At 74.5% G+C, this 107,589-nt stretch carries 86 protein-coding genes, 1 tRNA gene and 1 pseudogene (1 of these 88 running past the window's edge); 31 read left to right on the plus strand and 57 right to left on the minus strand.

Going from position 1 to position 107,589, the window contains the following annotated elements; genetic code table 11:
- The 8 genes from GA0070214_RS20625 to GA0070214_RS20660 form a co-directional block, all read right to left on the minus strand.
- On the minus strand, positions 1 to 5,310 hold the 5' portion of the coding sequence (locus GA0070214_RS20625) for a type I polyketide synthase (protein ID WP_091266333.1). 150 nt of this gene lie to the left of the window's left edge; the window shows 5,310 of its 5,460 coding nt (coding positions 1–5,310); it begins with the start codon at positions 5,308 to 5,310; its stop codon lies beyond the left edge, outside the window.
- A gap of 47 nt (positions 5,311 to 5,357) precedes the next feature.
- Positions 5,358 to 8,858: a non-ribosomal peptide synthetase gene (locus GA0070214_RS20630; protein ID WP_091266336.1), complete on the minus strand. Its 3,501-nt coding sequence runs from the start codon at positions 8,856 to 8,858 to the stop codon at positions 5,358 to 5,360.
- Positions 8,855 to 11,158 carry a lantibiotic dehydratase gene (locus GA0070214_RS20635; protein ID WP_091266339.1) on the minus strand — a complete coding sequence of 768 codons (2,304 nt, stop codon included), beginning with the start codon at positions 11,156 to 11,158 and terminating at the stop codon, positions 8,855 to 8,857. The genes GA0070214_RS20630 and GA0070214_RS20635 overlap by 4 nt, the downstream gene beginning before the upstream one ends.
- Positions 11,155 to 14,274 carry a thioesterase domain-containing protein gene (locus GA0070214_RS20640; protein WP_091266343.1) on the minus strand — a complete coding sequence of 1,040 codons (3,120 nt, stop codon included), beginning with the start codon at positions 14,272 to 14,274 and terminating at the stop codon, positions 11,155 to 11,157. Before GA0070214_RS20640 ends, GA0070214_RS20635 begins: the two co-directional genes overlap by 4 nt.
- Complete coding sequence (locus tag GA0070214_RS20645; protein WP_091266347.1) at positions 14,271 to 17,738, minus strand: AMP-binding protein; 3,468 nt, start codon at positions 17,736 to 17,738, stop codon at positions 14,271 to 14,273. The genes GA0070214_RS20640 and GA0070214_RS20645 overlap by 4 nt, the downstream gene beginning before the upstream one ends.
- Before the next feature lie 326 nt (positions 17,739 to 18,064).
- The gene (locus GA0070214_RS20650; RefSeq protein ID WP_091266352.1) at positions 18,065 to 18,460 is read right to left on the minus strand and encodes a DUF2267 domain-containing protein; all 396 of its coding nucleotides are present in this window, start codon (positions 18,458 to 18,460) and stop codon (positions 18,065 to 18,067) included.
- 313 nt (positions 18,461 to 18,773) lie between these two features.
- Positions 18,774 to 19,562, minus strand: a complete 789-nt coding sequence (locus GA0070214_RS20655; RefSeq protein ID WP_091266356.1) for an MBL fold metallo-hydrolase — start codon at positions 19,560 to 19,562, stop codon at positions 18,774 to 18,776.
- Positions 19,559 to 20,359, minus strand: coding sequence for an alpha/beta hydrolase (locus GA0070214_RS20660; protein WP_091266360.1), 801 nt, complete (start codon positions 20,357 to 20,359; stop codon positions 19,559 to 19,561). Before GA0070214_RS20660 ends, GA0070214_RS20655 begins: the two co-directional genes overlap by 4 nt.
- A gap of 166 nt (positions 20,360 to 20,525) precedes the next feature.
- On the opposite strand from GA0070214_RS20660, the gene GA0070214_RS20665 reads away from it, so the two are divergent.
- A complete protein-coding gene (locus tag GA0070214_RS20665) occupies positions 20,526 to 21,479 on the plus strand; it encodes a helix-turn-helix domain-containing protein (RefSeq protein ID WP_091266363.1) in 954 nt (317 codons plus the stop codon).
- A 74-nt stretch (positions 21,480 to 21,553) separates the two neighbouring features.
- On the opposite strand, the gene GA0070214_RS20670 is transcribed toward GA0070214_RS20665, so the two are convergent.
- Positions 21,554 to 21,952, minus strand: coding sequence for an NUDIX hydrolase (locus GA0070214_RS20670; RefSeq protein ID WP_091266366.1), 399 nt, complete (start codon positions 21,950 to 21,952; stop codon positions 21,554 to 21,556).
- A gap of 163 nt (positions 21,953 to 22,115) precedes the next feature.
- On the opposite strand from GA0070214_RS20670, the gene GA0070214_RS20675 reads away from it, so the two are divergent.
- Entirely contained in the window at positions 22,116 to 22,508 is a 393-nt protein-coding gene (locus GA0070214_RS20675; RefSeq protein WP_091266370.1) for a hypothetical protein, read from the plus strand.
- Between the two features lie 59 nt (positions 22,509 to 22,567).
- On the plus strand, positions 22,568 to 24,697 hold the full coding sequence (locus GA0070214_RS20680) for a molybdopterin-containing oxidoreductase family protein (protein WP_091266373.1): 2,130 nt from the start codon (positions 22,568 to 22,570) through the stop codon (positions 24,695 to 24,697).
- Between the two features lie 267 nt (positions 24,698 to 24,964).
- Here the strand turns inward: GA0070214_RS20680 and GA0070214_RS20690 are convergent, their stop codons facing one another.
- Genes GA0070214_RS20690 through GA0070214_RS20700 form a run of 3 tightly spaced genes read right to left on the minus strand, consistent with a single transcriptional unit; the run spans position 24,965 to position 28,173 of the window.
- Entirely contained in the window at positions 24,965 to 26,320 is a 1,356-nt protein-coding gene (locus tag GA0070214_RS20690; RefSeq protein WP_091266381.1) for an MGH1-like glycoside hydrolase domain-containing protein, read from the minus strand.
- Positions 26,317 to 27,135 carry a sugar phosphate isomerase/epimerase family protein gene (locus GA0070214_RS20695; RefSeq protein WP_091266385.1) on the minus strand — a complete coding sequence of 273 codons (819 nt, stop codon included), beginning with the start codon at positions 27,133 to 27,135 and terminating at the stop codon, positions 26,317 to 26,319. Before GA0070214_RS20695 ends, GA0070214_RS20690 begins: the two co-directional genes overlap by 4 nt.
- The gene (locus tag GA0070214_RS20700) at positions 27,136 to 28,173 is read right to left on the minus strand and encodes a zinc-binding dehydrogenase (protein ID WP_091266388.1); all 1,038 of its coding nucleotides are present in this window, start codon (positions 28,171 to 28,173) and stop codon (positions 27,136 to 27,138) included.
- Between the two features lie 119 nt (positions 28,174 to 28,292).
- Between GA0070214_RS20700 and GA0070214_RS20705 the strand changes: the two genes are divergently transcribed.
- Genes GA0070214_RS20705 through GA0070214_RS20725 form a run of 5 tightly spaced genes read left to right on the plus strand, consistent with a single transcriptional unit; the run spans position 28,293 to position 32,793 of the window.
- Entirely contained in the window at positions 28,293 to 29,684 is a 1,392-nt protein-coding gene (locus GA0070214_RS20705; RefSeq protein WP_091266390.1) for an ABC transporter substrate-binding protein, read from the plus strand.
- Positions 29,681 to 30,643 carry a carbohydrate ABC transporter permease gene (locus GA0070214_RS20710; RefSeq protein ID WP_091266392.1) on the plus strand — a complete coding sequence of 321 codons (963 nt, stop codon included), beginning with the start codon at positions 29,681 to 29,683 and terminating at the stop codon, positions 30,641 to 30,643. The genes GA0070214_RS20705 and GA0070214_RS20710 overlap by 4 nt, the downstream gene beginning before the upstream one ends.
- Positions 30,643 to 31,509, plus strand: a complete 867-nt coding sequence (locus tag GA0070214_RS20715) for a carbohydrate ABC transporter permease (RefSeq protein WP_091266395.1) — start codon at positions 30,643 to 30,645, stop codon at positions 31,507 to 31,509. Before GA0070214_RS20710 ends, GA0070214_RS20715 begins: the two co-directional genes overlap by 1 nt.
- 35 nt (positions 31,510 to 31,544) lie before the next feature.
- Positions 31,545 to 32,147, plus strand: coding sequence for a phosphatase PAP2 family protein (locus tag GA0070214_RS20720; protein ID WP_091266398.1), 603 nt, complete (start codon positions 31,545 to 31,547; stop codon positions 32,145 to 32,147).
- A gap of 43 nt (positions 32,148 to 32,190) precedes the next feature.
- Entirely contained in the window at positions 32,191 to 32,793 is a 603-nt protein-coding gene (locus GA0070214_RS20725) for a class I SAM-dependent methyltransferase (RefSeq protein WP_091266401.1), read from the plus strand.
- A gap of 83 nt (positions 32,794 to 32,876) precedes the next feature.
- Here GA0070214_RS20725 and eccB read toward each other — a convergent pair whose 3' ends face one another.
- Positions 32,877 to 34,259 carry a type VII secretion protein EccB gene (gene eccB / locus GA0070214_RS20730; protein WP_091266403.1) on the minus strand — a complete coding sequence of 461 codons (1,383 nt, stop codon included), beginning with the start codon at positions 34,257 to 34,259 and terminating at the stop codon, positions 32,877 to 32,879.
- Positions 34,260 to 34,397: 138 nt separating this feature from the next.
- On the opposite strand from eccB, the gene GA0070214_RS20735 reads away from it, so the two are divergent.
- From GA0070214_RS20735 to GA0070214_RS20755, 5 genes are all read left to right on the plus strand, one after another.
- Positions 34,398 to 34,667, plus strand: a complete 270-nt coding sequence (locus GA0070214_RS20735; RefSeq protein ID WP_091266406.1) for a metal-sensitive transcriptional regulator — start codon at positions 34,398 to 34,400, stop codon at positions 34,665 to 34,667.
- A 127-nt stretch (positions 34,668 to 34,794) separates the two neighbouring features.
- On the plus strand, positions 34,795 to 36,195 hold the full coding sequence (locus GA0070214_RS20740; protein WP_091266409.1) for an MBL fold metallo-hydrolase: 1,401 nt from the start codon (positions 34,795 to 34,797) through the stop codon (positions 36,193 to 36,195).
- Between the two features lie 90 nt (positions 36,196 to 36,285).
- Positions 36,286 to 36,885: a rhodanese-like domain-containing protein gene (locus GA0070214_RS20745; protein WP_091266412.1), complete on the plus strand. Its 600-nt coding sequence runs from the start codon at positions 36,286 to 36,288 to the stop codon at positions 36,883 to 36,885.
- Positions 36,882 to 37,781, plus strand: a complete 900-nt coding sequence (locus tag GA0070214_RS20750) for a sulfite exporter TauE/SafE family protein (protein ID WP_091266414.1) — start codon at positions 36,882 to 36,884, stop codon at positions 37,779 to 37,781. The genes GA0070214_RS20745 and GA0070214_RS20750 overlap by 4 nt, the downstream gene beginning before the upstream one ends.
- Positions 37,720 to 38,325: a class I SAM-dependent methyltransferase gene (locus GA0070214_RS20755; RefSeq protein WP_091266416.1), complete on the plus strand. Its 606-nt coding sequence runs from the start codon at positions 37,720 to 37,722 to the stop codon at positions 38,323 to 38,325. Before GA0070214_RS20750 ends, GA0070214_RS20755 begins: the two co-directional genes overlap by 62 nt.
- Before the next feature lie 16 nt (positions 38,326 to 38,341).
- Here GA0070214_RS20755 and GA0070214_RS20760 read toward each other — a convergent pair whose 3' ends face one another.
- Positions 38,342 to 39,346, minus strand: a complete 1,005-nt coding sequence (locus GA0070214_RS20760; RefSeq protein WP_208602850.1) for a zinc-binding dehydrogenase — start codon at positions 39,344 to 39,346, stop codon at positions 38,342 to 38,344.
- Positions 39,347 to 39,536: 190 nt separating this feature from the next.
- Between GA0070214_RS20760 and GA0070214_RS20765 the strand changes: the two genes are divergently transcribed.
- The 3 genes from GA0070214_RS20765 to GA0070214_RS20770 all read left to right on the plus strand — a co-directional run bounded on the left by GA0070214_RS20765 (position 39,537) and on the right by GA0070214_RS20770 (position 42,281).
- Positions 39,537 to 40,250 carry a polyamine aminopropyltransferase gene (locus GA0070214_RS20765; protein ID WP_091266422.1) on the plus strand — a complete coding sequence of 238 codons (714 nt, stop codon included), beginning with the start codon at positions 39,537 to 39,539 and terminating at the stop codon, positions 40,248 to 40,250.
- Positions 40,251 to 40,321: 71 nt separating this feature from the next.
- Complete coding sequence (locus tag GA0070214_RS31920; protein WP_167364305.1) at positions 40,322 to 40,498, plus strand: hypothetical protein; 177 nt, start codon at positions 40,322 to 40,324, stop codon at positions 40,496 to 40,498.
- 103 nt (positions 40,499 to 40,601) lie between these two features.
- Entirely contained in the window at positions 40,602 to 42,281 is a 1,680-nt protein-coding gene (locus GA0070214_RS20770) for a long-chain-fatty-acid--CoA ligase (protein WP_091266424.1), read from the plus strand.
- Positions 42,282 to 42,300: 19 nt separating this feature from the next.
- Here GA0070214_RS20770 and GA0070214_RS20775 read toward each other — a convergent pair whose 3' ends face one another.
- A complete protein-coding gene (locus GA0070214_RS20775; RefSeq protein WP_091266426.1) occupies positions 42,301 to 42,876 on the minus strand; it encodes an alpha/beta hydrolase in 576 nt (191 codons plus the stop codon).
- A gap of 96 nt (positions 42,877 to 42,972) precedes the next feature.
- On the opposite strand from GA0070214_RS20775, the gene GA0070214_RS20780 reads away from it, so the two are divergent.
- The 3 genes from GA0070214_RS20780 to GA0070214_RS20790 all read left to right on the plus strand — a co-directional run bounded on the left by GA0070214_RS20780 (position 42,973) and on the right by GA0070214_RS20790 (position 45,456).
- Positions 42,973 to 44,064, plus strand: coding sequence for a winged helix DNA-binding domain-containing protein (locus tag GA0070214_RS20780; protein ID WP_208602840.1), 1,092 nt, complete (start codon positions 42,973 to 42,975; stop codon positions 44,062 to 44,064).
- A gap of 56 nt (positions 44,065 to 44,120) precedes the next feature.
- Positions 44,121 to 44,762, plus strand: a complete 642-nt coding sequence (locus tag GA0070214_RS20785) for a GNAT family N-acetyltransferase (protein ID WP_091266444.1) — start codon at positions 44,121 to 44,123, stop codon at positions 44,760 to 44,762.
- Between the two features lie 64 nt (positions 44,763 to 44,826).
- Positions 44,827 to 45,456: a hypothetical protein gene (locus tag GA0070214_RS20790; RefSeq protein WP_139141880.1), complete on the plus strand. Its 630-nt coding sequence runs from the start codon at positions 44,827 to 44,829 to the stop codon at positions 45,454 to 45,456.
- 12 nt (positions 45,457 to 45,468) lie between these two features.
- Here GA0070214_RS20790 and GA0070214_RS20795 read toward each other — a convergent pair whose 3' ends face one another.
- Positions 45,469 to 45,852: a nuclear transport factor 2 family protein gene (locus GA0070214_RS20795; RefSeq protein WP_091266450.1), complete on the minus strand. Its 384-nt coding sequence runs from the start codon at positions 45,850 to 45,852 to the stop codon at positions 45,469 to 45,471.
- 77 nt (positions 45,853 to 45,929) lie between these two features.
- The gene (locus tag GA0070214_RS20800) at positions 45,930 to 46,223 is read right to left on the minus strand and encodes a hypothetical protein (protein WP_091266452.1); all 294 of its coding nucleotides are present in this window, start codon (positions 46,221 to 46,223) and stop codon (positions 45,930 to 45,932) included.
- Positions 46,224 to 46,389: 166 nt separating this feature from the next.
- Between GA0070214_RS20800 and GA0070214_RS20805 the strand changes: the two genes are divergently transcribed.
- Positions 46,390 to 47,043 (plus strand): class I SAM-dependent methyltransferase, encoded by a 654-nt coding sequence (locus tag GA0070214_RS20805; RefSeq protein ID WP_091266455.1) that lies wholly within the window; start codon positions 46,390 to 46,392, stop codon positions 47,041 to 47,043.
- A 429-nt stretch (positions 47,044 to 47,472) separates the two neighbouring features.
- Complete coding sequence (locus GA0070214_RS20810) at positions 47,473 to 48,951, plus strand: endo-1,4-beta-xylanase (protein ID WP_091266459.1); 1,479 nt, start codon at positions 47,473 to 47,475, stop codon at positions 48,949 to 48,951.
- 55 nt (positions 48,952 to 49,006) lie between these two features.
- On the opposite strand, the gene GA0070214_RS20815 is transcribed toward GA0070214_RS20810, so the two are convergent.
- On the minus strand, positions 49,007 to 50,824 hold the full coding sequence (locus GA0070214_RS20815; RefSeq protein ID WP_091266462.1) for an acyl-CoA dehydrogenase: 1,818 nt from the start codon (positions 50,822 to 50,824) through the stop codon (positions 49,007 to 49,009).
- A 23-nt stretch (positions 50,825 to 50,847) separates the two neighbouring features.
- On the minus strand, positions 50,848 to 52,308 hold the full coding sequence (locus GA0070214_RS20820) for an ATP-binding protein (protein WP_091266466.1): 1,461 nt from the start codon (positions 52,306 to 52,308) through the stop codon (positions 50,848 to 50,850).
- A 433-nt stretch (positions 52,309 to 52,741) separates the two neighbouring features.
- Here GA0070214_RS20820 and GA0070214_RS20825 point away from each other — a divergent pair, with 433 nt between their 5' ends.
- On the plus strand, positions 52,742 to 53,920 hold the full coding sequence (locus GA0070214_RS20825; RefSeq protein ID WP_244167779.1) for a D-alanyl-D-alanine carboxypeptidase family protein: 1,179 nt from the start codon (positions 52,742 to 52,744) through the stop codon (positions 53,918 to 53,920).
- Positions 53,921 to 54,022: 102 nt separating this feature from the next.
- On the opposite strand, the gene GA0070214_RS20830 is transcribed toward GA0070214_RS20825, so the two are convergent.
- The 3 genes from GA0070214_RS20830 to GA0070214_RS20840 form a co-directional block, all read right to left on the minus strand.
- Entirely contained in the window at positions 54,023 to 55,201 is a 1,179-nt protein-coding gene (locus GA0070214_RS20830) for an alanine--tRNA ligase-related protein (protein ID WP_091266471.1), read from the minus strand.
- A 244-nt stretch (positions 55,202 to 55,445) separates the two neighbouring features.
- Positions 55,446 to 56,588: a fatty acid desaturase family protein gene (locus GA0070214_RS20835; protein WP_091266474.1), complete on the minus strand. Its 1,143-nt coding sequence runs from the start codon at positions 56,586 to 56,588 to the stop codon at positions 55,446 to 55,448.
- Between the two features lie 15 nt (positions 56,589 to 56,603).
- A complete protein-coding gene (locus GA0070214_RS20840) occupies positions 56,604 to 57,695 on the minus strand; it encodes a ferredoxin reductase (protein WP_091266476.1) in 1,092 nt (363 codons plus the stop codon).
- A gap of 83 nt (positions 57,696 to 57,778) precedes the next feature.
- On the opposite strand from GA0070214_RS20840, the gene GA0070214_RS20845 reads away from it, so the two are divergent.
- Positions 57,779 to 59,005 (plus strand): PucR family transcriptional regulator, encoded by a 1,227-nt coding sequence (locus GA0070214_RS20845; RefSeq protein WP_091266479.1) that lies wholly within the window; start codon positions 57,779 to 57,781, stop codon positions 59,003 to 59,005.
- Positions 59,006 to 59,067: 62 nt separating this feature from the next.
- On the opposite strand, the gene GA0070214_RS20850 is transcribed toward GA0070214_RS20845, so the two are convergent.
- The 4 genes from GA0070214_RS20850 to GA0070214_RS20865 all read right to left on the minus strand — a co-directional run bounded on the left by GA0070214_RS20850 (position 59,068) and on the right by GA0070214_RS20865 (position 61,232).
- Positions 59,068 to 59,256, minus strand: a complete 189-nt coding sequence (locus GA0070214_RS20850) for a ribonuclease (RefSeq protein ID WP_091266681.1) — start codon at positions 59,254 to 59,256, stop codon at positions 59,068 to 59,070.
- A 165-nt stretch (positions 59,257 to 59,421) separates the two neighbouring features.
- Positions 59,422 to 59,922 carry a hypothetical protein gene (locus GA0070214_RS20855; RefSeq protein WP_091266483.1) on the minus strand — a complete coding sequence of 167 codons (501 nt, stop codon included), beginning with the start codon at positions 59,920 to 59,922 and terminating at the stop codon, positions 59,422 to 59,424.
- 142 nt (positions 59,923 to 60,064) lie between these two features.
- Positions 60,065 to 60,784, minus strand: coding sequence for a hypothetical protein (locus GA0070214_RS20860; protein ID WP_091266487.1), 720 nt, complete (start codon positions 60,782 to 60,784; stop codon positions 60,065 to 60,067).
- Entirely contained in the window at positions 60,777 to 61,232 is a 456-nt protein-coding gene (locus GA0070214_RS20865) for an RNA polymerase sigma factor (protein ID WP_244167780.1), read from the minus strand. The genes GA0070214_RS20860 and GA0070214_RS20865 overlap by 8 nt, the downstream gene beginning before the upstream one ends.
- Positions 61,233 to 61,432: 200 nt before the next feature.
- On the opposite strand from GA0070214_RS20865, the gene GA0070214_RS20870 reads away from it, so the two are divergent.
- Positions 61,433 to 62,683, plus strand: coding sequence for a YncE family protein (locus GA0070214_RS20870; protein ID WP_244167781.1), 1,251 nt, complete (start codon positions 61,433 to 61,435; stop codon positions 62,681 to 62,683).
- A gap of 318 nt (positions 62,684 to 63,001) precedes the next feature.
- On the plus strand, positions 63,002 to 64,207 hold the full coding sequence (locus tag GA0070214_RS20875; protein WP_377463347.1) for a D-alanyl-D-alanine carboxypeptidase family protein: 1,206 nt from the start codon (positions 63,002 to 63,004) through the stop codon (positions 64,205 to 64,207).
- 26 nt (positions 64,208 to 64,233) lie between these two features.
- On the opposite strand, the gene GA0070214_RS20880 is transcribed toward GA0070214_RS20875, so the two are convergent.
- From GA0070214_RS20880 to GA0070214_RS20890, 4 genes are all read right to left on the minus strand, one after another.
- The gene (locus GA0070214_RS20880; RefSeq protein ID WP_244167782.1) at positions 64,234 to 65,292 is read right to left on the minus strand and encodes an FUSC family protein; all 1,059 of its coding nucleotides are present in this window, start codon (positions 65,290 to 65,292) and stop codon (positions 64,234 to 64,236) included.
- Positions 65,293 to 65,608: 316 nt separating this feature from the next.
- Positions 65,609 to 66,016 carry a hypothetical protein gene (locus GA0070214_RS20885; RefSeq protein WP_091266494.1) on the minus strand — a complete coding sequence of 136 codons (408 nt, stop codon included), beginning with the start codon at positions 66,014 to 66,016 and terminating at the stop codon, positions 65,609 to 65,611.
- A gap of 49 nt (positions 66,017 to 66,065) precedes the next feature.
- Positions 66,066 to 66,377, minus strand: coding sequence for a beta-lactamase family protein (locus tag GA0070214_RS32550; protein ID WP_244167783.1), 312 nt, complete (start codon positions 66,375 to 66,377; stop codon positions 66,066 to 66,068).
- Positions 66,377 to 67,294 carry a serine hydrolase domain-containing protein gene (locus GA0070214_RS20890; protein ID WP_244167784.1) on the minus strand — a complete coding sequence of 306 codons (918 nt, stop codon included), beginning with the start codon at positions 67,292 to 67,294 and terminating at the stop codon, positions 66,377 to 66,379. Before GA0070214_RS20890 ends, GA0070214_RS32550 begins: the two co-directional genes overlap by 1 nt.
- 202 nt (positions 67,295 to 67,496) lie before the next feature.
- Between GA0070214_RS20890 and GA0070214_RS20895 the strand changes: the two genes are divergently transcribed.
- Positions 67,497 to 67,991 carry a GNAT family N-acetyltransferase gene (locus GA0070214_RS20895; RefSeq protein WP_139141881.1) on the plus strand — a complete coding sequence of 165 codons (495 nt, stop codon included), beginning with the start codon at positions 67,497 to 67,499 and terminating at the stop codon, positions 67,989 to 67,991.
- Positions 67,992 to 68,064: 73 nt separating this feature from the next.
- Here GA0070214_RS20895 and GA0070214_RS20900 read toward each other — a convergent pair whose 3' ends face one another.
- Together GA0070214_RS20900 and mraY are read right to left on the minus strand one after the other, a co-directional pair.
- A complete protein-coding gene (locus tag GA0070214_RS20900; protein WP_139141882.1) occupies positions 68,065 to 71,046 on the minus strand; it encodes a M20/M25/M40 family metallo-hydrolase in 2,982 nt (993 codons plus the stop codon).
- A 90-nt stretch (positions 71,047 to 71,136) separates the two neighbouring features.
- Complete coding sequence (gene mraY, locus GA0070214_RS20905) at positions 71,137 to 72,240, minus strand: phospho-N-acetylmuramoyl-pentapeptide-transferase (RefSeq protein ID WP_091266501.1); 1,104 nt, start codon at positions 72,238 to 72,240, stop codon at positions 71,137 to 71,139.
- A gap of 501 nt (positions 72,241 to 72,741) precedes the next feature.
- Between mraY and GA0070214_RS20910 the strand changes: the two genes are divergently transcribed.
- Complete coding sequence (locus GA0070214_RS20910) at positions 72,742 to 73,569, plus strand: M55 family metallopeptidase (protein ID WP_091266504.1); 828 nt, start codon at positions 72,742 to 72,744, stop codon at positions 73,567 to 73,569.
- Positions 73,570 to 73,818: 249 nt separating this feature from the next.
- Here GA0070214_RS20910 and GA0070214_RS20915 read toward each other — a convergent pair.
- From GA0070214_RS20915 to ald, 9 genes are all read right to left on the minus strand, one after another.
- Positions 73,819 to 73,892: transfer RNA gene (locus GA0070214_RS20915), tRNA-Pro, on the minus strand.
- Positions 73,893 to 74,055: 163 nt separating this feature from the next.
- A complete protein-coding gene (der, locus tag GA0070214_RS20920; RefSeq protein ID WP_091266507.1) occupies positions 74,056 to 75,462 on the minus strand; it encodes a ribosome biogenesis GTPase Der in 1,407 nt (468 codons plus the stop codon).
- Positions 75,459 to 76,139 carry a (d)CMP kinase gene (gene cmk / locus GA0070214_RS20925; protein ID WP_091266509.1) on the minus strand — a complete coding sequence of 227 codons (681 nt, stop codon included), beginning with the start codon at positions 76,137 to 76,139 and terminating at the stop codon, positions 75,459 to 75,461. The genes der and cmk overlap by 4 nt, the downstream gene beginning before the upstream one ends.
- A 161-nt stretch (positions 76,140 to 76,300) precedes the next feature.
- Complete coding sequence (locus tag GA0070214_RS20930) at positions 76,301 to 77,071, minus strand: pseudouridine synthase (RefSeq protein ID WP_091266513.1); 771 nt, start codon at positions 77,069 to 77,071, stop codon at positions 76,301 to 76,303.
- Positions 77,058 to 78,056 carry an SMC-Scp complex subunit ScpB gene (gene scpB, locus GA0070214_RS20935; protein ID WP_091266516.1) on the minus strand — a complete coding sequence of 333 codons (999 nt, stop codon included), beginning with the start codon at positions 78,054 to 78,056 and terminating at the stop codon, positions 77,058 to 77,060. The genes GA0070214_RS20930 and scpB overlap by 14 nt, the downstream gene beginning before the upstream one ends.
- 4 nt (positions 78,057 to 78,060) lie before the next feature.
- The gene (locus GA0070214_RS20940; protein ID WP_377463366.1) at positions 78,061 to 78,951 is read right to left on the minus strand and encodes a segregation and condensation protein A; all 891 of its coding nucleotides are present in this window, start codon (positions 78,949 to 78,951) and stop codon (positions 78,061 to 78,063) included.
- 101 nt (positions 78,952 to 79,052) lie between these two features.
- Positions 79,053 to 79,976, minus strand: coding sequence for a ParA family protein (locus GA0070214_RS20945; RefSeq protein WP_091266519.1), 924 nt, complete (start codon positions 79,974 to 79,976; stop codon positions 79,053 to 79,055).
- Between the two features lie 232 nt (positions 79,977 to 80,208).
- Positions 80,209 to 81,201, minus strand: a complete 993-nt coding sequence (locus GA0070214_RS20950; RefSeq protein WP_091266694.1) for a site-specific tyrosine recombinase XerD — start codon at positions 81,199 to 81,201, stop codon at positions 80,209 to 80,211.
- Positions 81,198 to 82,313, minus strand: a complete 1,116-nt coding sequence (gene ald / locus GA0070214_RS20955) for an alanine dehydrogenase (protein WP_091266522.1) — start codon at positions 82,311 to 82,313, stop codon at positions 81,198 to 81,200. Before ald ends, GA0070214_RS20950 begins: the two co-directional genes overlap by 4 nt.
- A gap of 292 nt (positions 82,314 to 82,605) precedes the next feature.
- Between ald and GA0070214_RS20960 the strand changes: the two genes are divergently transcribed.
- Positions 82,606 to 82,860 carry a TM2 domain-containing protein gene (locus GA0070214_RS20960; protein WP_244167786.1) on the plus strand — a complete coding sequence of 85 codons (255 nt, stop codon included), beginning with the start codon at positions 82,606 to 82,608 and terminating at the stop codon, positions 82,858 to 82,860.
- 67 nt (positions 82,861 to 82,927) lie between these two features.
- Here the strand turns inward: GA0070214_RS20960 and GA0070214_RS20965 are convergent, their stop codons facing one another.
- The 9 genes from GA0070214_RS20965 to recN form a co-directional block, all read right to left on the minus strand.
- A complete protein-coding gene (locus GA0070214_RS20965; protein WP_091266526.1) occupies positions 82,928 to 83,533 on the minus strand; it encodes an NUDIX domain-containing protein in 606 nt (201 codons plus the stop codon).
- Positions 83,530 to 85,290 carry a CTP synthase gene (locus GA0070214_RS20970; RefSeq protein WP_091266529.1) on the minus strand — a complete coding sequence of 587 codons (1,761 nt, stop codon included), beginning with the start codon at positions 85,288 to 85,290 and terminating at the stop codon, positions 83,530 to 83,532. The genes GA0070214_RS20965 and GA0070214_RS20970 overlap by 4 nt, the downstream gene beginning before the upstream one ends.
- Positions 85,291 to 85,440: 150 nt before the next feature.
- Positions 85,441 to 87,786: a hypothetical protein gene (locus tag GA0070214_RS20975; protein ID WP_091266532.1), complete on the minus strand. Its 2,346-nt coding sequence runs from the start codon at positions 87,784 to 87,786 to the stop codon at positions 85,441 to 85,443.
- Positions 87,786 to 88,919 carry a glycosyltransferase family 4 protein gene (locus tag GA0070214_RS20980; protein WP_091266535.1) on the minus strand — a complete coding sequence of 378 codons (1,134 nt, stop codon included), beginning with the start codon at positions 88,917 to 88,919 and terminating at the stop codon, positions 87,786 to 87,788. The genes GA0070214_RS20975 and GA0070214_RS20980 overlap by 1 nt, the downstream gene beginning before the upstream one ends.
- The gene (gene murJ / locus GA0070214_RS20985) at positions 88,916 to 90,613 is read right to left on the minus strand and encodes a murein biosynthesis integral membrane protein MurJ (protein WP_091266538.1); all 1,698 of its coding nucleotides are present in this window, start codon (positions 90,611 to 90,613) and stop codon (positions 88,916 to 88,918) included. Before murJ ends, GA0070214_RS20980 begins: the two co-directional genes overlap by 4 nt.
- Before the next feature lies 1 nt (position 90,614).
- A complete protein-coding gene (locus GA0070214_RS20990; protein ID WP_091266543.1) occupies positions 90,615 to 91,478 on the minus strand; it encodes a hypothetical protein in 864 nt (287 codons plus the stop codon).
- Between the two features lie 46 nt (positions 91,479 to 91,524).
- Positions 91,525 to 92,466, minus strand: coding sequence for a copper transporter (locus tag GA0070214_RS20995; RefSeq protein WP_091266545.1), 942 nt, complete (start codon positions 92,464 to 92,466; stop codon positions 91,525 to 91,527).
- A gap of 27 nt (positions 92,467 to 92,493) precedes the next feature.
- Complete coding sequence (steA, locus tag GA0070214_RS21000; RefSeq protein ID WP_091266548.1) at positions 92,494 to 93,672, minus strand: putative cytokinetic ring protein SteA; 1,179 nt, start codon at positions 93,670 to 93,672, stop codon at positions 92,494 to 92,496.
- A 118-nt stretch (positions 93,673 to 93,790) separates the two neighbouring features.
- A complete protein-coding gene (gene recN / locus GA0070214_RS21005; RefSeq protein ID WP_091266551.1) occupies positions 93,791 to 95,548 on the minus strand; it encodes a DNA repair protein RecN in 1,758 nt (585 codons plus the stop codon).
- A 79-nt stretch (positions 95,549 to 95,627) separates the two neighbouring features.
- Here recN and GA0070214_RS21010 point away from each other — a divergent pair, with 79 nt between their 5' ends.
- Positions 95,628 to 96,614, plus strand: a complete 987-nt coding sequence (locus GA0070214_RS21010) for a helix-turn-helix domain-containing protein (RefSeq protein ID WP_091266554.1) — start codon at positions 95,628 to 95,630, stop codon at positions 96,612 to 96,614.
- A 182-nt stretch (positions 96,615 to 96,796) separates the two neighbouring features.
- Here the strand turns inward: GA0070214_RS21010 and GA0070214_RS21015 are convergent, their stop codons facing one another.
- The 5 genes from GA0070214_RS21015 to GA0070214_RS21035 all read right to left on the minus strand — a co-directional run bounded on the left by GA0070214_RS21015 (position 96,797) and on the right by GA0070214_RS21035 (position 103,941).
- Positions 96,797 to 100,525, minus strand: coding sequence for a S8 family serine peptidase (locus tag GA0070214_RS21015; RefSeq protein ID WP_091266557.1), 3,729 nt, complete (start codon positions 100,523 to 100,525; stop codon positions 96,797 to 96,799).
- Positions 100,526 to 101,229: 704 nt separating this feature from the next.
- Positions 101,230 to 102,114: an NAD kinase gene (locus GA0070214_RS21020; RefSeq protein ID WP_091266560.1), complete on the minus strand. Its 885-nt coding sequence runs from the start codon at positions 102,112 to 102,114 to the stop codon at positions 101,230 to 101,232.
- Positions 102,111 to 102,965, minus strand: coding sequence for a TlyA family RNA methyltransferase (locus GA0070214_RS21025; protein WP_091266563.1), 855 nt, complete (start codon positions 102,963 to 102,965; stop codon positions 102,111 to 102,113). Before GA0070214_RS21025 ends, GA0070214_RS21020 begins: the two co-directional genes overlap by 4 nt.
- 23 nt (positions 102,966 to 102,988) lie before the next feature.
- Entirely contained in the window at positions 102,989 to 103,234 is a 246-nt protein-coding gene (locus tag GA0070214_RS21030; RefSeq protein WP_091266566.1) for a hypothetical protein, read from the minus strand.
- Positions 103,231 to 103,941: a phasin family protein gene (locus GA0070214_RS21035; RefSeq protein WP_091266569.1), complete on the minus strand. Its 711-nt coding sequence runs from the start codon at positions 103,939 to 103,941 to the stop codon at positions 103,231 to 103,233. Before GA0070214_RS21035 ends, GA0070214_RS21030 begins: the two co-directional genes overlap by 4 nt.
- 111 nt (positions 103,942 to 104,052) lie before the next feature.
- On the opposite strand from GA0070214_RS21035, the gene GA0070214_RS21040 reads away from it, so the two are divergent.
- Positions 104,053 to 104,388 carry an SCP2 sterol-binding domain-containing protein gene (locus tag GA0070214_RS21040; RefSeq protein ID WP_091266573.1) on the plus strand — a complete coding sequence of 112 codons (336 nt, stop codon included), beginning with the start codon at positions 104,053 to 104,055 and terminating at the stop codon, positions 104,386 to 104,388.
- A 9-nt stretch (positions 104,389 to 104,397) separates the two neighbouring features.
- On the opposite strand, the gene GA0070214_RS21045 is transcribed toward GA0070214_RS21040, so the two are convergent.
- Positions 104,398 to 105,393 carry an HAD-IIA family hydrolase gene (locus GA0070214_RS21045; protein WP_244167793.1) on the minus strand — a complete coding sequence of 332 codons (996 nt, stop codon included), beginning with the start codon at positions 105,391 to 105,393 and terminating at the stop codon, positions 104,398 to 104,400.
- 314 nt (positions 105,394 to 105,707) lie between these two features.
- Positions 105,708 to 106,547: pseudogene (locus GA0070214_RS32935) on the minus strand (hypothetical protein); the annotation flags it as partial.
- Here GA0070214_RS32935 and GA0070214_RS32135 point away from each other — a divergent pair.
- Positions 106,494 to 107,589 (plus strand): hypothetical protein (locus GA0070214_RS32135; protein WP_208602841.1); only part of this gene is annotated, 1,096 nt, incomplete at its 3' end. The pseudogene GA0070214_RS32935 and the gene GA0070214_RS32135 sit on opposite strands and share 54 nt — an antisense overlap.

Here is a 107,589-nt window from a genome sequence, read left to right on the forward strand (position 1 = left end):
GGTGGCCTTGCGCATCGCGGCGATGAGCTGCACCGCGACCAGCGAGTTGCCACCGAGGGCGAAGAAGTCGTCGTCCACGCCGACCTCGGTCACGCCGAGGCCGTCCCGCCACACCTGGGCGATCGTCTTCTCCAGCTCGGTCGAGGGGGCCGCCGAGCCGCCGCCCGTGCCGGCCGCCGCGGTGGCGGGGGCGTCGGTCTCCGCCTCCAGGCTGTCCGTGGTCACCCGGGCCGAGCGCCGCCGGATGTCGGCGACGGTGCGGGTGGCGATGACGACCTGGGCGCCCAGGCCGGCGGTGAGGCTGCGGCGGAACGCCTCGGCACCGTCGACCGGCCGGATGTCCTCGGTGACCGGCGCCGGCGCGGCCTCGGCGGCCGCCGGGGCGTCGGCGAGGCCGCCGGTGACCGCGCTCTGGTCCACCTTGCGCAGCACGAAGTCGCTGATCGCGACCAGTTCCCGGCCGTCGGTGTCGCGCAGCGACAGGTCGGCCGCCACCACCTCCTCGGTGGCGCTGGGCCGGTGCCGCAGGTGGCTGTGGAAGGTCGCCGGCAGCGCGCCGCGCACCACGATCCGGCCGTACGACAGCGGCAGGTAGGTGCCGGAGCCCTGGCCGCGGCCGAACGCGGTGGCCACGTCCAGCAGCGCGGGGTGCAGCCCCCAGGAGGGCAGGTCGCCCAGCGCGGCGGCGGGCGCCTCGACCCGGGCCAGCTCCTCCCCCTCGGCCAGGTGGTGCTCGGCCAGGGCGGCCCAGCGGGGGCCGAAGGTGAGCATGCTGGTGCGGCCCCGGCCGAACGAGGCGTCGTCGTCGACCCGGCGGCCGGCGACGGCGGGCAGGCCGGCCGGCGGGGCGGGCTCGGTGGTCCAGCCGGCGGCGCCCCGCACGTGGGTACGGAGCTGGCCGGCGGCCAGGCTGGCCACGGTGAAGTCCACCCCGTCCTCGCTGGGGGTGAGCTCCACCCGGTACTGGGCGACCGTGCCGTCCGGCACCGAGAACGGCTCCAGGAACACCACGTCCCGCAGCTCCACGGCGGCGTCCGGCGCCGGGGCGGGCAGCGCGGCGGTCACCGCGGCCCGCACCGACTCCAGGTGGGCGGTGCCGGGCACCACCGGCACCCCGCCGATCCGGTGCTCGTCGAGCAGCCAGTGGGTGCCGGCGGAGACCAGGCCGTGCAGCACGGTGCCGTCCGGGCCGGTCACCCGGGTGGTGAGCACCGGGTGGTCCACCGGGGCGGTGACCGTGTCCCGCCCGGCGGCCCGGAAGGCGGCCGGCGCGTTCGTCTCCACGGCCATGCCGACCTCGGCCCAGCCACCCCAGCTCTGCGAGACCAGGGGCGCGCGGAACCCGGCGCCGGCGCGCGCCCAGGCGTCGAGGAAGTTGTTCGCCGCGCAGTAGTCGACCTGGCCGAAGCCGCCGATCACCGCGGTGATCGAGGAGCAGAGCGCCACGAAGTCCAGCGGCAGGTCGCCGAAGACCCGGGCCAGGGCGAGGGTGCCGGCCAGCTTCGGGGCGAGCACCCGCTCCGCCTCCGCCCGGTCCTTGATCTCGGCCATACCACCGCCGGGCAGGCCGGCGGCGTGCACGATGCCGTCCAGCCCGCCGAACCGCGTCTCGGCGGCCTCGCGGACGCGGCGCAGGTCGTCCGGGTCGGTGACGTCGGCGGCGAGCACCAGCACCTCGGCTCCGGCCGCCTCCATCCGGCGGATCGCCGCGATGGCCCGGCCGGCGCGGTCCGCGCCGCCGTGCACGGCCAGGTGCTCGTCCCAGCGGTCCCGCTCGGGCAGGCCGGAGCGGGCCAGCAGCACCAGCTTCGCGCGGGCCCGGCGGGCGAAGTCCTCGGCCAGGGTGACGCCGATGCCGCCGAGGCCACCGGTGATCAGGTAGCGGCCCGCCTCGCGCAGCACGCCCGGCTCGCCCTCGGCGTCGACGGTGACCTGCTCGTAGCCGGCCACCCAGCGCCGGTCGCGGCGCAGCGCCACCTCCGGGTGCTCCGGGTCGGCCGGGGCGCGCAGCTCGGCCACGAGCGCGGCGACCCCGCGCGCGGCGGTGTCCGCGTCGACCAGCCGGACGGCGAGCCCGGGCAGCTCGACCGGGAGCACCCGGGCCAGGCCCGCCAGGGTGGCGTGCTCGGGCCGGACCAGGTCGTCGCCGCGTACGTCGCCGATGCCGGCCGCGACCAGGTCGAGGCGGATGCCCTCCTCGTCGGCGGTCAGCCCGGCGCCGGCGAGCGCCTGCACCAGGTGCAGCGCGCTGAAGAAGCCCCGGTCCTGGGCGGCCCAGGCCGCGGCGATGTCGGTGCCGGCCGGCTCGCCGTCGAGGGCGTACGCGTGCACGATCCGGCGGGGCAGGTCGGCGCCGAGCGCGGCGACCAGCGCCTCGTGGTCCTCGCGGACGCCGGGGCGCAGCCGGAAGCCGGTGGCCGTGGCGGCGAAGGCGTCGCCGGCGCGTACCTCGACCGGGTCGTCGCCGGCGGCGCGCAACGCGGCGACGAGCGCCTCCCCGCGCGGGCCGTCGGCCAGCACGAGGCACCGGCCCAGCGGGACGGCGGTCCGCGCCGGGGCGGCCTGCCGCCACACCGGCACGGCGAACCACTCCGGCAGCGGCCGGGGCCCGGTCTCGACCGGGGCCGGCACCTGCTCCACCGGGTCCGCGTCGACCCAGTAGCGGCGCCGCTCGAACGGGTAGGTGGGCAGCGGCACCCGCCGGGCGTCGGGGTCGACGGCCAGGCTCACGGGCACCCCGGCGCACCAGAGCGCGCCGGCGCTGCCGAGCAGGGTGGCCAGGTCGCCGGTGGGCTCACCCGGCCCCGGCAGGCTGCCCAGCGGGGTCAGCTTCCGCTGCGCCTCGGAGGCCTTGGCGACCTGCATCCGGGCCAGGTTGGCGAGCTGCCGGCCCGGCCCGCACTCGACCAGCGCCCAGGTGCCCTCGGCCAGCAGCGTGGCCACGCAGTCGCCGAAGCGGACCGGCCGGCGCAGGTGCGCGGCCCAGTACGCCGGGTCGGTGGCCTCCGCCTCGGTGATCCAGGTGCCGGTCACGTTGGACAGGAACGGCACGGCCGGCGGGCGCAGCGGCACGCTCGCCATGAGCGCGGTGAACTCGTCGAGGATCGGGTCCATCATCGGCGAGTGGAAGGCGTGCGAGGTGCGCAGCAGCTTGGACTTGTTCTTGCCGCCCAGGCCCGCGGCGAACTCCTCGACGAGCGCGGTCTCGCCGGCCACCACGCAGGTGCCCGGGCCGTTGACGGTGGCCACGGACAATCCCGCGGGCAGCCGGTCGGCGACGGCCGGCTCGTCCAGCGTCACGGCGAGCATCGAGCCGGCCGGCAGCGAGTGCATGAGCCGGCCGCGGGCGGCCACCACCCGCAGCGCGTCGGAGAGGGTGAGCACGCCGGCCACGGTGGCGGCGACGTACTCGCCGATGGAGTGGCCGAGCATCGCGGCCGGGGCGACCCCGGCCCGCTGCCAGGCGGTGGCGAGGGCGTACTCGACGGTGAACAGGGCGGGCTGGGTGTAGCGGGTCTCGGTGAGCTTCTCCCGCGCCTCCGGGTCGCGGCCGAGGATCAGGTCCCGGATGTCCAGGCCCAGCTCGGGGCGGAGCAGCTCGGCGCACTCGTCCACGGTGGCCGCGAACGCCGGGTCCTCGGCGTAGAGCTCGGCGCCCATCCCGGCGTACTGGGAACCCTGGCCGCTGAAGAGGAGGGCGACCCGCGGGGCGGGACCGTCGACGGCGCCCCGGTGCCCCTTGCGCTTGTCGCGCAGGGCGGCCGCCGCGGACGGCAGGTCGGTGGCGACCACGGCGGCGCGGTGCGGGTACTGCTGGCGGCCGACCCGCAGGGTGTGCGCGACGTCGGCGAGCAGTTCCGGCCCTCCCGCGGTGCCGCTCTCGAGGTGGTCGGCCAGGCGCTTGACCGCGGTGTCCAGCGCGGTAGGGGTCTTCGCCGACACCTGGAGCAGGTGCGCCGGGCGCACCCGCCGCTCGGTCCGGTACGCGGCCGGCGCCTCCTCCAGCACCACGTGCGCGTTGGTGCCGCCGATGCCGAACGAGCTGACGCCGGCGCGCCGCGGCCCGCCGTCGGTGTCCCACTTGGTCAGCGTGTTCGCCACGTAGAACGGGGTGTCGGCGAAGTCGATGCCGGGGTTCGGGGTCTCGTAGTTGATGGTCGGCGGGATCAGGCCGTGCTCCATGGCGAGCACCGCCTTGATCACGCTGACGATGCCGGACGGCTGGCTGAGGTGGCCGATGTTGGACTTCACCGAGCCGATGCCGCACCAGCCCCGGTCGTCGGTGTCCTTCGTGTACACCGCGGAGAGGGCGGCGATCTCGATGGGGTCGCCGAGCGCCGTGCCGGTGCCGTGCGCCTCGACGTAGCTGATGGTGCGCGGGTCGATGCCCGCCAGGCCGACCGCCTGGGCGACCGCCTCCATCTGCCCGTCGATGCTCGGCGCGGTGAAACCGACCTTGCCGGCGCCGTCGTTGTTGATGGCGTTGCCGAGGACCACGGCGCGGATCGTGTCGCCGTCGGCGATCGCGTCGGAGAGACGCTTGAGCAGGGTGACACCGACCCCGCTGCCCCAGACCGTGCCGTTGGCTCCGGCGTCGAACGGGCGGCAGCGGCCGTCCGGGGAGGTGAAGCCGTCCATGCCGAGGTAGCCGATGTGCGGCAGCTCGATGTTGACCCCGCCGGCCAGGGCCATGTCGCACTCGCCGTTGCGCAGCGCCTCGCAGGCGAGGTGGAAGGCCACCAGGGACGTGGAGCAGGCGGTGTGCACGGTCAGGCTGGGGCCGCGCAGGTCGAGCCGGTAGGAGACGTTGGTGGCCACGTAGTTCGGCGAGTTGCTGGTCGCCAGGGAGACGGCGCCGTGCGGGCTGCCGCCGACCCGCTTGTTGCGCAGCACGTTGCGGTGCAGGTAGGTGTTTCCGCCGGTGCCGGCGTAGACGCCGACCGCGCCGTCGTAGCGGGCCGGGTCGTAGCCGCCGTCCTGGAGGGCGGTGTAGCAGGTCTCCAGGAAGAGGCGGTGCTGCGGGTCGGTGATCTCGGCCTCGCGGGCGGTCATCCCGAACAGGCCGGCGTCGAACTCGTCGTAGCCGTCCACCAGCGGGGCCCGGTTCACCCAGCCGGGGTCGTCGACCTCCTCGGGGGTGGCGCCGCGGGCGAGTTGCTCCTCGCGGGTCAGTTCGGTCACCGACTCGACGCCGTCGACCAGGTTGCGCCAGAACTCGTCGACGTCGCCCGCGCCGGGCAGGCGGGCGGCGAGCCCGACGATCGCGATCGGTTCGATGCCGTCGTCGGCGGTGGGAATGTCGTTCTGCATCGGGGTTGTCCTTAGCTCACGCGGTACGGCGGGGAGGGGTTACGGCGTCACGGCTGGTTCGGTCGTCGGGGTGGGGTACGGCGGGCGCGGCCACGCCGGGCGGCCGCCCGCAGCGCGGCCCGGGCCAGTTCCGGCCGGTCGGCGGCGCCGTCGAGGCTGGCCGCGAGGGCCCGCACGGTCGGGTGGCGGAACAGGTCGAGCATGGTCAGGGAGCGGCCGGTCGCCTCGGTGAGCCGGGCGTGCACCGCGGCGAGGGCCATCGAGTGGCCGCCGATGTCGAAGAAGTTGTCGGCGACGCCGACGCGGTCCCGGCCGAGCACCTCCCGCCAGATGCCGGCGATCAGCTCCTCGGTGGCGGTGAGCGCGTCCGGCCCGGTGGGCAGCGGGGCCCGGGCCGGTTCGGCGGCGGCCACGGTCATGGCGCCGAGCGCCGCCACCCGTACCGAAGGGCGCGGCAGCTCGGGGGCGAGCTGGTCGGCGGCCGCGTCCGGGTCGGCCGCGAGGGCGCCGACCAGGTCGGCCAGGTCGGCCAGGAGCGCCTCGATCCGGGCGGCGTCGAACAGGTCCGGGTTGTGCACCACCTCGACGCCGGCCCGGCCGTCGCGTTCCACCACGTAGACGGTGATGTCGAACGGCGAGCCGGGCTTCGGCACCCGCACCGGCTCGACCGTCAGGCCGGTCAGCGCGAGCCGGGGCGGGACGAAGTTGAGCACGTTGAACAGCACCTGCACGAGCGGGGCGCGGGAGGTGTCCCGGCCGACGCCCAGCGCCTCGACGATCCGTTCCAGCGGCGCGCCGGGGTGCTCGGTGACGGCGTGCAGCTCGGCGGCGCACCGGTCGACCAGCTCCGCGAAGCTCGCCCCGCCGGTGCGGACCCGCACCGGCACGGTGTCGATGAAGAAGCCGATGACGTCGTCGAAGGCGGCCAGCCGCCGGTCGGCGACGATCGCGCCCAGCACGTGGTCGTCGCCGCCGGTGAGACGCCGCAGCAGCTCACCGAAGCCGGCCAGGAGCACCGCCGCCACCGTGGTGCCGCGCCGGGCGGCCAGGTCGCGCACCGCCCGGTCGGCCGCCTCGGTGAGCCGCGCGGCGGCCTCCACGCCGGCATAGGTCTGCACGGCCGGGCGGGGCCGGTCGCGGGGCAGGTCCAGCACGGTCGGTGCGCCGGCCAGGTGGTCGGTCCACCAGGCCAGGTCGGCCGCGCCACGGCGGCCGTCCCGCTCCGCCCGCCAGACCGCGTAGTCGGCGTACGTGGCGGGCAGCGGCGGCCCGGCCGGCGGCTCACCGGCGAGCGCCCGGGCGTACGCGCCGGCCAGCTCGTCGTAGAGCAGCGCCTCGGACCAGCCGTCGAAGACCGCGTGGTGCACAGTCAGGGCCAGCACGTGGGTGTCGGCGGCGAGCCGGTAGACGGTCACCTGCCAGGGCGGCCCGGTGGCCAGGTCGAACGCGTGCCCGGCGCCGGCCGCCAGCATGGTGGCCAGCTCCGCCTCGGCGTCGGCGGCGCCGGTCAGGTCGACCACCGGCACGGCCACCTCGGTCGGCTCCTCGCGGACCGCGTACGGCACCCCGCCGGTCTGCGGGATCCGCCAGCGCAGGACGTCGTGCCGCTCGGCCACGGCGCGCAGCGCGGCGCCGAGCGCGGTCGTGTCCAGCGGCCCGCGCACCCGGTGCGCCACCGCGATGTTGTAGGGCGCGCTGGACGGGGCGAGCTGGTCCATGAACCAGAGCCGCCGCTGCGGCGGGGAGAGGGTGGGCGGGTTGCCGGTGGTCAGCCCGTCGCCCTCGGCCGGGCCGGCGGCGCGCACCCGGTCGACCAGCGCCGCGAAGGTGCGCTCGGTGAACAGCACCCGCGTGTCGACCCGCCGGCCCAGCTCGGCGCGGAGCGCGGCGACCAGCCGCATGGCGGCGATGGAGTTGCCACCGGCGGCCAGGAAGTCGCTGTCCGGGCCGGGGGTCGCACCGAGCAGCCGGGTCCAGAGCCGCCGGACCGCCGCCTCCACCGGGTCGCCGCCGTCGATCTCCTCGGCCACCTCCGGCGCGGCCGCGGCGAGCGCGCGCAACGCCGGCCGGTCCAGCTTCCCGCTGACCGGGCTGACCGGGAGCGCGGCCAGCCGCACCGTCCGGGCCGGCAGCATCGCGGTGGTCAGCCGGGCCCCGGCGTACGCCCGCAGCGCCTCGTCGCCGGGCGCGTCGGCGGGGGTGAGGAAGGCGACCAGCTCGGTGCCGGCCGGACCGGGTACGGCCTCCACGGCGACCCGGTCGACGCCGGGGTGCCCGGCCAGCACGGCCTCGACCTCGCCCAGCTCGATCCGCTGGCCGCGCACCTTGACCTGGCGGTCGGCCCGGCCCAGGTAGACGATCCGGCCGTCCGGCGCCTGCCGCACCAGGTCGCCGGTGCGGTAGAGCCGCTCCCCGGGCCGGTCGCCGAACGGGTCGGGGACGAACCGCTCGGCGGTCAGCCCGGGCCGGTTGAGGTAGCCGTCGGCCAGGCCGGGACCGCCGATCAGCAGCTCGCCGGTCTCCCCCGGCGGCACCGGGCGCAGGTCGTCGTCCACCACGTACGCCCGCTGGTTGGGCAGGGGCCGGCCGATCGGCACCGGGTCGGTGTCGGCGGCGGTCAGGTCGCCGCTGACCGCCAGCACGGTGGTCTCGGTGGGGCCGTAGCCGTTGAGGAAGCGCCGGCCGGGCGCCCAGCGGGCGACCAGCTCGGCCGGGACCGCCTCGCCGCCGCAGAGCAGCACCCGCCAGGAGGGCAGCTCCGCCGGGTCGAGCAGGGCGAGCACCGTCGGGGTGATGAACCCCCAGGTCACCTCGTGCGCGGCGATGAACCGGGCCAGCCGCACCGGGTCGGCGCGGTCGTCGGCACCCAGCAGTTGCACCGCGCCGCCGAGCAGCAGCGGCACGAACAGGTCCATGGTTGCCGCGTCGAAGCCGAGCGAGGCGATGCCGAGGCTGCGTACCGAGGCGTCGGCGCCGGTCAGCGTGACGACCCCGGTGACGAACTCGACGGCGTTGCGGTGGGTGGTCAGCACCCCCTTGGGCCGGCCGGTGGAGCCGGAGGTGAACAGCACGTACGCCGGGTCGCCGGGGCGGGCCGGGCAGGGTGCGAGCGGGGCCGGGCCGGGCAGCCCCACCGCCTCGACGCCGGGCTCGTCGCCGAACTCGGCCGCCGCGGCGTCGCCGACGACCAGCCGGACCCCGGCGTCCCGGGCGATCTCGCGCAGCCGCTCGCGGGGGCCGCCCGGCTCCAGCGGCACGTACGCGGCGCCGGCCAGCAGCACACCGACCACGGTGACCACCAGGTCGGGGGTACGCGCGCCGCAGACCCCGACCCGGTCGCCGGGGACGGTGCCGCGCTCGCGCAGGGCGGCGGCCACCCCGGCGGCCCGGTCGACGAGCTGCCGGTAGGTCAGCCGGGTGTCCCACTGGCGCACCGCCACCGCGTCGGGGGTGCGGGCGGCCTGCGCGGCGATCAGGTCGGCCAGGGTGGCGTCCGGCCAGGGCAGGTCCGCCCCGTACGCGGCGCTGACGGTCAGGATGTCGGTCACCCGTGGTCTCCCCGGTGCTCGGCTGGGTCGGTGATCTGGAGGCGGAGTTCGTTGACGTAGCCGCGGCCCTGCGCGTCGGTGATCCACGACCGGGCGGGGTCGGGCAGCAGTTCGGTGACCACCACGGCGACGTCGGGGCCGGTGCGGGCGGCGGCGTCGACCATGGCGCAGAGCGACCGCGCGTGCAGCGGGCCGGTCAGGTCCACGTAGCAGGGCTTGACCTCGGTGCCGACCTTCACGAAGACCCGCTCGGGCAGGTCCAGCCGCTGCCGCAGGCGGCGCACGGCGAGGTAGCGCTCGGCCTCGCCGGTCGCCCCGGCCAGGCCGGACTCCCCGACCGTGGTGCGCCAGGTGCGCCGGGCCACGACCAGCCGGTCGATGGTGATCCGGGGCATGTGCGGGGCCGGGTCGAGCAGCTTGAAGCTGTCCCGCAGCAGCGCGGAGATGAGGTTGCCGAACACCTCGGTGAGCGGCCAGCGCCGCCCGTCGGGGAAGACCGCGTCGAACGCGGCGCCGGCCCGCTCGATCCGCACGTCGGTGGCCGGGACGAGGCGGTCCAGGTCGGCGCCCCGGGCGGTGTCGATGCCGATCTGCCGGTCCTGCGGGCCGGTCAGCTCGTAGGTGGTCCGGGTCGTCAGGCGCGGGTAGTTGGCCGGGTAGAGCACCCGGAGCCGGACCGGCCCGAGGTCGGCGTCGAAGCCGGCGCGCAGCACCGCCGGGTCCGGGTGGAACGGGGTGAGCGCGGCGCTGTCGAAGGTGTTCATACCCGGGTGCAGCTCGCCGAGGACGAGCAGGAACTCGCCCCGGTTGAGCGCGCCGAGGTCGGCGGCGGCGATCTGCACGTCGGGGCTGTGGATCCGGGCGGACGGCCAGCCGGGACCGTCGGCGGCGAAGAGCTCCGCGGCACGGGCGGCCAGGTCTTCGCTGCGCAGGGTCACCTCCGCCTGCCCGGGCGGCAGGTCCGCCAGCCCGAACAGCTCCCGCCAGCGGGCGGTCAGCCCGGCGGCGGCGCGCTGCAGCGGGCCGTCCGGCGCGAGCAGGAGCCCCTGGGCGGGCGCCCACACGTCGGCGAGCCGGACCGGACCGTCGTCGGCCAGTTCGGCGTGCAGGTCGGCGACGACCGCCGTGCAGGCCGCGCCGACCTCGGCCGTCAGCCAGCGGGCCGCGGTCAGCACCACCGCGAGCGGGTCGGCCAGGGCCTCCCGCACCGCCGCGCCCACCCGGACGTCCAGGTCGCGGTCGGTCTCCTCGTAGACCAGCGTGCGGCCGGCGTACATCTGGCCGGCGTGCCGGGTCGCGGCGGCCCCGGTGACCGCGGTGAACTCACTGTTCAGCGCGGCCAGCGCGGCGCCCAGCCGGTCCGGGTCGCCGGCCGCGGCGGCCACCGCGTCGCGGGCTGCGCGGAGCCGGTCGAGGCCGGCCTCGGCGGCCGCCCGGACGGCCGGATCGCCGATGGCGGTGATCCGCCCGGCCAGCACCCGTTCCGCGGCCGGGCTGGTGGGCAGGGCGGCGTCCCAGGCGAGCAGGCCGCGCTCGGCGAGCCGGTCGAGCAGCAGGTAGCCGTCGTCGGCCGACCGCAGGTCGCCGGCCGCCCGGAACCGCTCGACCAGCCCGGTCGCCGGGGTGCGGCCGTCGGCGGCGGCGAGCATCCGGGCCTCGACGGGGGAGAGCTCGACCGGCGGGTGCAGCGGCCGGTGGAGCGTGTTCCCGGCCACGGTCAGATGCGGCGGCCGGGTCGGGGGCCACCAGCGGCGCACCGCCAGGTCGGCGGCGAGCCGTTCGGCGTACGCGGCCAGCGCCCACGCCTCGAAGTGGACCCGGCGGCGGCGGACCAGGCCCGAGCCGGGGGTGACCCGGGAGGTGGCGGTCTCCGGTTCGAGGGCGCCCCAGCAGACCGGCCCGAAGAACCCGATGGTCTCGGCCTTGCCGCAGTAGCGCTGCCAGTACCGCAGCAGGACCATCTCCCGCTTACGGCGCCGGCTGTTGCGGACCGCCGGGTCGGTGCGCAGCAACCCGTCGAGAGCGACGAGCATGTCCGGGTTCTGCCAGGTGACCGCCTCGCGCAGCAACGGGTCGGCGGCCACGTCGAGGGCCGCCGTGGAACCCTCGGCGGCCGCCTCCTCCAGCGCCTTCTCGAACACCTCCCGGGTGCCCTCCCCGGCGAGCAGGGCGTCGGCCGCGGCGGCGGCCTCCGGAGCGGCGAACCGGTCCAGCCCGGCACCCGGGAAGCCGGCCGTCCGCACCACCGTGTCCCGCCAGATCGACCAGCCGGTCTCCCCCAGCGGCAGCAGGTGGCTCATCGGACCGCCGTCCCCTGGGTGTCCACGATGTGCAGTCGCAGCTCGCTGAAGTAGCGGCGGCCGGCACCGTCGGGCACCCAGGCCTGGTCCGTGGTCGGGAGCATCTCGCTGACGGTGAGCGAGACGCCGTCGCCGCCGTCGACCCGGGCGGCCCGGACCATGGCGCAGAACATGTTGGCGAAGGCCGGGCTGGACAGGTCCACGAAGCACGGCTTGGTCTCGGTGCCGAGCTTGACGTAGACCTGCTCGGGCAGGCCGAGCCGGTGCCGCCAGGCCCGCACGGCCAGGAAGCGCTGCCGCTCGCCGGCGGCCGACGCCAGGCCGCTCTCCCCCACCGTGGTCCGCCAGGTCTGCCGGGCCACCACGAGCCGGTCGAGCGTGATCCGGGGCGTGTACGGTGCGGCGGCGACCAGCTTGAACCCGTCCACCGCATGCGCGCTGAGCAGCTCGGCGAAGACCTCGGTGAGCGCCCACCGTTGCCCGTCCGAGGCGGTGGCGACGAGCCGGCCGTCGACCTCGCCGACGGTGAGGTCCACGGTGGGCAGCACCCGGGCCGGGTCCCCTCCCGGCGCGTCCTGGAAGGCCAGGTGCCGGTCGCTGGGGCCGGTCAGCGACTCGGAGGTGCGGCTGGTCCGGCGCGGCCACTCGCTGGGAAAGAGCAGCCGGACCCGCCGCTCGCCCATGTCCTCGGCCAGCGCGGCGCGCAGCCGCTCGAGGTCGGGGTGGGAGGGGGTGAAGACCGCGCAGTCGAACGAGGACCAGGCGGCGTGCAGCTCGCCCAGCACCACCGTGAAGTCGCCGCGGGCCAGCGCCGCCGCGTCGGTGGCGCAGATCTGCAGGTCGGGGCTGTGCATCACGGCGTTGGACCACGTCGGCCGGGTGCCGGGGAAGACCGCGTCGACCCGGTCGGCCAGGTCGGCCACGCGCAGCCGCACGTCGGTGGCGCCCGGTGGCAGCGCGTCCAGCCCGAACAGCCCGGCCCAGCGGGCGGCGAAGTCGGCGGCGACCGCGTCGACCGGGCGCTCGCCCCCGCCCCAGAACAGGCCCTGGGCCAGGAACCACAGGTCCGCCAGCGCGACCGGACGGTCGCCGGACTCGGCGCGCAGCTCCTCGTAGAGCCCGCGGAGCACCTCGTCGTACGCCTCGGCGAGGGCGTTGGCCATCCACCGGGCGGCACGCAGCAGCACGTCCAGCGGGGCGGCCAGCTCGGCCAGCAACGGCACGCCGAAGACCACGTCCAGGTCGCGGGCGGTGTCCTCGTAGCAGATGGTCCGGCCGGCGTACATCTGGCCGGCCCGGCGCACGGCCGGTACGCCGGTCAGCTCGGTGAAGGTGGCGTCGAGGGCGTCCAGGGCGGGCCGCAGCAGCGCCGGGTCGCCGGCCGCCCCGGCCACCGCGTCGCGCGCGGCGCGGAGCTGGTCGAACCCGGCCTGCGCGGCGATCCGGGCGGCCTCGTCGCCGATCGCCGCGATCCGCTCCGCCAGCACCGCCTCGGCGTCCGGGCTGACCGGCAGCGCCGCGTCCCAGCTGATCAGCTCCCGCTCGACCATCCGGTCGAGCAGGGCGTAGCCGTCCTCGGGGCGGCGCAGCCCGATGGCCGGGTCGGCCACCAGGTCGGCGGCGGGGCGGTGACCGTCGGCGGCGGCGAGCAGCGCCGCCTCCACCGGGGTCAGCGCCAGCGGCGGCCGGCCGGGGCGCAGCACGGTCCGGTCCCGCACGGCGAGGTGCGGGCGCAGCACCGGCGGCCACCACCGGCGCACGGACAGGTCCGCGCCGATCCGCTCGGCGTACGCGGCGAGCGCCCAGGACTCGAACCAGACCCAGCGCCGGCGGGTCAGGCCGGTGCCGGGGCGGATCCGGGCCGTCTCCGGCTGGTCGGGATCGACGGTCACCCAGCAGCTCGGGCCGAAGAAGCCGACGGTCTCGTTCTTGCCGCCGTAGCGCTGCCAGTACTTGAGCAGCGCCCGCTCGCGGTCCCGGCGGCGCACGTTGCGGGCCGCGTCGGCGCCGCCCCGGGCCAGCCCGTCCAGCGCGACCAGGGCGCCGCGGTTCTGCCAGGTGACCGCCTCGCGCAGCAGCGGGTCGACGGCCAGCTCGCTGATCCGCTGCGCGGCGGCGCGGACCGCCTCGTCGAACTCCTTGTCGTACCGGTCCTCGCCGGCGCCGGTGGCCAGCAGCTCGTCGGCGGCCGCGGCGGCCCGGGGCGCCGCGAACAGGTCCAGGCCGTCGGCCGGGAAGCCGGTGGTGCGCAGGATGGCGTCGCGCCACACCGACCAGGCGGTGTCGCCCAGCGGCACCCGGTGCGCACCGCCGGCGGTCCCGCGGCCGGCGGTGCGCACGGGGTCCATGCCCGCGGCCGGCGCGCCGGTGCGGGTGGTCTCGGCGCCGAGCGCCCCGGTGAGGTCGGCGCGGATCAGCGCGAGCAGCCCGGGGAGCTGGTCGTGCAGGAAGAAGTGGCCGCCGGCCAGCTCGTGCAGGGTGAAGCCGGCGGCGGTGTGCTCGGCCCAGGCGGCGTGCTGCTCGCGGGTGACCGCCCGGTCGTCGCGGCCGTGGAACGCGACGATCGGCAGCGGCAGCGGCTCGCCGGGCACGTACCGGTAGTCGTCCACCCGGCCGAAGTCGGCCCGCAGCAGCGGCAGCAGCAGCTCCACCAGCTCCGGGTGGTCGAAGAACTCGGCGGGGAGCCCGCCGCCGTCGGCGAGCCGGCGCAGCAGCTCGTCGTCGCCGGCGCGGGACAGCCCGTCGAAGGGACCCGGCGCGGTGACGTGCGGGGCGCGGGCGCCGCCGACGTAGAGCCGCAGTGGCAGCGGCCCGCCGGTCCGGCGCAGCTCCCGGACCACCTCGAAGCCGAGCCGGCCGCCCATCGAGTGGCCGTAGACGGCGTACGGGCGGTCGGCGCGGGCCGTGACGGCCTCGGCCACCTCGGCGACGTCGAAGCGCGGATCCTCGCTGATCCGGTTCTCCCGGCCGGGCAACTGCACCGGCAGCACCTCGACGTCCGGACCGATCACCTCCTGCCAGCGCCGGAACGCGCTCGCGCCGGCACCGGCGTAGGGCAGGCAGAACAACCGCACCGGCGCCTGGGGTCGGCTTCCGGCGGAGACGAACCAGTTCACCGCGGACCTTTCTGCACGGGGTCGATCCAGTACCGCTGGCGCTGGAACGGATAGGTGGGCAGGCCGGCGCGCCGGACCGTGCCCTCGGGGTGCAGGGCGTCCCAGTCGACGTCCCGCCCGGCGACCCAGTCGGCCGCCAGCTCGCGCAGCGGACCACCCTCGCCCGCGATCCGGGCGTCGGTGTCCAGCAGCGTGTCCAGGCCGGCCAGCGCGCCGGGCAGGTCGGCGGCGACCACCACGGCCCGGTGGGCGAAGGCCCGCCGGCCGAGCGCCAGGGTGGCGGCCACCTCGGGCAACGCCGGGGCGTCGCCGCCCAGGTGGGCCCGCAGCCGGGCCAGCGCCGCCCGCAACGCCGCCGGGGTACGCGCCGACACCGGCAGCAGCCACGGCCCGTCGCCGGGCGGGTCGGCGGGGTCGGCCGGCGGCGGCTGCTCCACCACGACGTGCGCGTTGGTGCCGCCGAGCCCGAAGGCGCTGACCCCGGCCACCCGGCGCGGGCCCTCGGGCCAGTCCCGCGCCTTGGTGGGCACGTAGAACGGGCCGGCCGCCAGGTCGATCTCCGGGTGCGGACGGGTGAAGTGCAGGTTCGGCGGGATCACCCCGTGCCGCACGGCGAGCACCGCCTTGATGAGCCCGGCGATGCCGGCGGCCGCGTCGAGGTGGCCGATGTTGGTCTTCACCGAGCCGAGCGCGCAGGTCTCGGCGGGGGCGGCGCCCGCGTACACCTGGTGCAGCGCGGCGACCTCGATGGCGTCGCCGAGCGGCGTGCCGCTGCCGTGCCCCTCGACGAGGCCGACCTCGCCGGGGGCGACCTCGGCGGTGGCCAGCGCGTTGGCCACGGCGGCGGCCTGCCCGGCCGGGCCGGGCACGGCGAAGCCGGCGCGGTCCGCCCCGTCGTTGGTGACCGCCCAGCCGGGCAGGACGGCGTAGATCCGGTCGCCGTCGGCCTGCGCGTCGGCGAGCCGGCGCAGCGCGACCACCCCGACGCCCGAGCCGAAGCCGGAGCCGTTGGCGCCCTCGTCGAAGGCGCGGCACCGGCCGTCCGGGGAGGCCAGCCCGCCCGGCACGTGCCGGTGCCGGGGCCAGGTGACGGTCACCCCGCCGGCCAGCGCCAGGTCGCACTGGTAGTCGGCGAGGCTCTGCGCGGCGAGGCAGACCGCGACCAGCGAGCTGGAGCAGGCGCTCTGCACGGCCAGGGCCGGCCCGGTGAGCCCGAGCCGGTAGGCGACCTGCCCGGGCAGGTGGTCGGTGAACTGCCGGCCGATCAGCCGGGCCTCCCAGTCGTCCGGGTCGACGTCGCCCACCACGGCCGGGTTGTCCATGAGGTGGAACAGGAAGTAGCGGTTGGCGGAGGTGGCCGAGTAGACGCCGACCAGGCCGGGGAACCGCTCCGGGTCGTGCCCGGCGTCCTCCAGCGCCTCCCAGGCGGTCTCGAGGAAGAGCCGGTGCTGCGGGTCGGTGCGGGCGGCCTCGTCGGCGGCGAAGGAGAAGAACTCCGCGTCGAAGTCGGCGACCCCGTCGAGCCGGCCGACGGCGCGCACGTGCCGCGGGTCCGCGCGCAGCCCCGGCCCGACGCCGAGGGCGGCCAGCTCCTCGTCGGTGTGCTCGTGGATCGCGTCGACTCCCGTGCACAGGTTCCACCAGAAGGTGGCCACGTCGGGGGCGCCGGGGAAGCGGCCGGCGAGGCCGACCACGGCGATCTCGTCGCCGGTGTACTCGCGGGCCGCGGCGGCGGGCGCGGCGGGGGCGGGCAGCACCGGGGCGCGGACGGCCTCGGGCGGGGCGTCGAGCAGCGCCGCCTGGGCGGCCACCGTCGGGTGGTCGAACAGGCGCAGCATCGGCAGGCGCACGCCGAACGTATCGGCGAGCCGCTGCTGCACCTGGCCCAGCAGCAGGGACTGCCCGCCGACGTCGAAGAAGCTGTCGGTGCGGCCCACGGCCGGCCGGCCGAGCACGGCGCACCAGATGTCGTGCACGGCCCGCTCGGTGTCGGTGGCCGGCGCCGCACCGGCCGGCACCTCGGCCACCGGATCGGGTAGCGCCCGCTCGTCGACCTTGCCGGTGACGGTGAGCGGGAACTCGTCGAGCACCACGACCGCGCGGGGCAGCGCGTAGCCGGGCAGCGCGGCGGCGAGCGCGGCCCGCAGCGCAGCCGGGTCCGGGCGGTCACCGGCCGGCCGGGCGTACGCCAGCAGTTCGCCGTCGCGGGCGATGGCGCGCACGCCGGCCACGCCGGGCTGGGCGGCGAGCACGGCCTCGATCTCGGTCAGCTCGACCCGGTGCCCGCGCACCTTGACCTGCCGGTCGAGCCGGCCCAGGCAGACCAGCTCGCCGCCGGGCAGCCGCCGGCCGAGATCCCCGGTGCGGTACGACCTCGTCCCGTCGGCGTCCACGGTGAACCGGTCGCTGTCCTGGTTGAGGTAGCCGGGGGCGAGGTGCCGGCTGCGGACCACCAGCTCGCCGGTGTCCGGGGCGAGATCGACCTGGTAGCCGGGGAACGCGGTGCCGATCGGCAGCGGGCCGGTGGCGGCCGGGTCCAGCGTGGACAGCGGCAGCACGTGCCGGGCCACGAAGGTCATCTCGGTGGCGCCGTAGCCGTTGACCAACCGGCAGTCGGGAGCGAACCGGTCCCGGCCACGGGCCGCGTCGGCGTACGTGGCCTGCTCGCCGCCGAGCAGCACCACCCGCACCGCGTCGAGGCGCCGGTCGCCGAGGGTGTCGAGCAGGTAGCGGTAGACGGTCGGGGTGCAGTGCAGCACGGTGGCCCGGTGCCGGTCGAGCTGCGCGGCGGCGTGGGCGAGCCCGTGCCGGCGCAGGTCCACGGGCACCACCGCCGCGCCGGTGAGCAGCGCCGGGTAGAGGTCGGGGATGGCGGCGTCGAAGCTGAACGAGGCGAGCAGGCTGAGCCGGTCGGCCGGGCGGAGCGCCAGCGCGGCGATCTGGTTGTCGACGACGTGCGCCAGGTTGCGGTGGGTCTGCCCGACGGCCTTGGGCACGCCGGTCGAGCCGGAGGTGAACAGCACGTACGCCAGCGCGTCCGGGTCGACCGGGACGGGCCGCAGCGGGGCGGGCGACACCTGGTCCAGCGGGAGCACGGTCCGCCCGCCGGCAAGGTCCCGGGCCAGCTCGCGGTGCTCGGCGGCGCAGGCCAGGGCGGTGACCCCGGCGGCGGCGAGCATGTGGCGCAGCCGGTCGGCTGGGAAACCCGGGTCCAGCGGCACGTACGCGCAGCCCGCCGCGAGGGCGCCGAGCAGCGCCGCGACGGTCGGTGCGCCGTGGGCGGTGAGCAGGGCGACACGGTCGCCGGGCCGGACGCCGGCGGCGACGAGCGCAGCCGCGTGTCCGCCGGCCATCGCGGCCAACTCGGCGTAGGCGACCTCGTGGGTCTCACCGAGCAGGGCCTTGCGATCACCGTGACGCGCCGCGATCTCGCCGAAACGATTGATGATCATCGGCTGTGCCATGTCAGCGGGCTGTGTGTTCCCCGTCGACGGCAGGCGCGCAGCGTTCGGTGAATGTGATCATGATCCCCCCCAGGACTTCACATTGGATTGAGAATAAAGCTCAATCTCTCGATGGGTAGGGCATCGATACAGGTAAGGCCGAAGGGATGACAACACGTGGAAGCTCGGCCGGAGGAATCCGTCCGATCATCCCTCTAGCGCGTAGACGACTTACGGCGTAAGCGCCTACTCGCGAGTTATTTTACGGTGAAAATACTTCCGAGCCGTGGATTTTCCACTTTGACGGCCTCGTCGCCGCAGCTCAACCCGGGTCCCGGGGAGCCTGCCTACACATCGTACGGTGGCCGCGGGATCGGGTCGACCATCGCGTCGAATCCCTTGGGGAGCTGCGCCACGAGATCCTCGAACTCGCCGACCGTGACCGTCTCGCGCAGGGTGGCGAGCACCGCGCGGGCGCCCACCTCGGCGACCGCCGGGCCCACGCCGGCCCGCTCCGCCACCCGGTACAGGAAGGCGACCGACCCGCCGGTCGCGCCGCCCTCGCCCGGCCCGGCGAGGTAGCTGGCGACCTCGTCGGGCAGCTGCGCGGCCAGGTCCGCCGACTCGTTGGCGGTGATCCGCTCGGCGAGGGTCTGCAACACCGCCCGGGAGATCGTGGCGGCCTGCTCGGTGGGCAGCTCGGCGCGGCGGGACACCGCCTCGACGAATCGGGGAAACCGCACAGCCGCACTCCTGTCGTCGCCGGCCGCCGCCGGATATCCGACAGCCCCGGCCCGAGCCGGCCCGGAGCATCGCGCCCGCGGTTACCCGCGCCGCACGACGGCAAACGGTGTTCACCGCCGCGTCCGCCGGCGCTGCGGCGAGCGACATCGTCCCCCAGGTGACGAACCGGCACCCGGCGGTCATCCGGGACAGCAGCGCGAGCGGGTTCCCCGAGGCACCGGAAGTCGACGAGCCAAGCTCCGCCGCCGTCGCGCTATCCCGCGACGCACGAGGGCTCGCCGAGCGAGCTTCTTCGGACCGCCTGGCGGAAGCTCAGGTCTCCAGGTCGGTGGGAGTTCCGATCGGCAGCCAGCGGATGCGGTCCCGGACGTCCCGGGGCGCGGCCGCGAACTCGCGATCGATGACGTCCCGGGACTGCTGGAAGTGCGTCCATCCCTCGTAGTGCACGGGTACGACGGTGTGCGGGCGGACGGCCTGGCAGAGCGCGACGGCCTTCCGGGCGGTCAGGGTGTAGCGCAGCGGGCCGGTGACCGGGAACCGGACGCCGCCGAGGTGCAGGAGCGCGAGGCCGACGGGCAGCCGGTCGGCGACCTGCCGGACCCCGCCGTAGAGGACCGTGTCACCCGAGATCCACAGTACCCCGTGCCGCTGCCCGTCCCAGCGCAGCGCGAACCCGACCACGTCGCCGACGATCGGGCGGCTGAGCGGCGGACCGTGCCGGCACGGGGTGGCGGTGATCTCGATCGGCGGGCGGCCCCGCGCCACGAGTGTGGTCGACGACCAGGGGGCGAGCCCTCGCGCGTTGCCGCCGAGGCGCGCCGCCCCCGCCCGGGTGGTGACGACGGTTCCCGCCGACGGCAGAAGCCTCCGCCCGGCGTCGTCGAGGTTGTCGCCGTGGTGGTCGTGGGTGAGCAGGACCACATCGATCGGGCCGACCCGGTCGACGGCGACGGCCGGACCGGCCAGTTTCTGCGACGACGTACCCCAGCCGAACGCGTAGGTGCGGCCCGGTGGGTCGAACGTCGGGTCGGTCAGCAGCCGCCAGCCGCCGACCTCGATGAGGGCCGTCGGGCCGCCGAGGTGCGTGACCCGGACGGTCATGCCCGTGCGTGCCGCAGTGCCCAGTCGAGGGCGTAGTCGGCGACCTCCTCCCAGCCCTTCTGCGCGGGGAGCAGGTGCGCGTAGCCCGCGTACTCCTTGATGTCGGTGACCGTGTCGGACTTGTAGTGCCTGGCGTTGGACTGCTGAACGGCCGGCGGCATGATGTGGTCCTCGCTGCCGGAGATGAAGAGCAGCGGCGCACGGCCGTCGTTGTGGTAGTCGACCCAGGTGTCCTGGTGGCCGGGCTGGAAGTTGGCCAGGACGCTGCCCCAGAGGATCCCGCCGTTGGCGGGGACGTGGTAGCGCTCGTAGAGGGCCCGGGCCTCCTCCTCGGTGAAGGTGTTGGTGAAGGCGTACTTCCACTCCTCGAAGGACAGTCCCACCGCCCGGTGCCGGTTGCCCGGGCTCTTCAACACCGGGAACGTCGACTTGACCTGGGAGAGCGGCACGACCCGTACGCCCTCGGTCGGTGCCGAGTTCAGTGCGACGCCCGCGGCACCCAGGCCGCGGTCGAGCAGGATCTGGGTGAACGCCCCGCCGGCCGAGTGGCCCATGATGATCGGCGGCGCGGGCAGCTGTTTGACGACGGCCGTCAGGTGGTCGACGATCCTGGGAACGGTCAGCTCCAGGATCGGGGTCGGGTCGGCGTTGAGAGCCTCGACCTCCACCTCGAAGCCGGGGTACGCGGGCGCCAGCACCCGGAAGCCGCGCTGCTCGTAGTAGGTGATCCAGTGCTCCCAGCTGCGCGGGGTGACCCAGAAGCCGTGGACCAGGACGATGGTGTCGGGAACGGTCATCGCGAACTCCTCGGGAAGGGGAGCAGGGCTCCGGGGCGGTACGTGGTTCGTCCATCGCGGTGATCCCTCGCGGTCACCCGCGTGGGAACCTTACGAACAGGAGCGCGCCGGCAGTGCGGCTGTGCGCGCACAGTTTCCGGCTCACCGTGCACACCGGGCGGCGCACATGGGATTTGTCCTGGACACGGCCGACATTCCGCCGCGCGAGCGGGTCGACGCGGTGTGTGCCGCGATGATGGAGGCGTCGGCCCCCTGCCATGTCATTCACGAGGACCTGGACGGCGGCGTCCGCACCCGGCTGGAGGTCTGGGACCTCGGCGCCGCAAACATCTTCATCGCCAGATCCTCCGGCATCCGGCTGTACCGCACGGCGAGGCAGGCCAGGCAGGACGCGGCGCCGGTCGTGGCCCTGTCCGTCCAGCACCGCGCCGACGGGCGGCACGAACAACTCGGCCACCGCCAGGTCGTGCCGCCCGGTGCACTGCTGACGGTCGACCTGTCCGCGCCGTACGACTTCTCCTGGTCAGGCTACGGCGGCGCCGGCTGCCTCCAGATACCCATCAACCAGATCGGCCTGCCGGTCGACGTCATCCGTCGCGCCGCGGCGAACCTGCGGACGAGCCCGCTGTACGACCTGGTGACCACCCATGTCGCCCAGCTCGTGCGGGACGCCGAGCGGCTCAGCGCCGACCCTGCCGCCGACTCTCTCGGCCACGCCAGCATCGAGCTGGCCCGTGCGCTCCTGGCGTCGGCCGCCCACACCGAGCCCCATGCCCGCACCGTGCTCGCCGAGACACTCCTGCACCGGATCCGCGCGTACGTCCGCCAGCACCTCGGTGACCTCGACCTGGGACCGGCCACTATCGCGGCCGCGCACAGCATCTCCGTACGTCACCTGTACGCGATCTGCTCCGGTGCGGGCTTCAGCCTCGAACAATGGATCATCGGCGAGCGGCTGCGCGGCGCGCGGGAGGAGCTGCGGCGGCCGGACAGCCGGCACCGCACCATCGCCATGGTCGCGCGGCGCTGGGGGTTCAGCGACCCGACCCACTTCACCCGCCGGTTCCGTGACGCCTACGGCGTCACTCCGGGCGAATGGCGGCGCACGGGCCAGTGGTAGTCAGCCGCCGGCGGCGGCGGTCCCCGACCCCCGGCTGCGCGCCCCGGCCCGGCTCCCGCCCGCCCGAGCGGAGGTCAGCGCAGCGCGCCGATTGACTGGAAGTGGTCGAAGATGAGCTGGTCCACCGGGGAGACCCGGTCCCGGTCGGCGTAGCCGAGCCAGGCCAGCTCGGCGATCTCACTCGCCGGCCGCAGCGTGCCCCGGTAGTCGGCGGCGTAACAGGTCATCCGGACCAGCGTGCCGGCACCGTGGCCGTGGGCCTGCGCGCTGAACACACCCACCGGCACCGCCGACTCCGGCACGACGGCGACGTCCAGCTCCTCGGCGATCTCCCGGACGAGCGTGGCCAGGTCCGTCTCACCGGCCTCCCGCTTGCCGCCGGGCAGGTACCAGACGTCCTTGCCCCGGGACCGGGTGCTCAGCACGCGGCCCTCCTCGATGCGGATCCAGGCGACCTTGTCGATCTCGCGCACCGTGCTCCTCGGGCCTCGGGGATGTGCTCGGGAGCGACCCTACGCGCGACCCGCCGGCGGCCGACGCGCGCGGCCGGCCCGGGTTTGCCGCCGCCCCGCGACGGGGCACTTCCGGTCGGACGCCACGGGACGCCCGGGTACCGACGCAGGACGGAGTAGCCGGATGGGATGGCTGGGGAGACTGCTGGGCAGGCCGGACCCGGCGCGGCAGGACGTCGCGGAGCTGTTGACCACGTACAGCCTCTTCCGGACGACCACGGAGACGGCCGAGCTGGGCGACCGGGAGACCGTCCGGCGGTGGTTGCGGGAACTGGACCCGGATCTCCAGCAGCAGGTGCACATCCGCCGGCCGTGGGGGGTCATCGCCGCCGTGAGCGACCACCGCGACCCGGTCGGCGTCGTCATGCAGGAGCCGGACGGCCGGGCGTGGGGCGCCTACGTGCCGGGCGCCGACCGCCGGGAACACCTGACGCCCGAGCAGGTCGAGGACGTGATGCTCGCCGCGCTGACCTCGACCGGCCGGCCCGACGGGCCGGACTGGCGCCCGATCGCCTGATCCGCCGGCCGCCCGCGGCGGGGAGCCGGGCGGGTGCCGCGGCTCGGTAGGCTCGCCCCATGGCCCGCACCACCCACCCCGGCGCCTGCCCGCTGGACTGCCCCGACACCTGCGTCTGGCAGCTCACCGTGGAGGACGGCCGGGCCGTCGCGCTGCGCGGCGACCGCGACCACCCGTTCACCCGGGGCGCGCTCTGCGGCAAGGTCAACCGCTACCTCGACGCGGTCAACGGCCCCGACCGGCTGACCACACCCTACGTGCGCACCGGCCCGAAGGGCGCCGGGCGGGTCGCCTACCGGCCGGCGAGCTGGGCGGAGGCGGTCGAGCGGGTGGCCGCCGGGCTGCGCGCGAGCATCGACCGCGACGGCCCGGAGTCGGTGCTGCCCTACTACTTCGCCGGCACCATGGGCCACGTGCAGGGCTGGACGATGGGCCAGCGGCTCTTCGCCCACCTGGGAGCGTCGCGGCTGGACACCACCATCTGCACGGGCGCCGCCCGGGCGGCGCTGCAGTCGATCTACGGCGGCTCGGTGGGCTTCGAGCCGGAGTCGATCGTGGCGGCGAAGCTCGTCGTGCTCTGGGGCGCCAACCCGCTCGCCACCAACCTGCACCTGTGGCCGTTCGTGCAGCAGGCCCGGGAGCGCGGCGCACACGTGGTGACCGTCGACCCGCTGCGCACCGACACCGCGGCCCGCAGCGACGAGCACGTCGCCCCGCTGCCCGGCACCGACGCGGCCCTGGCCCTCGGCCTCCTGCGGCACGTGCGCGACGCCGGCGCGGCCGACGAGGAGTGGCTGGCCGCGCACACCGTCGGCTGGCCCGAGCTGGCCGCCCGGCTCGACGAGTGGCCGGTGGAGCGCGCCGCCGCCGAGTGCGGCCTGCCCGTCGAGGTGGTCCGCCGCCTCGGCGACCGGATCGCCACCACCCGGCCCACCGCCGTCCGGGTCGGCCTCGGCCTGCAACGGCACCACGGCGCGGGCCAGGCGATCCGGGCCATCTGCGCGCTGCCGCTGGTCACCGGTGACTTCCGGCACCCGGGCGGGGGCGCGCTGGTGTCGACCAGCGGGCACCATCCCATCGAGGAGGACCGGGTGGTCCGGCCGCCCGGCATGCCGGCCCCGCCGGCCCGGAAGCTGAACATGAGCCGGCTGGCGACCGTGCTGACCGGCGAGGCGGACCCGCCGGTGACCTCGCTGGTGGTGTTCAACGCCAACCCGGCCGCCACCGCCCCGGACCAGAACCGGCTCCTCGCCGGCCTGCGCCGCGCCGACCTGTTCACCGTGGTGCTGGAGCAGCGGTGGACCGACACCTGCGACTACGCCGACGTGGTGCTGCCGGCCACCATGCAGCCCGAGCACCTGGACCTGCACTCGTCCTACGGCCACCACTACACGACGTTGAACCTGCCCGTCACCCGGGCGCCCGGCGAGGCGCTGCCGAACACCGAGATCTTCCGGCGGATCGCCGCCGCGCTCGGCATCGACCATCCCCGGTTCCGTGACAGCGACGAGGAGCTGGCCCGGCAGCTGCTGGCCGGCACACCGGTCAGCTTCGAGGAGCTGCGCGAGAAGACGTACGCCCGGGCCACCGGGGTGCCGGTCGGCTCCGCACCCTTCGCCGCGGGCGGCTTCCCCACCCGGGACGGCCGGGCCCGGCTGCACGACCCGTCGCTGGCGCGGCTCGGGGTGGACCCGCTGCCCGGGCACACCCCGCCCGTCGAGGCGGCCGACGCCGAGCTGGCCCGCCGGTTCCCGCTGGTGCTGCTCGCCCCGGCCGGCCGGTTCCTCATGAACTCCACCTTCGCCTCGCTGCCCTGGCACACCCGGCGGACCGGGCCGCCCCGGGTGCACCTGCACCCGGACGACGCGGCGGCGCGCGGCCTCGCCGACGGGGACGCCGTGCGGGTGCGCAACGACCGCGGCGCGTTCCTCGCGGCGGTCGCCGTGGACGAGGCGACCCGACCGGGCCTGGCGTTCACCTACAAGGCGTACTGGGCGCGGCTGAGCCCGGGGCGGGCCACGGTCAACGCGGTCACCGCCGTGCGCGACACCGACCTGGGCGAGGCGCCGACGTTCCACGACTGCCGGGTCGAGGTCGACCCGGTGCCGGCCGAGCTGCTGGTCCCCGAGCCGCCCGCCGACGAGGCGGGGACAGCGGCCGCCGACGCGGCACCGGTGCTCGCGGGCTGAGCGCCTCCGTCGGGACTTCCGCCCCGGTCCGTGCGCCGCTGCTCGCAACCCCTGTCCGTCCGTAGCGTCGGGGCTGGAAAGAGGAGGTCGCCATGCTCCACTCCGTCAGCCCGCCAGGTCAGCGGCGTGGTCGAGGTGGCCGACGCGCACGGCTACGCGATCGACGACGCGCCGATGTCCGCCCTGCGGGCCGGCGGTATGACCCCGTCCGGCATCGCCTGAGCCTCCGGCCGCCGGCGTCGCCCTCCCCCCGGCGTCGCCGGGGGCTCAGCCCTCGGCGAGGGCGTCGAGCACGAGCGCGGCCGTCCAGCTGAACGCCGGTGAGCCGAGCCCGGCTCCGGTGTCCGGATGGAAGTACTCGTGGCAGCCGGCCGCGTCGACCAGGTCCAGCAGGGACTCGCGCAGCCCGGCGGCAAGGTCGGCGCGGCCGTGGGCGCGCAGCCCCCGCCACAGCAGCCAGCCGGTGTTCACCCAGCTCGGGCCACGCCAGTAGCGCAGCGGCTCGAAGTCCGGTGCGGTGCGGTCGTACGTGGGCAGCGGGCGGTCCATCCGGGCGGCCAGGCCGAACCGGGGCGAGCACGCCTCGGCGAGCACCGCCCGCACCTGGTGGGCCGGCAGGTCGGGCAGGATCAGCGGCAGGAGCCCGAGCACGGTGCGCGCCGGGACGAGCCGGTCGGCCCGGACGTCGCGCGGGTGGAAGGTGCCGGTGACCGGGTCGTAGAGCCGGTCGACGAGGGCCTGCGTGATCCGGGCCGCGCGGTCCCGGTGCGGGCCGGGGTCCGCGCCGACCACCGTGGCGATCCGCGCGAGGGCCCGCTCGGAGACCCCGAGCGCCGCGTTGACCAGCGGGCACTCCACCAGGAACGGGTGCCGGCCGAGCAGCCCCTCGTCCCGGTAGCGGCCCGCCCGGTAGGCGTCCACGAGCGCGACGTAGCGCGCGTAGTCCAGGTCGGTGGGGCGGTGCGCCACGTCGGCATGCGCGGTGTCGTGCCGGCGGTACGCCCGCATCACCGCCTCGTCGGCGGGCACCGCGGCCAGCGGGGCGTCCCAGGCGGGGCTGTTGTCCAGACCGGACTCCCACGGGTGCACGACGGCGGCCAGCCCGCCCCCGCCGACGTCCCGCCGGCCGGTCAGGTAGCGCTGCTGGGCGACCAGCCGCGGATAGAGCCAGCGCAGCGCCGCCACGGACGCCTCGGAGGGGGCGCGGCGGTGCACCAGCCAGGCGGCCGGGGCGTGCACCGGCGGCTGGATGATCCCCGAGGTGGCCGCCGCCGGGGCTCCCTCGGCCCGGCCCGAGTCCCAGAACTCGGGCCCGGGAAAGTACGCGCCGGCCCGCAGCGCCGGGTTGAACACGATGTGCGGCACCCGCCCGTCGGCCCACTGCGCGGCGAACAGGCTGCGCAACTCCCGCCAGGCCCGGTCGGGACGGGCGTGGACCAGCCCGACCGCGATGAAGGCCGAGTCCCAGCTCCACTGGTGCGGGTAGAGGGTGCGGGACGGGACGGTGTGGTCGTGCTCCCAGTTGGCGTCGAGGGTGGCCAGCGCCAGCCGGCGCAGCCGGGCGGCCCGCTCGGCGCCGGTGCGGCCGGCCCGTACCCCGGCCGCGCCGCCGGGGGCGCTCACGCCGCCGCCCGCCGCGGGCCGGCCTGGCCCAGGACGGTGGCGGCCTGCCGCAGGGCGGCGACCGGCTCGCCGCGCAGCCGGCACTCCAGCGCCAGCCAGCCGGGGTAGCCGATCTCCGCCAGGGTGGCCAGCAGGCTCGGCCAGTCCAGGTGGCCGGCGCCGGGCTGGTGCCGGTTCGAGTCGCTGACCTGCACGTGCCCCAGGTACGGCGCGGCCGCCCGCAGCGCCGCACAGGCGTCGTCCTCCTCGATGTTCATGTGGTAGGTGTCGGCGACCACCCGCACCGAGGGCAGGCCGACGGCACGGCACAGGGCGACCGCCTCGTCGAGCCGGTTGACCATGTGGTCCTCGTACCGGTTGAGGGGTTCCAGGAAGAGGGTGACGCCCTCGGCGCGGGCGTGCTCGCCCAGCTCGCCCAGGGCGTCGACCAGCACCTGCCGGTCGCCCTCGGGCGGGCGAGGCGGCTCGAACGGCGGCAGCCGGCGGGAGAACATCCCCCAGGCCGCCGGGGTCATGGCGCCGAGCCCGCCCAGCTCGGCGATCACCGAGAGCTGGGAGCGCAGGTTGCGCACCGCGTCGCGGGAGCGTTCGGGGTCGAAGTCGCCGATGAAGTGGTCCATCTCGACGCAGACGGTCGGCATGACCACGCCCTCGGCGCGGGCCCGGCGCAGCTCCGGCAGCCGCCGGGCGAGGGCCAGGTCGCCCCGGCCACGCAGCTCGATGCCCTGGTAGCCGAGGGAGACGGCGAGGGCGTACTTCTCGGACAGGCCGGCGCCGGGGAGCAACTGCTCCTGGCAGGCGAGTGGGATGGTCATTTAGAACCTCAGCACCACTTGGAGGACGTCACCGTCACCGCGGTCGAGCAACGCCAGCGCGTCGGCCACCGCGCCCGCGTCGACGACGTGGCTCACCAGCGGCAGCGGGTCGACGCTGCCCTCGGCCACCAGGTCCATGAAGGTCTGGGCGATCCGGGTCCCGGTCCACCGGCCGGCCGTGCCGGGTGCCGGGGCGGACCCGGAGATCTGGGCCGCCATCAGCTGGATCCGGTTGTGGTGGAACTCCTCGCCGAGTCCCAGCCCGTGGGCGTACCCCTGGTAGAAGCCGGCGGCCACGACGCGGCCGGCGTGGGCGGTGGCGCGGATCGCCTCGTGCAGCGCCGGGTACGACCCGGACAGCTCCAGGCAGACGTCCGCACCGCGGCCGCCGGTGGCCGCGTGCAGCGCGGCGGCGGCGGAGTCGGTGGCGGCGTCGACCACCCGGCGGGCGCCCAGCCGGGTGGCGTGCGCGAGCCGGTCGGGCACCCGGTCGACGGCCACCACGCGGGCTCCGGAGAGCACGGCGAGCCGGGTGCCGAGCAGCCCGATGACGCCCTGCCCGAAGACGCCGACCCAGTCGCCGAGGTGCAGGTCGCCGGCGAGCACGGCGGTCAGCGCGATGGCGCCGGGACGGGCGAAGACGGCGACCAGCGGGTCGAGCCCGGGCGCGAGCGGGGTGACCGCGCCGGCGGGCAGCACGGCCTCCGCGCGGTGGCCCCAGATGCCCCAGACGACCTGGCCGGGCCGGCGGTCGGCGACGTCCGGCGCGATCTCGACGATCTCGCCGACCTCCTCGTAGCCGAAGCCCACCACGGGGTACGCGGGCGCGGCCTGCCGGGGCACGAACATGCGGGTGGCGTCGTCCCAGTCCTTGCTGAGCCGGGGGTTGCTGCCCCGGTAGAGGGTCAGCTCGGTGCCGGCGGAGATCCCGGAGTAGCAGGTGCGGACGCGGACCTGGCCCGGGCCGAGCGGGTCCGGGGGGCAGGGCTCCAGGCTCACGCGCCGGGGCCCGGCCAGAGAGACAACCCAGTTGCCCATGGCGTCGCTCCGAGGGAAGTGCCGGACCCGATCCTACCCTGAAATATCGATAAATGTCTTGTAAATGATCAATCGAGGGCGTTGAATCCCTGATGTACCCTTCGAGAGGAGTGCCACCGATGTCATCACCCTCGATGCGGATGCTCGCCCCCACCCTGATCATGGCACTTGCCGGGACAACCCTGCTGGCCTGCGGTGACGACGAGCCGAAATCCGACAGTTCCCAGATAACCGTGTGGAGCCTGGAAGACGTGGCGGACCGGGTGAACGCCACCAAGGCGATCATCGCCGACTACACCGCCAAGACCGGCGTCAAGGTCAACCTGGTCACCGTCAACGAGGACCAGTTCCCCTCCCTCATCGCCTCCAGTGCCGCGGCCGGCGACCTGCCCGACGTGGTCGGCTCGGTCTCCCTGGCCGGGGTGCGCACGCTCGCCGGCAACGACCTGCTCGAGCCGGACGCCAACAAGCGGGTCGTCGACAAGCTCGGCCGGGACACGTTCTCCCCGCGCGCCCTCGAACTGACCAGCGAGGACGGCAAGCAGCTCGCCGTGCCCAGCGACGGTTGGGGCCAGCTGCTGGTCTACCGCAAGGACCTGTTCGCCGCGGCCGGCCTGGCCGCCCCCGACACGTACGAGAAGATCGCCGCCGCGGCGGCGAAGCTGAACACCGGCGGCGTCGCCGGCATCACGGCGGCGACGGCACCCGGCGACGTCTTCACCCAGCAGACCTTCGAGCACCTCGCCCTGGCCAACAACTGCCAGCTCACCGACGACGGGGGCAAGGTCACGCTCGACTCCCCCGAGTGCGTGGAGGCATTCCGCTTCTACGGCGACCTGATGCGGAACAACTCGGTCAAGGGCGCGCAGGACGTGGACACCACCCGCGCCACCTACTTCGCGGGCAAGGCGGCCATGCTGATCTGGTCGCCGTTCATCCTCGACGAGCTGGCCGGCCTGCGGAACGACGCCAAGCCGACCTGCCCGCAGTGCCAGTCGGACCCGGCGTGGCTCGCGAAGAACAGCGGCTTCGTCACCGCGATCAAGGGCCCCAACGGCGCCGAGCCGGCCCAGTACGGCGAGATCAGTTCCTGGGCGGTGCTCGACGGCGCCAGCGACTCCGCGTCGTCCTTCGTGGAGTACATGCTCTCCGACGGCTACCCGCGCTGGTTCGGCATGTCCCCCGAGGGGCGCTTCCCGGTGCGCACCGGCACGGCGGAGGACAAGCAGAAGTTCCTCACCGCCTGGAACACCAGCCAGGCCGGGGTGGACCGCAAGCAGCCGCTGTCGGCGGTCTACGGCGAGGACGTGCTCGGCACGCTGCGCAAGAGCCCGGACACCTTCCAGCGCTGGGGGCTGACCCAGGGCCAGGGGAAGCTGGTCGGGGCGATCCTCGGCGAGCTGCCCGTGCCCAAGGCGCTCGCCGACGTGATCGGCGGGAAGTCCGACGCCCGGGCCGCCGCCGAGCGGGCGAAGAAGGACGTCGACGCGATCGCCAAGGGCGTGAATTGACCACCACCACGCCGGAGGCCGGCCGCTCCCCCACCCGGGAGCGGCCCCGCCGGCCCGGCAGACGCCCGCTGACCCTGCGCCGCCGCGAGTCCCGCGCCGGGCTCGCGCTGGTCACCCCCACCCTGCTCGTCGTGGTCGCGGTGATCGGCATCCCGATCGTCTGGACCGTGGTGCTGGCCTTCCAACGGGTACGCCTCGCGACCCTGCGGCGCACCGGCCTCTTCGGCGAGCTGACCCTCGACAACGTCGACCGGGTGCTGCACACCCCCGGCTTCGCCGAGACGCTCTGGACCACCGTCGTCTACAGCGCCGGGGGGACGGTCGGCTCGATCCTGGTCGGCCTCGTGGCGGCGCTCGTGGTCCGCCGGCCGTTCCCTGGTCGCACGGTCGTCCGCGCGTCGATGCTGCTGCCGTACGTGGCGCCGGTGGTCGCCATGACGTTCGTCTGGCAGGTGATGCTCGACCCGCAGATCGGCTTCGTCAACGACTGGGGCCGGCGGTTCCTCGGCTGGGACGCGCCCGTGCCGTTCCTCTCCCAGGAGTCCACCGCGCTGTGGACGGTCATCGCGTTCGAGGCGTGGCGCTACTTCCCGTTCGCGTTCCTGTTCCTGCTGGCCCGGCTCCAGGCGGTGCCGGCCGAGCTGGAGGAGGCCGCCCGGGTCGACGGCGCCACCCCGACCCAGCGCTTCCGGCACATCCTGCTGCCGCAGCTCATGCCGGTGATCGCACTCATCGGGGTGCTGCGCTTCATCATGACCTTCAACAAGTTCGACGACGTCTACCTGCTCACCGGCGGCTCGGCCGGCACCGAGGTGGTCAGCGTCCGGGTCTACCAGTTCCTCACGGCGCGCACCGACATCGGCGCGGCAGCGGCGCAGGCGGTCGTGCTGGCCGTGGTGCTGATCGTGTTCGTGGCGATCTACCTGCGCTTCTTCGGCGGCCGGCGGGAGGAGGCGTGATGGACCGGGACCGGATCGAGACGGTGAGCCTGCGCTGGCTGCGCCGGCTGGTGATCGCCGCCTTCCTCGTGGTCACCCTGCTGCCGTTCTGGTACATGCTGGTGCTCTCCGTACGCCCCATCGAGCGGCTGCTGCTCGACCCCGGCTCGCTGCTCGTGCCGTTCGGCGAACTGACCGTGGCCACGTACGCCGAGGTGCTCAGGTCCGTCGAGGACGGCGGGCAGGGCTTCCTCGCCTTCATCCGCAACAGCGGCATCGTGGCCCTGGCGGCCACCGCGCTCACCCTGGTGATCGCGATCCCCGGCGCGTACGCGGTGTCCCGGCTGCGCTTCTTCGGCCGGCGGCAGGTGAGCGCGCTGTTCCTGGCCGTCTACCTGTTCCCGTCGATCGTCATCGCGATCCCGCTCTTCGTGGTCTTCACCCGGGCCGGGCTGCGCGGGTCGCTGGTCGGGCTCGTGCTGGTCTACATCTCGCAGACCCTGCCGGTCTCGGTCTACATGCTGAAGAACTACTTCGAGACGATCCCGGTCAGCCTGGAGGAGTCCGCCGCCATCGACGGGGCCGGCCGGCTCGGCATCATCCGCCGGGTCAGCCTCCCGCTCGCCGCGCCGTCGGTGATGGCGGTCGCCCTCTACGACTTCATGATCGCCTGGAACGAGTTCCTCTTCGCGCTGCTGTTCCTGGTCGACCGGCCCAACCGGTGGACCGTGTCGCTGGGCCTGTCGCTGCTCGCCGACGGCGTCGAGGTGCCGAAGACGGTGCTCATGGCCGGCTCGGTCATCCTCACCCTGCCGATCGTGATCCTCTTCTTCGCCAGCGAGCGGCTGCTCACCGAGGGGCTCACCAGCGGCGCCGAGAAGGGATAGTTGACCTTGTCGGACGGCTCCACCAGGATGGCCCGGTGCGGGCGACCCGGGAACGGACGGTCAGCGGACGGCTGGCCCGGCTGATCACCGAGGTGCTCGCGCCGGGCGTCCTGGTGACCGCCCTGCCGCTGGTGGCTGCCGCCCGGGTCAGCCGCTCCCCGCAGCAGTTGCTGCTCTGGGGCGGCACGGCGCTGCTGTTCTGCGCGGTGATCCCGGTCGGGGTGATCGTCCACGGGGTACGCCGCGGCCGGCTGACCGACCGGCACGTGGGCGACCGCACCCAGCGGGCCCGCCCCCTGCTGACCGGCCTCGCCTCGGTGGCGGTCGGGACGGCCCTCCTGGCCGCACTGCGCGCGCCCGCCGAGCTGTTCGCCGTGATCGTGGTGATCTTCGTGGTGGGCGCGGCCTGCACCCTGGTCAACCACTGGTGGAAGCTGAGCATCCACGCCGCGGTCGCGGCCGCCACCACGGCCGTCCTGGTGCTGCTGTTCGGCCCGGCGCTGCACGCCGGCTGGCTGCTCGTGGCGGCCGTCGGCTGGTCCCGGGTGGTGTTGCGGGATCACACCTGGCCGCAGGTGGCGGCCGGGGCGCTCACCGGCGCCCCGCTGGCCGCCGGCGCCTTCCTGGCCCTCGGCTGAGGTTCCCCGGTCCCGGCCCAGCAAGATCAGCTACCGTGGCGGCATGGGCAAGCCGACCCGCTGGGTGACCGAGACCAAGCCGGGCCACTCGCAGTGGTACGTCGACCGGTTCCGCCGGCTCGCCGCCGAGGGGGCGGACCTGGCCGGCGAGGCCCGGCTGCTGGATGCGCTCGTCCCGCCGGGTGCGCGGATCCTCGACGCCGGGTGCGGCACCGGCCGGGTGGCCGCCGCACTGGCCGCCCGGGGGCATGCCGTGGTGGGCGTCGACGCCGACCCGGTGCTGATCGACGCCGCCCGCGCCGACCACCCCGGCCCCCGCTTCCTGGTCGCCGACCTGGCCGAGCTGGACCTGGCTGCACAGGGCGAGCCGGAGCCGTTCGACGCGGCCGTGGTCGCCGGCAACGTCATGGTGTTCGTCGCACCCGGCACCGAGCGCGCGGTGCTGGCCCGCGTCGCCGGGCACGTCCGGCCGGACGGCCTCGTGGTGGTCGGCTTCGGCACCGACCGCGGCTACCCGGTCACCGATCTGGACGCCGACGCGGTGGCCGCCGGGCTCCGCCTCGAACACCGCTTCGCCACCTGGGACCTGCGCCCCTGGCAGGACGACGCGGAGTTCGCGGTGACCGTGTTCCGCAAGCCGGCCTGAGCGCTCTCCGCGCGCCCGGGCGGCGGACCCGTGGCCCGGTCATGCTCCCCCCGCGTGCCCCAGCGGCGGACCCGTGGCCCGGGTCAGGCCGGGGCGGCGAGGGTGCGGGCGGCGGCCGGGTCGAGCGGACTGCCGGCCGGCACGAGGCTGACCAGGCCCGCCGGCAGCCGGACCGGACGGACCCCGGCGTAGCCGAGCATGCCGGGCACGTCGGCGCCGGCCAGCACATAGCGCCGGCCGAGGTCGGTGATCACGCTGACCGCGCCGCCGGTGGCGCCGGGGGCGGCGACCGACTCGACCAGTGCGCCCCGGCCGGGCTCGACCAGCACCTGGTCGGCCGGCCCGCCCCGGCCGGCCGGAGTCCGTGCGGCGGCGGAGAGGTCCGGCGGGGTGACGCCGAGCCGGACCTCGCGTACGCCGGTGTCGTCGCCGACGCGGGCGCAGAGCGCGCCGCCGTCCGCCGTGGCCAGCGCGGGCGGGACGGCGGGCGGAGCGGTCGGCCCCGTGGGCACCAGGTCGGGGAGCTTCGGCAGGGCGGCGAACCGGCCGAGGGTGATCGGTTCCGGTTCGCCCTGGCCGGTGCGGGCGAGCAGCAGGGCGGCCTGCAACTCGGTGATGCCGGCCAGACCGGTCCGCCCGGCCACCGCGTACTGCCGGCCACCGCCGGTGTTGCGGACCAGGTAGACGTCGCCGACGGTCGCGCCGGTGACCCGCTCGGAGGGGGTGCCCAGGTCGCGCAGCGGGGGCGGCGCCAGGTCGGCGCCGGCCGGCACGGTGTTGAGCAGCGCCGGGGCCGCCGGCACCGCCCGCTCCCGGGTGGCGGCCAGCGCGGCGAGCACCCGGTCGGTGTCGCGCAGCAGGTAGCGCCGCTCGTGCCAGAGCAGGTGCAGGCTGCCGTCGGGATGGCGCAGCAGCAGGCCCTGGTCGCCGAGGGGCCGGCCGCCGGTGGCGCCCCGGCCGATCAGCAGCGCCGAACGGACCTCGGTGCGGCCGGCCTCGGCGGCGGTGACCGAGCAGACCGTCCACGCCCCGGTGGCGAGCCGCCCCGGCGCGGGCAGCGAATCGGGGGCGTCGGCGATGCCGAGCGGCAGGCCGCGCGGCACACCCTCGATGGCGCGGCGGGAGACCAGCACGGTCTTCGGCCGGTCGGCCCCGATGACCAGCAGCGCCGAGGCGTAGTTGAGGACCGGGTGCAGCTTCTCCTCCCGGTAGACGAACCGTGCCCCGGACTCCTTCTCCACGATCACCGCGCCCGGGTCGCGCCAGGCGCTGCCACCACCGGTGAACAGGCCGTAGAGGGCGACCCCGCCGAGCGCGATCACCGCGACGAGCACGCTGGCCAGGCCGGCGCCGGCCAGCCGGCGGAAGGGCGACTGCGCGGGGTCGGTCTCCCGCATCACGAGCGCGGCGACCGCCCGCTGGACGGTGAACTGGTAGGAGTGCAGCTGGTCCTGCCGGGACGGCATCGGGTCCCTTCCGCGAAGGATCGTCGGCGCACAGGATAGGCGTTCCGTCAATGTCCCGGGGACCCTCCGTGTCCGTTCCGCCGGACCCGGTGGCGGTTCGGGTACCCCCGGGGGTATGTTGGGTGCAGGAGGTGCGACGTGAAGCTTCAACCCGAGATGACCGGCGACGCCCTGACCCGCCTCAAGCGGGCCCGCGGCCAGCTCAACGCCGTCATCGAGATGATGGAGAACGGCGAGGACTGCCGGGCCGCGCTGACCCAGCTCGCCGCCGTCTCCAAGGCGATCGACCGGGCCGGCTTCAAGATCATCGCCTCCGGCATGCGGCACTGCGGCACCGCCCGCGACCGGGGCGAGGAGCCGGAGATGACGGAGGAGGAGCTGGAGAAGCTCTTCCTCGCCCTGGCCTGACCGCGGAATTCACCGCCCGCGCCGCGTGATCGTGGCGTGGGCGGGTAAACACACGCCCGGGACCCGGGCCGAAGTCTGTCTCCACGATACCCCCGGGGGTATACGGGGAAAGAGAGGAGAACGGCACATGTCAGTCGAGGTGTCCGTCATCGCGACGTCGTCGCTCGGCGACCGCAGCTACCTGGCCTCCGACGGCCGGGTGGCGATCGTGGTCGACCCGCAGCGCGACATCGACCGGATCTTGTACCTCGCGGGGGCCAAGGAGGTGCGGATCACCCACGTGGTGGAGACGCACACCCACAACGACTACGTCTCCGGCGGCCTGGAACTGGCCCGGATCACCGGCGCCCGGTACCTGGTGGCCGCCGACGACGAGGTCGGCTTCGACCGGACGCCGGTCACCGACGGCGACACGATGCCCGTCTCCGACAAGCTGCGCCTCCGCGTGGTCGCCACCCCCGGCCACACCTTCCACCACCTGTCGTACGTCCTCGACGAGGCCACCGACGGCGGCTGGCAGCCCGCTGGGGTCTTCACCGGCGGCTCGCTGCTCTTCGGCACCACCGGACGCACCGACCTGCTCGGCCAGGAGCACGCCCACGAGCTGGCCCACCATCAGCACGCCTCGGCACGGCGGCTGGCCGACCTGCTGCCCGACGGCACCCAGGTCTGGCCGACGCACGGCTTCGGCAGCTTCTGCTCGGCCAGCCAGGCCGACGCCCCCGAGTCGACCATCGGCCGGGAGCGGCAGGCGAACCCCGCGCTGCGGCTCGCCGCCGACGAGTTCGTCACCGAGACCCTGGCCGGCCTCGACGCCTACCCCGCGTACTACGCCCACATGGGCGTGGCGAACACCGCCGGACCGGCCCCGGTGGATCTCACCCCGGTCACCCGCGCCGACGCGGCGGGGCTGCGCGAGCGGATCGCGGCGGGCGAGTGGGTGGTGGACCTGCGCCACCGCAAGGCGTACGCGGCCTCGCACCTGGCCGGCACGGTCAGCCTCGGGCTGGACGGCCCGATGTCGACCTGGCTGGGTTGGCTGATCGACTGGGGCACGCCGATCACCCTGCTCGCCGAGACGCCCGAGCAGGTGGCCGACGCCCAGCGGGAACTGGTCCGCATCGGCATCGACCGCCCGGCCGCCCAGGCCACCGGCACGGCGGAACAGTGGGCCACCGAGGTCGGGCAGCTCCGCGAGCTGCGGATGGCGGACTTCGCCGCCCTCGCGGCGGCCCGCACGGGGCACGCCCCGGCCGGCCTGCCCGCCCCGGACGTCGTCCTCGACGTGCGGATGACCAACGAGTGGCGCGCCGGCCACGTCGAGGGCGCCGTGCACATCCCGCTGCCGGACCTGCCCCAGCGGCTCGCCGACGTGCCGGCGGGCACGGTCTGGGTGCACTGCGGCTCCGGCTACCGAGCCACCGCCGCCGCGTCGCTGCTGGCCAACGCCGGCCGCGAGGCCGTCGTCATCAACGACAGGTTCGACCAGGCCGAGGCGGCGGGCGTCGCCATGGCCGACAACGCCTGACCCGGATCCGAGTACCGGCCGGCGCCACCGCGCGCCGGCCGGCGCTCCACCCTGCCGTCGGTACGGCGGTTCGTCCCAGAACGAGGAGAAATGAGCACTTCCGAGACCACCGGCCCGGCCACCCTCGACGTCATCACCCTGCGGGAGCTGATCGACTCCGGGCGCGCCCCCCGACTGCTCGACGTCCGCACCCCGGCCGAGTTCGAATCCGTGCACATCCCCGGCGCCTACAACGTTCCGCTGGACCTGCTCAAGGAGCACCGCGAGGAGCTGCGCAGCCACCTCGACCAGGACGTGGTGCTGATCTGCCGCTCGGGCGCCCGCGCCACCCAGGCCGGGCAGGCCCTCGCGGGGGCCGGGCTGCCGAACCTGAAGGTCCTCGACGGCGGCATGCTCGCCTGGCAGGCGACCGACGCGCCGACGAAGCAGGGCGCGGCCCGCTGGGACCTGGAGCGGCAGGTCCGCCTGGTGGCCGGCTCGATCGTCCTGCTCAGCGTCCTCGGTTCGATGTTCGTCCCGGGTCTCAAGTGGGTCGCCGCGTTCATCGGCGGCGGGCTCACCTTCGCCGCGGTGACCAACACCTGCGCCATGGGCATGCTGCTGAGCAGGCTGCCGTACAACCGGGGCGCCGGCTGCGACCTCGACACCATCGTCGGCCGGCTGCGCGAGAGCAACGGGCAGCGGGCATGAGCGCGCCCCTGCTGCTCACCCTCGGCCTGGCCGTGCTGATCGGGGTGAGCCTCGGGTTGCTCGGCGGCGGCGGGTCGATCCTCGCCGTTCCGCTGCTGGTGTACGTCGCCGGCCTGCCGGCCAAGGAGGCGATCGCCACCTCCCTGCTCGTCGTCGGCGCCACCAGCGCCGTCGGCGTACTGCCGCACGCCCGCGCCGGGCGGGTCCGCTGGCGTACCGGGCTGATCTTCGGCCTCGCCGGCATGACCGGCGCGTACGCCGGCGGCCGGCTCGCGGAGTTCGTCCCGGCCGGATTCCTGCTCACCGGCTTCGCGGTGATGATGCTGGCCACCGCGATCGCGATGATCCGGGGCCGGCGCGCCGCCGCGGGCCGGCCGGTGCCGCACGAGCTGCCGGTGTTCCGGGTGATCCTGGACGGGATCGTCGTCGGGCTGGTCACCGGCCTGGTCGGCGCGGGCGGCGGCTTCCTGGTGGTGCCCGCCCTGGCCCTGCTCGGCGGCCTGCCGATGCCGGTCGCCGTCGGCACCTCCCTGGTGGTCATCGCGATGAAGTCGTTCGCCGGCCTGGCCGGTTACCTCTCCACCGTGAGCATCGACTGGGGCCTCGCACTCGCGGTGACCGCCGCCGCCATCATCGGCAGCACCCTCGGCGGTCGCGTCGCCGGGAAGATCCCCGCGGACCTCCTGCGCAAGTCGTTCGGTTGGTTCGTGGTGGTGATGGGCGTCTTCGTCCTCGCGCAGCAACTCCCTCCGATCGCGGGACTCGCCCTGGGAGCGTCCGCCGCAGCCGGTACGGTCACCATGGCGGTGTGGGGCCGCCGGAGGAGGAGACACAGTGGACAGCAGCGCCTGGGACACCCGGTACGCGAGCACGCCGGGTCTGGTGTGGACCGCTGAGCCGAACCGCTTCGTGGTGGAGTCGGTCTCCGGGCTGACACCCGGCGCTGCGCTGGACCTGGCCGCCGGTGAGGGACGCAACGCGGTCTGGCTGGCCGAGCAGGGCTGGCGGGTCACGGCGGTGGACTTCTCGCCGGTCGCCGTCGGCCGGGGGCGCGAACTGGCCGCAGGGCGCGACGTCGAGGTCGAGTGGCGGGTCGCCGACGTCACCGCGTACCGGCCGGTGCCGGGCAGCTACGACCTGGTGCTCATCAGCTACCTGCACCTGCCCGCCGACGACCTCGCCGGTGTGCTGGCCGCGGCCAAGCAGGCGCTGCGCCCCGGTGGCAGCCTCGTGGTCGTCGGCCACGACCTGGCGAACCTGACCGGCGGCACCGGCGGGCCGCAGGACCCGGCCGTGCTGCTCACCCCGGAAGCGGTGGTCGACGGGCTGGCCGGGCTGCACATCCGGCGGGCCGAGACCGCCCGGCGACCGGTGGCCACCACCGACGGCGGCACCGTCGACGCCCTCGACACGGTCGTCGTGGCGAGCCGCCCCGACTGAGCGGCGCCGCGGGCCGTCAGGGCCGCAGGATCAGCCGGATCGGGTTGCCCTCCTTGTCGTGCACCCGGCGCACCGCCTCCGGCGCGTCCGCCAGCGGCAGCACGTCGCTGACCGACGCGGACAGGTCGAGCCGGCCCAGCCCCGTGAGGGTCACCAACTGCCCGACGTGCTCGGCCTCGGAGCCGTAGTGGCCGAGCACCGCCTGCCGGTTGTAGGTGAACCGACTGTCCGACGGGATGCTGACCGGCTGGTTGGCGATGCCGGCGAGCACCAGACGGCCGTGCCGGCCGAGCACGGTCATGGCCTGCTCGCGGACCGCGTTGACGCCCGCGAAGTCGAAGGCCACGTCCAGCCCCCGGGTGCCGACCAGTTCGAGCACCGCGTCCTTGAAGCCGTCGTCCGCCGGGTCGAGGGCCACGTCCGCGCCGAGGGCGACCGCCCGGTCCCGGGCCGCCGGCAGCGGGTCCACGGCGATCACCGGGGCGGCGCCGACCAGCAGCAGCAACTGCACGGCGTGCGCGCCGAGGCCACCGACGCCCCACACGGCGGCCGCCTCCGCCGGCCGGACCCGGGCCGTCTCGGTCACCGCCGCCCACGGCGTGGAGACCGCGTCGGGGATGATGCAGGCCTGCTCGAAGGGGAGGAGATCGGGGACCGGGACCAGGGTGTCCTCGCGGGCCACGGCGTACTCGGCCCAGCCGCCGTCGTAGTCGACGCCGCGGGTGAGCACGAGGCCGAAGCGGTCCCGCTCCCCCGCCTGGAGCAGCACCCGCTGCCCCGGCTGCCAGCCCGTCACCCCATCCCCGAGCGCGTCCACCGTGCCCGCCACCTCGTGGCCGAGGGTCACCACGTCGCCGCCGAGGTACAGCGGGGTCAGGGTCCCGTCGATCAGGTGCACGTCCGACAGGCACACCCCGGCCGCGGCCACCCGGATCCGCACCTGCCCGCGTCCCGGTTCGGGCACCGGCACCGACTCCATCCGCAGCGCCCGCTCGGCCACGTGCAGCCGTCCGGCCAGCATCTCCGCCACGCTTGCTCCCCTCTCCGGCGTCCTCGACCCACCAGCCGCGCCGCTGGAGTCGCCGTCGGCGTACCCGTCGCGGGCCGGCCGATGCCGGCGAGCGCGGAAAAACGGCCGCGCCGCCCATATCCCCGGGCCGCCGCACGACCGGCCGGTAGCATCCGGTCACGGACCGGCGGAGAGGACACCCGTGGGCGCACGCTTCGAGGAACTGGCCTGGCGGGAGACGCCGATCGGCGAGATCAGCCTGCGCCGCCGCCGCGACCCGTCGCTCGACGTCGACGTGTACGAGGTGAAGCTCGACGACGAGTTCCTCATGTCCAGCCTCTTCCCGGTCGCGGAGATCGAACTCGCCCGGCTCGGGCTGGCCTCCCTTGCCGGCCGGGCGCTGGACGTCGTGGTGGGCGGGCTCGGCCTCGGCTACACGGCGCGCACCGCCCTGGAGGACCCCCGGGTGCGCTCGCTCGTGGTGGTCGAGGCGATCGAGGACGTGATCGACTGGCACCGGCGGGACCTGCTGCCGTTCGCCGCCGGGCTGGCCGCCGATTCCCGGACCCGGTTCGTCCGGGCGGACTTCTTCGCGGCGGTCGCGAGCGGCGTCGGGTTCGACCCCGAGGCGCCGGGGCGCCGGTTCGACGCGGTGCTGCTCGACGTGGACCACTCGCCGCGCCAGGTGCTGCACCCCAGCCACGCCGACTTCTACACCGTCGACGGGCTGCGTCGGCTGGCCGCGCTGCTCCAGCCGGACGGGGTGTTCGCGCTCTGGTCGAACGACCCGCCCGACGCGGCGTTCCAGCGGACGCTGACCGAGGTGTTCCCGACGTCGGTGGCGCACGTCGTCCGCTTCCCCAACCCGTTGCAGGGCCGGGAGGCCGCGAACACCGTCTACGTGGCCCGGCACTGACCGGGCCCGGCGCGCATGGCGGGAGCCGGAGCGGGAAAGCGGGCGGCCCACCGTACTCCCGGGAGGACGACATGCGGGCGTTGCTCTGGATCGTCGGCGTCGTGGCCGCCGTGCTCATCCTGCTCGGGCTGCTGCTGGAGGCGGTGCGCTGGCTGCTCGTCATCGGCCTGATCGCGCTGGTCGTCCTCATCGTGCTGGCCTTCGTGCGGGGCCGCCGGGTCGTGCAGAGGGGCGCCCCACGCCGCTGACCCGCCTCCGCCGTGTGACGAACTCAGCAAGTTACCGGGCCGTAGGTTACCGGGCGGTTAAGTTAGGCTGAGGGCCGTCATCCGGCAGCGAGGAGAGACGGCGATGGACGCGATCGCGCAGCGGCCCTGGACGCGCAGCTACGCCCCGGGCGTACCGGCCGAGATCGCGGAGCCGACCGGCTCGCTGGTCGACCTGCTCACCGACGCCGCCCGCCGGTTCGGGCCCCGCGTCGCGCTCGACTTCTACGGCGCCACCACCACCTACGCCGGCCTCGCCGACCAGGTGGCCCGCGCCGCCGAGGCGCTGCGCCGGCTCGGCGTCGGCACGGGCGACCGGGTCGCGCTGGTGCTGCCGAACTGCCCGCAGCACGTGGTCGCCTTCTACGCGGTGCTCCGCCTCGGCGCCGTGGTGGTCGAGCACAACCCGCTCTACACGGCCGACGAGCTGGCCCACCAGCTCACCGACCACGGCGCCCGGGTGGCCGTGGTGTGGGACAAGGTCGCGCCGCTGGTCGCCGGGCGGGGCGCGGTCGAGACGGTGGTGGCCGTCGACCTGACCGGGGCGCTGCCCCGGCTCAAGCGCTGGGCGCTGCGGCTGCCGCTGCCCAAGGTCCGTGCCGCACGGGCCGCCATGACCGCCCCGGCCCCCGACACCCTCTCCTGGTCGGCGCTGGTCTCCGGGGCCGCCCCGCTGGCCGCCGACCACCCCGCGCCCCGGCCCACCGACGTCGCGCTGCTCCAGTACACCGGCGGCACCACCGGTGTCCCGAAGGGCGCCGTGCTGACCCACCGCAACCTGCGGGCCAACGCCGCGCAGGGCCGGGCCTGGGTGCCGGGTCTCCGCGACGGCGCCGAGACGGTGTACGCGGTGCTGCCGCTGTTCCACGCCTACGGGCTGACGCTCTGCCTCACCTTCGCGGTGAGCATCGGCGCCACCCTGGTGCTCTTCCCCCGCTTCGACGTCGACCAGGTGCTCGACGCGGCACGCCGCCGCCCGCCGACCTTCCTGCCCGCCGTCCCGCCGATCTACGCGCGGCTCGCCACCGCGGCCCGGGAACGCGGCGTCGACCTCACCTCAGTCCGGTACGCCATCTCCGGCGCCATGGCGCTCCCGCCGGCCACCGTGGACCTGTGGGAGTCGGTGACCGGCGGCCTGCTGGTCGAGGGCTACGGGATGACCGAGACCTCCCCGATCACCCTGGGCAACCCGGTCGCGTCGACCCGGCGGCCCGGCACGGTCGGGGTGCCGTTCCCCTCCACCGAGGTGCGCCTCGTCGACCCGGAGGACCCGACCCGGGACCGCGCCCCCGGCGAGGCGGGCGAGCTGCTGGTCCGCGGCCCGCAGGTGTTCGCCGGCTACTGGAACCGCCCCGACGAGACGGCCCGGGTGCTGCTGCCCGGCGGCTGGCTGCGCACCGGCGACGTGGTCACCATGGACGCCGACGGCTTCGTCACCGTGGTCGACCGGATCAAGGAGCTGATCATCACGGGCGGGTTCAACGTCTACCCGTCCGAGGTGGAGGAGGCGCTGCTCCGGATCCCCGGCGTCCGCGAGGCCGCCGCGGTCGGCGTGCCCGGCGGGGACGGCGAGCAGGTGGTCGCCGCCGTGGTGCTGGACCCGGGCGTGGGCGCCGGCCCGGACTCGGTCCGCTCGGCCTGCCGCCAGCACCTGGCCGGCTACAAGGTGCCGCGCCGGGTGGTGGTCGTCGAGGAGCTGCCTCGCTCGCAGATCGGCAAGGTCCTCCGCCGCGAGGTCCGCGACCGCCTGCTCGCCGAGGGCTGAGCCCGAGCGATCCGGCACGTCACCGGGGTGGTGGCTCCGGAGCCGTCAGACGAATCGCGTTCGCCACCTCGCTCAGGTCGTTGTCCAACTGGTGATCGCGCCCGGGCAGCCGGTGCAGCCGTGCCTGCGGGATGGCGCGGGCGTACAGGTCGGCGTGCGACGGTGGGGCGGTCTCGTCCCGGAGGCCGTGGAACACGTGCACCGGCACGCCGTGCGGGAGCCGCGCACCGAGGTCGGGCGGCAACTCGAACTCCTCGCCGGGCCAGCCGTCCGCACCGACGAACGGGGCGGCGATCAGTACGATCGCCCTGAGTGCCCGCTCCGGTGGGCGCTCGGCGAGCGCGTGGACGAGGATCGTCGCGCCCACCGAGTGCCCGGCGACGACCGCGCCGTCGTCCAGGGCCGCCAGCTCCCGCCGCAGCGCCGGGCCCCACCTGGCGTAGCTCGGATCGTCCTCGTCGGGCATGCGCGGGTAGCGGACCTCGTACCCGTTCCCCAGCTCGCGCCTCAGGCTGTCGGACAGCTTGTCGTCCCACTCGTCGTGCGCGCCCGCGCCGCCGCCCTGGATGAACAGGACCTGCCGGTTTCCTGTCATGACGAGAAGGTTAGAGCGGCAGAGCCCCCAGTAGGCGGCGTGCGGTGACAGATTCCCGGCGGGCGCCGGGGGCGGACGGCTGCGTAGGGTGGGAACGTGGTCGATCGTCGCCGGGTCATGAACTTCCGCGTCCGGGCGCAGCAGCTCGACCGGGCCGAGGGCACGCTCGCGGACACCGCCGTGCTCGACATCGGGGTGCAGGACACCGGCCCGGACGGTGGCCGGTGGGCCCTGGCCGTACGCGGGGTCGACGTGACGGCGCTGTCCGGCGAGGAGCTGGTCCTGCTCTGGACGGTCCGCGGCGCGCCACACCTCTACCGCCGCGCCGACGTGGCGGAGGTGGCCGCCGCGGTCGAGCCGTTCTCCGACGCCGACGCGGGCAAGCGCATCTACGACGCCGCCAAGCCGTTGAAGGCGGCCGGGATCGGGAACCTGGCCGCCCTCGACGAGGTGGCCGCCCGGATGCGCGCCGTCGTCCGCCGGCCGACCGTCAAGGGGGACGTCTCCGGCCGCCTGGCCGAGCTGCTGCCCGAGCCGTACCTGCGGTTCTGCCGGCCGTGCGACGCCACCCACCTCTACGAGATGCCGTTCCGGCTGGCCGCCGTACGGGCCGGGCTGGAGCTGCGGCTCGACACGTCGCCGCCGGTCCTGGAGCGCATCGCCGGGTTCGCGAGGGCGGCCGCGCCGGGCGACCGGTTCGACCTGATCCGCGCGTACCTGCGGCTGCTCGGGCCGGCCACCCCCAAGCACGTCGCCGGCTACCTCGACGCCCCGGTCAAGGAGGTCAAGGCGCACTGGCCGGAGGACGTCGTCGAGGTGGCGGTCGACGGCGAGACGCGCTCGCTGCTGGCCGCGGACGAGCCGGCGCTGGAGTCGGCCGACGCTCCGGCCACCCGCCTGCTCGGCCCGTTCGACCTGCTCCTGCAGGCCAAGGACCGGGAAACCGTGGTGCCGGACCCGGCCCGCGCCAAGGAGTTGTGGCCGGTGCTGGGCCGCCCCGGCGCCGTCCTGGTCGACGGTGAACTGGTCGGCACCTGGCGCCCGCGTAGATCGGGCAGGGCGGTGAAGCTCGCCGTCCAGCCCTGGCGGAAGCTGTCCGACGCCCGGCGCACGGCGATCGTCGAACAGGCCGAGCGGCTCGCCGCGTACCGTGGCCTCGCCCTCGCCGGCGTCGAGTTCGCCGACTGACGAGCCGACCGCGCAAATCGGTGGCGCGACCGCCGCCCGGTCGCCAGGATCGGCCCGTGCTCTCCGACCTGTGGCCCCTGTACGGCCTCACCATCGTCACGTCACGGCTTGAGCTCCGCCTGCCCCGGGAGGAGGAACTGGCGGAGCTGGCCCGCCTCGCGGGCCGGGGCGTGCACCGCCCGGACGAGCGTCCGTTCCTGACGCCGTGGACCGACGGCGGCCCCGAGGATCGGGCGCGCTCCGTCCTGCAGGGACACTGGGGCCGACTCGGCGACTGGACCGTGGCGGCGTGGGCGCTGGGTCTCGGGGTCTTCCGTCACGGCGACCCGCTCGGCGTGGTCACGCTGCGCGGGCGGGACTTCCCCGTGGTCCGGGAGGTCACGACCTCGTCGTGGCTGGGCCTCGCCCACCAGGGCCAGGGCTACGGCACCGAGGCGCGGCTCGGCGCGCTCACGCTGGCCTTCGACCACCTCGGCGCGCGGGCCGCGCGCACCGAGGTGTTCCAGGACAACCACGCCTCCCAGGGCGTGTCCCGCAAGCTCGGCTACGAGCACGACGGCATCTCGGTCGACGCCCGCGGCGACGAGGCCCTCGTCTCCGACCGCCTACGGCTCACCCGGGAGCGGTGGAGCCGGCAGCAGCGGCCTACGGTGCGGGTGGACGGGATGGCGGCCTGCCGGCCGATGTTCGGCATCTGACAGGATCAGGCGCCAGCTCTCCCGGGCACGGCCGCACGCCGGCGACAGCGATCGGAGCAGGACGATGAGCCGGAGTAGCCGGACCCGGAGCGGCGGCAGGGCCCGGGCGGACCGGGAGGCACCGCCACCCGCCCCGGCCGTGGAGCGCAGGATTCCGTGGATCATCCTGGTTCTCGTTCTGGTGCTCGTGCTCGACGGCTTCTCCCGCCACTGGGTGTCCCGATGGACGCAGGATCCGTCACCGGCCTGGGCGCAGACCTCGTTGCTGGGTGCCGGGCTGCTGGGACTCCTGGGGCTCCTGCACGCACTGATCGGTGTCCAGCTCCTGGCCGCGGAGGTCGGCGAGGAGCCCGGTTCCCGGCTGACCCTGCGCGCGGTCGCCGAACGGGCGATCGGCCACACCGGCCTGGGCACCTTCGTCGGCACCCTGCTGGCATTGTTCGCCGCGGACTCGCTTCCCGCGGGACTGAAGTTGTCCAGTCTCGTCAGCGACCTCGCCACGGTGGGCGGCATCCTGGGGCTCGCGTCACTGTTCCCGCATCACGTCCTGGTGACGTACCGGTCGCTCCGCCGCCTGCGGCTGGCCCGGCCGGGCCGGTGGCTCAGAGCGCAGATGACACTCGGCGTCGTGGACACCCTGATCCTCTACAAGCTGCTCTTCCTGTTGCCGGCCGCGCTGGCGGCCTTCTCCTGACGGCCAGGGCGCTCACCACCGTTCCACCAGGTGCTCTCGGCCCGGCGGCGGCTCGTACGGCTCGGGCCAGTAGTCGACGATGCGGCTGATCAGGCCACCCTCGGACACCTCGAGCCAGACACACGCGTCCTGCTGCTCGGCGCCGACCCGGACATCGAGCCACAGGGCGGCCGACCGGCCGTCGGCTACCACCCGCCGCACCCGCAGGTGCCAGTCACCGGGGTAGTCGATGTTGAACCGCAGGAACCTGTCCCGGCCGCGGATGCGCTCCCGGGTCTGCGGCATCTCGTAGACCACGTCGTCGGCCAGCAGGCCGGCCAGCCCGGACCAGTCGCGATGCTCCAGACGATCGACGTAGTCGTGCGCGGCCTGCCGAGTCGTGGTGGTGTCGCTCACGCGCGGACCGTACCGCCTGGCGGTGACATCCCCGGCCGCCGTGGCGCCGGGGCCGGGGCACCCGACCCGGCCGGCGGTCAGCCGAGACCGCGATGCGCGGCCCACAACGTGCCGGCGCGGCTGGCGGCCGCGTGGACCAGGGCCACCAGCTCGGGCCGGTCCGGCACGGGGAACGAGACGTAGGTGCCGCGCCCACCGGCGGTCGGCCGGCCGTACGCCTTGGCGGCGAGGTGCCCGTCCGGCAGGAGGCGGACGTTGAGCGTGCTCAGCGTGAACTCCTCACCGCGCCGCGTGTCGGTCCAGCGGAGCGCTTCCGGGATGGTCACGTTGATCGCGAGGGCACTCACGTCGAGGGGGACGTCGCTGCTCATCGACGCATGTTCCCACGCAGCCCGGCGCCCGCTCGCGCCGCCCGACCCGGTTTGCGGAAATGGCAAGAAACGTTGTCGGCGCCGGGAGGGTTCCGGATGCTGGGGGCGTGGACAGCAACGACCTCCACGGCCTGATCGGCACCGAGCACCGGAAGGAAGCGGCCGCATGAGTGGACACGGACACCAGCTCTCCGACGAGGAGGCGGCCGCGATCTTCGAGCCGCCGAGCTGGGACGAGCGGTACTCGGGTCCGGAGAAGGTCTGGAGCGGAAACCCCAACGCCCAGCTCGTCGCCGAGGTGGCCGGGCTGACGCCGGGCACCGCGCTCGACGTCGGCTGCGGCGAGGGCGGCGACGTGATCTGGCTGGCCCGGCAGGGCTGGCGGGTCACCGGCGCGGACTTCTCCGCCAACGGCCTGGCCCGCGCCGCCCGGCACGCCGAGCAGGCCGGAGTCGCCGACCGCACCGACTGGTGGCAGGTCGACGCCCGGACCTTCACGGCGGGCGGGCGGTCCTACGACCTGGTCACCAGCCACTTCCTGCACCCGCCGGACGGCGGGATGGTGGCGGTGACCCGACGGCTGGCCGGCGCCGTCGCGCCCGGCGGGCACCTGCTCGTCGTCGGCCACGCGCCGTCCGAGGTGTTCACCCACCTGACCGCGAGCCAGCGCCGGGCCATGTTCGTCGCCGAGGATCTGCTGCCCGGCCTGCCGGACGACTTCGAGGCTCTCGTGGTGGAGCAGCGGCCGCGGACGACGACCCGCGACGGCGTGACGGTGGACATCCACGACTCCACGCTGCTGGCCCGCCGCACGTCCTGATCGCCGGATCGCCTGCGGCCATCGCGGCACCGCGCCGCTCCCACCCCACATCCGGGCGGGAGCGGCGTCGGCGTTCACCCCGCCCAAGACCGCAACACTCGCGAACTGGTCCCGGAACTTTCAGCTGAGGCCGCCACACATCCGCGATCCGCCCTCCGCACCGCGTGACCGCCAGCCCACCGGTGGCCGATGGAACCACTGACAGGCCGCTCGACTCACCCCCACCTTGACCGGACATGGGTTTCGGAAGTGTTCCGGAAGTTGTTGTTTCGACGACGTTACCGTGCCAGCATGACGTGACATTGAAGTTCATCGCTCACAGGTTCGGCTCGCGCGATCCGCGACTCCCCTTCGCACCCGGCGGCCACGGCCCGCCACCGGTGTGATGCTCGGCGCCCCGGGGACGCAGAGCCGAGAGAGGAGGCCATCGTGGCAACGAGTTCTCCCGTCCACTCCTCCGGCGCCCCGAGGAGTCGTTCGCTACGGGTCCGACTGCTGATCAGCGGCGCCGTCGCCGCCGTCGCGGCGCTCGGTGTGGCGATCGTGATGCCGAACGCGAACGCCGCGGCGAGCACCCTGGGCGCGGCGGCAGCGCAGTCGGGCCGGTACTTCGGCACGGCCATCGCCGCGAGCCGGCTCGGCGACTCGACGTACACCACGATCGCCGGGCGTGAGTTCAACATGGTGACCGCCGAGAACGAGATGAAGCCGGACGCGACGGAGCCCCAGCGGGGGCAGTTCACCTTCAGCGCCGGCGACCAGATCTACAACTGGGCCACCCAGCGCGGCATGAAGGTCCGCGGGCACACCCTCGCGTGGCACGCGCAGCAGCCGGGCTGGATGCAGAGCCTCGGCGGCAGCAGCCTGCGCCAGGCGATGATCGACCACATCAACGGCGTGATGGCCCACTACAAGGGCAAGCTCGCCGCCTGGGACGTGGTCAACGAAGCGTTCAACGAGGACGGCAGCCGCCGGCAGTCCAACCTGCAGGGCACCGGCAACGACTGGATCGAGGTCGCCTTCCGCACCGCCCGCAACGCCGACCCGTCGGCCAAGCTCTGCTACAACGACTACAACATCGAGAACTGGTCCTACGGCAAGACGCAGGGCGTCTACCGCATGATCCAGGACTTCAGGTCCCGCGGCGTACCGATCGACTGCGTCGGCCTGCAGACCCACTTCACCGGCGGCAGCTCGCTGCCCAGCAACTTCCAGACCACCCTGTCCAGCTTCGCCGCCCTCGGCGTCGACGTCGCCCTCACCGAGGTCGACGTCACCAACGCCTCCACCACGCAGTACGCCGGACTCACCCAGGCCTGCATGAACGTGCCCCGCTGCATCGGCATCACCGTCTGGGGCGTACGCGACAGCGACTCCTGGCGATCCAGCGAGAGCCCGTTGCTGTTCGACGGCGGCGGCAACAAGAAGGCCGCCTACACCTCGGTGCTCAACGCCCTCAACGCCGCCGGCCCGACGGCGACGTCCTCGCCGACCGGTGGCACCGCCTCCCCGTCGCCCACGGTCACGCCGGGCGGGGCGAAGCGGATCGTCGGCGCCCAGTCGGGGAGGTGTGTCGACGTGCCGAACGCGTCGCGGAACAACGGCACGCGGGTCCAGCTCTACGACTGCAACGGCCAGGTCAACCAGGCGTGGACCCTCACGTCGAGCCGGCAGCTGACCGTGTACGGCAGCATGTGCCTGGACGCCGCCGGCTCCGGCAACGCCTCGGCCGTGCAGATCTACAGCTGCAACGGGCAGGCCAACCAGCAGTGGAACGTCAACAGCAACGGCACCATCACCGGTGTGCAGTCCGGGCGCTGCCTGGACGTGTGGGGCACCGCCAACGGGCAGCAGATCCAGATCTACGACTGCAACGGACAGGCCAACCAGCGGTTCAGCCTGAGCTGATCGGAGGCGTCGGTAGCGGTGTGGCGGCGACCCGGCCGCCACACCGGGCCGCCGGTCAGAACCACGCCTCCCGCGTGTCCAGGGTGGTGCGGTCCAGGCTCTCCAGCAGGTCGAACTGCGGCCCGGTCCGGGGCAGCTCATAGCGGAAGAAGTATCGGGCGGCCTGCCGTTTGCCGGCCAGGAAGTCGGCGTCCGGGCCGTCCGGGCTGCCCAGGGCCTCGACGGCGAGCAGCTGCTCCAGCCACATCCAGGCGATCACCACGTGCCCGACCGCCTCCAGGTAGAGCGCGGCGTTGGCCAACGTCACCTCGGGATCGCCGGCGCCGTGCAGCCGCCGGGTGGCCACGGCGATCCGGTCGACCGCCGCGCCGAGCCGGCCGGCCAGCTCGGCCGCCTCGCCGTCGGTCTTCCAGGCCCGGGTGACGGTGGCTCGGATGGTCTCCAGCAGCAGCTCCAGGCCGGCGCCGTCGCGCATGGTGACCTTGCGGCCGAGCAGGTCCAGGGCCTGGATGCCGTGGGTGCCCTCGTGGATCGGGTTGAGCCGGTTGTCCCGCCAGTGCTGCTCGACGTCGTAGTCGCGGGTGTAGCCGTAGCCGCCGTGCACCTGGATGGCCAGGTCGTTGGCGGCCAGGCACCACTGCGACGGCCAGCTCTTGGCGATCGGGGTGAGCAGGTCCAGCAGCAGGCGCGCCCGGCTGCGGTCGGCCTCGGCCGGCGCGGTCTTCTCCTCGTCGAGCAGCCGCCCGCAGTAGAGGATCAACGCGAGCGCGCCCTCCACGTAGCTCTTCTGTGCCAGCAGCATGCGGCGTACGTCGGCGTGCGCCACGATCGGCACCTGCGGGGCGGTGGGGTCCTTGTCGGCGACCGACCGGCCCTGCGGGCGCTGCCGGGCGTACGCGACGGACTTCAGGTAGCCGGTGTAGCCGAGCGCGGTGGCGCCGGCGCCCACCCCGATGCGGGCCTCGTTCATCATGTGGAACATCTGCGCCAGCCCCTGGTGCGGCTCCCCCACCAGGTAGCCGACCGCCCCGGCCCGCCCGTACGGGCGGTGCACGCCCTCGCCGAAGTTGAGCAGCGTGTTGGTGGTGCCCCGGTAGCCGAGCTTGTGGTTGAGACCGACCAGCACCACGTCGTTGCGGGGGCCGAGCGCGCCGTCGGCGTCGAGGAGCACCTTCGGCACGATGAACAGCGAGATGCCCTTCACCCCGGGCGGCCCGCCGGGGATCCGGGCGAGCACCAGGTGGACGATGTTCTCGGCCAGGTCGTGCTCCCCGGCGGAGATCCACATCTTGGTGCCGACCAGCCGGTACGTCCCGTCGTCCTGCGGCTCGGCGCGGGTGGTGATGTCGGCGAGGGAGCTGCCGGCCTGCGGTTCGGACAGGCACATGGTGCCGAAGAACCGCCCCTGCACCATCGGCCGGACCCAGGTGTCGATCTGCTCGGCGCTGCCGTGGGCGAGCAGCAGGTTGGCGTTGCCGAGGGTGAGGAACGGGTAGGCGGCGGTGGCCACGTTGGCGGCCTGGAACCAGGCGGAGCAGGCGGCGGCCACGGCGTGCGGCAGTTGCAGGCCACCGACCGACTCGTCCATGGTGGCGGCCAGCAGGCCGGTGCGGGCGTAGGCGTCCAGGGCCGCCTTCACCTGCGGGATGGTGCGGACGCGCTGCCCGTCGAAGGTCGGCTCGCTGGCGTCGGCGGCCCGGTTGTGCGGGGCGAACTGCTCGGCGGCGACCTGCGCGGCGAGGTCCAGCGCGGCGTCGATGGTCTCCCGCGAGTGCTCGGCGTAGCGCGGGCGTTCGGTCAGCCGGCCGACGTCGAGCCAGTCGTGGAGCAGGAACGCCAGATCGCGACGGGACAGCAGGGTGGACGACGACACGGATCTCCTTCCGCCGGCCGTCGTCAGCCGCGGCGCAGCCCCGCGACGGCCTCTCGGAGGTCATCCTGACTGATCGGGGCGGGCGGCGCACCCTCCGTGGCCTCCCGGAGCGCCTTGGCGAGTTGCACCCGGCGCAGCACCTCCCGCAGGTCGGCCCCGGTAAGGCCGGGGGTGGCCGCGGCCAGCGCGCCCGGGTCGACGTCGGCGGCGAACATCCGGAAGCCGGGCCGCTCGTGCCGGTCGATCAGCTCGCGGATCATCTTGGCGAGGATCTCGGCGCGGCCGGCCTCGTCCGGCGCCGGGATGGCGATCTTGAGGTCGAAGCGGCCGGAGCGGGTCAGCGAGGCGTCCACCCGCTGCGGGAAGTTGGTGGTGGCCACCACGATGACGTCCGGGTTCTCCTCGAACAGGGTGTTCATCTCCTGCTTGAAGATGCCGGCCACCGCGTTGACCGCCTGGCTGGCCGCGTCGCCGCCGGAGCCGGCGTAGCTGATGATGCTGTCGAACTCGTCGAAGAGCATGACGGTGGGCCGCCGGTAGCGGCGCGCCTCCCGGAAGATCCGCTTGATGTTGCGTTCGGAGCCGCCGAGGAACTTGTCCAGGATCTCCGGGGTGCGGATCTCCACGAAGTCCGCGCCGATCTCGTTGGCCAGCGCCCGGGCCAGCATGGTCTTGCCGGTGCCCGGTGGCCCGTACAGCAGGATGCCCTGCGGCCGCCGCGCGCCCCAGCGGGCCATGGCCTGCGGGTGCCGGAACGACACCGCGACCTCGCGGAACCGGGCGACCACCTCGGCCAGGCCGCCGACCTGGTCGAGGGTCACCGTCGCGCTGCCGGCCGGCGTCGCGACGGCCTCGCGCCGGCCCACGGTGTACGTCCGGCCGCGCAGCACCGTCGGCTCCGGGGTGTCGCCGGCCAGCTCGCGCACGGTCTGGAGCACCAGCTCGACCATGGCGCGCAGGTGCGCCGGCGTCACCTCGGCGCTGGGCACCGAGGCGCGGACGGTCAGCGCTCCGCCGTCCTGGCTGACCCGCGGGCGCAGCCCCAGCTCCTCGGCGGTGCGCAGCACGTCCTGACCGGCCCGGTCGCGAGGTGGTTCGGCGAGCGCGGTGTCGGCGGGGCGCAGCCCGAGCCGCCGGCCGGCCTCGGCGGCCACCCGGCCGACGCCAGCGGCCAACCCGTCCCCGGTACGCGCGGCGAGCCGCTGGGCGAGCAGGAGCCCGACCGGGCCGGCGATGCCAAGAGCGAGCAGCCCGACGGTCGAGCCGGGCCCGTCGACTCGCAGGTACGCCTCGAAGCGGTGCACGCCGTCGTGGGCCCGGACGCTGCTGCGGACCTCGCGGACCGGGGCCGGGAAGTCGGTGCCGGCCAGCAGCTCGACCGGGCCGGCGGGGGCGGCGGCCAGCAGCGCGGCGGCGTCGACGACGGTGACCCGGGCGCCGAGCGGTGTCCAGGTCTCCTCGTCCGGCCTGACCTCGTACCCCATGCGTTCACGTCCCTCGCTGCGGCGGTCCCCGCTGCCGAGTCTGACACCGGACCACCGCCGCTGCCACCGCACCGCCCGACCGTGCTCGGCCCGCCGGCCGTCGACCGGGTCCGGGCAGATGTTCGCTGCCGGCAACCTCGGCGCAGGGGCGGTTGCTAGGTTCTTCCCGGCGTTTTTGTAGTGGTCGGGGGGAAGGACGCGGATGCCACAGGTTGGCGGACCGGCAGACGGCGGCAGGCCCTACCGGCCGACGTACGGCGACGCCGGCCATAGGGAGATGCCCGTTACGCGGCGATCCGCCGGTGCCGTCTACGGCCGTCGCGCGGACGGCCATCCGGTGGTGCCCCCGTCCGCGACGGCCGGCGGTGCCGCCCATCCTCGGGCGGCGGGGCGCGCGACCCCGGCGGAGCGTCGTCGTCGGGCGCTCCCCGTCGTGGTGGTTCTCGTCCTGGCCGCGCTGCTCGGCACGGGTGTGGCGGTTCAGCTCACCCGGGAGCTCCCCGCCGCGACCGTCAGCACGTCGATCGCCTCCACGCTGCGTGTTCCGGGCGCGAAGCCGGCCCTGCCCTGGCCGCAGCGAGGCTCGGCGGAGCTGATGATCGAGGGACTGGGCCGGCTCGGCGGCTCGGGCGGCGGCGCGGCCAAGCCCATCGGCAGCGTGGCCAAGGTGATGACCGCGTACGTCATCCTCCGGGACCACCCGCTGAGCGGGGATGAGCAGGGTCCGACCCTGACGGTGACGGCCGCGGACGTGGCCGACTACCACGCGCGGATCCCCAGCGGCCAGTCGCTGGTGCCGGTCGTCGCTGGGGAACGGCTCACCGAGCGGGACGCCCTGGAAGCCCTCATGCTTCCCTCTGCGAACAACATCGCGCACCAGCTCGCGGTCTGGGACGCGGGCAGCGAAGCGGCCTTCGTCGACAAGATGAACGCCGCGGCGGACGAGCTGGGCCTCAGGCACACCCGCTACACCGACCCGAGCGGCTTCCTGCCGAGCACCGTCAGCACCGCGCCCGACCAGGTCACCCTCGCGCGGGCCGCGCTCAAGATGCCGGTCTTCGCGACCATCGTCGAGCTGCGCGAGGCCACCATCCCCGTCGCCGGACGGATCCGGAACTACAACGACCTGCTCGGCGTCGAAGGCGTCTTCGGCATCAAGACCGGCTCGACGGACGAGGCGGGTGGCAACCTCGTCTTCGCAGCCCGGATCAAGGTGGGCACGAATACGTTGGTCGTGGTCGGCGCGGTGTTCAACCAGCCCGGGGCGAACACGCCCGAGCAGCTCGTCGCTGTCAACGGGGTGGTCCGCCGACTCCTCGCGGCGGTGCGGCGCAACGTCAAGGAATACACCCTGCTGGCCACGGGCCGGGCTGGTGAGGTGCGGACCGCGTGGGGCGCGACCGCCGCCGTGAGCCCTGGCGCACCGCTGAAAGTCATCGGGTGGCCCGGGTCGGCCGTCCCGGTCCGGGTCGTGACGCTCACGCCCGGTGCCGAGGTCAGGGCTGGCCAGACGGTCGGTTCGGTCGAGGCTGCGGGCAGACGCGTCGATCTCCGTACCGATACGGGCGCCGCGGCGCCCTCGCTGTGGTGGCGCCTGACCCGCCGCCCGTAGCGGTCGTAGGGCTGATGCGTCGTTGTCGGGCGGGGCCGGTGGATCGAGCCCCGCCCGACGGGACACGCCGACCAGGTGCGACGGCTGCCACGGCCAGCGCCGCTAGCCGGGTTCAACCCCGGCGAGCAGGCCGTCGACCAGGTCGCGGGGCAGCCCGTGGGTGTCGTGCAGCCAGTGGTAGTCCCGCTCGGTCAGGGGTCCGCGCCCCCGCACCCGGTCGACCAAACGGCGGCCCCGGAGCAGCAGCCCCCGGAAGCGCCGTTCCTCCTCGGCGAGGACCGCGCGCAGCCGTGGGATGTCGGGATCCTGGCGGAACCGTTGGCCGGAGTCGCGGAACGGCTCGTCGGGCAGCTCGGTCAGGCTCCGCGACGGGTCGTCGCGCCAGAGCACGGTGAGCGCCCGCCGGATGAGCCGGCGCAGCACGTAGCCACGGCCGGTGTTGCCGGGGCGTACCCCGTCGCCGAGCACGACCACCGCGGAGCGCAGGTGGTCGGCCACCGCGCGCAGGTCCGCGCCGCGCAGGTCCCACCGGTCGCGGACCGCGCCCACCCACGGGCTCAGGCCCGCGCCCTCGAAGACCGACCGGCCGCCGCGCAGCACCATCTCCAGCCGCTCCAGGCCCATCCCGGTGTCGATGCTGGCCGTCGGCAGCGGCGTCAGCCGGCCGTCGGGGTGCCGGTGGTGACGCATCTGGACGTGGTTCCAGACCTCCATCCAGCGCTCGTCGGTGCCCGGGGTGCCGACCGGCGGCCCGTCCCCCGTCCACACGAAGATCTCCGAGTCGGGCCCGCACGGGCCGGTCGGGCCGTTGGACCACCAGTTCTCCGCGCCGTTGGACTCGACCGGCACGCCCAGCCCGGTCCAGGTGGCGAGCGCCGTCCCGTCCGGGCCGACCTGGTCGTCGCCGCCGAAGACGGTGGCGTGCAGGCGGCCAGGGTCGATGCCGAAGCCGTCGGTGAGCAGCTCGAACCCCCAGTGGAGGCTGGTCGCGATGTCGTAGTCGCCGAGCGACCAGGAGCCGAGCATCTCGAAGACGGTCAGGTGCGTACGGTCACCGACCTCGTCGAGGTCGGTGGTGCGCAGGCAGCGCTGCACGTTGACCAGCCGCCGGCCGCCGGGGTGCGGGCGCCCCAGCAGGTACGGGGTGAGCGGGTGCATGCCGGAGGTGGTGAACAGCACCGGGTCACCGGGCGGCGGGACGAGCGAGCTCTCCGGCGCGTCGCGGTGGCCCCGGCGGTGGTAGTGGTCGACGAAGGTGCGGACGATCTGGTCGGGTGTCATGGCACGGGCCTTCCGGTGGGGACGACCGGACGGTCCGCCGCGCGGGCGGTGGCGTGACACGACGACGCCGGCGGACCGTTTCCGGTCGCCGGCGGGAATGGGGCAGGTCAGGCGGCGGCAACCGGCGAGCGGGAAGCTCGCGCGGCTGCGGCGGTGGTGCTGCGCCTGAGGTCCATGCCCATGACGGTAGCCGATCGCGGGCGGCGCCGCCCACCGGAATGGTGCCCGGTGGGCGGCGGGGCGGTCAGGCCGTGCCGGAGGAGACCAGCGGGGCCGGGGCCACCGGCTGGCGGCGGTCGGAGCGCCGGTTGGGCAGCGACAGCCGGATCACCTTCCACCAGGCGGAGGCGACCTGCTTGGGCAGCGGGCCCGTGGTGTACCTCAGCCCGTACCGGTCGAACAGCGCCCGGACCTGCGGGGCGATCTCCTGGTAGCGGTTGCTCGGCAGGTCGGGGAAGAGGTGGTGCTCGATCTGGTACGACAGGTTGCCGGTCATGATGTGCAGCAGCCGGCTGCCGCTGATGTTGGCCGAGCCGAGCATCTGCCGCAGGTACCACTCGCCGCGGGTCTCGCCCTCGATGGAGGTCTTCTCGAAGGTCTCCACGCCGTTCGGGAAGTGCCCGCACATGATCACCGAGTGGCTCCACACGTTGCGGATCAGGTTCGCGGTGAAGGTGGCGGCGAGCGTGGACAGGAACGACGGGCCGGACAACAGCGGGTGCAGCACGTAGTCCTTGAGCACCTGGCGGCGGATCTTGCGGCCGACCGCCCGGGCGCGGGCCCGGAACGCCGGGTCCTTGTGCCCGCCGTCCTTGAGGTTCTTGCCCAGCTCCAGGTCGTACGCCGCGATGCCGTACTCGAAGAAGCAGGCGTTGACGAAGTTGTAGAACGGCTGGCCCAGGTACGCCGGGTGCCACGGCTGGTCCTCGTCGACCCGCATGATGCCGTACCCGAGGTCGTTGTCCTTGCCGACCACGTTGGTGTACCGATGGTGCAGCTCGTTGTGCGAGTGCTTCCACTGCTCGGCCGGAGAGACGTGGTCCCAGTCCCAGGTGGTGGAGTGGATCTTCGGGTCGCGCATCCAGTCCCACTGCCCGTGCAGGATGTTGTGCCCGATCTCCATGTTGTCGAGGATCTTGGCGACCGCGAGGCCGGCCGTGCCGACGATCCAGGCCGGCGGGAACAGCGAGAAGAGCAGCACCGCCCGGCTGCTGATCTCCAGCGTCCGCTGGGTCTTGATCACCCTGCGGATGTAGCGGGCGTCCCGCTCCCCCCGGTCGGCGATCACCCGGTCCCGGATCGCGTCCAGCTCCTTGCCGATGATCTCGATGTCCTCGGCGCTCAGGTGCGCGATCGGGTTGTCCGACTTCTTCTGGATCACGGTCACGTCGGGGGCCTCCTGTCAGAGTTCGATGTCGCAGGTACCGGCGGCCGCCGACACGCACGTCTGCACGAGCACGCCGTCCCCGGGGACGGCGGTGGTCAGGTCGCCGTTGCGCAGGTCCCGCACGGCACCCTCGCGCAGCGGGACGACGCAGCCGAAGCAGATGCCCATCCGGCAGCCGGACGGCATCAGCACGCCGGCCTGCTCACCGGCGTCGAGGATGGGGGTGGACCCGTCGGCCTCGACGGTCACGCCGCTGCCGGTGAACGTCACGGTGCCGCCCTCCCCCGGCGAGATCACGGTGGGCCGGAACCGCTCGGTGTGCAGCCGGTCGGCGAGCCCGTGGGACGCCCAGTACCCCTCGACGGCGTCGAGCATGCCGACCGGCCCGCAGGCCCAGGCCTCCCGGTCGAGGTGGTCGGGCACCAGGCCGGCCAGCTCGTCGACGCCGAGCAGGCCGGCCGTGTCGGTGTGCCGCTCCACCAGCCGCAGCGCGCCGGTCTCGGCGAGCGCGCGCAGCTCGGGGCCGAAGATGACGTCGTCCCGGGTCGGCGCCGAGTGCACGAGCACCACGTCGGCCCGCACGTGCAGGCCGGCGCGGAGCATCCCCATGACCGGGGTGATGCCGCTGCCGGCGGTGAGGAAGAGGACCCGTTCCGGGCTGGCCTCCGGCACGACGAAGTCACCCTGCGCCTGGTCGAGCTGGACGATCGTTCCCGGCCGGACCCGGCGGACCAGGTGGTTGCTGACCTTGCCGTCCGGGATCGCCTTCACGGTGACGCTGATCAGGCCGTCCGCGGCGCCCGGCGTCGAGGTGACCGAGTACGCGCGCCACTGGCGCACCCCGTCGACGTCCACGCCGAGGCGCACGTACTGTCCGGGCTGGTGTCCCTGCCAGCTGCGGCCCGGCTGGATGACCACGGTCGCGGCGTCCCGGGTCTCCGGGCGGACGGCGACGATCCGGCCGCGCAGCGGGGCGCCGGCGCGCAGCGGGGCGACGAGGTCGAGATAGTCCCCGGGCAGGAGCGGGGTGGTGACCGCGCCGGCCAGCCGCGACAGTCTGTCCCGGAAGGTGACCTTCTGGGGGCGGCGGGGGGCAGTTGTGGTCATATCACCAGGGTGACTGCGTGATCGCATAACATCTTGACCGGCAAAGGTGAAAGACCCGTAGGTTTTTGTTCGGGGAGAACAACATGTCGGACGACTACGCGAGTTATCGCGCGGCCCATCTCGAACTCGACGAGCGGGTGTCGGCCCGGCTGCGGGACCGGCTCCCCGTGGTCGCCGAACGCACGGTCAGCGCCATCACCGCCGAGGTCCCCGACTACTCCGGCGCGCTCACCGGCACGATGCGGGAGAAGATCGAGAACGCGGTACGCATCGCGCTGGGCACCTTCCTCCAGCTCATCGAGGGCGCCCAGCTGATCGACCCGAGCACCCCGCTGGCACCGGCCCTGGAGGCCGCCTACGCGCTGGGCAGCGGCGAGGCCCGCTCCGGGCGCAGCATGGACGCGCTGCTCGCCGCGTACCGGGTGGGAGCGCGGGTCGCCTGGCGGGAGGTCTCCGCCACCACCGTCCGCAGCGGGCTGGCCGCCGAGACGGTGGCCGAGTTCGCCGAGCTGATGTTCGCGTACATCGACGAGCTGTCCGCGGCCAGCGTGGCCGGGCACGCCGACGAGCTGGCCAGCGTCGGCCGGGCGCGCCGCCGCAACCTGGAGCGGCTCGCGCGGCAACTGCTCGCCGGTGAGCCCGAGGAGGCACTGCGGCGCAGCGCCGAACGCGCCGACTGGCCGCTGCCGCAGACGCTCACCGTCGTCCTGCTCCCCCGCCGGAACCTGCGGGCCGTGCTCGCGCTGCTCGGCCCGCACACCCTGGAGAGCGGCGAGGACCTGCCCGGCATCGACCCCGGCGAGGAGATGGCCGTCCTGCTGGTGCCGGACACCCACGGCGCCCGGCGGCGCCAGCTCACCCGGCTGCTGCACGGTCACAAGGCGGTGCTCGGGCCGGCCCGGCCGTGGCACCGGGTCGCCGCCTCCTACCAGCGGGCCACCCGGGCGCTCGCCCTCGGCCTCGGCGAACCGGACGCCGGGCCGGTCGACACCGAGCACCACCTGGCCGAGCTGCTCCTCAGCATGGACCCGGAGGCCCTGGCCGACCTGCGCGCCCAGGCCCTCGCGCCGCTCGCAGGCCTGCCCCCAGCCACCGCGCACCGGCTCGCCGAGACACTGCGCTCCTGGCTGCTGCACCAGGGCCGCCGCGACGACGTGGCGGCCGACCTGTTCGTGCACCCGCAGACCGTGCGCTACCGGATGGGCAAGCTCCGCGAGCTGTACGGCGACCTGCTCCACGAACCGGCCACGGTGCTCGCCCTCACCATCGCCCTGGCCGTCCCCCCGACACCGCCCGAGACGACGGACTGAGCGGCCCGGGCGGCGCTCGGTGGGGACCCCCGGACGCCGGGCGCCTCGGCGGCGGCGGGGGTCTACTCCTCCTCCGGGACGCCGGGACCGACCTCGCCGCGCCTGAGGTGCTCGGCGTTGCGATCGGCCTCGCTGTCGGCGTGCGCGGCACCCGCGCCCGCGTCCCTGGTCCGACGCCCCTCGGCGTCCTGGTACACGGCGCCGGTCTCCAGCGCGTCTTCCTGCTGCCGCCTCTGCTCAGGTGTGGTCACCACGACCGATTACCCGGCGATCGTGCCGGACATGCACGATGCGCCCAGGAGGCACGACGACCTACCCGGCACCGCGAAGGCGCTGGCGATGTCGAGCGGGTACGGGCGCCGCCATCCGTTCATACGGCCATGGTGGGCGGCGGTGTCCACGGCAGGTGCCCGCCGTCAGGCGGGGACGTAGACGAGGTCCATGGTGTCGGTGCGCCCGGACCAGCGAAGGTCGAGGTGCCAGCAGCCGGCCTGCGGCAGATCCACGATCGACGGGCCGGGGCCACCGGCGACCTCGCGGGTCGCGCGGGTCGTGGTGCCGGCCAGCGTCGCGGTGATGACGAGGGTGGCCGGCGCGGCCGGGTCGGGCGACGGCGTCGCCGCCGGCCGGGCAACCCAGAGGATCTTGTTGGCGGGCCCCTCCTCCCGGCCGACCGTCAGCGGCTGGCCGAACAGCACGGCGACGATCTCGCCCCTCGCACCGAACACGTGCGGGGCGCGGGCGTCCCCGCTGAACCCGGCGTCGGCCCAGTCGGGCAGCCGGCCCGCCTCGACCCGTGCCGCGCAACCGGTCGGTGCGTTCGCCGCCGGGGTGGCCGGCGTGGCGGACCGGCCCGCGGTGGTGCAGCCGGCCAGCAGGACCACCGCCGCCAACAGGGGTCTGCCCCAGGAACCCATCCCGCACCTCCGGACTCGTCGGTGCCGGTGGGCGGCACCCCTGTCCTCACGACACCGGCCGGGCGGCGCAGGTTCCTTCCGGAGCGGACGACCGCTGTCGCGGGGCCGCCGCCCCCAGGCCCAGTGGTGCTGCGGGGCGCCCCTAGTCCAGGGACGAGGCGACCCGGATCGCCTCGTCCCGGGTGAGATCGCCCTCCAGCCGGTAGCTGACACCGCCGTCCTCCCAGATCAGGGTGGCCGCGGCGAGGCGCGCCGTCTCGACCCGCACCGTGCCGGTGCGGTCGACGTACGCCAGCTCGTGCGGACCCCCGATCCAGACGGCGAAGTCGCCGCCGACCTCCACCCACTCGACGCCCGGCCCACCGATCTGCTTGTGGAAGACCGGGTCGAGGTGCCCGTCGAAGGCGTCGAGGCGCAGCGCACCACCGCGGTAGAGCAGCGTCACCACCCGGTACGCGCCGGCGCCGTCCGGGTCCGCGACCAGCAGCTGCTCCGGGTCGCCCAGCTCGGCCGGTACGCGGATCGGGAAGCGCAGGTGCCGCTGCGCCTCGTCGAAGGCGGCGGGCCGCTGCGCCGGCAGCGGCGACGGCACGCCGGTGGGCGCCGGTGGCGCCGAGGTGGTGTCGATGACGATCCCGGAGAAGCGCAGCAGTCCCGTCACGGCGTCGGCGATGGCGGCCCGGCCCGGTGGCAGCAGGGCGACGAGCAGGGCGGCCAGCGCCGCGGCGAGCCAGTAGCGCCAGCGACGTCGTCGCCGTACGGGCCTGGTGAGCCGGGCGCGCACCCGGGCGGTCACGTCGGGGGCCTCGGGTGTCTCCAGCCAGGTGGCGAGGTCCCGCAGCTCGCGTTCGAGGTCAGCCACGGCGCACCTCCTCGCGGTCGAGCAGGCTGCGCAGCTTCGCCAGGGCCCGGTACGTCCGCGACTTCACCGTGCCCCTGGGCCAGCCGAGCGTCGTCACGGTCTCCTCCTCGGTCAGGTCGAGAAGGAACCGGCACACGATCACCTCTCGGTCCTTCACCGGCAGCCGGCGCAGCGCCGCCACCAGCGCGGCCCGGCGCTCCGCCGCGAGGACCCCGCCGACCGCGACGTCCTCGCCGACCGCCGCCCCGGGATCCGCCGCCGTGGCCCGCAGCACGAGCCCGTCCCGCCGGCTGCGGGACCGGTGCAGGTTGCGGGTCTCGTTGGCGACGATCGCGAGCAGCCACGACCGGAAGGACGACTCGCCGCGGTAGCGGGCCAGGTTGCGGAACCCCTTCACGAACGCCTCCTGGACGACGTCCTCCGCGTCCGACCCGGCGCCGAGCAGCACCGCCGTCCGGTACGCGGACGCGGTGTGCCGGGCGACCAGGAGTTCGTACCCCTCCAGGTCACCGGCACGAGCGCGGCTGACAAGCTCGTCGTCGTCCAGTGGAGACCTCCGCTTCGATCACCCTCATGACACCGGCCGCGGCACGCGGGTTCCACGTTCGCGGCACGGAACCTCGGCGGCTTCGAGGGTGTCACCTCGGCATGACCGCCACCATCTCCCGTCGTACCGTTCTGACCCTGCTCGCCGGCGCCGGCGCGGCCGCCCTGGCCGGCTGCGAGCCGACCCGCGGTCGGGCCACGAGCCCGGCCGTCGGCGTTCCCGATCCGTTGCTCGTCCAGGTCGACGCGGGGCCGACCCTCCTGCGCGGCGCCGACCGGCGAACGGTCCCCCGCGCTGCCGCCGGCCCCGACGGGGCGTGGATCTTCGCGACCGCCCCCGAAGGCCCTGACACCACCTGCTGGCGGATCGACACCACGACCGGCGACACCTCGGCGAAGACGCTGCTGCCCGGACGCTGGGTGCCGCAGGTGGTCTCCGCCGAGGGGACCGGGGTGGCGCTCACCACGAGCGGAGCGACGGCGACCGGCGGCCGGCCACCCGGGCGGACGGGGACGCCCGTGCTGGTCGCCGACGTCGGTGGGCTGCGCCACCGGCTGGACCTGCCGGGCAACGTCGTTCCGGAGGCGTTCACCGCCGACCGCACCGGGCTGTTCGTCCTCGACTGGCTACCGGCGGCCGCACCGGACCGCTACCGCGTGCGGGTCGTCGACCTCGCCACCGGCCGGCCCGGCCCACTGTCCACCCGCGACAAGGCGCCCGTCCCGCCCGGCGCCGAGGAGGAGATGCGCGGCGACGGGCGCCAGGCGGTGCTCGCCCCGGACCGCACCGTCCTCTACACGCTCTACACCCACCAGCCCGGCCACCAGCACACCCGCGACCTGGTCAGCGGCCGCCCCGGCAACGCGCACGCGTTCGTGCACACCTTGCACCTGTCGGCGCGGTGGGCGTACTGCATCGACCTGCCGCACCCCTTCGGCGAGGCGGCGGCGACCGGCCACGCCATGGCGATCACCCCCGACGGGGGCCGCCTCCTCGTCGCCGACGTGGCGTCCGGCACCGTCGCCGACATCGCCACCGAGGACCTGACCGTGCGGCGGACCGTCCCGCTGGCCCGCAGTGTGGGCGCCGCCCACGCCGCCGCCGGCCCCGGCCGCCTCTTCCTCGCCTCGGGTACGGCGGTCCGGGCCCTGGACCTCACCCGCCTGACCGGCACGCTCGACTGGCCGGTACGCGAGCCGGTCTGCGGCCTCGTGGCCAGCCGCGACGGCGGGCGCCTCTACGTGGGCCAGCGGGACTCGGTGAGCTGGCACGATCCCGCCACCGGCCGGGAACTCGGCCGGGTCCCGGTCCCCGGTCTGGTCGGCCTGCACGGGCTGGCGGGATCCGCCTGACCGAGGCCGAAAGGCCCTCCGCTGCCAGGAACGGGCGGGCCATTTCTGTTCCGGTCCGTTTCGACGGAATGAGCGACAGAATGCCCCGCATCCCCTGGCGACCGGGCCGCGTCCGCATTTCCGGTGCGGCCGGGGAATCCCCGATCGCGCCGGTTCGCCCGGCCGGAAGCCCGCTCGCCGAGAGGCCCGAGCCGCACGAAACGGCACACGGCGATCAGGAAAGTGCCGGCGAGGCCGACGCCGGAAATTCCGGCCCTCCCCGGACCACTTTTTACAACCGGGCCGTACCCGCCTGGCGGGCGATTACGGTCCTTTGACGTGGCCATCTTTCGCATTGCCGCAGTGGCGGTCAGCGCAATCCTGACGACGCCGGTCATGGTCCCCGGGGCTCCGGCGCGGGCGACCGCGCCGTACGTTCCCTGCCCGGCCGTTAAACCGCCGGTCGCTCCACCGCCCGCACCGTCTCCGCCGCCGGTCGGTCCCGCCGATCGGGCCGTCGGGGGCGAGTCGCTGGCGACGGCGGGGCTGTCCATTCCCGCCGGTGCGCCGGTGGCACCGGCGGTGACCGCCACCTCGTGGCTGGTGGCGGATCTGGACAGTGGCGCGGTGCTGGGTGGGTGCGGAGCGCACGAACGCCGCACCCCGGCCAGTGTGCAGAAGATGCTGCTGGCCGCGGCCCTGATGCCCCGCCTCGACCCGGCCCACGTGGTCGAGGTGACCCGGGCGGATCTGCAGGATCTCGATCCGGCCAGCTCGGTGATGGGGGTGGTGCCGGGCGGCAGGTACTCGATCGAGAGCCTCTGGCTGGGGCTGCTCCTCAGGTCCGGAAACGACGCCGCCAACGTGCTGGCCCGCGTCGGCGGCGGGACCGCCGGCCGGCAGGGCGGCGTGCAGGCGATGAACGACGAGGCACACCGGCTGGGCGCGAACCAGACCCACGCGGCGACACCGTCCGGCCTGGACGGGCCCGGTCAGTACACCAGCGCGTACGACCTGGCGCTCATCGCACGTGCCACCTACGCCCGCCCGGACTTCCGGCGGTACATCGCCACCCGGGTGGCGGAGATACCGGCGGAGCCGGGAAGGCCGGGTTTCTCCATCACCCACGACAACACCCTGCTGGACCACTACCCCGGCACGCTCGGTGGGAAGACGGGCTTCACCGACCTGGCTCGCCAGACGTACGTGGGGGTGGCCGAGCGGAACGGCCGCCGACTCGCCGTGACCCTGCTCGGCGCGGAGACCGCGCCGCTGGGCAGCCTGGGCGAGGCGGCGGCCCTGCTGAACTGGGGTTTCTCCCTCACCCCCGGCGCGTCGGTCGGCCGCCTGGTCACCCCCGACGAGAAGAAGAAGCAGGACAATCCCGTCGCCCAGGTCAACGCCGGGCAGCACGGTCACGCCGCGTCGGCGCGGTCGGTGTCGTGGGTCGCCATCCTCGGCCCCGGGGCCGTCGGCGCCCTGGCCGTCCTGCTCCTCGCGGCGCCCTGGCGGCGAAGGGCGGCGCGCGCGGCGGCCAAACCGTAGCCGACCCGATCGGCCCGGGCCTCCGATCAGCGTGGCTCGTCCCGTGCCTGAACCGATTCCGCGCCCTGTTGTGCCGCCTGCCGTACCTGGTCGTTCGCCGAGGTGGCGTCGCAGCCGGTGGCGCGCAGGAGATCGCTCGCGGCGGTGCGCAGCTGGGTGATCACCGCCTCTCCGAACTCGCCGACGCCGCGCCCGCGGGCCCGGCCGGCCGCGTGCACGGCGTCCCACACGGCGCGGCGGGTCCGCTCGGTCGGGCGTCCGGCGCGATGTTCGGTGCGCAGCAGTTCGACGGCCTCGGCGAGCCGTCCGACACTGGTCGCCAGTTCGGCCGGGACCGGCTCCTGGTACTGCAGCACCATCGCCGACCGGCGGGCGACGCCGCGGCTGTGTTCGATGATGCGTTCCAGGAGTCGGTTGGCTCGCGCGAAGCGTTCCACGTCCTTCCTGCGCAGCCACCGGGCCGGGGCCAGACTGACCACTTCCTCGGCGCCGCTGAGCGCCTCGTGCAGTCGTTCCAGGTCCGGCCCCATGCTGCGGAGCGCGGTCAGGGCCCGCACGGCCCGCTCCCGGTCGTGGTGCGTCAGTGATGCGGCCACCTCCCGGAGTTCGCGCGCAAGACCGGCGAAGATCGGAGCGGCGTCACGGTCGAGGATCCGCATCGGGTTCAACGGCAGCAGCAGCGCCACGACCAGAAGGCCCACCACGCCACCGACGGTGGCCTCGACGATCCGCGGCCACTCGAGGTCCTTCTGCGCCGGCGCCAGGGTGGCCAACAGCACGGCGGTGCCGCCGGCCTGTCCGACGGCCGCTCCGCTGCGTCCGAACAGCACGAGGGTCGTGAGGATGGCGCCGCCGACGACGAGTCCGGTCTGCCAGAAACCGGTGCCGAGCACGCTCAGCAGGAAATCGGTGATGGCGATGCCGAGGCCGACCCCGAGCAGCAGTTCGATCGTCCGGTGGGCGCGCTGGCCGAGCGCGGCGACGATCGTGCCGACCGCGGCGGACGGAGCGAAGACGGGTGCCGGGTTGCCCAGCACGTCGTGTCCGATCCGCCAGGCCAACGCGGCGGCAAGACCCGCCTGCACCGAGATCACCGAAGCGGCTTCGAGTTGCCGGAGCCGTAGGCGGCCCGCGCCGGATCCGCGCCGCCAGAGCCTGGCCGCGACCATCTTCACCGGTGTGCGGGGACGGTCACGCCGGGACGGGCCGAGGCCCAGGAGACGGCGACCAGGAGAACCCACCGAGCACTCGTACCATGTCGCACCTCGGCCACGCCGGTCGACGGGGAGATGATCTCGCCCGACGTGCGCCCGTACCGATCGGCGCGGAGCCGGGCCACACGGGTCCGGCCCCACGGTGCCTGGAGGGCCGGCCGGCGCGTCCGGCCGGCCCTCCGTGCCGTCAGGCGGCGTCGAGCGCCTCGGTGATCTTGCGGGTCATCTCCGCCATCGTGGGGCCGGGCTCGCCCTTGTGGGCCCGGGTGGCTGCCTCGACGGCGATCAGGACGGTGCGGCGGAAGTTGTCGGCCTCCGCCGGATCCTGCTTCCTGAGCAGGCTCGTGGCTGCCGACAGGGCGGGCAGCACGTGGTCGGCGATCTCGGCCACGGACCTGCCGTTCAGGTTCTTGACCTTGGACTTCTCGGCGAGCACGTGCCCGACCAGGCCGGTCGCGGACGACAGGGCGATGGAGCCGTCGGTGGCGACCTTGTGGGGCGAGCCGGCGGCGTCAGCGGCGGACAACAGCGACACGGCGCCGTACGCGGCGGTCCGCAGGGTCTGCTTGTCCTGGTCGGTGAGGGTGACGGACATGGTGGGTGCTCCTTCGATCGAGCGGACGGATGGTGGACGGTGGCTCGGGTCAGTCGTCGATGGCCTGGTAGACGGTGGTCCAGAAGTCGTGGAAGGCCCAGGTCGAATCCGGGACGGACGCCCCGACCTGGGTCAGCAGGATCCCCGTGAGCTGCTTCTCCGGGTCGGCGTAGGTGGAGGTGCCGCTCCCGCCGTCCCAGCCGAACTGGCCCTCGTAGGCGTAGTCGCCGCGGTAGGTGCGCACCGCCATCCCGAAGCCCCAGCCGCCGTGCTGCCCCTGGCCGAACGAGACGTGCACGTTGTCGCGGGCCATGGCGGTGCGGGCGGCCTGCTGCTCGGGCGTGAGGCGGTTGGTGGTCATCAGCTCGACGGCGGGCCGGGACAGGATCGCTCCTTGCCGTGCATCCCGCCGTTCAGCAGCATCCGGAAGTAGGCGTGGTAGTCGTCGGCGGTGGACACCAGCCCGCCGCCACCGCCCTGGAACGCCGGAGGCCGGCTCCACCGTCCGCCCTCGGCCTCGTCCCAGACGTGGAACTCGCCGGTCTTCGGGTCGGGGGCGTAGAGGGTCGGCAGGCGGTCGATCCGGTCGGCGGGCACGTGGAAGCCGGTGTCCTTCATCCCCAGCGGATCGAAGATGCGTTCGCGCAGGAACGTCTCGAACGACTGCCCGGTGACCCGGGCGACCAGCACGCCGACGAGGTCGCTGCTGATCTGGTACTGCCAGCGCTCCCCCGGCTGGTGCATCAACGGAAGCGTTCCGAGGCGGCGCATCCACTCGTCCGGCTCGGGCATCGGCTCCGGCAGGTTGGGGGTGAGCCCCTGCTCGAAGATCGCGCCCATGATCGGGGTGCCCAGCACCGTCATGTCCATGCCGAGCCCGAACGTGGAGGTCAGCACGTCCCGTACGGTGATCGGCCGGCGCGCCGGCACGGTGTCGTCCAGCGGGCCGTCGATCCGCTTCAGCACCCGGCGGTCGGCGAGCTCCGGCAGCCACGGCTCCACCGGGTCGTCCAGCCGCAGCCGGCACTCGTCGAGCAGGACCATCGCCGCCGCGATCGAGACCGGCTTGGACGTCGAAGCCATCCGGAAGATCGTGTCGCGGCGCATGGGCGGCCCACCGTCGTGGCGCATCGTCCCGATCGCTTCGACGTGCGTCTCACCGCCCCGGCTGACCAGCGCGACGAGGCCGGGGATCCGCCCGGACTCGACATGCCGGGCCAGCACCTCACGCAGTCTGCGCAGCCCGGTCGCGGAGAAGCCGCTGTTGCCGGTTCTCATCATGAATCCCCTTTGCCTGTGGTGTTCGACCCTGTGTTGAGACCCGTCTGTGAACCGGTCCTGGCAACCACGATCGCCAACCGCTCTGACACGGGACTGACCCCGTCCTGACACCGCCGCTGACACGCGTCGGAAAGTCGTTGGGGCGGCACCTCTGGTGCCGGGACCGCGCCGACACCGATCGCTGTGCGAGGCTTCGGCGGTGACCGACATCGGCATCCGCGCCGCCACCCCGGCCGATCACGACTTCATGGTCGACATGCTCGTGGAGGCCGTGAACTGGCTGCCTGAACGCAACTGGCCCCGTGAGCGAATCATGGCGGACCCGGCGCTGGCTCACTATGTCACCGGCTGGATGCGACCGGACGACTTCGGCCTGGTCGCGGTGGACCCGGCTGATCGGCCGGTCGGCGCGGCCTGGTTCCGATACCTGACCGCCGCTGATCCGGGCCACGGCTACGCGGGTGACGACGTGCCGGAGCTGACTCTCGGCGTCGTGGAGGCCTGGCGGGGCCGTGGCGTGGGCCGGGCGCTCCTGCGTGCTGTTCTGGACGTCGCACGGGAGCGTGGCGTCCGGGTGGTGTCGCTGAGTGTGGAGCGGGGGAACTTCGCCGCGCGGCTGTACGCCGCCGAAGGATTCCGCACGGTCGAGTCTTTCGAGGACGCGGACACGATGATCGCGGAGATCGGCGCCTGACGCTCCAGGAACGGAGTGGAGCCGCTGCCGATGGCAGTGGCTCCACTCCGTTGTCAATCGCGGTTCGCGGGCGTCACACGATGGAGATCGACCGCACCTGGGTGTTGCCCTTGGTGTCGACGTACACCTTGTAATCGCCGACGGTGTAGGTGCCAGCGACGTTGTTGTCGATGGTGAACGTGGCCGTCACGGGGGTCTCGCTGCCGTCGACACGGGTCTGCTGCACCGTGATGGTCAACTCGTTCGTGTCGCCCCTCAGCTTCTTCACCACCGCGGACGGCCTCGCATCGACGACCGCGTTGGCGACTGTCACGTAGACCGCGTCGGGTGACGAGAACTCCGCGTTCTTCTGCCCGTCACCGAACACGAAGAAGCCCCGCTGTTCGACCGCCCCGCGCCCCGGGAACGGATCCGGGTTCGAGGCCAGGTACGTCGGATTGACCTTGTACAGGTCCGTCTTGGAATCCGCGAGCCTGGCCTGCACCCCGGTGTACGGCGCATCGGTGATCGCGATGTTGACCGAGAGGTAGATGGCGTTGGGGTTGTTGGCCGAGATGCGCGAGGAGAAGTATTTGTCCGGGCTCTGCCCCGCAGGAACGGCCAGCGGCACGACCCTGTCGCCGACGAGAATGTTGAACTGGAAGTCGCCGTAGCCGCCGGCGACGAACTTCGCCCAGGCCGCGTCCGACATGTGGTCGGGGCGCTCCACCTTGAACTCCAGACGCATCGGCGCCACATACGTGCTGCTCTGGTACTCGGGGTCGGTCAGGGGCAGGTAGACCCCTCCCGGGGCGTGCCCCAGTGCGAAGGCCGACGCCGTCGGGGTCGAGTTGCCGCGCCCGTTCCACATCGGGATGTTGAACGAGGTGGCGCCGAGCAGGGCCTGGCCGCCCAACTGGCTCGTGCCGACAGCGGCCGACGCGTCCTTGTAGGTCCCGATGGTGACGTCGAGCAGGTCGAGGTCCGCCCGGTCGGCGTTCAGCCCCGGCATGTCCGCCCACATGAACTTGGCACCGGCGGGCCCGGAGTACCGGGCCATCTCCAGCATGCCATCGGCCATGATCTTGGTCATCTGCACCGCCGAGTCGACCTTCATCCGCTCGTTGGCCGTGTGCCACCAGCGCTCGTTGCCCGGGATGACGGCGCCGAAGGCGGTCATCTTGTTGCGGAAGCTGCTGGCCAGGGTGCCACCGGTCGTGCCCTGCGGATAGACCACGTCCCGGAGGGAGTACGGATCCGCGAACTCCCCCGGGTTGCGGTCGATCGAGGCCTGGTAGCTCCCGAACTGAAGGGCCGTCAGCGGGTTGTCGTGCGTGACGTACAACCCGGCGCCGACGGGCGAGCCGAGGCTGCCGATGGTGAACCCCTTCGCCTGGAAGGCGGCCGTGACCGCCGCCGTCGCCTGGCCGGAGTCAGCCGCGGTGACGTGCATGCTGCGCACGTACATCGGGATGCTGAGGCTGCCGGAGGCGTCCGTGTAGAAGCTCGTCGGGGTCTCCGAATTGATGCCGCCCATGAGGGCGAAGGTCAGGTTCGGCGTGCCGTTGCTCGGGTTGCGCAACAGGTTCGCCGGGATGCCCATGTACTTGCCGAGATAGGCTTCGCCCTCGACACCGTCGCGGAAGAACAGGTCGGTGATGCCGTCGGCGGCCCTCTTCAACTGCATGTCGGCGGCCGTGCTCCCCAGTGCGCCGAGCCCCTGGGAGAGGAGGAACATCCCCCACACGACGGCGTTCTTTCCGTACTGCGGGGTCGGCATCTCCATCGCCACATCGGTGTTGATCTCCAACGTGAGCGAGTCGCCGGTGATCGTGGTCTGCACCTTGGGCGTGGTGCGGGGAGCGGCCGGGAGCCAACCCTTCGTGGTCGCGGCAGCGGTGATCGCCGACACGAACCGATCGCGCTCGGCGGAGCCGGCCCCCGCCACGTCGAGGGTGAAGATCGCCCGCGAGGCGATCTGCGTGGTGCTGCCGTAGGCGATGTCCTTGAGCGTCGGGTCGCCTTCGCGCAGGGTGACGCCGGCTGTGGCAGCCGTCAGCCGGAACGCCTTGGTGCTGTCCGCGGACAAGCTCATCGACACCGACGGGGTCACCGATCCGGAGTTGCCGACGATGACCGGGAACCGCGAGTCGGAGGTGTAGGCCGCAATCGGGATCTCCTCCCGGTTGAGGTTCTTGTAGGCCCAGTTGTCGTAGAAGCTCGGGTTCGAGTTGTACGGGATGGACTGGAAGGTGGCGGTGTTCGTCGTCGAGGGCGTACCCGGACCGCCGTCCTCGTAGATTCCCATGACGATGCGGATGCGTCGATCGAGGGGCAGCCCCGCCTCGAGCAACGCCTTGGCCGCGAGCAGGGTCGCCAGCGTCGGGCCGCTGTCGTCCTGGATGCCCGCCCCGTAGACCCAGCCGTCCTTCACGTAGGGCGAGTGGTACGCACCGGGGGTGCCGAGGTTGCCGTCGGCGTCCCGCCAGCGCGCCAGCTGGGCCGGCGAAACGGACGCCGTCGGCGAGTCGAGGTGGCTCAACGCCATGACCATCTCCGGGGCGTCCGGGTCACCGATCTCCGCGTAGACGTATTTGTCGGGCTGGCGTTGGACGACCACCGGGAAACCCAGGTCGGTGGCCAGCTTGACCACCCAGGCGAGCTTGGCGACCTTGCGGTCGTACTCGTTCTGGTTGGCTTCGGTGTTGCTGACCGGGAAGGGGTACGCCGTCGCGGCCGTGCCGCCTCGGGAGATGGAGTCGTAGCTCGACCCGTCCAGCATCGCCCCCACCAGAGTGAGCGGGTCGTAGGTGCCGTCCCCCGCCCGCGCGCTGCTCACGCGTCCCGCCAACGCCTCGACTTCCTTGTGTATCGCGTCGCGCTCGGCGTCGGTCACCGACAGGTCGTAGGTGACGCTCGGCTGGAAGCGCTCCTCGCCGGGGCCGGCCGCGGACGCGTGGGGTGTGGGCGCAACGGTCGCCGCGAGGGACCCGGCGAGCAGGACGGAGAGTATGGTCGTCCGTCTGTTTCTCATGAAAGCTCCAGAACAGGGGGGATGACACTGTGGCGACAGCACACGCCAGCCGTGCCGCCGGTGGCCGACGGAGCCGGATTTCTTGAGGATGATCTGAGAATCGGCCGGCGTCGTCGAGCTTGCAAGGCGGCCTTATCCGACGACCGCCAAGAAGTCCGAGTAGAACAGGCCCAGGCCGACCGCCACGCAGACGCCGGCCACGATCCAGAACCGGACCACGATGTTGACCTCGCTCCAACCGGCCAACTCGAAGTGGTGGTGCAACGGCACCATCCGGAAGACACGTCTGCCGGTGGTCCGGAACGAGACGATCTGGATCACCCAGGTCGTCGTGATGATGACGAAGAGCCCGCCGATCATGATCGACAGCAGCGTGGTGCGGGTCGCCACCGCGAGCCCGCCGATCAGGCCGCCGAGCCCGAGCGAGCCCACGTCACCCATGAAGATCCGCGCCGGGGACGTGTTCCACCACAGGAAGCCCACGCAGGCGGCAGCCGCCGCCGCCGCGATCATGGCGATCTCGAGGGGATCGCGGACCTGGTAGCAGTAGTCGTTCACGCGGGCGTACGCGTCGTCGGCGCACCAGTGCCGGTACTGCCAGAAGCCGATCAGCGCGTACGCGCCGAGCACCAGGATCGACGCGCCGGTGGCCAGGCCGTCGAGGCCGTCGGTGAGGTTCACGCCGTTCGACATCGCCATGATCACGAAGACGAAGGCCATGACCGCGCCGACCTTGCCGACGTCCAGCCAGCTGATGTCGCGGATGAGCGAGATGTGCTCGCTGGCCACGGTCTGGCCGTTGGTGCTCGGCACGTAGAGCGCGGCGATGCCGAACCCGCCGCCCACGATCGCCTGGCCGAGCAGCTTGCCCTTGGCGGACAGTCCGTCGGAGTTGCGCCGGAGCACCTTGAGGAGGTCGTCGAAGAAGCCGACCGCGCCGCAGAAGACGAACAGCCCGAGCAGCACCAGGGCCGTCATGGTCGGCCCCTCCTGCGCGATCTGCCGCTCGGGCAGGGTGGTCAGGGCGAGATGCCCGGCGACGTAGGCGAGGACGGTCGCCACGATGAAGACGACGCCGCCCATCGCGGGCGTGCCCTTCTTGCCCTCGTTGCTGGCGAGCCCGATGGATCGGATCGGCTGGCCGGCCTTGAGCGCGGTGAAGACGCGAACGGCCACCGGCGTGCCGAACAGGGAGATGATGAACGCGACCGCGGCCGCCACGATGACCGCCCTCACGGGCGATCCTCCGCGAGATCCGGCCATCTCACGGTGTCCCCACCGAGCTTCCCGGCCAGCGCCGGACGTGTCGGCCTGAGCTTGGCGCGCGGATGGTCCTTCGCGACGTCTTCGATCATGCGACACGAGCTTGCCAGCCGACGGCGAGCGGGGCAGCCCCGGACCTCACCGCACCGTGCCTCGAGGATCAGAAAAGGCCATCCGGAGAATCCCGAATGGCCTCTGACCTGCGTCGGGACGGCGGATTCGAACCGACGACCCCTTGACCCCCAGGACGCTTCGCCACACGTCCACGCACGTCACCCAGGCAATCCCCAAGACCAGACCGTGCGGTCGACACCGTGCCGCGCACCATCGCGTAAGCCGTGTGGTCCCCGCTTGGTCCCGGTCGCTGACACGCTGGCGGTCACGGCACGCGGCGTTCGTCTTCTGCAACCGGCCTTCGCGCCCGCGTTGAGCGACATCGACCCTTGTGGCAGGAGCGCGTAGGGTCCTACATCCATGAAGGTCCTGATCTCTGTAGACATGGAAGGCATCTCGGGGATCGTGCATCCCACCGAGACGAATCCGGATCGGTACGACTATGAGCGCGGCCGGGCGTTGATGACGGCCGAGGCGAACGCAGTGATTGCTGGTGTCTCCGACGCCGAACCCGACGCCGTGGTGTGGGTCGCCGACGCGCACGGAACGTTTCGGAACCTCCTGCCGGAGGACCTCGACCGGCGTGCTCACCATGTGCGAGGCAAACCCCGCCCGCTGGGGATGCTCGCTGGGCTGGACGAGCACACGGATGCCGTCATGTTCGTTGGCTACCACGCTCGGGCCGGTGCCGGGCCTGCCGTGCTGGCGCACACGATGAGTGACGCCATCCTCGACGTGCGTCTGGCCGGACGGTCGCTGGGCGAGATTGGCCTCAACGCCGCCATGGCGGGAGACGTGGGCGTGCCGGTCGTTCTGCTCAGCGGGGACGACGCCGCCTGCACGGAATTCCATGAGCTGGTGCCCTCGGCGGTCACCGTCGCCGTCAAGCAGACCCTGGGACAGGCCGCCGCGGTGGCCCTACATCCGCAGGAGGCACGGGAGCGGCTGCGCCGAGCTGCCGCCGATGCGATCGCCCGGCGCGCCTCGATCCCACCGTTGAAGATGGCCGGGCCGTTAGACGTCGAGGTCGACCTGTACGGCCCTTATATGGTCGACCTCGCAGTTCTGGTGCCAGGTGTGACCCGCGTCGGCGGCGGGCGAACGGTCGCCTTCCGCGCCGCTGACTTCGCCGACGCCTATCGGGTAGTTCAACTGCTTGTCCAACTCGCCAAGATCAAACCCGAATAGCACGTGAAGCGGCCTTCTCGTCCGCATCGCCGGCAGGCCCGGCCGATGCCGGTCGCAGGTCGCCGGCCGGCCCGGGTCGGCCGGCGCGGCCCGCTTGGCGAACCGAGGAGAGCGGCTCCACAGGTGACAACGCTGACCATGGCTTGACCAGCGGTCAAGCAGCGGAAGGCACGCTTCAACTTGACTGATCTTGGTCCTCAGAACGGCGAAAGGGCCAACCCGTTTTCCGGATCAGCCCTCTGACCTGCGTCGGGACGGCCGGATTCGAACCGACGACCCCTTGACCCCCAGTCAAGTGCGCTACCAAACTGCGCCACGTCCCGATGCCCCCGCGCGGTGTTCCCCGCGGCAGCCGGTACAGCTTAGCGCAAGATCCTCCCCCCACGCACAGGCCCCACCCGGTGCGGCCAGCCACTCCCCCTAGAGCGTCCTAGGAAAGAAGCCACCGGGGACAGGTGTCCCCGGCGGCTTCCCGGCGAAGTGAGGTCAGCCGTGGGCCTTGCCCCGGCCGCCGGGCCCGAGCTTCTTGCGCGGCCGGACCGAGATGTCGATCGGGGTGCCCTCGAAGCCGAACTCCTCGCGGAGCTTGCGCTCCACGAACCGCTGGTAGCCGGCGTCGAGCGGGCCGGTGGTGAAGAGCACGAAGCGCGGCGGGGACACGCCGGCCTGGGTCGCGAAGAGCACGCGCGGGGCCCGGCCGCCGCGCACCGGGTGCGGGGTGGCCTGGACCAGCGCCGTGAGCCACTGGTTGAGCTGGGCGGTCGGGATGCGGGTCTCCCAGCTCGCCAGGGCCTTGCGCAGCGCCGGGGCGAGCTTGTCGACCGCCCGGCCGGTCTTCGCGGACAGGTTCAGCCGGATCGCCCAGGGGATGCGGCGCAGCTCCCGGTCGATCTCCTTGTCGAGGTAGTAGCGGCGGTCGCCGTCGACCAGGTCCCACTTGTTGAACGCGATGACCAGGGCCCGGCCGGCCTCCACCACCATGGTGAGGATGCGCTGGTCCTGCTCGCTGATCACCTCGCTGGAGTCGAGCAGCACCACGGCCACCTCGGCCGCCTCGATGGCCGAGGCGGTGCGCAGGCTGGCGTAGTACTCGGTGCCGCTGGCCTTGCCCACCCGCTTGCGCAGGCCCGCGGTGTCGACCAGCTGCCAGGTCTCCCCGCCGATCTCCACGAGGCTGTCCACGGGGTCGACGGTGGTGCCGGCGACCGCGTCGACCACTGCCCGCTCCTCACCGGAGAAGCGGTTCAGCAGGCTGGACTTGCCGACGTTGGGGCGACCGACCAGGGCGACGCGGCGCGGGCCGCGCGGGCGGTTCTCCACGATCTTCGGCGCCTCGGGCAGCGCCTCCATGATGGCGTCGAGCAGGTCGCCGGAGCCACGGCCGTGCAGCGCCGAGACCGGGAACGGCTCACCGAGGCCCAGCGACCACAGCGCGGTCGCCTCCATCTCGATGGCGGTGTTGTCGGCCTTGTTGGCCACCAGGATCACCGGCTTGGCGCTGCGCCGCAGCATCTTCACGGCGGCCTCGTCCACATCGGTCGAGCCGATCACGGCGTCGACCACGAAGAGCACCACGTCGGCGGTGGCGACGGCCGCCTCGGCCTGGGCGGCGATGGCCGCGGCCCGGTCCTTGGCGTCCGGCTCCCAGCCGCCGGTGTCCACGACGGTGAACGCCCGGCCGTTCCACTGCGCGTCGTACGGCACCCGGTCCCGGGTCACCCCGGGGATGTCCTCGACGACCGCCTGCCGGCGGCCGATGATGCGGTTGACAAGCGTCGACTTGCCCACGTTGGGGCGGCCGACCACGGCCACCACCGGCTGCGGGCCGGTCGGCTCACCGGGCTCGGCCTCCGGCTCGCGCAGCTCGACCCAGCCTCCGAAGTCCTCGCTCATGCCACACCCCGCTCGCTGAGCAGCGCGCGCAGGCGGGCGACGACCTCGTCGATGCCCAGCTCGGTGGTGTCCAGCACGACCGCGTCGGTGGCCTGCTGGAGCGGGTTGACCTTGCGGGTCGAGTCCAGCTTGTCCCGGCGGGCCAGGTCGGCGGCGGTCGCCGCGACGTCGGCGGCGTCCTCGGCGCTGCGCCGCTGGGCGCGGGCCGCCTCGGAGGCGGTCAGGTAGACCTTCAGGTCGGCGTCGGGCGCCACCACCGAGCCGATGTCGCGGCCCTCGACCACGATCCGGCCGGCGTCGGCGATCACCTGCCGCTGCCGGGCGACCAGCAGCTCACGGACGGCGCCCACGGCGGCCACGGCGGAGACCGCCCCGGTCACCTCGGGGCCGCGGATCTCCTTGGCCACGTCGACGCCGTCGGCGGTCACGCCGTACCCCTGGGGGTCGGTGCCGATGCGCAGGTCGACCTCGCCGGCGACCTTGGCCACCGACTCGATGTCGGTCAGGTCGACGCCGGAGCGCAGGACCGCCCAGGTGAGCGCCCGGTACATGGCGCCGGTGTCGAGGTAGCGGGCGCCGAGGCTCACCGCGAGCCGCCGCGACACGGTGGACTTGCCCGAACCGGACGGCCCGTCCACAGCGACCACGCAGCGCCCGGCCGGTACGTTTTGCTCCACCGTTGTCCTCCTCAGCCCGTACCTCGCGGGTCGCCGTCATCTCCGGCGCCGTTGAGCGGTTGTGTTTCCTCGTCAATCATCCCGCGCCGCGCGGGTCGCCCGCGCGATGGCGCCGCGGGCCGCGTCGAAGCCTACCGGGAGCCGTACCCCGATCGTCGGGGTCAGTCACCCACGGCCTTGAACAGGGCGGCGACCTCCGCGTTGGTCAGCCGGCGCAGCCGCCCGGTGCGCAGGTCGCCGAGCTTGATCGGACCGATCGAGGTACGGATCAGCCGGGACACCGGGTGTCCCACCTCGGCCATCAGGCGCCGGACGATGTGCTTGCGCCCCTCGTGCAGGGTCAGCTCCACCTGGGCGGTTTTGCCCAGGGTGCCCACCACCTTGAAGGCGTCGACCTTCACCGGCCCGTCCTCCAGGTCGACGCCGGCCGTCAGCCGCTTGCCCAGGTTGCGCGGGATCGGCCCGGCCACCTCGGCGAGGTAGGTCTTGAGCACCTCGTACGACGGGTGCATGAGCTTGTGGGCGAGGGTGCCGTCGTTGGTGAGCAGGAGCAGGCCCTCGCTGTCGGCGTCGAGCCGCCCGACGTGGTAGACCCGCTGCTCCAGCCGCGCGCCGATGAAGTCGGCGAGCTCGGTGCGGCCCTTCTCGTCGGCCATGGTGGTGACCACCCCGCGCGGCTTGTTCATCGCCACGTAGACCAGGCGGACATCGGCCTGGAGCCGCTCGCCGTCGACATGGATGACGTCGCGCGCCGGGTCCGCCTTGTCGCCGAGCTGGGCCACCCGGCCGTTGACGGTGACCCGGCGCCGGAAGATCAGGTCCTCGCAGGCGCGCCGCGACCCCACCCCCGCGGCGGCGAGCACCTTCTGGAGGCGCTCGGCACCTTCGTAGACGGGGGCGTCGGGCTTCGGGGCACGGTCATCGCGTCGCATCGGCAAGCTCTTCTACGTCGTCGGGGAGGAAGGGGGCCAGGGGCGGCAGGTCGTCCACCGAGTTCAACCCCAGCTTCTCCAGGAACATCGTGGTGGTCCGGTAGAGGAACGCACCGCTGTCCGCTTCGGTGCCGCACTCCTCGACCAGGCCCCGGGACACCAGCGTACGGATCACCCCGTCGCAGTTGACGCCCCGGATGGCGGAGATCCGCGACCGGGTCACCGGCTGCTTGTAGGCGATCACCGCGAGGGTCTCCAGCGCGGCCTGGGTCAGCCGGACGCTCTGGCCCTCCAGCACGAACCGCTCGACGTAGGTCGCGTATTCCGGGCGGGTGTAGAGACGCCAGCCACCCGCGGCCCGGCGCAGCTCGAAGCCGTGTCCCGCGGCGGTGTAGCCGGCCGCGATCTCGTCCAGCATCGGGCCGATCCGCTCCGGGGACTGCTCGAGCACCTGGGCGAGGGTCAGCTCGCTGACCGGCTGGTCCACCACCAGCAGGATGGCCTCCAGCGCGCCGCGCAGCTCGGCGTCGTCCAGGACGGGCGCGGGCTCGGGCTCCGGCGCCGGTCGCCGCCGACCCCGCTTCCCGGGTACGCCGCCCGCGCCGCCCTCCCCCTCCGGCTCGCCGGCTGGGGCGTCGCCGCCGACCGCGTCCTCGGCCGCCATGGCCGGTTCCCCCGCTCCAGGGACCGCATCCGGCTCGCCCGCGCTCTCCCCCGCCCGATCTTGGTCAGTTCCCGTTCGAGGGGAACGGTAAGTGTCCAAGATCTCTGGCTCGGCACCGGCGGGCGCCGCCGCGGCGGGCGCCTCTTCAACGATCTTGGTACGGTCCGGCCCCTCAGGGGGCGCGCCCGTACCAAGATCGGGGACCGCGGCTGGCTCGGGTTCCGTCTCCGTCGGGGGCGTGGGTGGGGTGGGGCGCTCCCACGGGGGGATCCAGGCGGCGGCCTGGTCGGCCAGCGAGTCGCGGCGTTCCTCGTCGCTCATCGGGTCACTCCTGAGGGGTTGCCGGTTCGCCCGCCGCCGGGGCCGGCGGGGCGGCCGGCTCCGGGGAGCCGGCGTACTCGTCGATGGTCAGCTCGGCGCCACCGTCGGCGGTGCCGGTCCAGCGCACGGTCAGCTCCTCCAGCGCCTGCTCCTGGACGAAGGCGACCAGCCCCTGCCGGTAGAGCTCCAGCAGCGCCAGGAAGCGGGCCACCACCTCCAGGGTCATCTCGCAGTCGGCGCAGAGCAGCGAGAAGCTGGCGGTGCCGGCGCGGCGCAGCCGCTCGGAGATGATCTCGGCGTGCTCGCGGACGCTCACCCGGACCATGTGCACGTGCGCGATGGACACCTCGGGCACCGGCTTCGGGGTCATGGCCTTCAGCGCCAGCTTGAGCAGCCGCTCCGGACCGATGCCGAGCACCAGGTCGGGCAGCGCCTCGGCGTACCGGGGTTCGAGGGTGACGGCGCGGGGATAGCGCCGCCCGCCGACCGACTCCAGCTCGGCGATGTGCGCCGCCGCCTCCTTGTACGCCTTGTACTGCAGAAGCCGGGCGAACAGCAGGTCCCGGGCCTCCAGCAGGGCGAGGTCCTCCTCGTCCTCCACCTCGGCGGCGGGCAGCAGCCGGGCCGCCTTCAGGTCGAGCAGCGTGGCGGCGACCAGCAGGAACTCGCTCGTCTCGTCCAGGTCCCACTGGTCGCCCATGGCCCGCAGGTAGGCGATGAACTCGTCGGTGACCTTGTGCAGTGCCACCTCGGTGACGTCGAGCTTGTGCTTGCTGATGAGCTGGAGCAGCAGGTCGAACGGGCCGGTGAAGTTGTCCAGCCGGACGGTGAAGCCGGTGGTCTCCTCGACGGTGGCCGGGTCGGCCGGTACCACACCGTCGACCTCGGCGGCCAGCTCGGCGGCGGCCACCGGATCGGCGGCGCCGTGCGGCGGGTCGAGGGGCGGTGCGGTCACCGGCAAACCGTAGTCCACGACCCGGGCACCCGGCGTACGGCCTACCGCTCCGCCTGGGCGGCGATCACCTCGCGGGCGAGCTGGCGGTAGTTGCGCGCGCCCGAGGAGGCCGGGTCGAGGGTGGTGATCGGCGCGCCGGCCACCGTCGACTCGGGGAACTTCACCGTCTTGGTGATGACCGTCTGGTAGACCTTGTCGCCGAACGCCTCGACCACCCGCTGGAGCACCTGGCGGCAGTGGGTGGTGCGGCTGTCGTACATGGTGGCGAGGATGCCCTCGAGCTCCAGGTCGAAGTTGAGCCGCTCGCGCACCTTGTCGATGGTGTCCAGCAGCAGCGCGACACCGCGCAGGCTGAAGAACTCGCACTCCAGCGGGATGAGCACGCCGTGCGCCACGGTCAGCGCGTTGATCGCCAGCAGGCCCAGCGAGGGCTGGCAGTCGATCAGGATGAAGTCGTACTCCTTGCGGATCGTGCGGAGCACCCGGGCCAGCGCCATCTCGCGCGCGACCTCGTTGACCAGCTGGATCTCGGCGGCGGAGAGGTCGATGTTGGCGGGCAGCAGGTGCAGGCCGGCCACGTCGGTCTTGATCAGCACGTCCTCGGCGGTGACGTCATCCTGCATGAGCAGGTTGTAGACCGACAGGTCGAGGTTGTGCGGGTTGACGCCGAGGCCGACGGAGAGGGCGCCCTGCGGGTCGAAGTCGACCAGCAGCACCTTGCGGCCGTACTCGGCCAGCGCGGCGCCCAGGTTGATGGTGGTCGTGGTCTTGCCGACGCCACCCTTCTGGTTGGCCATCGCGATGATCCGCGCCGGGCCGTGCCGGTCGGTCGGCATCGGCTCCGGGATCGGCTTGCGCATGGTGTACGCGGCCGGGTCGGCGGGGCCGAGGTCGGCGCCCAGCGTCGCCTGCTGCTCGCGGAGCTCCGACGTCCAGGTCTCGGCACGGTCACCGTTTCCTGCCATGTCCTCGTTGCCCCCTCCCGACGACCACCCGGCGTCGGAGCCGTCCGACGTCCCTCGCGACGCCGCTGCGCACCCCCGGGTCCGTCGCCCCCTGAGGCCCGCGCCGAAGCCGACTGTACGCCACGCGCCAGCAGCGCGTTCGGTAGCGGGTCGGCGTGTCGGAGCCGGTGCTCAGCCGGGACCTGGTTTGTTCGCGACTGCGGGCCTCGCGACCCCGGCTCACTCCTCGCGCTCACCCGTGAGCGCGGGGGTGGGCGGTCGCGTAGACCTCGCGCAGCCGTTCCACGGTGACCAACGTGTACACCTGGGTGGTGGTCACCGAGGCGTGGCCCAGCAGTTCCTGCACCACCCGCACGTCGGCGCCGCCGTCGAGCAGGTGGGTGGCGTAGGAGTGGCGCAGGGTGTGCGGGGAGACCGCGTCGGGCCCGTCCACCGGCAGGCCGGCCCGGTCGGCCGCGGCGCGCAGCACGGTCCAGGCGCCCTGCCGGGTGAGCGGGCCGCCGCGGGCGTTCACGAAGACCGCCGGGGTGCCCCGGCCGGCGGCCAGCAGCGCCGGGCGGCCCCGTACCAGCCAGGCGCGCAGCGCCTCGGCCGCGTACCCGCCGACCGGCACGAGCCGGGTCCGGCCGCCCTTGCCGTGCAGCAGCACGGTCCCGGCGTCGAGGTCGAGGTCGTCCACGGTGGCGCCGATCGCCTCGGAGATGCGCGCGCCGGTGCCGTACAGGAACTCCAGCAGCGCCCGGTCGCGCAGCGCGCGGGGCGCGGCGTCGCCGGTGGCGGTGACCGGGCCGGCGGTTTCCAGCAGCCGGACCACGGCGTCGACCGGCAGCGCCCGGGGCAGCCGGCGCGGCGGGGCGGGCGGGCGGACGTCGCGGCCGGGGTCGGCGCCGGTCATCCCCTCGCGCAGCGCGAAGCGGTGCAGTCCGCGCACGGCGCTGGCCGCGCGTGCGGCGGACGAGACGGCCAGCGGCGGGTGCCCGGCGTCACCGCCGCGCAGCCGGGCCAGGTGCGCCTCGATGTCGGCGGCGCCGACGGCGGCCAGGTCGGTCACCCCGGCGGCGGCCAGGGTGGACAGATAGCGGTCCAGGTCCCGGCGGTACGAGGCGAGGGTGTTCGCGGACAGTCCCCGCTCGACGGTGAGATGGTCCAGGTAGCCCCGGACGGCACGGCGCAGGGCCGGCGCGGGCTCGACACCCGCGCCGGCGGCGTCCGCGGTTGTGGTCAGGCGAGCACCTCGGCCAGCGGCAGCACGTCCATGCCGTGCGCGTCGGCGACCGGGCCGTAGACGACCTGGCCGGCGTGGGTGTTCAGGCCGAGGGCGAGCGCCGGGTCGTTGCGCAGCGCCTGACGCCAGCCCTGGTTGGCCAGTTCGAGGGCGTACGGCAGGGTGACGTTGGTCAGCGCGTAGGTGCTGGTGTTCGGCACCGCGCCCGGCATGTTCGCCACGCAGTAGAAGATCGAGTCGTGCACCTTGTAGACCGGGTCGGCGTGCGTGGTGGGACGCGAGTCCTCGAAGCAGCCGCCCTGGTCGATGGCGATGTCGACGAGCACGCTGCCCGGCTTCATCCGGGAGACCAGCTCGTTGGAGATGAGCTTCGGGGCCTTCGCGCCGGGCACCAGCACCGCGCCGATGACCAGGTCGGCGTCGACCACGGCCCGCTCGATCTCGTAGGCGTTGGAGGCGACGGTCTGCAGGTGGCCGCGGTAGATGGCGTCGGCCTGGCGCAGCCGGGCGACGTTCTTGTCCAGCAGCAGCACCTCGGACTGCAGGCCCAGCGCGATGGCGGCGGCGTTCAAGCCGGACACGCCCGCGCCGATGACGACGGTCTTGGCCGCGTAGACGCCGGAGACGCCGCCGGGCAGCACGCCCCGGCCCCCGCCGGTGCGCATCATGTAGAAGGCGCCGACCTGCGGGGCCAGCCGGCCGGCCACCTCGGACATCGGGGCGAGCAGCGGCAGCGAGCGGTCGGGCAGCTCGACGGTCTCGTAGGCGATGCCGGTGACCTTCCGGTCGACCAGCGCGTCGGTGCACTCCTTCGAGGCGGCCAGGTGCAGGTAGGTGAAGAGCACCTGCCCCTCGCGCATCCGGTGGTACTCCTCGGCGATCGGCTCCTTCACCTTGAGCACCAGCTCGGCGGTGTCCCAGACCTCGTCGGCGGTGGCCAGGATCTTGGCGCCGGCGGCGGCGAACTCGTCGTCGGTGATGATGGAGCCGACGCCCGCGCCGGACTCGACGAAGACCTCGTGGCCGTGGCGGGTGAACTCGTTGACGCCCGCGGGCGTGATCGCCACGCGGTACTCGTGGTTCTTGACCTCGCGTGGGATTCCGACCTTCACGATGCAGACACCTTCCTCCGGGGAAGCTCACCCCCGACTGCTCGGCGCCGCGGCGGCCCCTTTGCCGTCGCGGTCCACCGGTCCCGCCCGGCGGCAGTCTAGGCGCGTGGGAACCCCACGGAGGCCAACACAGTGACATCCGGTGCCCGGTCGTGCTGACGGTGTGTCAGGCATGGACCGGGCTGGGCGGTGGAGACCGCCTCAGCCGTCAGGACAATGTTCGGTAAATATCCTTCCACCGACGGGGCTGCGGTGCGGACAGGACGGCAGTCGATCACTAGGGTGTCCGCTCATGACCACTCCTCCTTACCAGCAGTACCCGCAGGGCGTCTCGGACAAGAGCAAGACCATCGCGGGCATCCTCGGCATCCTGCTCGGCACCTTCGGTGCCGGCCGGTTCTACATGGGTGACACCAAGACCGGCGTGCTCCAGCTCGTGGTGAGCCTCGTGACCTGCGGCCTCGGCGGTATCTGGGGCCTCATCGACGGCATCCTGATCCTCGTCAACGGCGGGGTCGACGGGCAGGGGCGCCCGCTGCGCGACTGAGCGCCGGCACGTACTAAGGGGCCGCGCGGTGTTCGCACCGCGCGGCCCCTTCGTCGTCCGACCCTGCTCAGCGGGGCAGCGGCGCCTCCGGGCGGCGCAGCTCGGCGAAGCCGGTCTCCCGGGCGCGGGCCGCGGCGAGCAGCCCGGCCACGCAGGAGGCGTTGGTGATCTCGCCGGCCAGTACCATGCGGACCGCCTCGTCGAGGTCGACCCGGACCACCTGGAGGTCGGCCTCCTCGTCACGCCGCTCGTGGCGCTGCTCGGCGGGCACGTCAGCGAGGTCGCGGGCCAGGAAGACCCGGACCACCTCGTTGCTGAACCCGGGCGAGCTGTGCAGGTCGACCAGGATGTCGATGCGGCCGGCGGTGAGGTCGGCCTCCTCGGCCAGCTCGCGGGCCGCCGCGGTGGCCAGGTCCTCGCCCCGGACGTCCATGAGCCCGGCCGGCAGCTCCCACAGGTGCCGGCCCACCGGATGCCGGTACTGCCGGATGAGCACCACCTGGCCGGCGTCGTCGAGGGCCAGCACGGCCACCGCGCCGACGTGCGTCACGTAGTCGCGGGTGCCGGTGCCCCCGCCGGGCATGGTGACGTCGTCGCTGACCACCGAGAAGATGCGGCCGGACCAGATCTCCCGGTGCTCCGTCACCTCGTACCGGTGCTCCACGGCACTCACGAGGCCGACGCCGCCTTGGCCGCCGCCGCCGCGCCACCGTTGCGGCCCGCCTTCTTCGCCGCCGCGGCCTCCGCCGGGGCGTCCAGGTCGACCGGCAGCTGGTCGGACTCGGAGTACGCCACGGCGGCCTTCACGAACGCGGCGAACAGCGGGTGCGGCCGGGTCGGCCGGCTCTTCAGCTCGGGGTGCGCCTGGGTGGCCACGAAGAACGGGTGCAGGGTCCGGTCCAGCTCGACGAACTCGACCAGCCGGCCGTCCGGCGAGGTGCCGGAGATGGTCAGGCCGGCCTTGGTGAGCTGGTCCCGGTAGGCGTTGTTCACCTCGTACCGGTGCCGGTGCCGCTCGCTGACCTCGGTGCTGCCGTACGCCTCGGCGACCAGCGAGCCCTCGGCCAGCTTCGCCGGGTACGCGCCGAGCCGCATGGTGCCGCCCAGGTCGCCCTTGCCGGCGACGATGTCCTCCTGGTCGGCCATGGTGGCGATGACCGGGTGGGTGGCCTCCTCGTCGAACTCCAGCGAGTTCGCCCCGTCGAGGTTGGCCAGGTGGCGGGCCACCTCGATGGTCATGCACTGGAGGCCGAGGCAGAGGCCGAGCAGCGGGATGCCGTTCTCCCGGGCGTACCGGGCGGTGCCGATCTTGCCCTCGATGCCGCGGACGCCGAAGCCGCCGGGGATCACGATGCCGTCGACGCCGGCCAGGGCCGCCGCCGCGCCGGCCGGGGTCACGCAGTCGTCGCTGGGCACCCAGCGCAGCTGCACCCGGGCCCGGTGACCGAAGCCGGCGGCGCGGATCGCCTCGCTCACCGACAGGTACGCGTCGGGCAGGTCGACGTACTTGCCGACCAGCGCCACGGTCACGGTGTGGCGCGGCTGGTGCACCCGGTCGAGCAGGTCGTCCCAGCGGGTCCAGTCCACGTCGCGGAAGGAGAGGCCGAGCCGGCGCACCACGTACGCGTCGAGGCCCTCCCGGTGCAGCACCTTGGGGATGTCGTAGATGCTCGGCGCGTCCGGGGCGGCGGTGACCGCCTCCCGGTCGACGTCGCAGTAGAGCGAGAGCTTCTCCTTGACCTTGTCCGGGATGTCCCGGTCGCAGCGCAGCACCAGGGCGTCCGGCTGGATGCCGATGCTGCGCAGCTGCGCCACCGAGTGCTGGGTCGGCTTGGTCTTCAGCTCGCCGGACGGCGCCAGGTAGGGCACCAGCGACACGTGCAGGTAGAAGCAGTTGTCCCGGCCCAGGTCGTGCCGGACCTGGCGGATCGCCTCCAGGAACGGCAGCGACTCGATGTCGCCGACCGTGCCCCCGACCTCGGTGATCACCACGTCCGGGACCTGGCCGTCGGCGTCCGGGTCGGCCATGCCGAGGATCCGCGCCTTGATCTCGTTGGTGATGTGCGGGATGACCTGGACGGTGTCGCCCAGGTATTCGCCGCGCCGCTCCTTGGCGATCACCGCCGAGTAGATCTGACCGGTGGTGACGTTCGCCTTGCCGGACAGGTCCCGGTCGAGGAACCGCTCGTAGTGGCCGACGTCGAGGTCGGTCTCGGCGCCGTCCTCGGTGACGAAGACCTCGCCGTGCTGGAACGGGTTCATGGTCCCGGGGTCGACGTTGAGGTACGGGTCGAGCTTCTGCATCACGACGCGCAGCCCGCGCGCGGTGAGCAGGTTGCCGAGGCTGGAGGCGGTGAGGCCCTTACCCAGCGAGGAGGCGACGCCCCCGGTGACGAAAATGTGCCTGGTCGTCCGTGCTGAAGGGGCCAAGGCCTGCTCCCGTGTCGTCCGTAGCGGTCGTGCGAACCGCCGTGCCGATCAGCCAAGTGATCACGCGATCCACGGGATTCCACGGTAACACCTCCCCGGCCCCGCAGCGGCGTCGCACCCGCCGTCGGCGCACGTGAAGCCGTGTTCGCCTCAGCCGGCGGGCACCTCGGTCGATGCGGGGCCGGGCTGGGCCGGCACCCGGGGCGCCCGGTCGGCGGCGGCGTCCGGCGCCCGCGTACCCCGCTCGCGCCCCGCCGGGGCGCCCTCGCGGGCGACGGCCGGGTCGGGGTCGGGACGGTCCGCGCCGCCGGCGCCGGAGACCTCGGCCGCGCGTCCGCCGCTGGGCCCGCGGGGGCCGCCGGGCGGGGCCGCCCCGCCCTCGTCCCCGGGACGGCCGCTGCCGGGCTGGGTGCGGTCGGTGGAGTGGTCGAGCACCCGCAGGGCCGCCAGGGCCGCCATGGGCACCACGAGGGCCCCCGCCGCCCCGGCCACGTCCAGCGCCGCGCCGCCGAGCACGCCGCCCAGGCCGGCGGCCACCCCGGTGCCGGCCATCGCCGCCCGGATCGCCGGGTAGATGCCGAACAGCCGCATGAGGCCGCCCCAGGGCTGGAGCAGGGCGAACCAGACCAGCGCCGCGCCGGCCAGGGCCAGCACGGTGAGAGGGCTGTTCACGAGGGTCTGGAAGTTGGCGGTGCTGGACCGGTGCACCGTCAGCCCGCCCGTGCCGTCGCCGAGCGCGGCGAGGAAGCGACCCAGGCTGCCCCGCTCGGCCTCCGGCCGGCCCGCGTCGACCACGGCGAAGCCGATGGTGACCGCCAGGGCGGCCATGGTGGCCCAGGCCAGCCGGCTGACGGTGAGCCAGCCGCCGGTGCAGATGGCGGCGGCGACGCTCACCCCGGCGGTGAGCGCGATGGCGCCGATCGAGTCGGCCCCCAGGTAGGGACTGCCCACGATGACGACGGCCGCCCCGCCGACCGCGACCATCACCATCGGCCGCAGGGACCGGCGGACCCGCTGAGCCAGCCAGCCGCCGCAGAGCAGCGCGCCCGCGATGAACACGCCCAGCCCCACGTGGCCCAGGCCGGCGTACCGGCCGCCCTCCAGGGCCGAGTAGCCGACCACGCCGTTGAGCTGCAACCGGGCGCCGGTGAGCACGTCCACGCCGACCACCAGGGTGGCCAGGGCGGCCACCGCGCCGAGCGGGCCGAGGGTGCGCTCGTGGCCGGGGGTGAACCGGACCGCGGCGGTGCCGCCGACGGTCAGCAGGGCGGTCACCGAGGCGAACCAGAAGCCGGCGTGCTCCCCCCGCCACCAGGGCACGGCGTCGGCGAGCAGGGCGGCCGGCACGGCGAGCGCGGCGGCGATCAGCAGCAGTTCCACCACCGCCACCACCCGCCGGGACACCGGCGCGGGCCCGTGCGGGCCGGCGTGCCGGCGGGCCCGGCGCAGCAGCGGCAGCACCGCCACGGCGAGCGCCACCTGCGCGGCGGCGAGCAGGGTGAAGAACCAGCCGGCGACGCGGCGCTGGGCGGCGGCCTCGCGGTCCGCGTCGGCGGGCGCGTCGATGGCGGCGCGCAGGTCGTCGGGGCGGCCGTCGACGGACATCGCGGGACGGCCGAGGAAGAGCCGCTCGGGCATCGGGCGGCCCAGCGCGGCCAGCGCGGTGGGCGCCAGGTCGACCAGTTGCAGGTAGCCCTCGCGGGCGGTGCTCGGCGAGGTCAGCCAGCCCCGGTCCCAGCCGGGGCCGTCGGCCACCGCGACGTGCAGCCGGGACGAGGTGTCGGTGTCCGAGACCCCGGCCAGCAGGACCAGCGAGCGGGGCGGCCGCGCGGCGAGCACCCGGGCGAGCTGGGCGTCCACCTGGCGCGCCTGGGCGGCCCGGCTGGCCGGGTCCTCGCCGTCGACGGTGCCCAGGTCGACGACGCTCAGGATGCAGGAGCCGAGCAGCTTCGCCGGGTCGGCGGGGAGCACCGGCGCGTACCGGTCGACCCGGCCGAACGGGCGGGCGGCGGCCACCGCGGCGCCCGGGCCGACCGCCACCGTGCAGCGCACCGACTCGGACAGCGCGCCCGGCGTGGCGCCCCAGGAGAGCCGGTCCTGGTTGTACGCGACGACGCTCTCCTGGTCCGGCAGGTTCGCGCCGATCCCGTCGGGCTGCTCGATGGTCACCCCGGTGGCCGGGCAGCCCCCCGCCCGGCTGCCGTTCCAGGCGGCGAAGTTGCCGGCGCCCAGGGTGAGCCAGCCGTCGACGGGGCAGGTGGGCCGGTGCGCGGACCGCACCGAGAGGGAGCCGATCGAGCCCTGCTCGGCCATCCGCCACAGCGTCGGGGTGGTCTGCGGGTCGACGTCCTCCCAGCGCAGCCCGGCCGCCCCGGCCAGCACCACGAAGTCGGCGCTGCGCTCCGGCGCGCCGTTGTCCGGGCGGGCGGCCAGCGCGGTGATGCCGAGGGCCACCACGACCAGGGTCAACAGCACCGGAGTGAGTCTGCGCAGCATCACCGGGTCCCCGTCGAGTGCTCGGGCGTCAGTTCGGCGTAGAGGTCGACCAGCGCGCCCGTGGTGTCCGCCTCGGTCGGCCAGGTCGCCGCCCGGGCCGCGCCCCGGCGGGCCAGGTCGGCCCGGCGGGCCTCGTCGTCCAGCAGGTCGCGTACCGCCGCGTCGACGGCGTCCACGTCGCCGGCCGGAACCAGCACGGCCGCGTCGCCGACCAGCTCCGGCAGGCCGCCGACGGCGGTCGCCACCAGCGGTACGCCGGCACCCAGCGCCTCCTGGGCGAAGAGCTGGCGGGCCTCCCAGTCGCTGGTCACCACGGCGAGGTCGGCGGCGGCCAGCAGGTCGGCCACGTCGGTGCGGTGCCCGAGCAGGGTCACCGGCGCCCGGGCGGCCGAGATCCGCGCGGCCAGTTGCAGGTACGCGGGCCCGCTGCCGGCGATCACCACCAGCGGCGCGGGGCGCCGGGTACGCCACCGGGCGGCCGCGTCGACCAGGATGTCGTACCGCTTCTGGGGGTGCAGCCGGCCCACCGAGACGATCAGCGGCCGGTCGGCGGCGACCCCGAACTCGGCACGGACGGCGGCCCGTCGGCGGCGCGGCGCGGGCAGCGCCGGCGCGGCGACCGGGGCGAGGCGGGCGTCGGCGGCGCCGAGCGCGGCGGCCCGGTCGACCAGGTCGGCGGAGGCGCCGAGGGCGACCCGCACGTTGCGGGCCACGATCCGTTCGGCGAGCCGGGACAGCCCGCCGCGGACCCCGCCGGCGAGCACGGCGTTGTGCCACGTGACCACGAGCGGGGCGGCCGGCCGCGCGAGCACGGCGACGAGGCCGGCCCGGAGCCCGTGCGCGTGCACCACGTCGACCGGCGGGTCCGCGAGGGCCCGGCGCAGGGCGGCGACAGCCCGCGCGTCCCCCGGGGTGGGGCTGGCCGGGATCTCCACGGGCGTGAACCGCGCGCCCGCGCCGGTGAAGTCGAACTGGTCCTGGGTGGCGGCCGGGCCGCAGACCAGCACGGACGCGCCGGCGTCGGTCAGGCCCCGGGCGATCGAGCGGACGTGCTGCCCCACGCCACCGGTGCTGGAGGCGAGCACCAGGGCCACCGAGCCGGGCCACCGCGGCGCCGACGAGGCGTCCGTCATGAGGAAACGGTCTCCTTTCCGTCGCCCCGCTCGCCGGGGCGCTGGTCCTCCCGCGGGCCGCCGCCCCCGCCGGGCGGGCGTCGCCGCCCGAGCCGGCGGGTGACGGCCGCGAGCAGCGGCCGGACGTCGCGGGCGTCGGTCGACCAGGCGACGGCGAGGAACAGGGCGCCGACCACGACCCCGGACAGCATGCCCTGACCGAGGGCCTCCGCTGTCGTCGGGGTGCCGCCGGTGAGCCCGGCGAGTCCCCGCGCGGTGGCCGCGCCGCCGAGGCCGGCGACCGCGGCGGCGAGCAGACCGGCGGCCCCGGCCCGCCCGACACCGGCCAGGGCGGACCGGCCCGCGGAGCGGACCACGGCGGCGATGAGCAGCCCGCCGAGGAGCAGCATGCCGGCGGAGGTGGCCAGGGTCACCGCGAGCACCCGGTCGGCGAGGGGCAGCAGGTGCTGTCCGAGGAGCACGGCGAGCGCGGGCACGCTGAGCCAGCCGAGCGCGGTGGCGACCGTGGCCGAGCGGGCCTCGCCGCGGGCGTAGAGGGCGCGGGTGAGCACCGCGAAGAGGCCGTAGCCGAGCAGGCCGGGCGCGAAGCCGGCGATGCCGGCGGCGGCCGTGCCGGCGTCGGCGGGGTCGAAGAAGAAGTGCCCGACCGGGCCGGCCGCGCCGACCAGCGCGGCGGCCCCCAGCAGGCTGAACAGCACCACCCCCCGGACCGCCGGGGCGAGGGTCTCGCGGTAGGCCCGCTCGTCGCCGGTCGCCCGCGCCGCCACCAGCGTGGGGTACGCGGCCACGGCGAGCGGCACGGCCAGCACCGACCAGGGCAGGAAGTAGATCGTCTGGGCGAGGTTGTAGACGCCGACGTCGGCGGTCCGGCCGTAGGTGACCTGGTTGAGGGCGACGACCAGGGCGATCTGCTGCGCGGCGACGGTGACCACCCCGGCGACGGCCAGCCCGCCCACCCGGGACCGGGCGTCGGCGGGGAACCGGAAGCCGGGGCGCGGCCGCAGCCCGAGCCGGCGCAGCGGGATCAGCAGGGACAGCGACAGCACCACCACGCCGAGCGTGGTGCCGCCGGAGAGCAGCAGCTCACCGCCGGGGCCGACCTCGCCGACGCCGGCCCGCCGCCCCTCCAGGGCGGTGAAACCGAGGTAGACCGCGATGACCGTGAGGCTGGACAGCAGCGGGGCGATCACCGGCCAGGCGAACCGCCGGTGCGCCTGCAGCACGCCGGTGAGCACGATGCCGACGCCGTAGAGCGGCAGCTGGGGGGCGAAGACGCGCAGCATCCGCGCCCCGGCGTCCTGCTGGGCGGCGTCCAGGCCGTGGCCGAGCAGCCCCAGCAGCGGGTCGGCGAGCAGCGCCACCAGCAGGGCGAGGGGCACCAGCAGGGTGAGCGTCCAGGTGAGCAGCGCCCCGGTGGTGGCGGCCACCGCCCGCCGGTCCCCCGCCTCGACGGCGCCGGCCAGCAGCGGTACGACGAGGCTGGCGAGCGCCCCACCGGCGACGATCTCGAAGATGAAGTTCGGGACGTAGTTCGCCACCAGGTAGGCGCCACCGAGGTCGGTGGGGGCGAGCGTCCAGGTGAACACCGCGGTGCGGCCGAAGCCGGCCAGCCGGCTGACCACGGTGAGGACGGCGATGAGGGCGGCCGCTCCGGCCACGCGGCCGGCGCCGGCGAGGGGTGCCGGTTTCGTCACGTCAGTCGGCGAGCCGGCCCAGCTCGTCGAGGTGCCGCAGCCCCGGGGTCCGCTGGATCACCTGGGTGAAGCTCACCTTCTCGCTGGCGGCGGTGAGGGCGGCGAGCACGGCCAGCACGCCGGCCCGGCCCAGCGGGCCGGTCCGCGCGGCCAGGCTCACGCCGAGCAGCGCGCCGAGCGCGTTGGCGCCGCTGTCGCCGAGCATCACCCGCTCGTCGAGGTCCTCCCGGACCAGCCCGGCGGCCGCACCGACAGCGCCCGCCGCGATGCCCCCGTACGGGCCGGCGGCGAGCGGGGCGCCGAGCAGCATGCCGGACTTGAGGGCCCGGCCGGGGCGCAGGTCGAGCAGGTTGACGAGGTTGGCGGTGCCGGCCACCACGCCGGCGCCGAGCAGGACGTCCAGCCCGCGGCCCAGGGCGCCGGCCCGCTGCCGGCGGGGATGGGCGGCGACCCGCGGGTCGGCGGCGAGCAGCGCCGCGGCGCCGAGCCCGGCGGCGCCCACGCCGGCGATCTTGACCAGCCCGGCGGTGACCCGCCCCTCGCGCAGCGCCGCGAGGTGCCCCGCGAAGCCCTTGGCGGCCTTCTGGTCGGGACGCGCGCCGACGATGTCGTCGTAGAGCCCCACGGAGCCCGCGCCCACACCGGCGAGCAGGGCGGCCGCGCCGGCCGGGGCGCTGCCCGCGCCGAGGGCGCCCCCGGCGGCCGCGCCGACCGCCAGGGCGGGACCGGCGGCCAGGGTCACGGTGCGGCCCCGGAAGTTGGTGCGCTCCAGCGCCGGCGCGCCCGGCGACGTGCGCACCTCCCGCAGCACGTAGCGGGCGGCCAGCGCCCCCGCGCCGACGGCCAGCAGCCGACCCAGTCTCACGCGATCCCTCCGATCCGGATGTTCAGCGCGACGCGGCGGGGACCGGTCACTGGGGCAGTTTAGGCAGCAGGCCGCCGGCGTTGTCGCCGACGCCGTACTGGCCGGCCTTCTTCTCGGTCAGCTGCTGCACCAGGGCGAGGCTGGTGACCAGCTGCCCCTGGACGGTGTTGGCGTTGTCGACGGTCGAGATGGTCTGGGACAGCACCGGGTCGCCCCGGACCGCGGAGACCACGTTGCCGCCGGTCGAGCCCATGCCGCCGACCACGATCGCGCCGGTGCGGTCGAACTGCTCGGCGACCTTCACCACCGAGGCGTCCTTCTCCGCCGAGAACTTGTCGACGTAGGGCTGGCCGGTGACCACCACGACCGCCTCGGCGGCGCCGCCGATCTTGTCCTCCGGGGTGAGGTAGCCGGCCGTGGCGTACTGCTGCACGACCGCCCGGCGGTCCGCGTCGCTCACCGGCGGGCTGCCCTGCGGCCGGTCCAGCAGCACGCTGGCCAGCAGGGCGCTGGAGGTCTCCACGCCGTGCCCGTTGCCCGGCAGGCCGGCGGTGGGCACGCTGTTCGGGCGTGCGGCGGTGACGGCCAGCTCCAGCAGGTTGTTGTTGCTGTCCGGATTGAGGAACTTGTCCTGGACGTCGATGCGGGCCGTGACGTTGGCCCCGGCGAGCTGGAGCATCTTCACCACACCCTCGGTGTGGTCGCGCCCGCTGGGCAGGCTGAGCACCAGCACGCGCCGGCCGTTCAGCTTGCCGGGGAGGATGACCTGCGCCATCTCGGCGGCGAAGTCCTCCTCCATGTCCAGTTCCTTCTGGAGGCTGTTGACCGACTGGCGCATCAGCGAGTTGTCCTTGCTGAGCCCGTTGACCCGCTCCTTGAGCGAATCGGCCACCGGACCGTTGAGGGCGGCCGTGCCGACCACCAGGCCGATGGCCAGGGCCAGGAAGACCGCGGTCAGGGACACGACGTGGTAGCGGAAGTTGATCACGCTTGCAGCCTCTTGATCGTCGGGGAGCTAGAAGATCTGGCCGAGCTGGAACACGAAATTGTCCCACCACTCCGACACCACGCCCAAATACGCCTTCCCGACTGTGGAGACCGCCACCGCGGAGGCCATCGCGGCCACCGCCGAGAGGATGAGCAGCAGCAACGAGGAACCGGAGATGCTCTGCCGGTAGAGCCGGCTCACGCCCTTGGCGTCGACCAGCTTGCCGCCCACCTTCAGACGGGTCAGGAAGGTCGAGGCCATGCCGCCCCGGCCCTTGTCGAGGAACTCCACCAGGGTGGCGTGGGTGCCGACGGCCACCAGCAGCGAGGCGCCCTTCTCGTCGGCCAGCAGCATGGCCAGGTCCTCGCTGGTGGCCGCGGCCGGGAACGTGATCGCCGGCACGCCGAGGCCCTCGACCCGGGGCAGGCCGGGCGCCCGGCCGTCCGGGTAGGCGTGCACGATCACCTCGGCGCCGCAGCGCAGCACGTCGTCGGTGACCGAGTCCATGTCGCCGATGATCATGTCGGGGGTGTAGCCGGCCTCGACCAGCGCGTCGGCGCCGCCGTCCACGCCGATGAGCACCGGCTTGAACTCCCGGATGTAGGGACGCAGCACGTCCAGGTCGGCCTTGTAGTCGTAGCCGCGGACCACGATGAGGCAGTGCCGGCCCTGGATCTGGGTCTGGATCTCCGGCACGCCGACGCCGTCGAGCAGCAGGTCGCGCTCCTGCTTGAGGTAGTCCATGGTGTTGGCGGCGAACGCCTCCAACTGCACCGACAGGCCCTCCCGGGCGTCGGCCATCGACTTGGCCACGGTCTCCGCGTCCTGGAGGGCGCCGTGCGCGACCGGCTCCTCGCCGACGAACACCGTGTTGCCCTCGATGCGTACCACGTCGCCCTCGCGGATCTGCTCGAAGACGCTCTCGCCGAGGTCGTCCAGGAGCGGGATGCCCGCCGCGATCAGCACCTCGGGGCCGAGGTTCGGGTAGCGCCCGGAGACCGACGGCTTGGCGTTGAGCACGGCGGCGACGCCGACGGCGACCAGCGAGTCGGCCGCCACCCGGTCCAGGTCGACGTGGTCGATGACCGCGATGTCACCGGGGCGGAGCCGGCCGACCAGCCGTTTCGTCCGGCGGTCGAGGCGCGCGGTGCCGAGGACTGAGCCCGGTTCCGCGGTCCGGGTCCGGCGCAACGTGGGTAGACGCATCGTGACCATCCTGGCATGTGAGGCAGGTATTGCTGTCGCGACATGCCTGAGCAGGGCCGCCTACCCAGGGAAGCACACCGGAGCGCACGCCGGTGTGCTTGCGCTCACAATCTCGGCATCACGGGCGCCTTTCCTTGGCCGCCACGGCCAGGAGTTCCTCGGCATGGGCGATACCCAGATCCGAGTCCGGCAAACCGGCGAGCATGCGCGCCAGCTCGCGGGCCCGCTCCGTGTCTTCCACCACCCGCACGCCGCTGGTGGTGACCGCTCCCCCGGTGTCCTTCGCCACCACGAGGTGCCGGTCGGCGAACGCCGCGACCTGGGGCAGGTGGGTGACCACGAGCACCTGGTGGCTGCGGGCCAGCCGGGCCAGCCGGCGGCCGATCTCCACCGCCGCCTGCCCGCCGACCCCGGCGTCGACCTCGTCGAAGACCAGCGTGGGCGGGCCGCCGGAGCCGGCGAAGACCACCTCGATGGCGAGCATCACCCGGGACAGCTCGCCGCCGGAGGCGCCCCGCTGCAACGGCAGCGCCGGCGCGCCCGGGTGGGCCAGCAGGCGCAGCTCCACCTCGTCGGCGCCGTCCGGCCCGACCCCGGCCTCGACCCCGTTGACCGGCAGGCTCGGCTCGGCCCGCCCGGCCGGCCGGGGCAGCACGGCAACCTCGATCCGGGCGTGCGGCATGGCCAGCCCGGCCAGCTCGACGGTGACCTGCTCGGCGAAGCGGACCGCGGCCTCCTGCCGGGAGGTGGAGACCCGGCCGGCCAGGTCGGCCACCTCGCCGGCGAGCCGGGCCGCCTCCTTGTCCAGCTCGTCCAGCAGCTCGTCGGAGGTGTCCAGGTCGGACAGCCGGGTGCGGGCCCGCTCGGCCCAGGCGATCACACCGTCGACGTCGTCGGCGTATTTCCGGGTGAGGCCGCGCAGCGCGGCCCGGCGCTCGTAGACGGTCTGCAGGCGGGCCGGGTCGGCGTCGAGCGCGGCCAGGTAGGCCGACAGCTCCGCGGAGACGTCGGTGACCAGGGTGGCCGCCTCCTCCAGCCGGGCGGCCAGCTCGCCCAGGGCCGGGTCGGTGCCGGTCTGCGCCTCCAGCGTGCGCCGGGCGGTGCCGAGCAGCGCGGTGGCGTCGGGGGTGTCGTCGGCCGCCTCGACGCCGCCGGCCACGCACTGCTGGGCCAGCTGGGCCGCGGTGCGCAGGCCCTCGGCGTGCTCCAGGCGCTGCGCCTCCGCCTTCAGCTCGTCGTCCTCGCCCGGCTGCGGGTCGACCCGGGTGATCTCGTCGAGGCCGAGCCGGAGCAGGTCGGCCTCCTGGTTGCGCTCGCGGGCGTTGCGCCGCCGGTCGGCCAGGTCGTCGACCACGGCCCGCCACCGGGTGTACGCCTCCCGCAGCGCGTCGAGCAGCTTCTCGTGCTCCGGGCCGGCGAACCGGTCGAGCGCGGCCCGCTGCTCGGCGGGGCGCAGCAGGCGGAGCTGGTCGGACTGGCCGTGCACGGCCACCACCTGCTCACCGACCTCGCCCAGCATCGACACCGGCATGCTGCGGCCGCCCAGGTGCGCGCGGGAGCGGCCCTCGACGGTGACGGTGCGGCTCAGCAGCAGCGAGCCGTCCTCGTCGGGCTCGCCGCCGGCGTCGGTGATCCGGGCGTGCACCGTCCCGGCCACCCGGCCGTCGAGGCGCAGCCGGCCCTCCACCACGGCGCGGCCCGGTTGGGCTCGCACCCGGCCGGCGTCGGCCCGGCCGCCGAAGAGCAGGCCGAGGCCGGTCACCACCATGGTCTTGCCCGCACCGGTCTCGCCGGTGATGACGTTCATCCCGCCCGTCAGCGGCAGCGTGGTGTCCTCGATGACGCCCAGTCCGGTGATGCGCAGCTCTTCCAGCACAGCACCCGACAGTAGACGCGTCCTCCGACACTTGACCAGCCGGCGCGGGGCCGGTGGCGGGGTCGTACAGTTCTGCCCCGTGCTGGACGTGATCGGCCTGACCCCGGACGAGGAGCGGCTCTACCGCTGCCTCGTGCAGCTCACGACGGCGACGGTCGGGGAACTGACCGACCGGTTGGGCCTCCCGCGCGCGGACCTGCTGGCCCAGCTCGAAGCCCTGCGCGGCAAGGGACTCGTGCTCCCGGCCGGGCCGGAGCCCGACGCGCCGCTGCGCCCGCTGGCGCCCGACGTCCCGCTCGGCGAGGCGCTGCTGCGCCGCCAGGAGGCGCTCGAGTCGGCCCGCGCGGCGGTCACCCAGCTCACCGAGGAGTACCGGGCCGGGATGCGCCGGCACGACGCCGGGCACCTGGTCGAGGTGGTCACCGGCGCCCGGGCGCTGCGCGAGCGCCTGCGCGACCTGCAGAACGGCGCCCGGGCCGAGGTGCTCTGGTTCTGCCGGGCGAATCCGCTGGCCATGGCCGGCCAGGAGAACGTCGAGGAGTTCGACGCGCTGGCCCGCGGGGTCCGCTACCGGGCCATCTACGAACGCGAGATGCTCCTCGAACCGGGCGCGCTCGCGGACGTCGAGCAGGGCGTACGCGCCGGCGAGCAGGCCCGGGTCCTCGACCGGCTGCCGGTCCGGCTGGCCATCGTGGACGGCCGGACGGCGGTCTGCCCGCTGGTGCCGGAGCGGGGCAGCGGTGAACCGACCGCCGCGGTCATCGGCCGCAGCCAGTTGCTGGACGCGCTGCTCGCCCTCTTCGAGAGCCACTGGCTGATGGCGACGCCGGTGAGCTCGTCCGCCGCGCCGATCGAGGACGGGGCGGGCGGGGGGTACCGGCCGGACGCCGAGGAGGTCCGGCTGCTGTCGCTCTTCGTGGCCGGGGTGCCGGACAAGTCCATCGCCTCGCAGCTCGGCGTGAGCCGCCGAACGGTGCAGCGGCGTCTCGCCGACCTGATGACCGTGGCCGGGGTCGACACCCGGCCGGGTCTGGCCTACCAGGCCGCCCGCCGCGGCTGGCTCTGACCCGCCCGGCACCCCGCCACCGGCCGCGCCGCCGCCGGCCCCGCTTCCCGAGTGCGGTGCCGGCGGCAGCGACGGCCGCGGCGCCGGCCGCGGCGCCCGCCGCCGTAGAAGGCGGGCGCCCCGGCCGGACGGGGGTTGACGCCCGCGCGGGCGAGGGGGGTCCGTCCCGCGCGGACGTCGGCTCAGCGCAGGCCGTACGCGTCGAGCACGGTCTGGTCGACGGTGTTGCCGGCCCGGTCACCGGCGTGCACCCGCAGCGACACCGTGCCGCGCCCGGCCGGCACCGTCGCGGTGAACCGCGCGCCCGAGCCCCGCACCGGCACGCTCCGCCAGGTGCGTCCGCCGTCGAACGACACCTCCACCCGCACCCCGACACCGGTCGGCGCCGGTACGCCGGCCGGCTGGCGCAGCGTCAGCCCCACCTGGTGCGGCCGGCCGCCGGGCACCTCGCCCCGCAGGTCGGCGGGGACCTGGTAGTCGACCTGCAGCAGCGACAGCGGCCGGGCCGCGTCCCCGTCCGGTCGGGCCGAGGTGAACTGCCAGGCCGTCTCGGTTCGCGTGGCCCACCGCCACTCGTCCGAGGCGCGCCGGGTGGTGACGTCCAGCCGGTACCGGGCCGCGCCCGGGGTGGTCGCCACCGGCGCCCAGCCGCCGGAGAGGTCGGCGATCTGCTGCCCGTCGCGGCTCAGCCGGCGCTCGACGGTGTCCTGCTCCTCGCCCCAGCCGGCCGCGGCGTAATGGCCGTCGGCGTCGACGAACTCGGCCACCGGCAGGTTCAGGGTGTCGCCGGTGCGCGTGGGCACCGGCACTCCGGCGCCCGCCGGCACGGCCGGCCGGACCACCGGGGCGTGCCAGGTCTCGGTGACCCGGTCGTCGGCGGCGTACCGCCGGGGCTGCTGGGTGAGCCCGCCGAGCAGCGGCCCCCAGGACCAGGTGAGCCGGTGCAGCACCCGCTGCTGCCACCAGTTGTCCCCGGCGCTGACGAACTCCTGCCGGGTGGTGCCGGTACGCACCATCCGCTGATCGTCGTTCCAGGAGTACTCCTGCCAGGGACGCCAGCCGAACCGCTGCTCGGTGGCCCAGTCGGACCCGCCGGTGTCGGCGTAGCGGGCGGTCACCTCGGCGGTGTTGTCCGCCGTCACCCGGTGCACGATCCGCTCCGGGACCCGTCCCTTCGACACCTGCCACACGTCGTACAGGTAGGGGCTGTCCACGGTCAGTGTCACGTCGAGGGTCGTACGGCCGCGCTTCGCCGCCGCGATCATCCGCTGTCCGTCGTCGTTCGCGACCACCAGCGACGGGATCGGCAACCGATCCCCGTCCGGGCGCCAGACCGTCCACGCGCTCCGGTCCGCCGGGCGGACGATGAGCACCATGGCGGCGCCGGCCGCCGTGGCGTCGGCGATCTGGTCCTCCTCGGCACGGTCGTAGCTGCCGGCCACCAGCGCGGCCGCGCCTCGGGCCCCGGCCCGGGCCAGCTCGGCGGCGGTGCCGTCGCCCGCCCAGACCAGCGGGAGCTTCCGCCGGCCCGCCGGAGCCGGCGACTGGCCCAGCAGGTTGATGTCCAACGGACCGGAGACCTTGCCGACCTGGGCGTCCACCATGGGTGCCACCAGCTGCCAGCGGGAGGCGAACTCGAACTCGCCCCGGCTCACCGGTCGCGTCGGGGTGACGTTGACCTGCTGGGTCGTGCTGAAGTTCATGACGCCGTGGTCGACCTGCCGGCCGTTGCCCAAGATCCGGTGCTCGTAGAAGCTGATCGCCGCCCGCTGCTCGGCCGGCTTCGGCGTCTCGATCCGCACCGGGGTGCCCTTGCGCGGGTCGAGGACCACCGTCAGGTCCCGGTCGACCATGAGCTCGGGGTCGGTGACCAGGGTGATCTGCTCGTCCAACGGGGCGCCGTGCTCGATCAGGCCCTCCAGCAGGTACGGACCCTCCTCGACCTGCACCTGCACGTCGCCGGGGATCCAACCGAGGTGGTCCGATTCGGGGTGCTCACCGAAGAGGGTGAACACCGGCGCAAGGCCGGGCTGCCCGGCCATGTCCAGGGCGCGCAGGGTGACGGTGTGGATCGGGCCGCTGAGGGTGAGCCCGACGGCCGTACGGACCGCGACACCGTCCGCGCCGGTGGCCACCAGCCAGCCGCCGTGCACGCCGCGGTCCAGCTTCGCCGGGTCGGCGTGCAGCGCGACGTTCACGCTGCCGCCGGCCGGGACGGTCACCTCCGTGCCGTCGAGCGAGATCCCGTCCGGCTCCGCGGCGCCGCTGTCCAGGTTGCGCAGCTCCAGGGCCAGCCGCAGGGTCTGCGGGGACGCGGTGCCGTTGGTGTACGTCACGGTCCGCTCCGCCGCCGCGCCGCCGGTGTTCACCCGGCCGAAGTCGGCGGTGGCCGAGCCGTACACCCGCTGGTTCAACGCGCGGGCCACGTCGACCCGGCCGCCGCCCTGCTCGTAGACGGTCAGCGCGGCGTTCGCCTTCGTGGTGCTGACCAGCGCGTCCTTGAGCTTCTGCGCGGTCCAGTCGGGGTGTTCCTGGGCGAGGATCGCGGCCGCCCCGGCCACGTGCGGGGTGGCCATCGAGGTGCCGGACGCCCGGGTGTACGCGTCGTCCACCGGCGTACCCATGGTCGTGCCGGAGGCGCGGGCGGCGACGATGCCGACACCCGGCGCGGTGATCTCCGGCTTGAGGCCGTTGTCGCCCAACCGCGGGCCGCGGCTGGAGAAGTCGGCCAGGTTGTCGTCACGGTCCACCGCGCCGACGGTGAGCGCGGCCGCGGCCGCGCCGGGCGACCCGACGGTGCCCGCCGCCCCCTCGTTGCCGGCGGCGATCACGAAGAGCGTGCCGGTCTCGGCGGTGAGGTCGTCGACCGCCTGGCTCATCGGGTCGGTGCCGTCGGTGGCCGGGCCGCCGAGGCTCATGCTGACCACCTTCGCACCGGAGTGGGCGGCCCACTCCATACCCGCGATGATCCCCGAGTCGTAGCCGCTGCCGCCGTCGTCGAGCACCTTGCCGATCAGCAGCCGCGCGCCCGGCGCGACGCCCTTGCGCAGCCCGTCCGAGGCCGCGCCGCTGCCGACGATGGTGGACGCCACGTGGGTGCCGTGGCCGTGCCCGTCGCGGGCGCTGCCGCCGCCGGTGAAGTCCTGCGCCTCGACGATCCGGCCGGCCAGGTCGGGGTGGGTGCCGTCGACACCGGTGTCGAGCACCGCGACCCGGACACCGGCGCCGTCCCGGCCGGCCGCCCACGCGGCCGGTGCGCCGATCTGCGGCACGCTGTGCTCGAGCGCCGGGTGCACCCGCCCGTCGAGCCAGATCCGGGCGATGCCACCACCGAGGCGGGGCGCGGCGCTTCCGCTCCGGGCCACCGGCGTGCCGCCCAGCGTGGTCCACAGCCCGCCGAGGTCGGCCTTGTCGACCCGCAGCGCGGCGCCGTTGATGCTCGGCAGCGCACGGGTCGCGGTGGCGCCGGCCAGCGCCCGGACCCGGCCGGCGGCCGGCTGCTGGTACCGCACGATCAGCGGCAGCGCGCCCTGGGCGGCGTCGCCGTAGCCCTCGGCGGCCAGCTCCTCCACGTCGAACAGGTCCGGGTCGAGCACCCCGGCGGTGAGGTACGGGACGGCGTCGCTGGGCAGCACCCGCAGCCCGCCGTCGACCTCCAGGGTGTGGAAGGTGACCCGCTCCCGGCCGGGGCCGGGATGGACCGTGGCGGCGACCCGGCCGGGCGCGGCCCGGACGAGGTCGACGCGGTCGCCGGTGATCAGGGTGATGCGGGCGGGTGTGGCGCCCGGGGTGGGCGCGGCCGGGCTCGGGCCGGTGGGCCGTGCGGCCGGGTCGGCGGACGCCGGTGCGGCGAGGCCGACCACCAGCGCCCCGACCGCGCCGGCGGCTAGCCAGCGTGGGGACCGGTGCATGCGATGCGCTCCTCTTGCTCGGGGGGCCGGCCTCGGGGGGGATTGAGGCCGGCCCACCGGAGTCTGCGGCGGAGATCATCGCTCGGTCACTAGGGGCACCGCGCCGCACCGGTGACATGTCGCCAGGTGGACACGAGGTTGCCGCGACGGGACCAGCGGATGGTCACCACGTCGCTGCCCGCGGTGGCGGACCGCGGCAGCGGGCGGTGGCCGGGGTGCCGGAACGAGTGCGTCGCCGCCCGGTCGGTGAGCCGCCGTTTCCTCCGACGGCGGCTCGCCGATCCGGCCGACCCGACCGGGGTCGAAACCCGGCCGGGCGCGGCTCGCCGTCCGCCCGCCGCGGCCGGCCGCGACTCCTCCGGCACCCCGACCGTCGTGGACCCGACCACCCCCTGGCCAGGGCCACGACCGTCGGGCCGCGTCGGCCCGGGCGCGGGCGTCACCGCCCCGCCCGGACTCCACCTCGGCGCAGCCCGGACGCCCCGATCGCCGTCGCTGAGCGACGGCGGTGCCGGCCCCGGCGGGCGCGCCCGCCGCGGGGGCGGGACCATCCGCCCCGGCCCGGTGCCGGCGAGGTACGCCGCACCCGGCGCGGCGTGCCGTCGTCGGGGGAGGCTCCTACCGTAACCCGTCCGCGGCCGGACCCGGGTACGCCGAACGGGCCGGGGCGCGGTCGGCCCGCCGGATCTTCGCTGAGTCGCCGGTCAGCGACGGCTGCCGCGCCAGCCCTGCACGGGCAGGTCGAACTTGGCCACCAGCCGGTCGGTGAACGGCCGCGCCCGGAGCCGGACGATGCGCACCGGCAGCGCGCCCCGGCGCACGGTGACCCGGGCTCCCGGCGGCAGGTCGTAGACCCGCCGGCCGTCGCAGCAGAGCACCGCGAGGGTGGTGAACGGGTCCACCGTGATGGCGAAGGTGGACGTCGGCGCGGTGACGAGGGGGCGGCTGAACAGCGCGTGCGCGCTGATCGGCACCAGCAGCAGCGCCTCCACCTCGGGCCAGACCACCGGCCCGCCGCCCGAGAACGCGTACGCCGTCGAGCCGGTGGGGGTCGCGCAGACCACGCCGTCGCAGCCGTAGCGGGACAGCGGCCGGCCGTCGACGTCGACGAGCAGCTCCAGCATCTGGGCCCGCTCGCCCTTCTCCACGCTGATCTCGTTCAACGCCCACGACTCGATGGTCGGGCCGCCCTCGAACTCGGCGGTGACGTCGAGGGTGAGCCGTTCGTCCACCGTGTAGTTGCGCCCGACCACGTCGCGCACCGCGGTGTCCAGATCGTCGATCTCGGCCTCGGCGAGGAAACCGACCTTGCCGAGGTTGATGCCGAGCAGGGGCGCCTTGGCCGGGCGGGCCAGCTCGGCGGCGCGCAGGAACGTGCCGTCCCCGCCGAGCGCGAAGACGATCTCGGCGCCCTCGGCGGCCTCCGGGCCGGTCACCGGCACCACGCCGGGCAGGTCCAGGTCGTCGGCCTCCTCGGCGACCACCCGCACCTCGAAGCCGGCCGCGATGAGGTCGGCCGCCACCGCGCGCGCGTGCTCGGTGCTGCGCCGACGCCCGGTGTGCGTCACCAGCAGAGCGGTCCGGCTCACCCGGACACCTCCTCAGTCGTGGCCTCCGGCCCGGCGGCCGGAAATCCCTGCGGGCCGGCGGCCACCACCGCGCGCACCCGGTCGGGGTCCGCGGCGGGCGCGTCCCGGCGTAACCATACGAAGAACTCGACGTTGCCGCTCGGCCCGGGCAGCGGGCTGGCGGCCACGTCGGCGAGGCCCAGCCCGAGCTGCGCGGCCGCGGCGGCAACGTCGAGCACGGCCTCGGCGCGCAACTCCGGGTCGCGGACCACCCCGCCCGCGCCGACCCGTTCCCTGCCGACCTCGAACTGCGGCTTGACCATCAGCGCCAGGTCGCCGTCGGGCCGCGTGCAGCCGGCCAGCGCGGGCAGCACCAGCCGCAGCGAGATGAACGACAGGTCGGCCACCGTCAGGTCGACCGGGCCGCCGATCGCCTCCGGCGTGAGGGTACGCACGTTGGTGCGCTCGAAGACGTGCACCCGGTCGTCGTTGCGCAGCGACCAGGCCAGCTGCCCGTAGCCGACGTCGACCGCCACCACCTCGGCGGCGTCGCCGCGCAGCAGCACGTCGGTGAAGCCGCCGGTGGAGGCGCCCGCGTCCAGGCAGCGCCGCCCCGCCACGGTCAGCCCGCCGGGGGCGAACGCGGCGAGCGCCCCGGCCAGCTTGTGACCGCCCCGGGAGACGTACTCGTCGGCGGGGTCCTCGCCGGTGACCAGCAGCGGGTCGGCCGGGTCGACCATCGCGGCGGCCTTGCGCGCCGGCACCCCGCGCAGCTGGACGCGACCGGCCTCCACCAGCGCGGCGGCCTGCTCCCGGGAGCGGGCCAGGCCGCGGCGGACGAGTTCGGCATCCAGCCGGGTACGACGTGCCATCGGTGGTGGTTCTCCGCCTCTTTTCAGGCCTGGTCGATGCTGGCCAGGGTCTCGCGCAGCGTCTCGTACGCCGCCTCGTACTGGGCGATCTGGTCCGCCGGGGAGAGCGCCTCGGCGTTGATCATCGCGTGCACGGCGGCGTCCACGGCCGGGTGCCGCACCTCACCGACCTCCTCGACCGGCGCCGGCCGTACGCCGGGGGGCGGCCCGGGCCGGGGACCGCCCGGCGGCGGCCCGGGACGCGGGCCGGGGTGGAAGGGCGCGGTCACGAGCCGGCACCGCCGCTCGGCCTGCGACCACCGGCCTTCTTGGCCGGGCGCGTCGGGGCGGCCGGCGACTCCTCGGCCGGGGTCCGCGCGACGGTGGCGGCGGGCTTGCGCGCGATGGCCTTCTTGGCCACGGCCTTCTTCGCGACCGCCTTGGTCTTCGCAGGCACGGGCGGCGCCGAGACGGGTGCCTCGGCGGTGGCCGGGGCCGACGGCTCCGCGGCCGGCGTCGGGGCCGGCCGACCGGCGCCCGGCGCAGCCCCGGCCGGCTCGTCGGCGGCCAGATCCCCGGACGGTGTCACCTCGCCGGCGCCCGCCGTCTCGGCGGCCGGGGGCGGCGCCGCCGGCGCGCGCCCGGCGCCGGCCTGCGGCGTGCCGTTGGTCTTCGGCTCGGTCTCCGCTCCGGTGGTCTTCGCCTCGCGCAGTCGCCGCTCCAGGTCGTGCACCCGGCGGGTCAGCTCGGCGACCTCGTCCGCGGTGGCCAACCCGACCGCGCCCAGGGCGCGGTCCACCTCGAAGCGGACCAGCTTGGTCAACGCCTCCCGGTTCGCCATCCCGGTGGAGACCAGCTCCTCGGCGAGCGACTGGAGCTGGGCGGCGGTCGCGCCGCCCTGGCCGACGACGCGCTTCACGGCGTCCTGGGCCTTCTTCCGGGGCGCCTCCGTCAGGCCCATGGCCAGCTCGAGGTAGGCGCGCCACGCGTCCTGCATGCCTGAGTCCTTCCGCGGGGCGGGGTGTGCAGGTGTCACGCTACCGGGCGCCCCGCGCGCCCCATTGCGGTACGGTGCCGGGAACGGCGTGGCGCGTGGTGAGGAGACGATGTGGCCAGCGTGGACGAGTGCCGGCAGGCGTTGCAGGACCTGGCCGCGCGGCTGGACCGGCACGCCGACGTGCAGGGGCGGATCGACCTCGACCGCACCCTCGCCTGCCGGATCACCGACCTGGACACGGCGTTCCACGGGCGGCTGGAGGGCGGCCGGCTGGTCGACCTGGCCGACGGCGACGACCCGAAGGCGAAGATCGCGCTGAGCACCGGCAGCGACGACCTGGTCGCCCTGGTGCACGGTCAGCTCGACATCATGAAGGCGGTGGGCGCCCGCCGGGTGTCGATCAAGGCGAACCCGTTCGACCTCATGAAGCTCCGCAAGCTGCTCTGACCGGGCCGGTCAGTCCGCGAGGCCGAGCGCGGCCAGGGCCTCCCCCGCCGCTGCCGACACCGCGCGCACCCGCGGGCCGGCCCCCGCCGACCAGGCCACACCGCACAGCGCCGCGAGGGCGTCCAGCGGGCGTCCCGCGCCGTCGAGGACGAGTTCCCCGTCGGCGGCGGTCGCCGACCAGCCACCGGCGTCCGCCGGGCCCGGCACCCGCACCACGGCCGCCGGGTCGAAGAGCCCGGCCAGGTCGAAGGAGACGTACGCGGGCCGGCGCGACTCGGGCGCGGCCAGCAGCTCGGCCACGTCGCTGACCCCGGTGAGCACCAGCAGGCTGTCCAGGCCGGCCCGGCGGGCGCCCTCGATGTCGGTGTCCAGCCGGTCGCCGACCACGAGGGTCCGCCCCGCCCCGGCCCGGTGCGCGGCGGTGGCGAACAGCGCCGGCTCCGGCTTGCCCACCACCACGTCCGGATCTCGCCCGAGCGCGGTACGCAGCACCGCCACGAGTGAGCCGTTGCCCGGCAGCGGGCCGCGCGGGCTGGGCAGGGTGCGGTCGGTGTTGGTGGCGTACCACAGCGCGCCCGCCCGGACGGCCAGCGACGCCTCCGCCAGGTCGGACCAGCCGACCTGCGGGCCGTACCCCTGGGCCACGGCGGCGGGCTCCTCATCCAGCGTCGAGACGGGGCGCAGGCCCACGGCACGCAGCTCGGCACGCAGCGCCTCCGCACCGACCACGAGCACCGGCGCGCCGGCGGGCAGCCGGTCCCGCAGCAGCTCGGCGGTGGCGGCCGCGGAGGTCAGCACCTCCTCCGGCCCGGCCGGCACACCCATGCCGGTGAGCAGGTCGGCCACCTCGCTGGAGCGGCGCGAGGCGTTGTTCGTGGCGTACGCGACCGACCGCCCCTCGGCGTGCAGTCTGCCCACCGCCTCGACCGCGCCGGGGATCGGCCGGTCGATCAGGTAGATCACCCCGTCCAGGTCGAACACGACCAGGGCGTACCCGTCGACCAGCCGGTCGCCCGCTCCGGCCCGGTCGCGCTCCCCGCGATCCGGACCGGAACCCGCGTCCCCGGCGCTCCCGGTCACCGGCGCTCCGACTCCGGCGCCTCGTCACCCTTGGCGTTCCCGCCCTGGTTGTCCGGGCCGGCGGCGTCCACGGCGGCGGCGCCGGTGTCGGCGACCAGCGAACGCGCCTCCGCGTCGGTCAGCTCGTCGTCGCCCAGGTCCGCCGCGTCCCGGTCCCGGTACCCGGCGCCCTCGCCGGCCGGCACCGCGTCGGCGCCGTCCGCGGCGACGGCGTCGGCCGTGTCGGCGTCGGCCCGCAGCCGGGCGTCACCGTCGAGGTCGTCGTCCTCGTCCTCGTCGCCCGCGTCGTCGTCCTGGTCGCCGTCGAGGTCGTCGTCGTAGCCGGCCTCGTCGTCGTCCTCGTCGTCGTCGTAGCCGGCCTCGTCGTCGTCCTCGTCGTCGTCGAGGTCGTCCTCGTCGTCGAGGTCGTCGTCGGAGTCGGCGCCGCCGGTGAGGTCGGCGTCGGGGCGGGCCGGCACGGCACCCGGGGCGCCCGGGCCGGCCGCGAACTCCTCGTCCTCATCGTCGTCGTCGCCCTCGATGACGACGCCGTCCAGCTCCAGCAGCCGCTCGGCGGCATCGGTCTCACCCTCGGCGTCCACGTCGGCGGCGCGGGAGAACCACTCCCGCGCCTCCTCGCGGCGGCCCACCGCCAGCAGCGCGTCCGCGTAGGCGTAGCGCAGCCGCGCCGCCCACGACTCGGTCAAGTCCGCGGTCAGCTCGGGGACCTGGAGCATGGCCACGGCCGCGTCCTTCTGCCCGAGGTCGCCCCGCGCCCCGCTGGCCACGATCAGCAGTTCGATGGCGACGGCCTGGTCGAGCTTCTCCCGGTCCGCCCCGCGGAACAGGTCGATGGCCCGCTCGGGGCGGCCGAGCGCCCGCTCGCAGTCGGCCAGCACGGCCAGGTGGCTCTGCAGCCCGGTCATCCGGTGGTAGGTGCGCAGCTCGGCGACGGCCGTCTGCCACTCCCCCGCGTGGTACGCGGCCAGCCCGACCGCCTCCCGCACCGCGGCGATCCGCGAGGCGAGCCGGCGGGCAGCCATGGCGTGCGCCAGCGCCTCGGCAGGGTCGTCGTCGATCAGCAGCCCGGTCGCGACCAAGTGTCGGGCGACGGTCTCCGCCACCGGCTTGGCGAGGGAGAGCAGCTCCGCCCGGACGGTCGAGTCGAGGTCGCTGGCAACGACCTCGTCCGGCAACGCCGGCGCCTCACCCGTACGCCCCTCGGCGCGCTCGTCCTGCCGCTCGCGGTACGCACCCTCCGGGCGGCGGTCGTCCCGGCCGTAGCCCCGCCGCTCCCCGTCCCGCTCGGTACGCTCACGCCCGCCGCGGAAGCCACCCTCGCGCTCCTCGCGACGGTAGCCACCGGGCCGCTCGTCACGGCGGAAGCCCTCGCGACGGTCGCCGCCGCGGAAGCCGCCCTCACGGCGGTCACCGCCGAAGCCACCCTCACGGCGGTCACCGCCGAAGCCACCCTCACGGCGGTCACCGCCGAAGCCACCTTCGCGGCGCTCACCACCGCGGAAGCCACCCTCACGGCGGTCGCCGCCGAAGCCGCCCTCACGGCGCTCGCCACCGCGGAAGCCACCTTCGCGGCGCTCACCGCCGGCGAAACCCTCGCGGCGCCCGCCGCGGTCGCCGCCACGGAAGCCACCCTCACGGGTGCCCTCGCGGCGCTCACCGCCGAAGCCCTCACGACGCTCACCCCCACGGAAGCCACCTTCGCGGCGCTCCCCGCGGAAACCGCCCTCACGGTCGCCACCCCGGAAGCCGCCCTCGCGACGGTCACCGCCGCGGAAGCCCTCGCGACGCTCGCCACCGAAGCCGCCTTCACGCCGCTCGCCACCGCGGAAGCCACCCTCGCGGCGCTCGCCGCCACGGAAGCCACCCTCGCGGTCGCCGCCACGGAAGCCGCCTTCACGCCGCTCACCGCCGCGGAAGCCGCCCTCACGGCGCTCGCCGCCGAAGCCGCCCTCGCGACGGTCACCGCCACGGAAGCCACCCTCACGGCGCTCGCCACCACGGAAGCCACCCTCACGGTCGCCACCACGGAAACCGCCCTCGCGACGGTCGCCACCGCGGTAGCCCTCACGGTCGCCGCCACGGAAACCGCCCTCACGACGGTCACCGCCGCGGAAGCCGCCC

Origin of the sequence: Micromonospora chaiyaphumensis (assembly GCF_900091435.1) — a bacterium.
GTDB classification, from domain to species: Bacteria; Actinomycetota; Actinomycetes; order Mycobacteriales; family Micromonosporaceae; genus Micromonospora; species Micromonospora chaiyaphumensis.

Coding starts and splice junctions, on each gene's coding strand:
- GA0070214_RS20635 (WP_091266339.1), bottom strand. CDS start 11,158: ATGAGCCACCTGCTGCCGCTGGGGGAGACCGGCTGGTCGATCTGGCGG.
- GA0070214_RS20645 (WP_091266347.1), bottom strand. CDS start 17,738: ATGGCACAGCCGATGATCATCAATCGTTTCGGCGAGATCGCGGCGCGT.
- GA0070214_RS20655 (WP_091266356.1), bottom strand. CDS start 19,562: ATGACCGTCCGGGTCACGCACCTCGGCGGCCCGACGGCCCTCATCGAG.
- GA0070214_RS20660 (WP_091266360.1), bottom strand. CDS start 20,359: ATGACCGTTCCCGACACCATCGTCCTGGTCCACGGCTTCTGGGTCACC.
- GA0070214_RS20665 (WP_091266363.1), top strand. CDS start 20,526: ATGGGATTTGTCCTGGACACGGCCGACATTCCGCCGCGCGAGCGGGTC.
- GA0070214_RS20675 (WP_091266370.1), top strand. CDS start 22,116: ATGGGATGGCTGGGGAGACTGCTGGGCAGGCCGGACCCGGCGCGGCAG.
- GA0070214_RS20680 (WP_091266373.1), top strand. CDS start 22,568: ATGGCCCGCACCACCCACCCCGGCGCCTGCCCGCTGGACTGCCCCGAC.
- GA0070214_RS20695 (WP_091266385.1), bottom strand. CDS start 27,135: ATGACCATCCCACTCGCCTGCCAGGAGCAGTTGCTCCCCGGCGCCGGC.
- GA0070214_RS20700 (WP_091266388.1), bottom strand. CDS start 28,173: ATGGGCAACTGGGTTGTCTCTCTGGCCGGGCCCCGGCGCGTGAGCCTG.
- GA0070214_RS20705 (WP_091266390.1), top strand. CDS start 28,293: ATGTCATCACCCTCGATGCGGATGCTCGCCCCCACCCTGATCATGGCA.
- GA0070214_RS20715 (WP_091266395.1), top strand. CDS start 30,643: ATGGACCGGGACCGGATCGAGACGGTGAGCCTGCGCTGGCTGCGCCGG.
- GA0070214_RS20725 (WP_091266401.1), top strand. CDS start 32,191: ATGGGCAAGCCGACCCGCTGGGTGACCGAGACCAAGCCGGGCCACTCG.
- eccB (WP_091266403.1), bottom strand. CDS start 34,259: ATGCCGTCCCGGCAGGACCAGCTGCACTCCTACCAGTTCACCGTCCAG.
- GA0070214_RS20740 (WP_091266409.1), top strand. CDS start 34,795: ATGTCAGTCGAGGTGTCCGTCATCGCGACGTCGTCGCTCGGCGACCGC.
- GA0070214_RS20745 (WP_091266412.1), top strand. CDS start 36,286: ATGAGCACTTCCGAGACCACCGGCCCGGCCACCCTCGACGTCATCACC.
- GA0070214_RS20750 (WP_091266414.1), top strand. CDS start 36,882: ATGAGCGCGCCCCTGCTGCTCACCCTCGGCCTGGCCGTGCTGATCGGG.
- GA0070214_RS20760 (WP_208602850.1), bottom strand. CDS start 39,346: ATGCTGGCCGGACGGCTGCACGTGGCCGAGCGGGCGCTGCGGATGGAG.
- GA0070214_RS31920 (WP_167364305.1), top strand. CDS start 40,322: ATGCGGGCGTTGCTCTGGATCGTCGGCGTCGTGGCCGCCGTGCTCATC.
- GA0070214_RS20770 (WP_091266424.1), top strand. CDS start 40,602: ATGGACGCGATCGCGCAGCGGCCCTGGACGCGCAGCTACGCCCCGGGC.
- GA0070214_RS20775 (WP_091266426.1), bottom strand. CDS start 42,876: ATGACAGGAAACCGGCAGGTCCTGTTCATCCAGGGCGGCGGCGCGGGC.
- GA0070214_RS20790 (WP_139141880.1), top strand. CDS start 44,827: ATGAGCCGGAGTAGCCGGACCCGGAGCGGCGGCAGGGCCCGGGCGGAC.
- GA0070214_RS20800 (WP_091266452.1), bottom strand. CDS start 46,223: ATGAGCAGCGACGTCCCCCTCGACGTGAGTGCCCTCGCGATCAACGTG.
- GA0070214_RS20805 (WP_091266455.1), top strand. CDS start 46,390: ATGAGTGGACACGGACACCAGCTCTCCGACGAGGAGGCGGCCGCGATC.
- GA0070214_RS20820 (WP_091266466.1), bottom strand. CDS start 52,308: ATGGGGTACGAGGTCAGGCCGGACGAGGAGACCTGGACACCGCTCGGC.
- GA0070214_RS20830 (WP_091266471.1), bottom strand. CDS start 55,201: ATGACACCCGACCAGATCGTCCGCACCTTCGTCGACCACTACCACCGC.
- GA0070214_RS20840 (WP_091266476.1), bottom strand. CDS start 57,695: ATGACCACAACTGCCCCCCGCCGCCCCCAGAAGGTCACCTTCCGGGAC.
- GA0070214_RS20845 (WP_091266479.1), top strand. CDS start 57,779: ATGTCGGACGACTACGCGAGTTATCGCGCGGCCCATCTCGAACTCGAC.
- GA0070214_RS20855 (WP_091266483.1), bottom strand. CDS start 59,922: ATGGGTTCCTGGGGCAGACCCCTGTTGGCGGCGGTGGTCCTGCTGGCC.
- GA0070214_RS20870 (WP_244167781.1), top strand. CDS start 61,433: ATGACCGCCACCATCTCCCGTCGTACCGTTCTGACCCTGCTCGCCGGC.
- GA0070214_RS20885 (WP_091266494.1), bottom strand. CDS start 66,016: ATGTCCGTCACCCTCACCGACCAGGACAAGCAGACCCTGCGGACCGCC.
- GA0070214_RS32550 (WP_244167783.1), bottom strand. CDS start 66,377: ATGACCACCAACCGCCTCACGCCCGAGCAGCAGGCCGCCCGCACCGCC.
- GA0070214_RS20890 (WP_244167784.1), bottom strand. CDS start 67,294: ATGAGAACCGGCAACAGCGGCTTCTCCGCGACCGGGCTGCGCAGACTG.
- GA0070214_RS20910 (WP_091266504.1), top strand. CDS start 72,742: ATGAAGGTCCTGATCTCTGTAGACATGGAAGGCATCTCGGGGATCGTG.
- der (WP_091266507.1), bottom strand. CDS start 75,462: ATGAGCGAGGACTTCGGAGGCTGGGTCGAGCTGCGCGAGCCGGAGGCC.
- GA0070214_RS20930 (WP_091266513.1), bottom strand. CDS start 77,071: ATGCGACGCGATGACCGTGCCCCGAAGCCCGACGCCCCCGTCTACGAA.
- scpB (WP_091266516.1), bottom strand. CDS start 78,056: ATGAGCGACGAGGAACGCCGCGACTCGCTGGCCGACCAGGCCGCCGCC.
- GA0070214_RS20945 (WP_091266519.1), bottom strand. CDS start 79,976: ATGGCAGGAAACGGTGACCGTGCCGAGACCTGGACGTCGGAGCTCCGC.
- GA0070214_RS20960 (WP_244167786.1), top strand. CDS start 82,606: ATGACCACTCCTCCTTACCAGCAGTACCCGCAGGGCGTCTCGGACAAG.
- GA0070214_RS20975 (WP_091266532.1), bottom strand. CDS start 87,786: ATGCTGCGCAGACTCACTCCGGTGCTGTTGACCCTGGTCGTGGTGGCC.
- GA0070214_RS20980 (WP_091266535.1), bottom strand. CDS start 88,919: ATGACGGACGCCTCGTCGGCGCCGCGGTGGCCCGGCTCGGTGGCCCTG.
- steA (WP_091266548.1), bottom strand. CDS start 93,672: ATGCGTCTACCCACGTTGCGCCGGACCCGGACCGCGGAACCGGGCTCA.
- GA0070214_RS21015 (WP_091266557.1), bottom strand. CDS start 100,525: ATGCACCGGTCCCCACGCTGGCTAGCCGCCGGCGCGGTCGGGGCGCTG.
- GA0070214_RS21025 (WP_091266563.1), bottom strand. CDS start 102,965: ATGGCACGTCGTACCCGGCTGGATGCCGAACTCGTCCGCCGCGGCCTG.
- GA0070214_RS21035 (WP_091266569.1), bottom strand. CDS start 103,941: ATGCAGGACGCGTGGCGCGCCTACCTCGAGCTGGCCATGGGCCTGACG.